The following is a 114887-nucleotide window of genomic DNA, read 5'->3' on the forward strand; positions in this document are numbered from 1 at the left end:
ATCGATGTAGTAAGCGTGTTCCCACACGTCGATCGTCAGCAGTGCTTTCGCGTCGGTGGTCAGCGGGGTAGCGGCGTTGCTCGTCGACACCAGGTCGAGCGAACCGTCGGCCTTCTTCACCAGCCATGCCCAGCCCGAGCCGAACGTGCCGACTGCGGTCTTGGCGAACTCTTCCTTGAACTTGTCGAACGAACCCCACTTGGCGTTGATCGCGTCGGCGAGCGCGCCGGTCGGTGCACCGCCACCTTGCGGCGACAGGCTGTTCCAGAAGAACGTGTGGTTCCACACTTGAGCCGCGTTGTTGAACACGCCGCCCGATGCCTTCTTGACGATTTCTTCAAGCGACAGGTTCTCGAACTCCGTGCCCTTGATCAGATTGTTCAGGTTGGTCACATAGGTCTGGTGATGCTTGCCGTAGTGATATTCGAGCGTCTCTTCCGACATGTGCGGAACGAGTGCGTTTTTCGCGAACGGCAGCGGCGGGAGCGTATGTTCCATGGTGCTTTCCTTGTGTCTGTATCTGTTGTGGGGGAGTCTGCGGATAACGCTTTTGAGCACTCGATTGTAGGCGAGTTGGAATAACCCCGCAAACCAACGGACTTTATGCCCGGCATCGGCGAACATGCCGCATTCACGCCGCAATTAATGCTTGTTGACGCAGTGTGCCCCACCCTCGCAACAGTCAAAAGTACGGCAACGGATGCCGTCGGCGAAGTGTCAGAAACCGTCGGTCAGACGTGCTTGCACATCGGCCAGCGCGATGTCCGCGGCGCCCTCCGCGAGATGCACCGTGAGACGCCGCCCCGGCTTCAACGACGACGGCGCGCGCACCGCTCGCCCGCTCTGGGCGTCAAGCACCGCTGCATAGCCACGCTCGAGCGTACGCTGCGGACTCAGCACTTCGAGACGTGCGGCAAGCGTGTCGATGCGCGCGGTCTGACGTTCATGCTGACGTAATAAAGCTGCGTCCAAGCGTTGCGAGAGATTGCCGAGTTTCACCTGATGCCCGGCGAGATCCGGACGCCAGCGCTGCCAGCGCATCTGCAGCAGCGAAAACCGCGCTCGCGCGTCACGCGCCGGACGCGCGCCCGCCGAGGCGAGCCGCACGCTCAATTGCTGCAAATGCGTGCGTTGCCGCGCAAGCCGCTCGGCCGGCGACACCAGCCGGCGCGCGAGCCAGTCGAGTTGCTGGGCACGCCGCTCCATCATGCGGCCGAAACCGCGCGCGAGCGTCGCGTGACGCTGGTCCAGTTCGCGCAACAGCAGCACGCGCTGCGGACTGACGAGTTCGGCGGCGCCGGTCGGTGTCGGCGCGCGCACGTCCGCGGCGAAATCGGCGATCGTGAAATCGGTTTCGTGGCCCACGCCGCTCACCACGGGAATCGCGCTTTCCGCGATCGCGCGCGCCAGCACTTCTTCGTTGAACGCCCACAGGTCTTCGATCGAGCCGCCGCCGCGGCACACGATCAGCACGTCGACCTCGCGCCTTGCGTTGGCGGCGTCGACCATCGCCGCGAGCTTGCTGCTCACGCCGACGCCCTGCACCGGCGCCGGATAGACGATCACCGGAATGTGCGGGGCGCGCCGCGACAGCGTGGTCAGGACGTCGCGCAACGCCGCGGCCTGCAACGACGTGACGATGCCGATAGAACGCGGGTGCGACGGCAGCGCGCGTTTGCGTTCGGCGGCAAAGAGACCCTCGGCTTCGAGCTGCGCTTTCAACCGGAGGAACGCTTCGTAGAGCCGCCCTTGTCCGGTGCGCCGCACCGCTTCCACATTCAGTTGCAGTTCGCCGCGCGGCTCGTACATCGTCACCAGCGCGCGCACTTCGATGCGGTCGCCCTCGCGCGGGGTGAATTCGGCGTATTGAGCGCGTCCGCGGAACATCACGCAGCGCATCTGCGCTTGCGCGTCCTTGATCGAGAAATACCAATGACCGCTCGCGGCGCGCGTGAAGTTCGACACTTCGCCGGCAACCCAGACGAGAGGAAACGAACGTTCGAGCATCGTGCCGATCGCGCGATTGAGCGCCGAAACGGGAACGACGACTTCACCGCCGGGCGCAGCCGACGAGAAAAAAGGGCTTTCGGGATTCATGCGAGGAATAAGTGTGGCTGGCCGGACAGACGATAGACCGACCGGCCATCGCCGTCCAGCGCGACGCTCGAATTGTTAAAAGTGTCCACATGGCGGGACCGGCCAGACAGATCCCGCCAGATCGCCCGCCCAGCCGCATGAATTCCAGGCATGTCGTTGATTTATATGGCGTTTACATTCCACTAAAGAGAATGATTGCCGATACCGGGCGCGCGGAACGGCCCTCTCCGCCTGTCGGGCGGCAGGTTCTCCACAAAGTTATCCACAGGCTGTAAGCGACGCTTGAAGCGCGATTTCGTCGCGCGGCACAGGGCGCGCGACTTGCCGGGCGGGACGCCAGCGCGCTAGAGTGGCGGGTTCGACGGCATGCCGAACGCCCCGCGGCGTCCAGCATTGCGGCACACTGCACAAGTGCGCCGCCACGCCCGCCAGATTCATTTCGCCTCACTTTCGATAGTCCGGAGAACCGCGTTGATGCTTGCCCCGCGTATTGCGCCTAGCTCCTTCACGCCGCCGTCCGGCTGGCTTTGCCAGACCGGCGCGCCGGTCGTTGGCACGACGTGCCCATGAGCGACGTCAGCAACCGTTTGGAGGCACGCCTCGCGCGCGAATGGCAGCAGCGCGGGCCGCTCGCATGGGCGCTGTCGCCGCTCGCCTGCGTGTTCGGCGCGATTGCCGCCGCGCGCCGCGCCGCCTTTTCGTTCGGCTGGTTGAAATCGGTTCGCATCGGTGTGCCCGTGGTGGTGGTCGGCAATGTGACCGTCGGCGGCACCGGCAAGACGCCGACCGTGATCGCGCTGGTCGAGGCGTTACGCGCCGCGGGCTTCAAACCCGGCGTCGTGTCGCGCGGCTACGGCGCGCGCGTGAAATCGCCGACGCGCGTCACGCCGACCTCGGCGGCAAGTGTCGGCGGCGACGAGCCGCTTCTGATCGCGCGCCGCACCGGCGCGCCGGTGTGGGTCTGTCCGGATCGCGTGGCGGCCGCGCAGGCGCTGTGCGCCGCGCACCGCGAAGTCGACGTGATCGTGAGCGACGACGGTTTGCAGCATTACCGGCTCAAACGCGACGCCGAACTCGTCGTGTTCGATCACCGGCTCGGCGGCAACGGTTTCCTGCTGCCGGCCGGACCGCTGCGCGAGCCGCTGTCGCGCCGCCGCGACGCGACGCTCATCAACGATCCGTATGCACGCACACTGCCGGCGTGGCCGAATACCTTCGCGCTGCAACTCGCGCCCGCCGATGCGTGGCATCTGGACAATCCGGCGTTGCGCCGTCCGCTCGCGCAATTCAGCGGCGATCGCGTGCTGGCCGCGGCCGGCATCGGCGCGCCGGAGCGTTTTTTCGCCACGCTGCGCGCCGCCGGTCTCACGCCCGCCACCCGCGCGCTGCCCGATCACTACGCGTTCGAGCGCAATCCTTTTACCGATGTTGACGCCGACGCCATCCTGATAACGGAAAAGGATGCGGTAAAATTAGGGTCCTGGCACGACGCGCGCATCTGGGTAGTCCCGGTCGAAGCCGCGCTCGATCATCGCCTCATTGCATTAGTTGTGGAGAAAGTCCGTGGACGCTCGCCTGCTTGAAATTCTCGTTTGCCCGATCTGCAAGGGCCCGCTCAGCTATGATCGCGCCGCGCAGGAGCTGATCTGCAATGCGGACAAGCTGGCCTATCCGATCCGTGACGGCATTCCCGTCATGCTGGTCGACGAAGCACGGCAGACCGTGGAAGGCACGCCAGTCGATCTGAATCCGGGCTCCGTGGCCTGAGCCAAACCGCCCTCGCGCGCGGCGGCCGTGTTTGAGGCGTGCCGCGTGGCGCTTTCCGCATTCGCCGCCTTGCCCGTGCGCAGCCGCGCTGCATGCGCGGCCGCGTTCCTCCGGCTTCATCGCCGCCCGTCTTTGTGCCTGTCCTGCCGATGACCCACCCCAACACCGCCACTCCCCCGTTTATCGCCGTCGTGCCGGCCCGGCTCGCTTCGACGCGTCTGCCCAACAAGCCGCTCGCCGACATCGGCGGCAAGCCGATGGTGGTGCGGGTCGCCGAACGCGCGCGCGAATCGGGCGCGCAGCAGGTGCTGGTCGCCTCGGACGCGCAAGCGGTGCTCGACGCCGCCCGCGATCACGGCTTCGAAGCCGTGTTGACGCGCGCGGACCATCCGTCGGGCACGGACCGTCTCGCGGAAGTCGCGGCGCAGTTCGGCTGGAGCGACGACACGATTGTGGTCAACGTGCAGGGCGACGAACCGCTGATCGATCCAGCGCTCGTGTGCGGCGTTGCGTCGCACCTTGCGGCAAGCCACGGCTGCGCGATCGCCACCGCTGCGCATCCGATCACCGACCCCGCTGAAATTTTCAACCCGAACGTCGTCAAGGTCGTACTCGACGCGCGCGGCGTAGCGCTGTATTTTTCGCGCGCGCCGATTCCGTGGGCACGCGACGCCTACCAGCCGCACTGGCCGAATGTCGCGTCGATGCCCGCACCTCATGCGCCCGCGGTGGTTCATCGGCATATCGGGCTGTACGCCTATCGCGCGCAATTCCTGCGCACGTACCCCAGCCTCGCGATTTCGCCGATCGAACAGGTCGAAGCGCTCGAACAATTGCGCGCGATGTGGCACGGCGAGCGGATCGCCGTGCTCGTCACGCACGAGGTGCCGCTGCCCGGTGTGGACACACCCGCCGATCTCGCGCGCGTGCAGGCTTTATTCGGGTCTTGAGCGTAAAAACCCATGGCATAATCGGACGGTTGTGCGCGCCTCCCGCTACGTGCGAGAGCCAGGGTTTGCCCGGTCGCGCCGTTACCGTCTTGCAGCGCCGTCGTCACGTGCAGCGCGAGACCCGAACGGCAGCCGATGCGGGTCCCTCGGCTTTTCGTGGGATGTCCGCAGCGCCGCCAAAGAATTTACATAGATCTGGAGATATCACATGCGTTTGATCCTTTTGGGTGCACCCGGCGCGGGCAAGGGCACTCAGGCAAACTTCATCAAGGAAAAATTCGGCATTCCGCAGATTTCCACTGGCGACATGCTGCGCGCGGCCGTCAAGGCCGGCACGCCGCTCGGCCTCGAAGCGAAGCGCTTCATGGATGCCGGCGAGCTGGTCACGGACGAGCTGATCATCAATCTGGTGAAAGAGCGTCTGCAGCAGCCGGACTGCGCGAACGGCTATCTGTTCGACGGTTTTCCGCGCACCATTCCGCAAGCTGAAGCCATGAAGCAGGCCGGCGTTCCGATCGACTACGTGCTGGAAATCGACGTGCCGTTCGACGAGATCATCTTGCGCATGAGCGGCCGCCGCTCGCACGCCGCGTCGGGCCGTACGTATCACGTCAAGTTCAATCCGCCGAAGGTCGAAGGTGTGGACGACATGACCGGCGAACCGCTGATCCAGCGCGACGACGACAAGGAAGAAACCGTCAAGAAGCGTCTGGAAGTGTACGAGGCGCAAACCAAGCCGCTGATCGAGTATTACAACACCTGGGCGAAGAACGGCGATTCGTCGACTCCGTTGACCGCGCCGCAGTACCGGCGTATTTCCGGTCTCGGCAGCGTCGACGAAATTCGTGACCGTGCGTTCGAGGCGTTGAAGTAAGCTCGTTTCAGTTTGTGTTCGCTTCAGGAAAACCCGCCCTTGCCGGCGGGTTTTTTTATGCGGCGGATGGTTCGCGTGCAGTAATGGTTTCTCCTTGCCCGCACTTGGCATTGATTAGCCATCCGTAGCGATTTGCTCTGTGTGCACGCCGCCCGCGCGTGCAATTTTCCGCCTGACCGCTGTGCTTTCCGCATCGCAGCATAGCCGTTACAATCGGTCATCGAAAAGATATTCGATCCAGACATTACTGAACCGTAGCAAAGGAGAAGACATGGAGATTCGTGACAACGTTTTCCTGATCACCGGCGGTGCATCGGGACTGGGCGCAGCCACGGCACGGCTGTTCGTCGAAAACGGCGGCAAAGTGGTGCTCGCCGACCTGAACGTGGATGCCGGCGAAGCGCTCGCCAAGGAACTCGGCGGTGTGTTCGTCAGATGCGACGTGAGCCGCGAAGACGACGCCACCCAGGCCGTTGAAGCCGCCACCAAGCTCGGCACGCTGCGCGGTCTGGTCAATTGTGCGGGCGTCGCGCCGGCCGTCAAAACAGTCGGCAAGGACGGCCCCCATCCGCTCGACGCGTTCGCGCGCACCATCTCGATCAATCTGATCGGCACCTTCAACATGGTCCGGCTCGCCGCCGCGGCCATGTCGAAGAACGAGCCGAACGCGAATGGCGAGCGCGGCGTGATCATCAACACGGCGTCGGTGGCCGCGTTTGACGGTCAGATCGGCCAGGCGGCTTATGCGGCATCCAAGGCCGGCGTGGCCGGCATGACGCTGCCCATCGCTCGCGACCTTTCGCGCAACGCGATCCGCGTGATGACGATCGCACCGGGCATTTTCGAAACGCCCATGCTGCTCGGCATGCCGCAGGAAGTGCAAGACGCCCTTGGCGCGATGGTGCCGTTCCCGCCGCGTCTCGGCAAACCGGTCGAATACGCGATGCTGGCCAAGCAGATCTTCGACAATCCGATGCTCAACGGCGAAGTGATTCGTCTGGACGGCGCGATCCGGATGCAGCCGAAGTAAGCTGGCAGACAGCGCGCACTTTCACAAACAGCCGCGCTAAAGGAAAACGCCTGCACATGAGCATTCATGTGCAGGCGTTTTGTTTTGAATCGTGGTTGCAATACCCGTTTTGCCTGGACGCGCTTTTATTCGCGGTCGTCGTGCTGAGTACGCTGACGCAGTTCGTGTAACTGTGACTCCACCACGGTTGCGTCCTCGGCATCCGGCCGGTCGCCCAGATAACGCTCGAGGTCCTCGAGCGCGGGGCGCAAATAATCGAGCCGCGCATACGCGAAGCCGCGATCGCGCACTTCTTCGATACTTTCCGGCAGCAGGATCACCAGACGCTGCTGCACCGCCAGCAGACGCTGCCAGCGCTCCGTCTGAAGATACGTGGACTTCAGATTGCGCAGCATACGCGCGATGATCTCGCGGCGCGTGGCCGGTTGCAGCAGCATGCGCAGCGCCCTGCTCACCGATTCGCCCGCCGACGCCACGTATGGCTCCAGCATCTCCACCATCTCCGATTCGGACAGCGAGTGGCCGCTGGTCGGATCGAGCATCACGTCGCCGTCCGGCGTGGTTACGCGTAAAAGGAAGTGGCCGGGAAACGACACGCCGCGCACCGGCACGCCAATCTGTTCGGCCATTTCCAGATACAGCACCGCCAGCGAAATCGGAATGCCGCGGCGACGTTTGAGCACGGCGTTCAGATGGCTGTTGTCGGGGTCGTAATAGTCGTTGAGATTGCTGGCGAAACCCAGTTCGCGAAAGAAAAACCGGTTCAGAATGCCGACCTTCTGCTTGATGTCGGCGTCGTCCGGCATGCGTCGCTGCAAGCGCACCACGAGTTCGTCGATCTCGGCGAGCGTGCCTTGCAGATCGAGATCGGGATAGGCGTCCTGCGCGAGCGAGAGCGCCGCCTCGGTCAGCGGAAGACTCTCATCTTCGGCGACGAGCGTGCTGAAATAGTCGAGAACCCGCGTCATCGTGATCACTTCACTCGCCTTTTGAAATACGCGTACTTGAAGCCCATCAGCCAAAGCATACCGAAATATAGCGCGGCGAACAGCACGAGGCACGCCGCGAGCAGCACCATGCGGTCGACCGGGCGGCTGTGCATGCCGATCCAGTCGAAGCTGATGGCCAGCCAATGCATCGTGCCGGCCAGCACCAGACAGGCGCCGAACAACTGCACGAAGAATTTGAGCCAGCCGCTCGACGGCGTATAGATGCCACGCTTGCGCAGCCCGAGAAACAGCAGCAACGCATTACCGCAAGCGCCGAGCCCGACGCTCAGCGTCAAACCGGCATGCGCGAAGATCGGCACGAACAGATAGTTGCTCAGCTGCGTGAGGATCAGCACGCCGACGCCGATCTTCACCGGCGTCTTGATGTCCTGCTTCGCGTAGAAACCCGGCGCGAGGATCTTGATGAGAATCAGGCCGATCAGGCCGACGCCATACGCCGACAACGCGCGGGCGACCATCACCACCGAATTGCCGTCGAACTTGCCGTAGTGGAACAACGTGGCGGTCAGCGGCTGCGCGAAGAAAAACAGCGCGACGGCGCTCGGCGCGGCCAGCAGGAAGGTGACGCGCAAGCCCCAGTCGAGCAGCGACGAATATTCGTGCGGGTCGGCGTCGACATGCGCTTTTGAAAGACTCGGCAGCAGGATCGTGCCGAGCGCGACGCCCAGCAGTGCGGTCGGAAACTCCATCAGCCGATCGGCGTAGTTGATCCACGACACGGCGCCCGGCCCGATGCGCGACGCGATATTCGTGTTGATGATCAGGCTGATCTGCGCGACCGAGACGGCGAACATCGCGGGCACCATCTTCGACAGCACGCGCTTGACGCCGCGATGCGCGAGCGCTTTCACCGGATTCAATCCGATGCGCGGAATCATGTCGATCTTCTTCAGACCCGGCAGCTGCACGAGGAATTGCAGCACGCCACCGGCGATCACGGCCCACGCCAGCGAATAGACCGGCGTTTGGAGACGCGGCGCGACGAACACCGCGGCGACGATGAACGCGACGTTCAGCAGAACCGGCGCGAACGCGGGCAGCGAAAAGTTCTTGTACGTATTCAGCACGCCCGACGCCAGCGACGTCAGCGAAATGAAAATGATGTACGGGAACATGATGCGCGTCATGGTCACCGCGAGGGCGTACGCCTGACCTTCGTGCGCGAGGCCCGAGGCGACGATGAACACCACGCCCGACGCGCCTACGACGCCGATCAGCGAGAGGATCGCGAGCGCCCAGGCGAGTACCGTCGAGGTGGCGTCGACCAGCGCTTTGGTGGCGTCGTGACCTTGGCTGTTCTTGAACTCCGCGAGGATCGGCACGAAGGCCTGCGAGAACGCGCCTTCGGCGGAGATGCGGCGCAGCAGGTTCGGAATACGGAAGGCGACGTAAAACGCGTCAGTGTATTGACTGGCGCCGAACGCGCGTGCGATCAGCGTTTCGCGGGCCAGTCCGGTCACGCGCGACAGCAGCGTGAAGCCGCTGACCGTCAGCAGGGCTCGGAATAGATTCATGGGGCGCTTATTATACGGGTGCCGCGAGTGCGGACGACGAGCCGGAACGCGATTCGGACCGTTTTGCCGCGCGGACGTTCGATCGGATAAACGAATCGGCGCGTTTTTTTGTAGCGCGGCCGCGCCGTTCTGGACCCGCCGAATACGCCCCGTCTCCACTTTCCGCCTGGGCTGCGGCACCCTTGTCCTATATGGCTACCAAATAGGCGCCGGACTTTGCGTAACAAGGCGGCAGGCTTTCCTGGCGCTTTCCCGTTGCCACGTGCCTGATTTTGTTGCTATAATCGCCGGTTTCGAAGCTCGCTCATTTTTCGGACGGGGTTTGGAGCGGCGCCACAGCGCCTGCCAAGACCTTCGCACACCCCGAAAACACAGGCCTGCCTTCGCGTAGTCCGATCGATTTTTTTCGACACTTTTGCGCTCTTGGGCAATCGCTTCCAAGAGTTCGATCTAAAAGCAGCACCTCACCACTTGAAGGTCAGGTACTGGAAACAGGAACAGGATAAGGAACCGTCATGGCTAACTCCGCACAAGCACGCAAGCGCGCCCGCCAGGCCGCCAAGGCAAACTCGCATAACTCGGCACTGCGCTCGAAGTTCCGCACGGCTATCAAGGCTGTCCGCAAGGCGATCGATGCCGGCGACAAGGCTAAGGCCGCTGAAATCTTCCAGGCATCGTCGAAGACCATCGACATCATCGCCGACAAGAACATCGTTCACAAGAACAAGGCAGCTCGCCATAAGAGCCGCCTCGCTGCAGCCATCAAGGGTCTGCAAGCGTCCGCAGCGCAGTAATTCCGGTCAGCCCGCTTCGGTGGGCTACCTCCTGTTTCCGCTGCACAGAAAGGCCCGCCTCGGCGGGCTTTTTTGCTTCGGACCGACAGATCCGCACTGCATCGCATAGTTCGTCGCGCTCATCGCTGACGGACAGAGCGTAAAAAAACCCGCTGCCTGCGGGTTTTTTGCTTTTTGTTTTTGCTTTTGCCGATCCCGGCAGCTTCGCGCTAGATCACGTGCCTTTTCTCTTGCGGCGCGGCGTGCTCGAGTTGCAGTTCGCACGCCTCCGTCACGACGAGGTCGTTGTCTTTAGCAAAGTTGAGGACGAAGTCGAAAGCCATGGGTTCGATGTCGCGCAAGCGCGAATCGAGAATCACGCACTTGAGGTCGCCGATCATGGTCGGCCGGACGTACAACGAGTACTGCATATAAGCGTTCGGCCCCTTCCTTGCGCCGGGGCCGAAGCAGGCCATGACGCCTGCGAGACGCTCCGACCAGTCGCTCGGCCGAAACTTTTTTCCCTTCGACGTGATGCCCTGAATGAAATATTCGGTTGGAGCTGCTTCGGCCATGTAGGAATACCTGTGTGACTGCCCAGCGGGGTGGCGGCAAAACGGACGGCGCAACGGCTCCGAATTTCCCGGAACTCGCCGACCATGCCGCGATGGCAAACCACACCACCAGAACCGCGAAGAGCCGGCTAAGCCGCTTTGGCGCTCGTCATGACGGCGCACCGCGAGCAGGTCGTTCCGAACCGCGCGAGCCGAGGCCGGCCAAGCGGAATACTGGCCTGCTGGGCTTTGGGATAACCCGTAGATTATAGCGCAGCGGACCCTTTTCCGCAGCGCACACAAGACTTGTCTGAGGGCTCCACAAGGCTTTCAGACAGCTTGCTCAGCCTTTTGGCCGACTCGTCAAACCGGGCGAAATCCTTTATGCTGCATTGAGTTACCACAAACGACGGCGGCGCCGTCCGGCAATCCTGCCGGGTGAGACCGCCGTATTTGTTTCATGACCGCCAAGAAAATTCGCCACTACCTGCAGTTCAAGGATTTCTCGCTGGAAGACTACGAGTACGTGCTGGAACGCGCGCGCATTCTGAAACGCAAATTCAAGAACTACGAGACTTACCATCCGCTGCACGATCGCACGCTGGCAATGATCTTCGAGAAGAATTCGACACGCACGCGCCTGTCGTTTGAAGCCGGCATCTTCCAGTTGGGCGGCCACGCCGTTTTCATGAGCACGCGTGACACGCAGCTCGGCCGTGGCGAACCGATCGAAGACGCCGCGCAAGTGATCTCGCGCATGGTCGACATCATCATGATCCGCACGTTCGGCCAGGATATTCTCCAGCGCTTTTCCGAGAATTCGCGCGTGCCGGTGATCAACGGACTGACCAACGAATATCACCCGTGCCAGGTGCTGGCGGACATCTTCACGTACTTCGAGCATCGCGGTCCGATTCGCGACAAGACGGTTGCGTGGGTCGGCGACGCCAACAACATGCTGTACACGTGGATCGAAGCCGCGCAGATTCTCGGCTTCAAGCTGCGCCTTTCCACGCCGCCGGGCTACAAGCTCGACCGTGCCATGGTCGCGGCCGAAAGCGCGCCGTTCTACGAAGAATTCGACGATCCGAACGAGGCCTGCACCGGCGCGGATCTGGTCACTACCGACGTCTGGACCAGCATGGGCTTCGAAGCCGAAAACGAAGCACGCAAGAAAGCCTTCGCCGACTGGTGCGTCGACGCCGACATGATGGCGCGCGCCAATCCGGATGCGCTCTTCATGCACTGCCTGCCCGCCCATCGCGGCGAGGAAGTCAGCGCGGAAGTGATCGACGGCCCGCAAAGCGTCGTGTGGGACGAGGCGGAAAATCGTCTGCATGTGCAAAAGGCCTTGATGGAATACCTGTTGCTCGGCAAGCTGAATCACTGAGCGGGCCGCTCAGTCAGCAAGTTGAGCAGCATCTGCGTGAAGCGCGACGGGGCCTTGAATACGAGGCAAGGCATCCACGTTTAGCGCCGCGCATCGAGCCGGCGTCCACGGCCGCGACCGGCCGTAAGCGGACCCGGCTTCAACACCGCAACGCCCCCAAAAACGCGGGCAGCCTGTGGTTTAGTGTCAAAATAGTGGTTTTCCGCGCTCCGGAACCGCCGGCGCGCCTTGTTTTCCCGCTTTTTCCAGCTACGAGTTCACCATGAGCGATATCAAGAAAGTCGTGCTCGCCTATTCGGGCGGCCTCGACACCTCCGTCATCCTGAAGTGGTTGCAGGACAATTACGACGCCGAAGTCGTCACGTTCACGGCCGACATCGGCCAGGGCGAAGAGCTGGAACCGGCGCGCAAGAAAGCCCTGCAACTCGGCATCAAGCAGGACAACATCTTTATCGAAGACCTGCGCGAAGAATTCGTGCGCGACTTCGTGTTCCCGATGTTCCGCGCCAACACGATCTATGAAGGCGAATACCTGCTGGGCACGTCGATCGCACGTCCGCTGATCGCCAAGCGTCAGATCGAAATCGCCCGCGCCACCGGCGCGCAAGCGGTGTCGCACGGCGCAACCGGCAAGGGCAACGATCAGGTTCGCTTCGAACTCGGTTACTACGCGCTGGAACCGGGCATCAAGGTGATCGCGCCGTGGCGTGAATGGGACCTGCTGTCGCGCGAAAAGCTGCTCGCGTACGCGGAAAAGGCCGGTATTCCGATCGAAATGAAGCACAAGCAAGGCGGCGCGCCGTATTCGATGGACGCGAACCTGCTGCACATCTCGTTCGAAGGCCGTCATCTGGAAGACCCGAAGGCGGAAGCGGAAGCCGATATGTGGCGTTGGACGGTGTCGCCGGAACAGGCGCCGGACCAGGCTGAATACATCGACATCGAATACGAGCACGGCGATCCGGTGGCGATCAACGGCAAGCGTTTGTCGGCTGCGGAAATGCTGACCGAGCTGAACCGTCTGGGCGGCAAGCACGGCATCGGCCGTCTGGATCTGGTCGAAAACCGGTACGTCGGCATGAAGTCGCGCGGCTGCTATGAAACGCCGGGCGGCACGATCATGCTGAAGGCGCACCGCGGCATCGAGTCGATCACGCTTGACCGTGAAGTGGCTCACCTGAAAGACGATCTGATGGCGCGTTACGCGTCGCTGATTTATAACGGCTACTGGTGGAGCCCGGAGCGCCGCGCGATTCAGGTGCTGATCGACCATACGCAAGAGAAGGTCAACGGCTGGGTACGTGTCAAGCTGTACAAGGGCAGCGTATCGGTGGTCGCGCGCGATTCGAAGGAAACGCTGTTCGACAAGACCATTGCCACGTTCGACGATGACGGCGGCGCCTACAACCAGGCCGACGCTGGCGGCTTCATCAAGCTGAACGCGCTGCGCATGCGGATTGCGGAGAACGCGCGCCGTCAGCGCGGTTAAGCTGGGAGCTTCTGTGAGGCGAACTTCGCGTAAGCGAAGTTAAGCGCCGCGAGGTACAGGCCCAAGCCGCAATGCCAAGCCAGTTGAGCTGACGAGGTGTGATTCGGCAAACGCTAAAAGTTCATGTGAGTGAACGTCACCGCCGCGAAGCGCGCGCCCAAACGGAAGCGCAAACGCAAAAAAGGCGCCGGGAGTCTCCTCCCGGCGCCTTTTTTATCGTCTACGCGCCGGACAAGCCGATTCAGAGCATCACAAACAAACCGGCTCCGCTTCCAACTCCACCCCAAACCGTTCCAGCACATCGCGCTGAATCGCTTTCGCAAGCGCCAGCACCTCCGTCCCGCTCGCGCCGCCGCGATTCACCAGCACCAGCGCCTGCCGTTCATGGACGGCCGCCGCGCCCATCGCGCGACCTTTCCAGCCGCATCGATCGATCAGCCAGCCCGCGGCAAGTTTCACCCGTCCGTCCGGCTGAAGGTATGACACGATCTCCGGTTCTGTGGTCTTCAGCGCCTCGAACTGCGCCGCCTCGACCACCGGATTCTTGAAGAAGCTGCCAGCATTGCCAAGCTCCAACGGATCGGGCAACTTGGCGCGCCGCACCGCCACGACCGCGTCAAAGATCGCCTGCGCGGTAGGCGGCGTATCGGCATGGCCCTTTGCGGCCAATTCGCGAGCGAGATCGGCGTAGCCGGCACGCGGCTGCCAGACCTTCGGCAAACGGAACGTCACCGACGTGATCACGAAACGGTCGCGCCCTTCCCGCTTGAAAAAACTGTCGCGATAGCCGAAGCGGCACGCGTGCGCGTCCATTTCGACGACGTCACCGGTAGCCAGCTCCACGGCGCGCAGCGACGCGAAGCGCTCGACCATCTCCAACCCGTACGCGCCGATGTTCTGAATCGGCGCCGCGCCCACCGTCCCCGGAATCAACGCGAGGTTCTCGAGACCCGGCAGGCCTTGCGCCAAAGTCCAGCCGACGAACTCATGCCACGGCTCGCCGCCGGCCGCTTCGACGTACCATGCGTCATTGTCCTCGCGCGCGACGCGGCGGCCCCGCAGCGCGATCAGCAGCACGAGTCCGCCGAAATCACCGGTCAGCACGACATTGCTGCCGCCGCCCAGCACGAGGCGCGGCAGGCCGGCCGCACGCGGATCGCGCACTGCGGCCATCAGTTGCTCTTCACGCTCGATGCGGCACGCGAACTGCGCGCGCACATCGAACCCGAAGGTGTTGTGCGCCTTTAGCGGAAAACCGGCGATGAACGCGGCGGAATCGAATTGGGACATCGGAATAAGAACCGTGAAACGACAAATGGAACAACCAATAAAGCAGCCGATGCAACCGGCTTCGGGCCCCCGCCGGGCGACTATGCGCGGCGGCCTTGGGCAAAAGGGAGTGGCGTCGGTAAAATGACGTCCGGTCCGTGATTATAGCGAGTGCCCCGTGAGCAGCCGTCCGGTTGCGTCACGCACCGCAGCACTATTGGGAGAAAAAAATGCCATCGTTTGACGTCGTCTGCGAAGCGAACATGATCGAAGTCAAGAACGCGATCGAGCAGTCCAACAAGGAAATTTCAACGCGCTTCGACTTCAAGGGGTCGGACGCGCGCGTCGAACACAAGGAAAACGAAATCACGGCCTACGCGGACGACGATTTCAAACTCGGTCAGGTCAAAGACGTGCTGCTGTCGAAAATGGCCAAGCGTAACGTGGACGTGCGCTTCCTCGACCACGGCAAGATCGAAAAGATCGGCGGTGATAAGGTCAAGCAGGTTATCAAGATCAAGAAAGGCGTGTCGGGCGATCTGTCGAAGAAAATCGTGCGCCTCGTGAAGGACAGCAAGATCAAGGTCCAGGCGAGCATTCAGGGCGACGCGGTGCGCATCACCGGCGGCAAGCGCGACGACCTGCAAAGCGTGATCGCCATGCTGCGCAAGGACGTGACCGACACGCCGCTCGACTTCAATAACTTCCGCGATTGAGTTGCTGATACCGGACGCCCAAGGCGCCCCGAAGAAGCAGAGCGGCCAGAGCGGCGGAGCGGAGCGAGTCGGGTTCACGACGAAACCCTTGAGAGAGGGGCAGCCGTGCGCACTGCGGCCGCAGAACGCTCGCCCGTCCCGCCGCGTATGACAGGCGTGCCGGGCGCTGAACGTCAAGCGCCGGGTAACTCGGCACCGAGCACGGCACACCAAACTCTATACAGCCGGCGCGCAAGCACGTGCGTCTGTCCATAGCGGTCGCCGGTATGCTCCACGCGGCATCTGCGTGACACCGCGCATACCGATGCGCCGAGTAGTCGCCATTAGGACACTAAGTCACCCGGGAACCGAGCACCAAAGCACCACTGTTCAAACGTCGCTCCCTCCCGCCGGCTTCGCCGCCGCATCCGCCTTCTTCTTGTCACCAATGCGGCTCTCCTGCCCTCGCATCAGCTTGGCGATATTGCCGCGATGGCGCCACACCAGCAGCGAACTCATCACCACGATCGCCAGCGCGATCACATGCGGTCCGAAGAGAAAACCGTCGAAGATCGGCGCGAACACCGCCGCGGCCAATGCCGCCAGCGACGAATAGCGCGTGAAGAACGCCACGATCAGCCACGTCAGCAGAGTCGCTACGCCGAGAATCGGATTGATCGCGAGCAGCACGCCCGCCGCGGTCGCCACACCCTTGCCGCCCTTGAAGCGGAAGAAAACCGGATACAGGTGACCGAGAAACACGGCCACCGACGCAATCGCCACCGAAGTCTCGTCGAGCCCGTAACGCGCGCCGTAGTGCACGACGAACCAAACCGGCAGCCAGCCCTTGAATGCGTCGCCGATCAGCGTGAGAATCGCGGCCTTCTTGTTGCCGCTGCGCAGCACGTTGGTGGCGCCGGGGTTGCCCGAGCCATACGAGCGCGGGTCGTCGAGGCCCATCGCGGCGCTCACGATCACGGCGAACGACACCGAACCGATCAGGTAGGCAACGACAGCAACGATCAGGTTTTGCATCTGGGACTCTTATAAGGATCGGCGGTCTGAAACTCGATACCCCAACCGCAACAGGGCGCGCAACTCGGAATAAAGCGGCGCACATTCTACCGAACCCGCGCGCTCGCAAAACATTCAGGCAAACGTCAATCGACGCTCGCGCACTGCACCGCCTTGACCGCCAGCAACTGCGTCAGCACCTTGGGGTCGATGCTGACCAGAAAACCGCGCCTGCCGCCGTTCAGCCAGATCTTGTCCATCTCGAGAATGCTCGACTCGACATACACCGGCATCTGCTTCTTCGTGCCGAACGGCGAGGTGCCGCCGATCAGATAGCCCGAATGCCGGTTCGCCACCTCGGGCTTGCACGGTTCGACCCGTTTCGCGCCGATCTGCCGCGCGAGGTTCTTGGTGCTGACGGTGCGGTCGCCGTGCATCAGCACGGTCAACGGCTTGGCGTGCTCGTCTTCCATCACCAGCGTCTTCACGACGTGATGCTCGTCCACACCGAGCTGGCGCGCCGATTCTCCGGTGCCGCCGTGCTCGACGTAATCATAAGGATGTTCGCCGAAAGCGACGCCATGGCGGCGCAGAAACTGCGTGGCCGGCGTTTCGGAGACGTGTCTGGATTTGCTCATCGGCGCATTGTAATGGCGACTTTGCACAACGGCTATTTGCCGAACGGCTAATTGTGCGGGTCCAGCGGTTGTGGCACGATCGTTCGCAAATATACCGGCGCGACGTACGCTGGGCACCGTATTGTTTTTGGGAAACTTGCATGGGACCGGAGCAAGTGCTTTGCATGAGATCGGAGTAACGCGCTAAAGCGCGAACTCCGGTCGACCGCACACAGTGCATGGGACCGGAGTAACGCGCTAAAGCGCGAACTCCGGTCGACAAAGGAGACAACGTTGAGCTTCGATTCGCCCACCCGTTCCACGATCGACATCCCCGCATTGCTGGCGGCCCTGCCCGAACGCATCGCCGACATTCCGGCGCTGGCCGCCGCGCGCGATCCGCAGCACATCGCCGTGATCGAGGATGCGCGCCGCCTCACCAGCGCGCAACTGCTGGAGGCCGTCGACGCCGCCACTGCGCTGCTGCGCGAATGGGGCGTACGCGGCGGCGATCGCGTGATGATCGTCGCGGAAAACAGCATCGTGCAGATCGTGCTGCTGTTCGCGACCGCCCGGCTCGACGCATGGGCGTTGGTCTCGAACGCGCGCCTGTCGGCCGCTGAACTCGACTCGATCCGTGCGCACGCGCAGCCTCGCATAGTCGCCTACGCCACGGAAAGCTCGGCCGACGCCAAGCTGCATGCAGAGCGCCATCACGCCGCCAAGGCGCCCGCCTTCACGCCGGACATCGGCGCCTGGTCGTACACGGTGGACAGCGCGGCCGTCGCCGAGCCGGTCGAAGCCGCAAGCGAGCGCCAGTGCGCCGCGTTGATTTACACCACAGGCACCACCGGCGCGCCCAAGGGCGTGATGCTGTCGCACCGCAATCTGCTGTTCATCGCCGCGATCTCGAGCCGCTTGCGCAAAGTCGGCCCCGACGATGTCGTCTATGCCGTGCTGCCGATCTCGCACGTCTACGGTTTCGCGTCCGTCTGTCTGGGCAGCCTGCATGCGGGCGCGACCTTGCGGCTAGTGCCGCGCTTCGCGCCGGAAGCCGTGCGCCGCGCCCTCGCCGATGAGCGCGTGTCGATTTTCCAGGGCGTGCCGGCCATGCACGCCAAACTGCTCGAACATCTGCAGACACACGGTCACGCATGGTCCGCGCCGCACTTGCGTTTCGCCTATTCGGGCGGCTCGCCGCTCGACGCCGCCTTGAAAGCGCAGGTGGAAAGCGTCTGCGGTCTGCCGCTGCACAACGGCTACGGCATGACCGAGAGCAGCCCAACCGTGTCGCACACCATGCTCGATGCGCCGCGCAGCGATTGCTCCGTCGGCGAGGTCATTCCGGGCGTCGAGGTGCGTTTCGTCGGACTCGACGGCATCGATGCCGCGCAGGGCGACATCGGCGAGCTATGGGTGCGCGGCCCCAACGTGATGCTGGGCTACTACCGCAGCCTGGAGCAGACCCGTGCGGCCGTCACCGAAGACGGTTGGCTCAAAACCGGGGATCTCGCAAGGCAGGACGCGGACGGCGCGTTGCATATCGTCGGGCGAAGCAAGGAATTGATCATTCGCTCGGGCTTCAACGTGTACCCGGCCGAAGTCGAACATGTGCTGAACGCGCATCCGCAAGTCGTGCAATCGGCGGTGATCGGACGCGCGGTGGAAGGCAACGAGGAAGTGGTCGCGTTCGTCGAGTTGCTTACGGGCGCGACGGTGACGCCCGCCGAATTGATCGATTGTTGCGGCGAGCGTCTCGCGCCATACAAACGGCCGGCCGAAGTCAAAGTGCTCGCCGCATTGCCGGCGGCATCGACGGGCAAGATTCTCAAGCACCGGCTGCGCGAGTTTCTTTGAGCGAAGCGCGAATCGAGCATCAACCTCGCGGATGATGCTGCGCATGCAGCGACTTCAACCGCTCCCGCGCCACGTGCGTGTAGATCTGCGTGGTCGAAATATCCGTGTGCCCGAGCAGCAGTTGCACGACGCGCAGGTCGGCGCCGTGATTGAGCAGATGCGTGGCGAACGCATGCCGCAAGGTATGCGGCGAGAGCGGCGCATGCACGCCGGCCACCACGGCGTGACGCTTGATGATGTTCCAGAACTGCTGGCGCGTCATGCCTTCGGCGCGGTTCGTCACGAACAGCGCGTCGGTCGCGCGCGCGCCGAGCAACGCGGGCCGCGCTTCGCGCAGATAGCGCTCGATCCAGCTATGCGCCTCTTCGCCAAATGGAATCAGCCGCTCCTTCGAACCCTTGCCCATGACACGCACCACGCCTTCGTTCAGGCCGACTTCCACCGTCTTCAACGTGACGAGTTCAGTTACGCGCAAGCCGCTCGCGTACATCAACTCCAGCATCGTGCGATCGCGCAGGCCCAAAGCCGTATTGATGTCGGGCGCGCCGAGCAGCGCTTCGACTTGCGCCTCGCTGAGCGTGGACGGAAAACGTGGCGGCTGTTTCGCCGAGCGGATGCGCACGGTCGGATCGACCTTGGTGCGATGCTCGCGAACGGCCCAGCCGTAGTAGCGGCGAAATACAGAAAGCCGCCGATTCGCCGAAGTCGATTTGTCTTTCCGCCGCGCCGCGCTATAGGCGTTCAGATCGGCCTCGCTCGCGGTGTCGAGCGAGGCATTGCGGCTCTGCGCGAGCCATTCGCAAAAGAGCCGCAGATCGCGGCGGTACGCGTCGAGCGTGTTGCGCGACAGTCCGTGCTCAAGCCACAGCGCGTCGCAAAAAGCATCGATCGATGCCGAGCTGGCGACGAACAGAGGTGACGCGGTGGCCGCGTCGTCGATCAACGTATCGCTCATGCGTAGGGAATGCCTTCATGCGCCAATAGCCAGCGCTTGATGTTGCGGAAGAAACCCGCTTCTGCGTGATTCGCGAAACCGCCGATGCCGCTCGAACTCACCACCCGATGACACGGAATCACGATTGGAAAGTAATTGGCGCCACACGCCTGACCGACCGCGCGCGGCGCGCTGCCGAGTTGCCTCGCCAGTTGACCGTAGGTCAGCACGACGCCGGGCGGAATGTCGCTAATGGCCTGCCACACGCGCTTCTGAAACGCGGTGCCGACCGAGGCCAGCGGCAACTCGAACTTCGCCGAAGCGCGCTCGAAATATCGTTCGATCTGCTCGGCTGCCTGTCTCGCCAACGGCGTGTCGGGCGCGACGTTCTGCATCGAATCCGGCAGATAGACGATCTCGCGCACAGCCTCGCCTTCGAGGCGAATGCCGATCTTGCCGAACGGCGCATCGATCACTGCGTTGAACATGATTGTCTGCTCCTCACTGGCGCGGGCGTTCGGGATTGCAAGGCAGCGTACCTGCATGGGGTGCAGGCACGCCATGCACACTAGACGCACCGCCCGGTTTGCCGCTACTTTACGCCGCTTCCAAAGCCCATTCCACATGCTCGCGCACGACGGCAGAGGCGTCATCCATACGCATTCTCAACGCCTGTACGATCGCCTCGCGCGCCGCCTCGCTCAAACTGTCGGGCGAGGCACGCAGCGCGTTGCCCATACCCACCGCGAGATTGCGCAGCCAGCTCTCGTAACCGATGCGGCGAATCGCGCTGCCCTGCATGCGCGTATCGAACTCGTCCGCGCTCCACGCGAACAGCTCGACCAACGACGCGCGATCGAGCCCATGACGCACGTCGAAATCCGCGACCGGCGCGGCCTGCGCAAATTTGTTCCATGGACACACGAGCTGGCAATCGTCGCAGCCATACACGCGATTGCCGATTAGCGGCCGCAATTCAAGGGGAATACTGCCCTTCAATTCGATCGTGAGATAGGAAATGCAGAGACGTGCATCGACCTTGTAAGGCGCAACGATCGCCCCAGTCGGACACGCGCCGATACAGCGCGTGCAACTTCCGCAATGCGAGCCCGGCGTTTCAGGCGCGATTTCGGGCATGGTGTCGGCGTCGGTCGGCAACGGCACATCAACATAAATTTCGCCGAGGAAAAACAGCGAACCCGCGTCACGCTGCAGCAACAACGTATGCTTGCCGCGCCAACCGATGCCGGCCTTCTGCGCAAGTTCTACTTCGAGCACCGGCGCCGAATCGGTAAATACGCGGTAGCCGAAGGCGCCGATCTCGGCTTCGATTTTCTCGGCCAGATGTTGCAAACGGTTACGCATCACCTTGTGATAATCGCGACCGCGCGCATAGATCGACACGACCGCCGCCGACGGGTCCGCGAGCCGCGCATGCTCGGCTGCGCGCCAGTCCTGCGTGAGCGGGCCGTCCTGCAAAGCGCTTTCGCGCGCCTTTCCGCTCAATGTCTGCGCGGGCAAATAAGCGATGCGCGCCATAATCACACGTCGCGTGCCGGCCACAAGCTCGGCGGGCCGCGCGCGTTTCATGCCGTGTTTCGCCATATAATCCATCTCGCCGTGGCAACCCGCTTCCAGCCAGGCTGCAAGCGGCGCTTCGGCGGCGGAGAGATCGGTGTCGCTAATGCCGACCGCTCCGAAACCCAGTTCACGGCCCCACGTTTTGATGTTCAGCGCGAGCGCCTTCAGCGCCGCTTCATCGAAATGACGCTCGGCACGCGCATCGTCGTTAGACGCAGGCGTGCAGGAAACAGGGGACTCCGGACTTCGGTTCATCACGCCATTTTACGAGAATGCCTGCCAATCCCGATCTCGCGATCCAACCGCCCGCCAACGTCCTGCTCGAACGCACCTTCGCGCTCGCGGACGAAGCCGCCACCATGGCCTTCGGCGAGCGCTTCGCGCAGGCGATCGAAAGCGTGCGCGAAGCCGCGCAACACGCACCGGGTGCGGACGGCGACAAGGCGTTCTACGGACTGCAGGTCCAGCTCATCGGCGATCTCGGCGCCGGCAAAACCACCCTCGTGCGCGCAACCTTGCGCGGCCTCGGCCACACCGGCCGCGTGCGCAGTCCCACTTACACACTCGTCGAACCTTACGTGCTCGAGCGGCCCGCTGGGGAACTCACGCTCTATCACTTCGATCTGTATAGATTCACCGATCCGGCCGAATGGGCCGACGCGGGCTTTCGCGAGTACTTCGACAGCGGCGCGATCTGTCTCGTCGAATGGCCGCAGCGCGCGGGGCGTCTGCTGGGCGTGCCGGATCTTGTCTTCTCGCTCGACCTCGATAACCACAACGAGAATGAAAGCGACGGCCGTGTCCTCGTCGCACGGGCATACAGCGAATCAGGAAAGGCATGTCTCGAAAGATGTTGATCAAACCGTTCCGCTCGATCGAATCGGCGGCTACCGCAACGCATAACTGGCGGCGCCGGCAGATTCTGCGCGCGGGTGCGTCCACGCTGGTGCTCGGCCTCGTCGCGCCGCGTCTCGCGTGGGCGAGTTCGGTGCTCGGCGTGCGGGTCTGGCCGGCGCGCGACTACACGCGCGTGACGATCGAATCCGATCAGCCGCTGCAGAACGCGCAGCAGTTGCTGCAGGGACCGGACCGGCTGGTGGTCGATCTGAGCGGTCTCGATCTGGACCAGGCGCTGAAAGACCTCGTGTCCAAGATCACGCCAAACGATCCGCAGATCTCGTCGGTGCGCGTCGGGCAATATCAGCCGCACGTGGTGCGCATGGTGTTCGACCTGAAGGGTTCGGTGAAGCCGCAGGTGTTCACGCTGCCGCCGGTCGGCGCGTACAAGTACCGGCTGGTGTTCGACCTCTACCCCGCGGTCGCGCCCGACCCGCTGATGGATCTGCTCGCGCAGACGGAACGCAAGCAGCAGACCTTCAACGAAGAGAACGCCGCGCCCCCGCCCGCCACGCTGAGCGGCCCCGGTACCACGCCGCCCACCGCCGACAACAGCGAGGCGTTCTTCGAGCGTTACGCGCAGAACGGCGGCAGCGGCTCCGCACCGAGCGTGCCGCGTCCGCCGGTGCGTGTCGCGCCGACGCCCGCTCCGCCGATCCTCGGCAAGCCGGCCACGCCTGCTGTACCCGTGGCGCCGCCCACGGCCATCGCCCGCAACAAGGGCAACAGCGCCAGCACGCTGGGCGCGGACGACGCCGGCAACGACGACACCTACGCGTTCACCAATCCCAAGTCCGGCAAGAGCAACACGGTGCGTCTGTTGACCGTCGCGATCGATCCGGGCCACGGCGGCGAAGACCCGGGCGCGATCGGCGGCTCGGGCACGTACGAGAAACACGTCGCGCTCGACATCGCGAAGAAGCTGCGCGCGAAGATCGACGCGCAACCGAACATGCGCGCCATGATGACGCGCGACGCGGACTTCTTCGTGCCGCTGAACGTGCGCGTGCAGAAGGCACGACGCGTCGGCGCGGACCTGTTCGTGTCGATCCATGCGGATGCGTTCACCACGCCCGACGCCAAGGGCTCGTCAGTGTTCGCACTGTCGGAGCATGGCGCCACGAGCGCCGCGGCGCGCTGGATGGCGAACAAGGAGAACTCATCCGATGAGATCGGCGGCATCAACATCAAGTCCGCCGATGCTACCGTGAACCGCGCGCTGTTCGATATGTCGACCACCGCGCAGATTCGCGACTCGATGCGTTACGGCAACTTCGTGCTGAAGGAAATCGGCGGCATCAACAAGCTGCACAAGGGCTCGGTCGAGCAGGCGGGGTTCGCGGTGCTGAAGGCGCCGGACATCCCGTCGATCCTTGTGGAAACCGCCTTCATCAGCAACCCGGACGAAGAGCGCCGCCTGAACGACGACGCGTACCGCGAGAAGATGGCCGATGCGATCATGACCGGCATCAAGCGTTATTTTGCGGCGAATCCACCGCTCGCGAAGAACCGCATGACGTGATGAAAACGGCCGCTAGAAGCGGCCATTTTTTCGTCCTCGTTCAGGCCAGCCGGCCGCTCAGCGCGTGAGTGAAAACCGCTGCACGGCCCAGCCGCCGAACACGTTCACGGCCAACCCCGCCATGACCAGCAAAGCGCCTGCGATCTGCGCCGCGGATAGTTGCTCGTCGAGAAACAGCGACGCCGACGCGAGCCCGACAATCGGCACCAGCAGCGAAAACGGCGCGACCTGGCTCGCCGGATAGCGCGACAGCAGACGGCTCCACAATCCGTAGCCGATCAGCGTGGCGATAAACGCGAGATACACGATGGCGAAGATCGACGTCGCGCTGATGCCGGACAGCGCCGCGGCGATCCGCTGCGGACCCTCGAGCGCGTACGACAGCGCGAAAAACGGCAGCGGCGGAATCAGGCTACCCCACACCACCAGCGCGACGAGATCGACCCGTCCGACCTTCTTCGTGACGATGTTGCCAAGCGCCCACGAGCACGCGGCGCACAAGGTGAGGACAAATCCGGCCAGTGTCATGGCATGGCCGCCTTGTACGCCGATCACGGCAAGGCCGCCCGCCGCGACCAGCAAACCCACCACATTCGGCAAACGCAACCGCTCGTGCAGGAACATCGCGGCGAAAATCAGCGTGAAGAACGCCTGCGCCTGCAACACCAGCGAGGCCAGTCCGGCCGGCATGCCGACATACATGGCCGAGAACAGGAACGCGAACTGGCCGAACGAAATCGTCGCGCCGTACGCGATCAGCCAGCGCCACGGCAAATTGGGCCGTTTGACGAAAAACACCGCCGGCACGGCAGCGAGCGCAAAGCGCAGCGCGCCGAGCAGCATGGGCGGCACGCCGTGCAGCCCCACCTTGATCACGACAAAATTGACGCCCCACGCGACGACTACGATCATCGCGAGCAGCAAATCCTTCGGCGACATGCCGGACTCCAATTGATTGTTCGATCCGGCAGTTTAGCGGAGGCGGCAGCGTCCGGCACCGCCCCGCGCTACGGATTCCCGGAGCGCCGACATGTCGCCGAGCCGTCGTCGTTAGGCTCAGCGCAGTAGAATCGTCCATTGAACAAAAATCCCTGCCCACCATTCCAACCGAGCCTGCCATGTCCTCCTCGATCAAAGCAGTCCTCAAACCGCATCTGCGCGACGTCGGCAGTCTGAGCGTGCGGCGCGTGCTGCCGGCCATGGCGGCGCGCCTGATCGGCCCGTTCATCTTCTTCGATCACATGGGCCCGGCCACTCTCGAACCGGGCGTGGGCCTCGACGTGCGGCCGCATCCGCATATCGGTCTGGCCACGGTGACCTATCTGTTCGAAGGCGCGATCATGCACCGCGACAGCCTGGGCTCGATGCAAAAAATCGTCCCCGGCGACGTCAACTGGATGACGGCCGGGCGCGGCATCGTCCACTCCGAGCGCACGCCGGACGAGGACCGCGCGAGCGGCCAGACCATGCACGGCATTCAAACGTGGGTCGCGCTGCCGCTCGACGACGAAGAGATCGAGCCGTCGTTCGCGCATCACGCCGCCGACACGCTGCCGGTGGTCGAGCGCAACGGCGTCACGCTGCGCGTGATCGCGGGCACGGCGTTCGGCGCAACCTCGCCGGTCGCGACGTTCTCCGGCACGCTCTATGTGGCCGGCGAATTCGCGCCGGGCGGCGCCTTCGCGCTCGAACCGGAACACGAGGAACGCGGTGTCTATCTCGTCGACGGCGATCTGGAGATCGACGGCACGTCGCTCGAAGTCGGCCAGATGGCGGTGCTCGCGCTCGACGAAACGGTGACGCTGGCGAGCACCCACGGCGCGCGTGTCATGCTGCTCGGCGGCGAAAAGCTGGATGGCGAGCGCTTCATCGAGTGGAATTTCGTTGCCAGTTCGCGTGAGAAAATCGAAGCCGCGAAGCTGGCGTGGACCAATCAGGAAATGGGCAAGGTGCCGGGCGAAACCGAATGGATTCCGCTGCCCGAGCGCAAATGAGCCATGCAAATTAGCTGCGCACGTAAGCAGCGCAGATAAGCATCGCCAATGAGCGCAAGCGGTTCGGGCAGCATTGAATCCCCGGTGTTCGGCCCCAAATAGTCAACAGACCGTTTTATCGACGAGGACGCAATGGACACCACTCTGGCCACTTTCGAACAGGACGTCATCACGGCGTCGACACTGGCCCCCGTGCTGGTCGATTTCTGGGCGCCCTGGTGTGGCCCGTGCAAGACCCTCGGCCCGATGCTGGAAAAGCTCGAAGCCGAAGCCGCCGGCAAATGGAAGCTCGTGAAGGTGAACGTAGACGAGAACCAGGAACTGGCCGCGCACTTCCAGGTGCGCAGCATTCCGCACGTCATGGCTTTTGCCGACGGCCGGCCGGTCGATCAGTTCGTCGGCGTGCTGCCGGAAGGACAGTTGCGCGAGTTTATCGAGCGGCTCGTGCCGCAAGGCGCGGACGCCGCGCGTCTCGAAGCGCAAGCCGCGCTGGCCGAAGGCCGCCGCGAAGATGCGTACGACGCGCTGCAAGCCGCCCTCGCCTACGACCCGGGTTTCGACGAAGCGCGCATGGATCGCATTGAAATGCTGCTCGAAGACAATCGTCTCGACGAAGCGCGCAACGAAGTCGATCTGCTGTCGCCGAAAACGACTCAAGGTATCGACGCGCGTTTCAACGCGATCAAGACACGCCTCGACGCCGTGGACGCCGCCGCGGATCTGCCGCCCACCGATGCGCTGGAAGCGAAGGTCGCGGCCGACCCGGACGATCTCGAAGCGCGTTTCGATCTGGCCAGCGCGTTTATCGCGCGCCGCAAATACGCGGAAGCGCTCGAACATTTGCTGGCGATCGTGCAACGCGACCGTACGTTCCGCGACGATATCGGCCGTAAGACGATGCTGTCGGTATTCGATCTGGCCGCGCATCAGCCGGAACTGGTGTCGCAATGGCGGCGCAAGCTGAGCGCTTCGTTGTTCTGATCTGACTGGATCAATCGATATTCAGGCGCGGCGCCCGAGCCGCGCCTGAATGCGCCGCGGCACTCGTCGCGGCGCGAATCACCTCAAGCCGTCGCCTGCTTCGCCAATGCCCGCAGCACATGCGCGGCTGCAGCAAATCCGAAGCTCGCCGTCACACACACGCTCGAACCGAATCCCGCGCAGTTCAAACCGACCGGCCCGGTGTGGCCCGGCGACGTGGTGACGTGCTCGGCCTCCTCGTCGATATCGCAAACGGCAGCTTCCGGGTAGATCAACGGTTCGTCGGAATACACCGCGCTCACCTTGAACTTCGCCTTCGGGCCACGCGGAAAACCGTGCTGTTTGCGCAGTTGTCCGCGCACTTTCGACAGTAAGGGATCCTGGATCGTCAGCGCCAGATCGTCTATGCGAATGCGCGTCGGGTCGAGTTGGCCACCTGCGCCGCCGATCGTGATCAACGGCTGCTTCTTCTCCACGCACCATGCGATCAACGCGGTCTTGGTGCGCACACTGTCGATCGCATCGATCACATAGTCGAAGCCGCCACCGAGCGTCGACTCGAAGTTATCCGGCTCGACGAAGTCCTCGATCAGGCGCACGTCGCAAAACGGATTGATCGCCGCAATGCGTTCGGCCATGGCTTCGACCTTCGGTTTTCCGTAGTTGCCGTCGAGCGCGTGGATCTGCCGGTTAGTGTTGCTCTCGGCGACGTTGTCGAGATCGATCAGCGTCAGCGTGCCGACCGCGCTGCGCGCTAGCGCCTCGGCCACCCACGACCCGACGCCGCCAATGCCGATCACCGCGACGTGCGCGCCTTCGAACGCGGCGAGCGCCGGCGCGCCGTACAAACGCGCGATGCCGCCGAAACGCCGCTCACGGTCAGCGGTTTCTTTCCCGTCGAGGCTGGTAGTAAGATCGGTTTGCGCGGTGGTGCTGGACATGATGGCAGGGCTCGGTGATCAGGCAAAAACACGAAGTGGCGACGCAAAGGCGTACGCAACCCCGTATTTTGCCTGAAGGCGTCGAAGTACATCGCCGCGAACAGCGCGGCACCGAGAGCCACATACGCCGGCATGCATAGCGCACCGCGCCGGACCTTGATGTGGTTGCAGGCAAAAAATTAGCGGCTTAGCTATACTGATTGAACTGTAGCGTTCGCATAAGAACATGACCTCACTCGCCGAACTTCGAAAAAACTATTCGCTGGGTTCTTTGGACGTTGCCGATATCGACCGTAACCCGTTTCGTCAATTCGATACGTGGTTTCAACAAGCGGTCGACGCCAAATTGCCCGAACCGAATACCATGACGCTGGCCACGGTCGACTCGCGTGGCCGGCCGTCGGCGCGTATTGTCCTGATCAAGGGCGTCGACGAGCGGGGCTTCGTGTTCTTCACCAATTACGAAAGCCGTAAAGGCCGTGAACTGGCCGCCAATCCGTACGCCAGCCTGCTTTTCTACTGGATCGAACTCGAACGCCAGGTGCGTGTGGAAGGCCGCATCGTCAAAACCAGCGCGGAAGAAAGCGACGCGTATTTCGCATCGCGCCCGCTCGGTTCACGCATCGGTGCATGGGCCTCGAATCAGAGTCAGCTAATTGAAAGCCGTTCGCAGCTCGAAACACGCGAACGCGAAATCAGCTTGCAATACGGCGACCAGCCACCGCGCCCACCGCACTGGGGCGGGTATCGTTTGGTGCCCGAAGCAATCGAATTCTGGCAGGGCCGGCCGTCACGCCTTCACGACCGCTTGCTCTACACGCGCTCAGACGAACACAGCGACTGGCAAATCTCCCGCCTATCGCCTTGAATCGAAATACAACGCCGCAACCGCGTTGCCAACGCAGCAGCGCGCGGCGGCCGGATGGCAACTCGCGGCATGGGAGTCGCGCCGCACGGAGCTGCGATCCACACAGGCTTTGCTTTAATTCAACGGACACGGAGAGATCACATGTTCTGGGAGAAGAAGCTGGCGCAGTGGGTGGAAGAGGTAAAAACCAGGGCTAACGTTCCCGCACGCCTCGTGCTGTGGGACGGTCAGCAACATGACTTCGGGCAGTTCGCGGCGCCCCAGGTCACACTACATGTCAAAAGCGCGACGGCGCTGCCCTATCTGCTCGAACCGAGCCTCGACAATCTCGGCGAGGCGTACGTGAAGGGCAAGATCGACATTGAAGGCAAACTGTCGGACATCATCAATATCGGCTACCAGCTGGCGCGCAATACCGTCACCAGCGCGGGCAAGCTGGCGCGCGTGCGGCGCTACTTCAATCATTCGAAAGCCTCGGACAAGAAGGCGATCCAGTATCACTACGACGTCTCGAACGAGTTCTACAAGCTGTGGCTCGACGAGAACATGGTGTACTCGTGTGCGTACTTCGAGAACGGCGACGAAGATCTTCCTACCGCGCAGATCAAGAAGATCGACCACATCCTCACCAAGATCCAGTTGCAACCCGGGCAGCGCCTGCTCGATATCGGCTGCGGCTGGGGCGCGCTCGTGCTGCGCGCGGCGCAGAAGTTCGGCGCGCAGTGTGTGGGCGTCACGCTCTCGCAGAACCAGTTCGATCTCGCTACCGCACGCGTGAAAGCGGCGGGTCTGGAAGGCCAGATCGAGATTCGTCTGCAGGATTATCGCGACGTCGAAGGGCAATTCGATCGCATCACGAGCGTCGGCATGTTCGAGCACGTGGGCCGCAAGAATCTGCCGGGCTACTTCGAGAAAATCCGCGACCTGCTGGTCGACGACGGCATCGCCATGAATCACGGCATTACGTCGAGCGATTCGGACAGCGGCGAGACCGCGCTCGGCGGCGGCGAATTCATCGACCGCTATGTGTTTCCGGACGGTGAGCTGCCGCATATCAGTCTCGCGCTCGAATCGATGCAGCGCGGCGGGCTCGAAGCGGTTGACGTCGAAAGCCTGCGCCGTCACTATGCGCACACGCTGGACATCTGGGCGGAGAATTTCGAAGCGCATGCGGAAGAAGCCCGCAAGCTCGTCGACGACGAGAAATTCCGCATCTGGCGCGTGTACCTCGCCGGTTGCGCCTACGCTTTCGAAAACGACGACGTCTCGATCTACCAGGTGGTCTGCCGCAAAGCCGGCCGCAGCGCGAAAACCCTGCCGTGGTCGCGCCGCTTCATGTACGACAAACCGCTGTGATACGGTTGCGCCGCGGCGCCGTGCATGAGCGGGCGACGTGGCGCAAACCCTTGAACAGCAGGTCGAACACCGATGGACCCAAGCGGGACAAGCGAAGTTGAACAGCCGCTCGAGAGCGAAGCTCGCGCCGATGGCGAAGGCGTGCAGTTCGATCTGTTCGGGATGCCGGTAGATACGGCGACGGCAAAGGGCGATGGCGCGGTGAAGTCGTCGCGTGGGACGAGCGGGGCCACTGGCACTGCTGCGACCGCCGTAGCCGCTGGGGCGGACGCTGACGCCGCTCGGCAGAATCAGCAGAGCGTCGAACAGGCAAGCTCGCCAGCTAACGCATCCGCGCCACCCGCCACCGCGACGCCGCCCGAGCGCCAGCGTCAGCCGCGCGCGATAAAGGCCCGAGACGTCGGCTCTTTGTGGCAGGAGGACGATGCCGTAGCGCCAGCCAACACCGTCCCCGTGCCCGGAACCATTACCGCGCCCGCCTCCGCCAACGCCCCCACAAAACGCCGCGTTCGCGAAATCGTCGCCGCCCCGCCCTCGCCCGAACTTCTCGCGCTGGCGGCGCAACTACCGTCGCAAATCCACCTCGGCACTTCGACCTGGTCGTTTCCGGGCTGGAACGGTATCGTCTATGGCGACGAGTACAGCAACAGCAAACTGTCGCGTGAGGGCCTCACGGCCTACGGCGCGCATCCGCTGCTGAAGACGGTCAGCATCGACCGGTCGTTTTATCAGGCGCTCACGGTCACCGAGTATTTGCGTTACGCGCAGCAGGTGCCCGAGCATTTCCGCTTCATCGTGAAAGCCCCGATGACGATCACCGACGCCACCGTGCGCGCCGAACGCGGCGAACCGGTCTCGATGAATCCGTGCTTTCTGAACGCGCAAATGGCGATCGACGATTTCGTCACGCCTTGTCTCGAAGGGCTCGGCGCCAAAGCCGGCGCGCTCGTGTTCCAGCTTTCGCCGCTGCCGGATCAGATGCTCGCGCAGCCGGCGGTGTTCATCGAACGGCTGGCCGAATTTCTGATGGCCTTGCCGAAGTTGCCGGACAGCGCCTGCTACGCGATCGAAATCCGTGATGCGAGCCTGCTTACGCCGCGCTTCATCCGTACGCTCAAAACGGCGGGCGTGCGCTATTGCGTCGGGATTCATGCGCGCATGCCCGATCCGTTGCGTCAGGCCGCGGCGCTTGCGTTGCTGGACGGTGAACCGGCCGGGCCGCTGATCGTGCGCTGGAGCCTGCACGGCGGCTTCAAATACGAACAGGCGAAGGCCAAGTACGAACCGTTCAACCAGTTGGTCGATGAGGACCCGGCGACCCGCGCGTCACTCGCCGAACTGGCCGCGCGCTATGCGCTGGCCGGCCAGCCGGTGGTGATCGCGATCAACAATAAAGCGGAAGGCTCGGCGCCGCTGAGTTGTGTGGAGCTGGCGCGGGCGATCATCGACGCGTATGCACGGCTCGCTCATGAACATGAGCACGACGATCACGAGCCTCCGTCATCTGAAGAGAACGAGCAGCCGCCTGGCTCCGGCGCCTGAGTAACGCGCAAGTCGCCGCTCATGCCGTTAGCTCGCCCTGATCCGGTGAGCAAACTGCTGACGGAACTTCGCCACTTTCGGCGCCACTACGAACGAGCAGTAGCCCTGATTCGGGTGCCGCGCAAAATAGTTCTGGTGATAAGCCTCGGCGGGCCAGTAATTGCCGTCGAGCGGCAGCACTTGTGTGACGATCTGGCCGTCGTAAATACCTTGTTCACCGATCTCGCGAATTGCCTGCAGCGCCGTTTCCCGCTGCGCGTCGGAATGCGTGAAGACCACCGAGCGGTATTGCGTGCCGACGTCGTTGCCCTGCCGGTTCAACTGCGTCGGATCGTGGATCGCGAAGAAGATATCGAGAATCTCGCGATAGCTGATCTTCGCCGGATCGAAGTCGATTTTCACGACTTCGGCATGGCCGGTTTCGCCGTCGCACACCTGCTCGTAGGTCGGACGCTGGGTCTGGCCGCCCGCGTAGCCCGACTCCACCGCGTTCACGCCGTCGACGCCCAGGTACACCGCTTCGAGGCACCAGAAACACCCGCCACCCAGAGTGGCGACTTCGCCTGTCTGACTCATGCTGCTCGCTCCTTCAAACACATAGTCGGCCGATGCCGGTCCACGGTTCGCCGCAACGCTCATGCCACCATCCGAGCCTTCCAGCTTAGCGGCTTTTTCATTCACCGGCTCGGGTCGCGGCCGATCCGCCGCGATTGCAGTTAAAATTGGGGCAAATCGACGATTTTCACTATGACTTTCGAATCATTTGTTTCCAGCGGCACGCGAGATGGGTTCAGCCCGGCGCTCCCCCGGTTTGCGCCAGGGACCGGCGCCCGATGAAGCACGCCAGCCCGCCCAACTTCGACCAGAACGCCTTCAAACAGGCGCTCAGCCAATTTGCCACCGGCGTCACCGTTATTACAACGCGCGCGGCGTCCGGCCAGTTGATCGGCATCACGGCCAGCTCATTCAATTCGGTTTCGCTCAATCCGCCGCTCGTGCTATGGAGTTTGGCCACGCGTTCGGCGTCGATGCCGGTGTTTCGCGCCAACAGTCACTACGTGGTCAATGTGCTGGCTTCGTCGCAGCTCGATTTGTGCAAGCGCTTTGCGACCGTGAAGGGCGATCGCTTCGAAGGCGTTTCGCACGCGGAAGGCGACACCGGCATGCCGGTGCTCGACGGCGCGCTTGCCTGGTTCGAATGCCATAACCGCAGCCGTTACGACGAAGGCGACCACGTGATTTTTGTCGGCGAAGTGGAGCGTTGCGGCGTGCACGAGAATGCCGCGAAGATGTCACCGCTGGTGTTTCAGAACGGCTTGTTTCACCGACTCGACGCGCTTTGAACGCGCCGGCGCGCCCAATCAGCGATCGTTGTGCGCGGCGCTATGCCCACCGGTTTTCTTCACCAGCGAAACCGGCACGCCCGAATCTTCCTTGAGCGTCTGCAGCACGATATTCGAACGAATATCCATCACGCCCGGCGCCTTGTAGAGACGCTGCAGCACGAAATCCGAATAATGTTTGAGATTGTGCGCGAGGACTCGCAGCAGATAGTGCGTCTCGCCGGTCACGACGAACGCGCCGACCACTTCCGGCCAGTCGCGCACCGCTTCCGCGAAGCGCTCGTGCCAGTTCTCCTGGTCGTTGCGCATGGACACCTGCACGAACGCTTCCAGTTCGAAACCCAGCACTTCTCGATTAAGACACGCGCGGTAGTGTTCGATGACGCCCTGCTCTTCGAGCAGGCGCAGGCGTCGTAGACAGGCTGACGGCGAGAGCGAAATGCGCTCCGCGAGGTCGAGATTGCTGATCCGTCCTTCTTGCTGAAGCACCGTCAAGATACGGCAATCGGTGGCGTCGAGCGAGATCGCGTTCATATTCGGTCTCCCTTTCCCGTTTGAATCAAATTATGTTCCAAGACACGGCGCAGAAGGAGATTTTTTCGCAATCACATTTCGCGGCAAGCCACCTATCATTCCCGGATAGACACAAACCGCCGATGCGACTATGCCAACACTTTGGGACATCACCCCTGCCGTCGATACCGCCACGCCCGTCTGGCCCGGCGACACGCCGGTGGGCATCGAGCGCGTGTGGCGCATGGAGGCGGGCTCGCCCGTCAACGTCGCGCGGCTGACGCTGTCGCCGCACACCGGCGCGCACACCGATGCCCCGCTGCACTATGACGCCGAAGGCGTGGCCATCGGCGAAGTGCCGCTCGACGCGTACCTCGGCCGATGCCGCGTGATTCATTGCATCGGCGCATCGCCTGTTGTGACGCCACAACACCTGAGCGGCTCGCTCGACGACCTGCCGCCGCGAGTCTTACTGCGCACTTACAGAAACGCGCCGACCGCAGCGTGGGACAGCGCTTTCTGCGCTGTTGCGCCGGACACCATCGACCTGCTGGCGGCACGCGGCGTGAAGCTGATCGGCATCGACACGCCCTCGCTCGACCCGCAGGAATCGAAGACGATGGATGCGCACCACCGGATCCGCACGCATCGCATGGCGATTCTCGAAGGCATCGTTCTCGACGACGTCGCGCCCGGCGACTACGAACTGATCGCGCTGCCGCTCAAGCTGACCACACTCGACGCAAGCCCGGTGCGCGCGATCCTGCGCGCGCTGCCGGAATCGCAATGAACATCTCCATCTGACTGACGGAATCACCATGAACCACCGTGACGAAGCACTGGCGCTCGACAGCGCCGATCCTCTCGCGACGTTGCGCGACCAGTTCGCGCTGTCGTCGACCACCATCTATCTCGATGGTAATTCGCTGGGCGTGCCGCCCGCGGCCGCCGCGCAGCGCGCACAGACCGTGATCGGCGCTGAATGGGGCGAAGGCCTGATCCGCAGCTGGAACACCGCGGGCTGGTTCGAGTTGCCGCGCCGCCTCGGCAACAAGCTCGCGCCGTTGATCGGCGCGGCGGAAAACGAAGTGGTTGTCACCGATACGATTTCGATCAATCTGTTCAAACTGCTGTCGGCGGCCGTGCGGGTCGCGAATGAGCGGGATCCGAAGCGTCGCGTGATCGTTTCCGAGCGCTCGAATTTCCCGACGGACCTGTACATCGCGCAAGGTTTGATCGAGCAACTCGACCGCGGTTATGAACTGCGCCTCGTCGACGATCCGTCAGAACTGCCCGCCGCGATCGGCGACGACACTGCCATCGCGATGATCACGCACGTGAACTACCGCACCGGCTACATGCACGACATGGCTGCGCTCACCAAGCTGATCCACGACAAGGGTGCGCTCGCGCTGTGGGATCTGGCGCATTCGGCGGGCGCGGTGCCGGTCGATCTGAATGGCGTCGGCGCGGATTATGCGGTGGGCTGCACGTATAAGTATCTGAATGGCGGGCCGGGTTCGCCTGCGTTCGTGTGGGTGCCTAAGCGTCATCAAAACGAATTCGCGCAGCCGCTGTCGGGCTGGTGGGGACATCGCGCGCCGTTCAAGATGGATCCGGCGTATCAGCCTGACGATGGCATCGGCCGCTTTTTGTGCGGCACGCAGCCGATGGTGTCGATGTCGCTCGTCGAGTGCGGGCTCGATGTGTTTTTGCAAACCGACATGCAGGCGGTGCGCAAGAAGTCGCTGGCGTTGACTGATCTGTTCATCGAACTGGTCGAAGCGCGTTGCAGTGAATTTCCGTTGACGCTCGTCACCCCGCGTGAGCATGCGCAGCGTGGGTCGCATGCGAGCTTCGAGCATCCGCATGGGTATGAGGTGATGCAGGCGCTGATTGCGCGTGGGGTGATCGGTGATTATCGTGAGCCGCATGTGTTGCGGTTCGGTTTTACGCCGCTGTATACGCGTTTTGTCGATGTATGGGATGCGGTGGAAACGTTGCGCGAGGTGCTCGTGAAGGAAACCTGGCGGGCACCTGAATTCGCCGCACGCGGCGCAGTGACCTGAGGAGCGCGCGATGACCGATCACATGCAAACACCGGGGCTGCCGGAAGAAAAGCCTGCGCAGGGATGTCCGTTCGGGCATGGGGCTGTTGCTTCTAGTGTGGCTACCCCGGCCGCCGATTCGGGCGACGGCTGGCATGATGCGCAGCTCGATTTTTCTGAGTCGATGAGTTATGGCGATTATCTGTCGCTGGGGACGGTGTTGGATGCGCAGCATCCGTTGTCGCCGGATCACAACGAGATGCTGTTTATCATTCAGCATCAGACTAGCGAGTTGTGGATGAAGCTCGCGTTGTATGAGTTGCGGGCGGCGCTGCAGGCCGTGCATCGGGATGAGTTGCCGCCGGCGTTCAAGATGCTCGCGCGCGTGTCGCGGATCATGGAGCAGCTCGTGCAGGCCTGGAGTGTTCTTGCGACTATGACGCCGTCTGAGTACACGGCTATGCGGCCTTATTTGGGAAGTTCTTCCGGGTTTCAGTCTTATCAGTATCGGCAGATTGAGTTTTTGCTCGGTAATAAAAATGAGCAGATGCTGAAGCCGCATGCGCATCGGGCTGATGTGTTGGCTGAGGTTAAGGCTTCGCTGGAAGCGCCTTCCTTCTATGATGAAGTTGTTCGGTTGCTCGCTCGGCGCGGGTTTGCTATTTCTGCCGCCAGGCTGGAGAGGGATTGGACTCAGCCTACTGTGCATGATGCTTCTGTTGAAGCGGCCTGGTTGGAGGTTTATCGGAATCCTTCCCAGCATTGGGAGCTGTATGAAATGGCTGAGGAGCTTGTGGATCTTGAAGATGCCTTTCGGCAGTGGCGATTCAGGCATGTGACCACTGTTGAGAGGATTATCGGGTTTAAGCAAGGGACCGGCGGGACTAGTGGGGCTACTTATCTTCGGAAGATGTTGGATGTGGTTTTGTTTCCGGAGCTTTGGCATGTTCGGACTATGTTGTAGTTGGGGGTTTTTCCTCGCGGACTCTATTGTCTGTCATCCTAATGTTTTGGCCTTTCCTTGAATTGTTTGTGGTCTATTAGCGTTGCCCCTGTGCGGGGCGGCACCTACTTCTCTTTGCCGCCGCAAAGAGAAGTAGGCAAGAGAAAGCGGCTCACACCGCTAATTCTTAAGCGGGTGCCCCGCGCAGTCGCGGTAGTGGTGCATCTGGAATCTGTGTTCTCGCACACTCCGCGTGAGTGACAAAGCACTCATTCTTCCCGCCTCGCGCTGCGCGCTCGCCGGGACGGTTTGCTTCAAACCAGCGGTTGCGCTTGTGCGCGGTGAGGGCCGTCGGCTTCGCCTCGGCGGGATGCCGTTAATGGCTTCCGGCTTTGCGGACACTTTCGCGTTAGAAAATCCCTGCATTCAAAATCCACGCATTTGCGAGTATCTCGTACAGCGACGCGAGATTGATCCAGCGCCCGGGCCTCTAAAAAAATGACCGCGATTGTGGCGTTACCGAGGCGAAGCCGGTGGACCCACGACGCCGCAACACAACCGCCTGTTTGAAGCAAACCGTCCCGGCGAGCGCACAGCGCGAGGCGGGAAGAATGACTGCTGTGTCACAGGCGCCGAATGTGCGAGAGCACAGATTCCAGATGCACCACTACCGCGACTGCGCGGGGGACCCGCTTAAGAACTAGCGGTGTGAGCCGCTTTCTCTTGCCTACTTCTCTTTGCGGCGGCAAAGAGAAGTAGGTGCCGCCCCGCACAGGGACAACGCTAATAGACCACAAACAAATCAAGGAAAGGCCAAAAACTTAGGACCACAGACAGACGGACAAACACCCCACCACAAACGCAAAGAACCACTCACCTAGCCGTATACCCCCCATCAACAGCCAAACAAACCCCACTAATCATAGAAGCCCCCCCACTCAACAAAAACAAAATCGGCGCCGCAACCTCAGCAGACTCAGCAAACCTCCCCAACGGAATAGCCTTAAGCGCGGGATCCCGCTTAACCGGATCACTCCAGGCCAGCACCGCCATAGGCGTCAACGTAACCGTAGGATTCACGCTATTAACCCGAATCCCGAACGGCCCCAACTCAACACACAGAGCCCGTGTAACAGCATCGAGCGCAGCCTTGGAAGCCGAATAACTCAAATGATCATCCAACGCGACAAGCGCGGCCTGACTGGAAACATTAACAATACTGCCACCGCGTTGAGCATCGATCATCCCCCGCGCCACATGCTTGGCCACCAGCACGGCGCCCCGCGCATTCACCGCCATCACCCGATCAAAACTGGCACCGGTCGTGTCCACAGCACGTTCAAGCAACGCAATTCCCGCGCAATTCACGAGCCCATCGAACACATCGAGCGAACCTAACGCGTCATCGATAGCCGCTTCATCGCTCACATCAAGCACCAAAGGCTCGCAGCCCGTTTCCTCCGCTAACCGCGCAAGCTCACTCACATTGCGCGCGGCAGCCACCACATTCGCGCCCGACGCACACAATGCCTCGACCGTCGCGCGCCCAATCCCGCTCGAGGCACCCGTCACAAGAATCGACCGACCAGAAAAATCGAAAGTAGCGTTCATGATGTCTGCAACCGATGCATGACCGGCTTCAACGCCGGGTACAAATCCGTATAAACGCCGAACCGTTGCTCGTACAACGCCATGCGTTGTGCGTTCGGCTCCGCGCGTTCAACCAGCGTGACCCATCCGCTCTGCGCCTCTTCACGCGACACCAGCCCGACACCGACAGCCGCCAGCAAAGCAGCCCCCATCGCCGCCTCCACGTCCTGCTCGATGGTATAAACCGGATACCCGGTGACGTCCGCGATAATCTGCATCCACAGATCCGAATGCGCGGCGCCGCCCACCACGATCAGTTTGTCGTCCAGTGACTGCGCGCCTTTGCGCCCCGCCTCGATGTTGTGCTTCAACGCAAACGTGACGCCCTCCAGCACCGCGCGATACAAATGCGCGCGCGTATGAAACAGGCTCAGCCCGACGAACGCACCACTCGCCTTCGCATCCCACACCGGGCTACGCTCGCCCATCAGATACGGCAGAAACATCACGCCATCCGAGCCGGCCGGCACCTTCTCTGCCGACTCTTCCAGCAAGCGATGCGGATCGCCATGCGGCGTCGCGCGCGCGGCCTCGATCTCCGCGTGACAGAACTGCTCGCGATACCAGGTCACCGACGCGCCCGCCGTAATCGCCCCGCCGAACACATAAATATCGCGCTGACCATTGAACACATGCGGCATGCTGATCAAGCCATGCCGCGCGTCGACGGTCTGGTTGATATAGCCCCAGCACATGCTCGTGCCGATCATCGCGACATGTTGCCCGGCGCGCGTGACGCCGGCCGCGAATGTCGCCATCGCAGCGTCCACGCCACCCGCGACGATCGCCGTGCCCGCGTCGAGACCGAGCTGCTCGACCCACTGCGATAGCAAGCCGCCTACCACGTCCGACGATTCGACCAGCCGCTCCGGCATCATCGTCGCGGGAATGCCGAGCATGTCGAGCGCTTCGTCGGACCAGTCGCGTTTGCCAATGTCGTAGATGCCGCCGATATTGCCCGCCGAACTATGATCGACCGCCACCTCACCAGTCAGCATGTAAATCACGTACGCATTCGGCGGCAGGAAATATCGCGTATGTGACCACACGTCGGGTTCGTGATCGCGCAGCCACAGCATTTTCGTGTAGCCATAGTAACTATCCACGCCGTTGCCGGTGATCGTATAGAGCCGTTCGAGATCGACGTTGTTGCGCACCCATTCGACCTGCTCAGTGGCGCGCCGATCCATCCAGATCAAACAGGGATACAGCGGCCGCATCTCGCTATCCACCGGAATACCGGAACCACCATACAGGCTGCTCACGCAGACGGCTTTAATCGACTTCGCCGCGACGCCCGCCTCCTTCGCCTTGGCAACGCATGCAGCGATGCACTCCACCACCGCCTTCAACCAGACCGCGGGCCATTGTTCGGCCCACAGCGGCTTGGGCGTATCCGGCTGATAGCTCGACGCATGCTGCGCGACGATCGCGCCGTGCTGATCGACCAGCAGCGCCTTGGTGCTCTGCGTGCCGATATCGACGCCGATGACGTAATCCATACTGTCTCCGTTTAGATGCCGCTCGTACTCCGACCGCGTTCGACGCTCAGGCGCGCGGCTTCAGCAACACCTTGATCGAATCGAGCGAGTTGGCAATCTTGATCGCCTCGTCCCATTCTTCCAGCGAAAAGCCGTGCGTGACAATGCCTTTCGATGTAACCAGCCCGCGCGCCAGCAGATCGATCGCAATCGGATAGCAATACGGTCCGAGATGCGCGCCGCGCACGTCGAGTTCCTTGCGATCGCCGATCACCGACCAATCCAGCGTCGTATCCGCGCCGAACACCGAAAACTCGACGAAGCGCCCGAGCTTGCGAATCAGGTCCATGCCCTGATTCACGCCGATCGGCGCACCCGTGGTTTCAATATACACATCGCAGCCGTAACCGTCCGTGAGCGAATGGATGATCGCCAGCGCGTCGTCCTGTTTCGGGTTGATCGTCACGTCGGCGCCGTACTCGCGGGCGAGCGCAAGGCGCTCTTCGACGAGATCGATCACCACCAGTTTCTTCGGCGTTTTCAGATGCGCGATTTGCGTCATCATCAAACCGAGCGGACCGGCGCCGGCGATCACCACGACATCGTCGAGTTGCACTTCGCCACGATTGACCGTGTGGATCGCGCAGGCGAGCGGCTCGATGATCGCGGCGTCTTCCAGCGAAATGCCGTCGGGAATCTTGTGGACAATCGCCGTCGGCGGAATGCGCATGTATTCGGCCATGCCTCCATCGGCGACTTCGCGCTGGAAGCCGAAGATGTTGTGCACCTCGCACATCCAGTACTGGCCGGATTTGCAATAGCGGCATTTGCCGCACGGCACGATCTGTTCGGCGATCACGCGGTCACCCATTTTCACGCCGAAGTGATCGGCCGCGCCTTCGCCGATTTCTTCCACGAAACCAAAGAACTCGTGACCCGGAATCACCGGCGCTTTCACCCACGGGCTCGGGCCGCCCCAGAACATCTTCGCGCCCGAATGACATTTGCAGTCGCTCGCGCAAATCCCACACGCGGCAATGCGGATCACCAGTTCGTGCGCACCCGCGCGAGGTTTCGACACCTGTTCGACGCGATAGTCTTTCGGTGCATGACAGACGATGGCTGTCATGTTCTGCTGATCGTGGTCTGTGGATTGAGTCGTCATTGCATGGTCCTGCTTAAAAGTGGAAGTCGTTGAAGAATTACTTTCTGCGGTCGCGGCTGATGTAAATCGCGAGCAAAATGATTCCGCCCTTGATCACGTTCTGCACATACGGATTCACGCCGACCATGTTCAGGCCGTTGTTCAACACACCGAGCAGCAGCGCGCCGATCAACGTGCCGATGATCGAACCGCGGCCGCCGGAGATCGACGTGCCGCCCATCACCACGGCGGCGATGGCGTCGAGTTCGAAGCCGACGCCGGCGTTCGGCTGCCCGCTCATCAAACGCGCGGTCAACACAATGGCGGCGAAGGCGGACGTCAAACCGGCGATCGTGTAGACGATCAGCTTGACGCGCGCCACGCGCACGCCGGATAGACGCGTGGCCTGTTCGTTGCCGCCGATCGCATAGACATAGCGGCCGAACGGCATGCGCTCCAGCAGCACCCACGCGATCACATAGATCACCGCCATGATCACGACGGGCGCCTGCACGCCGAGAATCTTGCCGCTGCCGAAAAAGCTCACCCAGTCCGGCAAGCCGTCGATCGGATAGCCGCCCGTGTAGATCAGCGCGAGGCCACGCGCGATGCCCATCGTCGCGAGCGTGACGATGATCGGCGGCATGCCGGCAAAGGCCACGAAAAAACCGTTCGCCGCGCCGAAGCCGAGGCCGACTGCAATACCAATTGCCAGAGCGGCGACCGCATTCATGCCGGCCACCATCAAGCCCGCGGCGAGCGTGCCCGCCAGCGCCATGACGGAGCCCACGGAAAGATCGATACCGCCGGTCAAAATCACGCACGTCATCCCCACGGCGATGATCGCGTTGATCGACACCTGGCGCAGCACGTTCTCGATGTTCGCCCCGGAGAGAAAACTATCGCTCGCGAACACCATCACGATGCAGACCACCAGCAAGCCGATGAACGGATAGAACAGCGTGGAGCGTTTCAATGCGGCCCACGTGAAACGCACCGGCGCGCCCGGCGTATCGCTGTTGACAGTGGAGGTCTTGGGTGAAGAAGAAGGATTAGGGGTGTTCATGTGTTGCTCCACGAGAGCCGGCAGTTGCATAGGTCATCACGGCGTTCGAGTCGATCGCGTCGCCTTCGAGCATCGCTTCGATGCGGCCCTGACGGAACACGGCGACGCGGTCGCACATGCCGACGATCTCCGGCAGTTCGGACGAGATCATGATGATCGAGTAGCCGCGCGCGGTAAGTTCGCGCATCAGCAGATAGATTTCGGCTTTGGCGCCGACGTCGATGCCGCGCGTCGGTTCGTCGAAGATCAGGATGTTGGTGTGATGATTCAGCCAGCGCGCGATCACTACTTTCTGCTGATTGCCGCCAGAGAGTGTCGCGACTTCCGTATGCATGGTTGGTGCTTTCACGCCCACGCGTTTCATGATGTCGGCGGTCGCGCGCGCTTCGCTGCGCTGGTCGATGAAGAAACGCAACGAGCGATACTTGCCGAGGTTGTTGATCGAGATGTTCTGCTTGATCGAGAAGTCGGTGATCAGGCCTTCGGTCTTGCGGCTCTCGGGCAGAATGCCGACGCCGGCGCGTAACGCATCGGCGGGATCGGATAATTTGGCCGCCGTACCGTTGATGCGAATCTCCTTCACGTAAGCGGGATCCGCGCCGATCACAGCGAGCGCGGTTTCCGTGCGTCCCGAGCCGACCAGTCCCGCGAAGCCGAGAATCTCTCCTTCACGCAGCGTAAAGCTCAACACGGGGCTGTCCTTGAGCAACTGAAGCTTCTCGACATCGAGCACGATCTTCGCGTCGGCACGCAGCGGCGGCTTCGGCGGAAAGCTGTTTTCTATGCGGCGCCCCACCATCATTTCCACCAGATGCCCCACATTGGATTGCGCAACCTCGGTCATGCCGACGTACTGGCCATCGCGCAGAACGGTAATGCGGTCGCATACCTCGAAAATCTCTTCGAGGTGGTGCGAGATGAAAATCATCGCGACGCCCTGCTGCTTCAGTTCGCGCATGATGGCGAACAGATGCTCGGCTTCGGCGGGCGTGAGCGTGGCGGTGGGCTCATCCAGAATCAGAATGCGCGCCTCCAGCGAGAGCGCCTTGCCGATTTCGACGAACTGCTGCTGCGCCACTGAGAGTTCGCGAATCGGCACCGACAGGTCGATCGTCACGCCGAGCCGCTGAAAAATCGCCGCCGCCGCGCGCCGCATCTTGCCGCGTTCGAGCAGGCCCAAGCCATTCTTCAATTCGCGGCCGAGAAACATGTTCTCCACCGCGTTCAGATACGGAATCAGGCTGAACTCCTGAAACACGATGCCGACGCCGGCCGCCACCGCGTCGTGATAGTTGCTGAAATGACGCGCCTCGCCTTCAATCGTGATCGTGCCTTCGTCCGGCTGATAGATGCCGCACAGGATTTTCATCAACGTCGATTTGCCGGCGCCGTTTTCGCCGAGCAGCGCATGAATCTCGCCGCGCTCGATCTCCAGGTGAATGCCTTGCAGCGCCTTCACGCCTGGAAAACTTTTGGTGATGTTGTCGAGCTTGAGTATCGTGTCCATCGGGTCCTCCTCTGCTGTCCGTTGCCGCGCTTTTCGCTTTTACTCGACGCGACAACGGACATTCGGCTTACCAGCTGAAACCCTTGGCATTGCTCTTGTCGATCATCTTCACGTCGACAGGAATGGTCTTCGGCACATTGGCGCCCCACTTCTTCGCGAGCGCGATGCCGAGTGCAATGCGCACCTGGTCGGCCGGGAATTGCGCGGACGTTTCGACGAACTTCGAATTCGGCTTCTGGATCGCGGCAATCGCTTCCGGCGCGCCGTCGACGCTGGTCAGCTTGATGTCCTTGCCCGACGATTCGATCGCCGAGAGCGCACCCATCGAGCCGCCGTCGTTCACGCTGAACACGCCCTTCAGATTCGGATGCGCCTGAATCATGTTCTCGGTGACGGACAACGCGGTTGCGCGTTCCTGCTTACCGTTCTGCGTATCCACGAGCTTCACGCCGGGCGCTTTCGCGAGCGCCGCCTTGCAGCCCCGCACGCGTTCGAGAATCGGCACGACCGGAATGCCGTCGAGAATCGCCACTTCACCGCTGCCGCCAATCGACTTCGCCAGATACTCGCAAGCCATCTCGCCCGCGTCGTAGTTCTTCGAACCGACGAACGAATCGACCGGACCGTTGGCGTTCGCATCGACGGCGACCACCACCACGCCGGCTTTCTTCGCCGAGGTCACCGCCGACTGGATGCCGGTCGAATCGGTCGGATTCACGAGCAGGATGTCGATCTTCTTCTGCAGCATGTCTTCCACGTCGCTAACCTGCTTGCTGACATCGTGGTGCGCGTCGGTGACGACAACCGTTGCGCCGATGGAAGCAGCCGCGTCGTTCAGCGCTTTTTGCATCGTCACGAAGTACGGGTTGTTCAGCTCCTGAAACGTCATGCCGATTTTCAGCGGCGCGGCTTGCGCAGCCGGCGCGGCGATGAACGACAAGCCGAAAGCGAGCGTCGCCAGTGCCGCCGTGCTGCGTGCGAAAGTCTTCAACGAGGTCGGCTTCGAAAGGGATTGCGTCATGGTTGTCTCCGTTATTAAAAGTGAGCACGTCCCTCACGCTGTCGTGGGACAGCGCGATACGTGTTGAAACGCAGGTGAAATAAAACGCTTCGGCGGTAAGCCTGGGCTTGGGACTACGTCGGTGGATAAGCGGCGGCGCTGCGCGGCAGACCCGGCGCGAGCACGATGGCGGGGGCGTCGTCGATACCCACGCCGCGGGCGGCGGCTTCTTCGGAGGCGTCGCGACTCGCGTCGTTCAGTTGCTGATAGTGACGGAATTTCGAAGGCGCCATGCCCTTTACCGCGAGAAACTGCCGGTTGAAATTCGACAGGTTGTTAAAGCCCGCCTTGAAACAGATATCCGTCACGCTCAGGTCGTCGTCGGTGAGCAACTGGCACGCGAGATTGATTCGCATGCGGTTCACGTACTGCACGAACGGCAGCCCGGTATGACGGCGGAAATAACGCGAGAACGCGCTGACGCTCTGGCCCGCGAGTTGCGCAAGGTCCGACTCGCGCAATTCGTTCGCGAGGTTTTTGCCGATATACGAGAGCACGTGATTGATGCGCGTCGACGCGAAACTGGTTGGATCGGCTTGATAAGCCGGACTCGCGAGCGTCTCGCGATCCTCGGCGTTCATCAGGATTTCGAGCATCGACATGAACAGAACCAGCCGGCGCAGGCCGCGCGCCGCCAGCAATTCGAGGAACAGCGGCTGGATTGCCGCGCTCGTTTGCGCGCCGAACGAGATGCCGCGGCGCGAATCGGCAAGCAGCGCTTCGACTTGACGCCACTCCGGAAAACTGTCGATGCAGCCCGACACGAACTCCTGCCCGAATTGCACGACCAGATTGCGCTGCGCGATGGTCTCGCCCTCCGGCACATCGCTCACCCAGTTGTGCGGCAGGTTCGGCCCCATCAACACGAGATTGCCGGGCGTGTAGTTGCTGATGTGATCGCCGACGAACATCTTGCCGGTGGTCGCCACGATCAGATGTATTTCGTATTCCGGATGAAAGTGCCAGCGCACCGTACGGTACGGATAGCCATGCGACCATACTTTGAACGATTCGTCACGACGTACGGCCACGAGTTCGAGATCGGGTTGCACTGTCTGTCTCCATGAAGCGGCCGCCTCGTGCGCCGCTAGTCTTCGTCTTGTATAGCAAAAGTAGTCTTCCGGCGCGCTATTCACCACTAGAAATGAAACCGCGGACCGATACTTTTTTGCATTCGGGTTAGTCCTGGCGCGGCCAATGTCAAATTTGATGCAATGCAATACGCTCGGCAACACGCGTCCATCACACTGCGGCGGACTACCCATCGCGCCGAAAAGCCCCGCTGCGCGGCGCTGCGCCACAAAAAACCGTACTTTGTCGCCTTGACTTTCGTTTCGCCGGGTACGATCATTCGCTCACATGCAGAGCAAATGCTCCAACCCAAGAAAAAACGCACGCTACGAGCCGTGCGAGCAAGGACATTCAGGAGACGCACATGAACAGCGGGCAAGACAGCGGCGCGGCCGCACACGTGATCCTGCACATCGGCGCGGGATCGTTTCATCGCGCGCATCAGGCGTGGTATCTGCATCGATTGAACGAGGCCAAGGTGGCGGGCGAGCCGCACTGGTCGCTGACGGTCGGCAATATTCGCAGCGACATGAACGCGGTGCTCGAAGCGCTCGCCGCGCAAAACGGCGTCTATACGCTCGAGACCGTGACGCCTCAAGGTGAGCGCGCGTACGAGACGATTCGTTCGATCGAGCGCGTCGTGCCGTGGACCGAAAGTCTCGACGCGCTGATCGAAGCAGGCGCGGACCCGGCCTGCAAGATCATCGCGTTCACCGTCACCGAAGGCGGCTATTACCTCGACGAGCAGGACGAGCTCGACACCGCCAACCCCGATCTCGCAGCCGACCTCGAAGGCGGCCACACCACCATCTACGGCGCGCTGGCCGCGATTCTCGACGCGCGCATGAAAGCCGGCGCGGGCCCGGTCACGCTGCAGACGTGCGACAACCTGCGCAGCAACGGCGAGCGCTTCCACGCGGGCATGAGCGAGTTTCTCGAACGGCGCGGCGCCAGCGAACTGGCGCAATGGTTCGACGACAACACCGCCAGTCCGAGTTCGATGGTCGACCGCATCACACCGCGTCCCACGCCGGACGTGCGCGAGCGTGTCAAGGCCGCCACCGGTGTCGACGACGCCGTTCCGGTCATGGGCGAAGCGTTCATCCAATGGGTGATCGAAGACAACTTTATCGCCGGACGCCCGGCATGGGAAAAAGTCGGCGCGGAACTGGTCGACTCGGTCATGCCGTATGAAGAGGCGAAGATCCGCATTCTCAACGCGACGCATAGCTGCATCGCATGGGCGGGCACGCTGGTCGGGCTGAACTATATTCACGAAGGCACGCTCGACGCGGACATCAACAAGTTCGCCTACGAGTACGTGACCGAAGACGTGATTCCGTGCCTCACGCCGAGTCCGCTCGATCTCGAACGCTATCGTGACGTGGTGCTCGAACGCTTCAGCAATCCTTATATCCAGGACACGAACCAGCGCGTCGCGGCAGATGGCTTTTCCAAGCTGCCCGGATTTATCGCGCCGACGTTGTCGGAATGTTTCGAGCGCGGCGTCACGCCCGCGGCGACGGCCATGCTGCCCGCCCTGTTCTTCCGTTTTCTCGATCGCTGGAACGCCGGCAAGTTGCCCTATACGTATCAGGACGGCGTAATGGATGAGCGTGTCGCGCGTGCTTTCTTCGAGGCGCCCGATCCGTTGAAAGCGTTCGCCGCCGACCGTCTGCTGTGGGGCAGCATGGCGCAGACGCCGGAACTGGAATCGGCGCTGGAAGGCGCCGTGGCGCGCGTCGATGTATGGCTCGCCAAACGCGGCGCGGTTTGAACGCCGCTGACTCGATGATCGACTCGATGATTCATAAGCGCCGCGCACCGCGCGGCATCGAAGCGCGCACGTGCCACGCGAAACCAGGCTCAGCCAGGCTTAATGCGCATGGCACCGCGCGCGATGTGCGGCTAAAGTAGCGCATCTCCAACGACGAAGGTTCCGCGCCCATGTATCTCGGCATCGACCTCGGCACGTCCGAAGTGAAAGTTCTGCTGCTCGCCTCCGACGGACGCGTGATCGGCACTGCAGGCTCACCATTCACCGTTTCGCGCCCGCACCAGCGCTGGGCCGAGCAGAATCCCGAAGATTGGTGGGCTGGTACGCGTACCGCGCTCGCCGCGTTGCGCGCCAAACATCCCGACGAGTTCGCGCAGATTCGCGGCATCGGCCTGTCGGGTCAGATGCACGGCGCCGTGCTGCTGGATGCGCAGGACCGCGTGCTGCGTCCCGCGATCCTGTGGAACGATATGCGCAGCGACAAGGAATGCGCGGAGTTGACCGAGCGCGCGCCGGAGTTGCACAGCGTGGCCGGCAATCTCGCCATGCCCGGTTTCACCGCGCCTAAGCTGCTGTGGGTCGCGCGCCATGAGCCGGAGATTTTTGCGCAGACCGCCTGCGTGTTGCTGCCGAAAGATTACTTGCGCCTGCAACTGACCGGCGGCAAGGTGTCCGATCCATCCGATGCGGCCGGCACGCTGTGGCTCGATGTCGCCAAGCGCGACTGGTCGGACTCGCTGCTCGCGGCCTGCAATATGTCGCGTGCGCAGATGCCGAGTCTTGCCGAAGGCAGCGAGCCGTCCGGCACGCTGCTGCCCTCGGTCGCGCGTGAATTCGGCTTGAGCGACGGCGTAATCGTCGCGGCCGGCGGCGGCGATAACGCCACCAGTGCGATCGGTATCGGCGCGACGCAACCCGGCGACGGCTTCGTTTCACTCGGCACGTCGGGCGTGCTGTGCGTGGTCGGCGACAGCTTCCGGCCGAATCCGGCTTCGGCGGTGCACGCGTTCTGTCACGCGATTCCGGATCGCTGGCATCAGATGAGCGTGGTGCTCTCCGCCGCGAGTTGTCTGCGCTGGGTCTGCAAGCTGACTTCCACTGACGAACCGACCCTGCTCGCCGAAATCGAGGCGCTCCCCGCGGACGCCTTGAACACCGCGCCGCTCTTTCTGCCCTATCTGTCGGGCGAACGCACGCCGCACAACGACCCGTATGCGCAAGGCGTGTTCTTCGGCATGACGCACGCAACGGACCGCGCGCTGCTCGGCTACGCGGTGCTCGAAGGCGTCACGCTTGCACTCACCGACGGCCTCGACGCGCTGCGTGCGGCCGGCACGGAAGCGAAGGCGCTGTCGCTGCTCGGCGGCGGCGCCCGCAGCGACTACTGGGCCCAGTTGCTCGCGGACGCACTCGACACCGCCACCCGCAAGCACGGCGGCGGCGAGACCGGCGCGGCGCTCGGCGCGGCACGCCTTGGCTGGCTGGCCGCCGGCGGCGATCCGGCCACCGTGCTGACCAAGCCGCCGATCGCTAAGGAGTTCACGCCGAACCCGCGCCGCCATGCCGAACTGCGCGCGCGGCTCGAAGCGTATCGCGCGCTCTACCGCCACGTGCGGCCGTTGTTCGACCCCGCGCGGCAACCGCTTGCCTGACCGGCAATCCGCGGCCGGCTTCCGCGCCAGGATTAGTTGAAGCGCGAAGACCGGCTGCTATCATCGGCGCACTTCAAGCGAACCGTCACCGTGCCCAAGTCCACAGAAAAATTAGATCTTGCTACCCGCGCCGCGTGGCTCTATTACGTTGCCGGCAACACCCAGAATGAGATCGCCGAGAAGCTGCAGGTGTCGCGCCCGGTCGCGCAACGGCTGGTCGCCTTCGCGGTGGAAAAGAATCTGATTCGCGTGCGCGTCGATCACAAACTGGCGGACTGCCTGGCGCTCGCCGATCAACTGTCGAAGCGCTACGGTCTGAGCATGTGCGAAGTGGTGCCGATCGACAGCGATACGTCCGATGAGGTCGATCGCAAACTGGCGGTGGCCGGCGCGCAGGTGATGGAGCGCTATCTCGGCGAGGAAAAACCGATGGTGGTCGCGGTGAGCAGCGGCCGGACGCTGAAGGCCGCCGTCGATCAGATCGCACAGCTGGACCGTCCGCAACACCGGCTGGTATCCATGGTCGGCGCGATCGCCCAGGACGGCTCCTCGAACCGCTATGACGTCGCGCTGCACATTTCGGAGAAGACGGGCGGCAAGCATTTTCTGCTGCCCGCGCCGCTGCTCGCCGATAACGAAGCGGAACGCGCGCAGTGGTGCAATCACCGGCTTTATCGGATTGTCGAGTCGCTGTCGGCGCAGGCCGATGTGGCGTTTGTCGGCATTGGCAATATCGGGCCGAAATGCCCGCTGCTCGAAGACGGCTTCATTACATCGGCGGAAGTGAAAGAGTTGACGCAGAACGGCGCGGTGGCTGAAATGCTCGGACTGCCGATCGACGCAGCCGGCGCGCACGTCGAATCGCCGACCGGCCGGCGCGTGACGAGCATCGCGCTCGACTCGCCGCCGCAGCGCCCGACCATCGGTTTCGCCGGCGGGGAGCGCAAACGTGAAGCACTGATCGCCGTGCTCAAAGGCGGCTGGCTCTCGGGATTGGTGACCGACGAATCCTGCGCGAGAGCCGCGCTCGAGGCGTAAGCGGACGGCCTGCGCCAAAGCCGCGCTACATCGCCGTCAGGCCTTCGGTGATGATGATCCGGTATTCCCCGCCCTGCAGACGTGTTTCGCTGACGGCCTGATACTCCGGGCTGCGATACCAGGCAATCGCTTCGTCGTAGCTGGCGAATTCGAGAATCAGGATTTCGTCGATCGGCGGACCTTCCACGACTTCCTTGCGGCCGTGGCTCGCCAGCATCATGACCGGATGCCGCTCGAAGGTTGCGGGTGCAACCTGTTTGTATTCATCCAGTTTCGCGGGGTCAAGCGTTTTCTCGCGCGTAATGACGACGTAGGCGGCCATGAGCGTTTCCGGGGCGTGGTTGAAAGGAAAGCGGCGCGCCCGCCGCTTTCCCAATCGTCACGCGGCCAGCACTTCGACGATCTTACGCTGGAATGCTTTCCCTGCGCTGTCGAACAGGTGGCAATGCTCCGGCGTGGCGCCGAGTTTTTGCGTCTCACCTTTCGTATGACGTTCGAGCGGCGGAATGCGCGCGATCAGTCCGTCCGGCGCGACGCTTGACTCCGCGTACAGATACGCCGCGTCGCCAAGAGACTCGACAGCCATCGTGCGGGCCGAGATGCCGTCTTCGGCCATGCCGACGTGCAGATGCTCGGGGCGAATGCCGACCGTCACCTTGTCGCCCTGCTTCACCGCGGCCGGTTCCACCGCGACGCGCTGCGTCTCGCCGGTTTCGTAGCGCACCGTGACGCCGTCATGCGTGACCGACTGCACCACGCCTTCCATGAAGTTCATTTTCGGCGAACCGATGAATCCCGCGACGAAACGGTTGGCCGGCGCGTGATACAGCATGGTCGGGCTGCCGACCTGCTCCAGATTGCCCGCCGACAGCACCACGATCTTGTCCGCCAGCGTCATCGCCTCGACCTGATCGTGCGTCACGTAAATCATCGTGGTTTTCAGTTCGTCATGCAGACGCGCGAATTCGAGGCGCATTTTCACGCGCAAGGCAGCGTCGAGATTCGACAGCGGTTCGTCGAACAGGAACACCTTCGGCTTGCGTGTAATCGCGCGGCCGATCGCCACGCGCTGACGCTGGCCGCCCGACAACTGCTTCGGCTTGCGATCGAGCAAATGGTCGATGTGCAGGATCTTCGCGGCGTTGCGCACCGCGGCGTCGATTTCCGGCTTCTTGGTGCCGGCGAGTTTCAGGCCGAACGCCATGTTGTCGTACAGCGTCATGTGCGGATACAGCGCGTACGACTGGAACACCATCGCGATGCCGCGCTTGGCGGGCGCCACGTCGTTCACGCGCATGCCGTCGATGGTCAGATCGCCGCCGCTGATATCTTCGAGGCCGGCGATCATCCGCATCAGCGTCGATTTACCGCAACCGCTCGGGCCCACGAACACGACGAACTCGCCGTCCGCGATATCGAGGTTGATGTCGCGCATCACTTCGTTTTCGTCGTACGCCTTCCTGATGTTGCGCAGAGTTACGCTTGCCATGATGTGTCTCCGTGTAATGCTATGTGTTGCTTGTCCGGTATTTCGGTTGCCTGAGTTGTTTGCGACACTCAGGCGGCTACATTGATCCGCTTTCGATGCCGCCCGCTTATGGCGCGGCCGCCGTCGCACTTAGCGTCCATTGCGCGACCAGCTCCGGCAACTGCTGCATGTCGTCGAAGACGTGACGCGCGCCGGCTGCATGCAGCTTGTCAATCTGCGCATCGCTCGCATGACCACCGCCGATGAAACCGAGCACCGTCATGCCCGCCGCAGTGGCGGCCGTCACACCCGTGACGCTGTCCTCCACCACGAGGCACGCCGAGGGCGCGAGTCCGAGACCCTTGGCCGCCGCCAGATAGACGTCGGGCGCGGGCTTCGGATTCGGCACCGCGTCGGCGCAGAACAGGCGGTCGCCGAAAAATCTCACGAGGCCCGTGCGCGTCAGCACCGTTTCCACATACGGGCGAAAGCTGTTGCTCGCGCAGCCTTTGGGGAGCGGCACCTGAGCCAGCGCGGCTTCGATGCCTTCGACCGTCGGCGCCTGCATCGCCGCCGCTTCCACAGCTTGCCGGATCGAATCGATATCCTCGTCGCTGAGGCTTTTGCCGAGCTGCGCCGCGGTGCCTTGCAGCACTTTCTCGATGCGCAGTCCGAGCAGCGGCAGCACGACCGGTTCGACGTCGGTGTCGGGCCAGCGCGCTTCGAGTTCGTGCACCAGCATGCGCGCCGCCACGGCTTCGCTGTCGATCAGCACACCGTCGCAATCGCAGATCAGCGCGAAATTGCCGGCGAGCGTGCTTCCACTCGTGCCTGCCGTCATTTGACCGCCCCAAAGGTAAGGCCGCGCACCAGTTGCTTCTGCGACAGCCAGCCGACGATCAGGATCGGCGCGACCGCCAGCAGCGAAGCGGCGGACAGCTTGGCCCAGAAGAGACCCTCGGGACTCGAATACGACGCAATGAACACGGTCAGCGGAGCGGCGTTCGAACTCGACAGGTTGATGCTCCAGAACGCTTCGTTCCACGACAGGATCACGAGCAGCAGCGCCGTCGATGCGAGTCCCGGCAGCGACATCGGCATCAGCAGATAGACGATTTCCTGCCACGTCGCGGCGCCGTCGATTCGGCCGGCTTCGAGAATGTCACGCGGAATTTCGGCGAAGTACGTGAAGGACATCCATACCGCGATCGGTAAATTGATCAGCGTGTAGACGATCACGAGACCCGACACCGAATCCAGCAGACCGCTGTTTTTCCACAGCAGATAGATCGGCACCAGCACGCCGACCGACGGCATCATCTTGGTCGACAACATCCACAGCAGCACTTTCTGCGTGCGGCGGGTCGGGAAGAACGCCATCGCATACGCGGCCGGCACGGCGAGTATCAGGCACAGAATCGTCACGCCCGCGGAGATGAGTATCGAATTCCACGCGAACGAAAAGTAATTGCTGCGCGCGAACACCTCGCGAAAGCTATCGAGCGTCGGGATGAAAAACAGCGACGACGCATAGGCTTGCTGCTCCGTCTTGAATGCGGTAATCGTCATCCAGAAGATCGGGAAGAACAGCAGCAGAGCGACGAGCCAGGCGATCACGCCGGGAATGCCGCGTCGGATCGCGGCGAACGGCGACTTCGCCGGCACCGTCATGGCAGTCGGGTTCGACACCGGGGTAGAGGCAACCTGGCTCATTTTTCGTACTCCCCTTTAAGGTTCTTCGCGAGCATCCGCACCAGGAAGAACGACACGATATTGGCCAGCACGACAGCGAGAATGCCGCCCGCCGAAGCGAGACCGACGTCGAACTGTTGCAGGCCCAACGAATAGATCAGGTACGACAGGTTGGTGGTCGCGGTGCCCGGACCGCCGCCCGTGGTCGTGTAGATTTCGGCGAAGATCGACAGCAGGAAAATCGTTTCCATCATCACCACCACCGCAATGGCCCGCTTCAGGTGAGGCAGCGTGATGTAGAAGAACATCGAGAACGGACCCGCGCCGTCGATGCGCGCCGCCTCCTTCTGCTCCTGATCGAGCGACTGGATCGCCGTGAACAGAATCAGGAAAGCAAAGGGCAGCCACTGCCACGCGACGATCATGATCACTGCCGTCAGCGGATATTCGGCGAACCAGTCGATCGGTTGCATGCCCATGGCGCGCATGCCCTGCGCGATCAGCCCGTACACCGGATGCAGGATCATGTTCTTCCAGATCAGCGCGCTCACGGTCGGCATCACGAAGAACGGCGCGATGGCGAGCAGCCGCGCGATCCCCTGGCCGTAGAACTTGCGGTCGAACAGTATCGCCATCAGCACGCCGCCCACCACCGTGATCACGAGCACCGAGATGATCAGTTCGAGTGTGTGACCGATCGAAGGGCCGAACGACGGATCGCTGGCAAGATATTTATAGTTGTCGAAACCCGCGAAGCCTTTCAGATCCGGATTCAACAGGTTGTAACGCGAGAACGAAAACCAGATCGTCATCGCGAGCGGAATCGCCATCCACAGCACGAGCACCGCGACCGAAGGCGTGGCTAGCCAGCGGGCGGAATTGGCTTTGCGGGTTTCACGTTCTTTTTCTGTCTGGGGATGGGCGTGCATGATAGGTAGGCGCAGAGGACGCATGATTGACCACCTGTTCGGTAATGCGCGGACCGCCGCCCGAAGCCGCGACGACACCCTACGATGTCGCGGCGCACGTGTGGCGGAACGGCCCGCTGTGCCGCGTAAGCCGGCTGACGGGCGTCAGCCGGCGCGTGCCACGTAACGGCCGTGGCTTACTTCTGATAGCCGGCCTGTTTCACCGCGCGATCCGCAGTGGCGTTGCCAGCTGCCAGCGCCTGATCGATCGTCATCTGACCGGCAATCGCGCCGGAGATGCTCTGACCCACCACGGTGCCGAACGACTGGAACTCAGGAATCCCGACGAACTGCACACCGGTGTACGGCACCGGCTTGAGCGTCGGATGCTCCGGATCCGCCGTTTCGATCGCCTTCAGCACGAAGTCGCCGAACGGTGCTGCCTGCTTGTACTCGGCGCGCGCGTAGGTGGATTTACGCGTTCCCGGCGGCACCGAGGCCCAGCCTTCGTCCTTCGCGACCAGTTCGATGTACTGCTTCGACGTGGCCCACGTGATGAACTTCTTGGCCGCGTCAGCCTGCTTCGACGACTTCGGAATCGCCAGCGCCCAGGCCCACAGCCAATGCGAACCCTTCGGCGTGACCGCGACCGGCGCCGCCGCAAAACCGACCTTGTCGGCGATCTGCGATTGCTGCTTGTTGTAGAGCATGCCGGCTGCCACCGTGGCGTCGATCCACATCGCGCACTTGCCGGAGGACATCAGCGTCAGGTTCTCGTTGAAGCCATTCGAGCTCGCTCCCGGAGGGCCGTCCTTCTTTAGCAGGTCGACATAGAAGGTCATCGCCTTTTTCCATTCCGGCGAAGTGAGCTGCGCGTTCCACTTCTCGTCGAACCAGCGGCCGCCGAAGGTGTTCACCACCGTCGTGCCGTAAGCCATGTTTTCGCCCCAGCCCGCCTTGCCACGCAGACAGATGCCGTAAATGCCATTGGCTTTGTCGGTGAGCTTGTCGGCGAACTGCTTGATCTGGTCGTAAGTGGGCTGGTCGGGCATCTTCAGGCCGGCCTTCTCGAACAGATCCTTGCGGTAATACGTCATCGAGCTTTCGACGTAGAACGGCAGCGCATACAACTGGCCGCCGCTCGAGAGGCCGTCGCGGGCCGTCTTCACGACGTCGTTCAGATCGTAATCAGCGGGCAGGTTCGTGAGCGGCGTGAGCCAGCCGCGCTTGCCCCATTGCGGCGTTTCGTACGCGCCGATCGTCATCACGTCGAACTGGCCGCTGCCGGTCGTGATGTCGGTCGTGGCGCGTTGACGCAGCACGTTTTCTTCGAGAATCACCCAGTTCAGCTTGATGTCCGGATTCGCCTTTTCGAATTCGGGCGAGAGTTTCTTCAACTCGATCATGTCCGGATTGTTCAGCGTGGCGATCGTCACCGTCGCCGCCGACGCGCTCAATGCAAAGCATGCGACAGCGCCGGCACTGACCGCTTTTAGCGTGGATTTGAGGGCTGGCTTCATGTGTTGTCTCCTTTCTCGTACGTTATGTAGTGCAGCGTTTGTTCTACGAAAATGACGATGAACGGCGCGGGTTTAGCTCATCCAGTTGCCGCCGTCGACGTTCAGGGTTTGCGCGGTGATGTAGTCGGCATCCGCCGATGCGAGGAACAAAGCGGCGCCGGTCAGATCGTCCGGCACACCCATGCGGCCAAGCGGCACCGCTTCGCCGACAAGGCGTTTCTTCTCGCCGAGCGGGCGGTTTTCATAGCGAGCGAAGAGCGCATCGACTTCGTTCCACATCGGCGTATCGACGACACCCGGCGCGATGCCATTCACGTTGATCTTGTGCGGCGCAAGCGCCAATGCCGCGGATTGCGTGTAGCTGAGCACGGCGGCTTTGGTCGCGCAGTAGTGCGACACGAGCGCCTCGCCGCGCCGCCCGGCTTGCGACGACATATTGATGATCTTGCCGCCGCAGCCCTGCTCGACCATCTTTTGCGCCACGGCTTGCATCAGGAAGAACATGCCCTTCACGTTGACCGCGAAGAGGCGGTCGAACACGTCCCAGGATTCTTCGAGAATCGGGCGCATGTCGAACAGCGCCGCGTTGTTGAAGAGAATGTCGATTTGCCCGAAGCGCTCCAGCGTGCTCGCCACGATGCGCTGGATGTCGTCGCGCCGCGTGACATCGGCGCTCACGGTCAGCACGCGATCGCCGTAAGTGGCGCGCAGCGAGTCTCCAAAACTGTCGGCCGGCTTCACGTCGACCAGCACGCAGCGCGCGCCTTCGTCCAGATATCGCCGCGCCACGGCTTCACCGATTCCGCTTGCCGCGCCCGTCAGAATGGCCACCTTGTCTTGCAATCGTGCCGCCACTGCTCGTCTCCGGTTCGTTTCGCTTTTTGAGGCGCGGTGAGCGAACGCTCATCGCGCGAACAATTGCTCTGTTAGTGATCGAATGATCGGATACGCACCGGGTCATGTCAAGGCGCCCGAGCAGATTTCGATGGTGCAGCGCGGCAGGATTCCGGCACCCCTCATCCACCCCGAACAACACTAGTACGAGAAATCGAAGACAGCCAATCTGCTTTCTGCTCGCCCCGCTGCCAAAATTTCGAGATACGTTATATCATTGCGACCTCGCTTCGCTTTCGAAGCCGATGGGTTGTGATTTCGCTTGATTGCCGTTTCGTCAGGAGCCTGCGCCGATGGCCACATCCACTGCAGAAAACCGTGCCGTGCGCCTCGCGCATGCCGAAGCGCATGCCGCGTTGCACGGGCTCGCGCTGACGCCGCTGCGTCGTCAGGTGTATGCGGCGATCGTCGCCAGCGAGCGGCCGGTCGGCGCTTATGAATTGCTGGATGCGCTCGAGCCGGCACGCGGCCGTGTGCCGCCGACAACCGTATATCGCGCGCTGGATTTTCTGCTCGCGCATGGCTTCGTGCATCGGATCGAGTCGAAGAACGCGTTCGTGGCCTGCTGCGAAGTCGGCGTGCCGCATCGCAGCCAGTTTCTGATGTGTGACGGCTGCGGCGCGACCGTCGAAATTCCCGGTGACGACCTCGCCGAACAGTTGTCGCATAGCGCGCCGGCACATGGTTTCGAAGTGCATCGGCAGGTGATCGAACTGAGCGGTCTATGCGCGCTGTGTGCTCGCGCGGCGCGGCCCGCGGGTGCTTCAGCCGCCATGAAGCCGGCATAACGCACACGTCCCTCATAACGTCAGTGGTTCATTCAACTCTCACGCAGCAGGACACAACAATGAAGAAATTCGGCTCGATGTTCAACGGGGCGCAGCGTGCGCTGAAGCTGTCGAAGTACGTCGCGGTAAGCGCCGCCGTCTTCGCGTTCGGCCACGCCGCGATGGCCGCGGATGCAAAAATCCCCGTGGTCGCGGCGGAGAATTTTTACGGCGACGTGGTGCAGCAACTCGGCGGCGATCGCGTCGACGTGACGAGCATCCTCAGCAATCCGGACCAGGACCCGCATCTGTTCGAAGCGAGCCCGAAGACCGCGCGTGCGTTGCAGCATGCGAGCCTTGTGGTCTACAACGGCGCCGACTACGATCCGTGGATGGCAAAATTGTTGGCGGCGTCGAAGGGCGCGAAGCGCGTGACGATCGTCGCAGCCGATCTCGTCGGCAAGAAAGGCGGCGACAATCCGCACCTCTGGTACGACCCGGCGACCATGCCGAAAGTGGCGCGCGCGGTGAGCGAGGCGCTCGTCGCGGCTGACCCGGCGCACAAGTCGGCGTACGATGCGAACCTCGCGAAGTTTCTCGATTCGCTGAAACCGGTGGACGCCAAGGTCGCCGAGCTGCATGGCCGCTACGCGGGCGTGCCGGTGACGGCAACCGAACCGGTGTTCGGCTACATGTCCGACGCGGTGGGCCTGAGCATGCGCAACCTGCGCTTCCAGCTCGCCACCATGAACGACACCGAAGCCAGCGCGGCCGATATCGCCGCGTTCGAACGCGACCTGCGCGAAAAGCGCGTGCGTGTTCTGATCTATAACAGCCAGGCAACCGAGGCCCTGACCAAACGCATGTTGAAGCTCGCGCAGCAATCGAAGGTGCCGACCATGAGCGTTACCGAGACCGAACCGGCCGGCAAGACCTATCAGACGTGGATGCTGACGCAGCTTGACGCGCTGGGCACGGCGCTGGCCTCGGGCGATGCGAACGGCGCCAATGCGGCTGCGGCTTCAGGTGCGAAAGGAAAAACCCCATGACCCAGACTGGCCGCGGCGCGCCAGCGCGTGTGCCCAGCACCGCACCCGTGCTCGAACTCGAACACGTCACGCTCGAACTCGGCGACCGCACGATTCTGCGCGATACCGGTTTCGTGGTGAACCAGGGCGAATTTATCGGCGTGCTCGGGCCCAACGGCGCGGGCAAGACGACGCTGATGCGCGCCGTGCTCGGTCTCGTGCCTGCCGCTCAGGGCGCGATCCGCGTGCTGGGACAACCGGTCGAGCGCGGCAACGCGTCGATCGGCTATATGCCGCAAACGCGCACTGCCTTGGCCGGACGCCGCGTGCGTGGCCGCGATTTCGTCGCGATGGCCGCCGACGGCCATCGCTGGGGTCTGCCGCATGCGGACGCCGCCACGCGCGCCGATGTCGAACGTGTGCTGGATCTGGTGGGCGGCCGCAAACTGGCCGAGCGGCCGTTGTCGGAACTATCGGGCGGCGAGCGTCAGCGGCTGTTGCTCGCGCAGTGCCTGCTCGGCAACCCGAAGCTGCTGTTGCTCGACGAGCCGTTGATCAGCCTCGATCCGCATCATCAGAAGAGCGTGGTCGAACTGGTGCGGCGCGTGCAACAGGAACTCGGCATCGCCGTGCTGTTTTCGGCGCATGAACTGAACCCGCTGCTGCACGCGCTCGATCGCGTGCTGTATCTCGGCAGCGGCGTGGCGGCGCTCGGCACCGTCGACGAAGTAATCACGCGACCGGTCCTGTCGCGCCTCTACGGCTCGCCGATCGACGTGATGCGCGTGAATGGCCGCATCTTCGTGATGTCCGGCGATGTGGAAGTGGAAAAGCACGATCACGAGCACGAACACGACGAGAACGGCGGCCACAGCCACTCGCATTCCCATTCGCATGGCCACGCGCACGGCCACTCACATCAGCACGACTCACGCGACGGACACAAGCACGATGTTTGAATACGATTTCATGGTGAACGCATTCGCGGCGTCGGGGATCGTCGCGGTGCTGGCCGGCGTGGTGGGCTATTTTCTGGTGATGCGCGGACAGACCTTCGCGGGCCACGCGCTCTCGCACGTCGGCTTCACTGGCGCGACCGGCGCGGTGCTGATCGGCATCTCGCCGATCTGGGGGATGATCGGCTTCACGCTCGCGGCGGGCGTCGGCATGGGCGCGCTCGGCGAACGTCTCGCCGGACGCGACGTGGCGATCGGCGTCATCCTCTCGTTGTCGCTCGGTTTCGGCTTGCTGTTTCTGCACTTCTTCACGGCGTACGCGACTCAGGTCACCGCACTGCTGTTCGGCAACGTGCTCGGTGTGAATACGTCGACGCTCGGCGTACTGGCGGGCCTGGGCGTCGTGAGTCTGCTGGCGCTCGCGGCGATCATGCGGCCGTTGCTGTTCGCGTCGTTGCAGCCGGAACTGGCCGAAGCCAAGGGGGTGTCGTTGCGCCTCGTGTCCGTGCTGTTTCTCGCAATCGCGGCGCTCGCCGTGGCGGCGTGCACGCAGATCGTCGGCGTGCTGCTGGTGTTCACGCTGATGGTCGGCCCGGCCGCCGCTGCGCAGAACATGACAACGCGCCTTTCAGCGGGTCTCGTGCTCGCCGCGGTGTTCGCGCTGCTGCAGGCGTGGCTCGGTTTGACGCTCGCGTTCTATACCGATTGGCCGACGAGCTTCTGGATCACCGTGCTGTCGGCGGTGGTGTACGGCGGGAGTTTGTTGAGACGGCATTGAGTCTTTAGGGACGATGGCGGCGTCGCATCTGCATACCGCCATCGTTGTCCTGCGAAACTCAGCCGAGCAGCACCTTCGCGTGATGCGCGAGGTGATCCTCGACGAACGTCGAGATGAAGTAATAGCCGTGGTCGTAGCCCGCATGACGGCGCAACGTCAGCGGTTGACCTGCGGCCTGGCAAGCGGCTTCGAACACATCCGGATTCAGTTGCTCCGCGAGGAACTGATCCGCGAGCCCCTGATCGACCAGAATCCCTTCCGAGAACTTGCGCGACGTACGCGCGACCAGTTCGCTCGCGTCGTACTGTTTCCACGCTTCGCGGTCGTCGCCCAGATAGCCGCTGAACGCTTTTTCGCCCCACGGGCAACGCGTCGGCGCGGCGATCGGCGCGAACGCCGACACCGACCGATAAATCTCCGGATTGCGCAACGCGAGCATCAACGCGCCGTGGCCGCCCATCGAATGCCCGAAGACGCCCAGACGCGCGCCGTCCACCGGCAAATTCGCGAGCACCATTTCACGCAGTTCGTCCCGCACGTATGAGTACATCCGGTAGTGCTGCGCCCACGGCTGCTGCGTGGCATCGACGTAAAAGCCCGCGCCCACGCCGAAGTCCCACGCCGCGCTTTCGCCCGGCACGCCCGCGCCGCGCGGACTCGTATCCGGCGCGATCAACGCAATGCCGTGCTGCGCGGCGAAACGTTGCGCGCCGGCTTTGACCGGAAAGGTTTCTTCCGTGCAAGTGAGGCCCGCGAGATAGAACAGCGCGGGCACGTTCGCGTTGGCCTGCAGGGCCTGCGGCGGCAGATAGATCGAGAAGCGCATCGACAGGCCGATGGTCTGCGAGTCGTGCCGATAGATGCGCTGCTCGCCGCCATGACAGGCATGCGACGACAAGAGTTCGAGCATGAGGAAGCTCCGGTTCAGTACAGCACGACCGAGCGGATCGACTCGCCCTTCTTCATCAGATCGAAGCCCTCGTTGATGCGCTCGAGCGGCAGACGGTGCGTGATCAGATCGTCGATATTGATCTTGCCTTCCATGTACCAGTCGACAATCTTCGGCACATCGGTGCGGCCGCGCGCGCCGCCGAATGCCGAGCCTTTCCACTCGCGGCCCGTCACCAGTTGGAACGGACGCGTGCTGATCTCTTCGCCCGCCGCCGCCACGCCGATGATGAACGACTGGCCCCAGCCCTTGTGCGTGCATTCGAGCGCCTGACGCATCACCTTCGTGTTACCGATACATTCGAACGAGTAGTCCGCGCCGCCATCGGTGAGTTGCACGATGTGATCGACCACGTTTTCGACTTCGTTCGGGTTGACGAAGTGCGTCATGCCGAATTTCTTCGCCAGTTCGACACGGCCCGGATTGATATCCACACCGATGATCTTGTCCGCGCCGACCATCTTCGCGCCCTGGATCACATTCAAACCGATGCCGCCGAGACCGAACACCACGACATTCGCGCCCGCCTCGACCTTCGCCGAATACACGACCGCACCGACACCCGTCGTCACACCGCAACCGATGTAGCAGATCTTGTCGAACGGCGCGTCTTCGCGCACTTTCGCCACCGCGATTTCCGGCACGACGATGTAGTTCGAAAACGTCGACGTGCCCATGTAGTGAAACAGCGGCTTGCCGTCGAGAGAGAAGCGCGAGGTCGAGTCAGGCATCAAACCCTTGCCCTGCGTTGAACGGATTGCCTGACAAAGATTCGTCTTGCGCGACAGGCAGAACTTGCACTGGCGGCATTCCGGCGTATAGAGCGGAATGACGTGATCGCCCTTCTTCAGCGTGCCGACGCCGGGGCCGGTATCGACGATCACGCCCGCGCCTTCGTGCCCGAGAATGGCCGGAAAGATGCCTTCGGGGTCCGCGCCGGAGAGCGTGTAGTAATCGGTATGGCAGATACCCGTGGCCTTCACTTCGATCAGGACTTCACCGGCACGCGGCCCTTCCAGATCGACTTCTTCGATCGTCAACGGCGCGCCGGCTTTCCATGCGATTGCTGCTTTGGTCTTCATCGTCAATGCTCCTGTAATCCTGTGAGTCTGTCGAGGCACGGCGCGTCGCGGCGGACTGCGTTGCGGCGCGCATGTGTTGCGATTCGGTGCTGCGTTGGTTCGTGCGTCTCATGCGAGCACGTCATCATTGTCGTTCGGCGCACTGCGCCGACTCATACGTTAGCGAGTGAAAAACGTAATGGTATTGCAAAGTGCGTCACGGCATTGTCTGAACCTGACATGACATTCGCTCATTGCGACGGCGTGTCGGTGAACCATGTTTCGATTCGTCCGTAGAGATCGAGAAAGCGCTCATAGCGCTCGGCAAGCGCCGCGTCGCCTTGCGGACCCGCAACACGCGTCGCGCCCGGCGCGAGCGCGGCGAGATCGCGCGCGTGCCAATGCCCGCTTGCCAGGCCGCCGAGAATCGCCGCGCCACGCGGCGCCGCATTCGGACAATCGACTGCGTGCAACTCGACATTCAGCGCATCGGCGAGCAACTGGCGCCAGCGGGCGTCGACGGAACCTCCGCCCGCCAGCTTCAACGCCGTCACCGTCGCGCCGCTCGCGCGAATCGCGTCGAGCCCGGCACGCAGCGAGAACGCGACGCCTTCGAACGCGGCGCGCATCATCGTGCCGCGCGTGTGATCGAGCGCGAGGCCGAGCCAGCCGCCGCGCGCCATCGGATTGAGCCAGGGCGTCCGTTCGCCTGTGAGGTACGGCAGGAACGTGAGGCCGGATGCGGCCGCTGTGTTCGCACTGAATGTGGCGGTCGCGTTCGTCGCGTTGGTCGCGTTCGTCGCGTCACCGAACGCGTCCCGATACGCATCGGCCCATTCATATGACAGCCACCCGCGCGCACGTTCGAGCGCGATGCCGACGTTCTGCATCGCCGCCATCCGATACCAGTGATCGCTCGCCGCACGATAACGATGCAAGCCCTTGACCGCCGCCGGCGCGTGCTCGGCCAGCACGACGATTTGTCCGCCGGTGCCGGTGGTCAGCAACGCGTCGCCGTCGTGCGCGAGCCCGCTGCCAAGCGCCGCGCAAGGCGTATCGGCCGCGCCGGTGGCGAGCACGATGCCGGCGCGCAAACCCAGCGCCCGCGCCGCGCTCTCCGACAACACACCACCCGCCGCATAGGACGGCGCCAGCGGTGCGAACCATTCGTGCGGAATCTCGAGCCGATCGAGCAGCGCCGCGTCCCACACGCCGGCGGGATCGGCGAGCGCGGTCGCGCAGGCGTCGGAGGGATCGGTCGCCACCGCGCCGCCCAGTGCGACGCGCAGCCAGTCTTTCGGTTGCAGCGCCCAGCGCGTGCGGCTCGCGGACTGTGGTTCGTGCAACACGATCCAGCGCAGCAGCGGACCGGCCATGCCCGGCGCAACCGGATTCGGCTGCGGCTCGGGCCACGCTTCGAGCAAGGCCAGCGCGCGCGTGTCGGGCCACAGCATGGCGGGCCGCACGGCCTCGCCCGCTGCGTCGATCAACACGACGCCATGCATCTGCCCGGAAAAACCGATTGCCCGCACGTCGCGGCGCAAGCCGTCGGGCAAACGCGCGGCGGCTTCGCATAGCGCGCGCCACCACGTTTGCACCGATGTCTCTGCCCAACCCGCCTGCGGCGTTTCGATGGGGTACGCGACGCTCGCCACCGCCTGCTCGCGACCGTTTTCGTCGACGATTGCTACTTTGAGGGAACCGGTGCCGAGGTCGATGCCGAGAAAACTCATGGGGCGATAAAACTTCAAATTGAGGATGAATACGAGCACGCAAACGCTGCCCGAAAAGCGTATTTTTCAGCACCGGCGCGGCGTTTGAGAAGCATGCCCGAACGCACGCCGAAATCGCGAATCGCGGGTTAACCCGCCTGCGCCGCGAGTCACATCAAAACAGGACTATGCAGTGAGCGAGATACACCTCATTGATTCTCACACATATCGCGTCAATCTGGACTCGCGCGACGCACCGCCTCGCATCGCCACTGCAAGGGGCTGACCGCCGATGGACCAGGTGCGCGCATTTCTTTTGGCTTTCAAAAGGCCCCTACGCATATCGTCACCGGGAATGCCGGAATAGGCCCCAGTGGTCTTGTTGTGCTTTTTAGTCCCCGATACCTTGGAGCCATCCCAAAAACTCAGATGGTGGAGACAGACAATATGCAATCGAACACGGTTCACCCGTGCGACGAACGACTGCCCGCAGGCCAGTTGCTCACGCTCGGCATTCAGCATGTTCTGGTCATGTATGCCGGTGCCGTCGCGGTGCCGCTGATCATCGGCGCGGCGCTCAAGTTGCCGAAAGACCAGATCGCGTTCCTGATCAGCGCCGATCTGTTTTCCTGCGGCATCGCCACGCTGATCCAGACGCTCGGACTGTGGATTTTCGGCATCCGTCTGCCGGTCATCATGGGCTGCACGTTCGCGGCCGTCGGTCCGATGGTCGCGATCGGCACCAATCCCTCGCTCGGCATTCTCGATATTTTCGGCTCGACGATCGCGGCCGGTGTGGTCGGCATTCTGCTCGCGCCCGCGGTCGGCAAGTTGCTGCGGTTCTTCCCGCCAGTCGTGATCGGCGTGGTGATTTCGGTGATCGGCTTGTCGCTGATGGAAGTTGGCATCAACTGGGCGGCAGGCGGCGTGGGCAATCCCGATTACGGCAATCCGATCTACCTCGGCCTCTCGCTGACCGTGCTGATGCTGATTCTGTTGATCAACAAGTTCGCCAAGGGCTTCCTTGCCAATATCTCGGTGCTGCTCGGCATTGTCGCCGGCTTCGTGATCGCGCTGGCGATCGGCCGCGTCAACATGGAAGGCGTCACGCACGCACCGTGGGTCGGCTTCGTCATGCCGTTCCACTTCGGCCTGCCGCATTTCGATCCGCTCTCGATCGCGACGATGGTCACGGTGATGTTCGTCACCTTCATCGAATCGACCGGCATGTTCCTCGCGGTCGGCGACATGGTGGATCGTCCGGTCGATCAGAAGACGCTGGTGCGCGGCTTGCGCGTCGACGGCCTGGGCACGTTGATCGGCGGTATCTTCAACTCGTTCCCGCATACCTCGTTCTCGCAGAACGTCGGCCTGATCGGCGTGACCGGCGTGAAAAGCCGCTTTGTCTGCGCGATGGGCGGCGTGATCCTGGTGCTGCTGGGCCTGTTCCCGAAGATGGCGCAAGTGGTCGCGTCGGTGCCGGCTTTCGTGCTCGGCGGCGCGGGCATCGTGATGTTCGGCATGGTCGCGGCAAACGGCATCAAGGTGCTGTCGAAGGTCGACTTCGTGAGGAATCACCACAACCTGTTCATCGTCGCGGTCAGTATCGGCCTGGGTCTCGTGCCGGTGGTGTCGCCGCACTTCTTCTCGAAGCTGCCGCCGGCGCTTTCGCCGCTGTTGCATAGCGGGATTCTGCTGGCGTCGGTGTCGGCTGTGGTGCTGAACCTGATCTTCAACGGCGTAAAGAGCGAGAAAAAGGCACAGTGCGAAATTCGCAGCGCCGGACATGATTTCGACGGACGCGGCGGCAACGAGCCGCGCGGCGACGATATGCTGCGCGCAGTGGACGTGCACTGAGCGATACGCAACGCTTAGGGCGCTTGCGCGAACGAGAGATCGCGCGAGCGCTGCGGATAAAAAAACGCCACGGCGCAAATGCCGTGGCGTTTTTTTTGACTGGCTGTGTAGGACGGCTTTGCTGAAACTGGAAACCCGCCCTACGCAGTCGACGCTACATCTCGAGTCTCAACCCGCCGTGGCCGCCGAAGCCGCCACCGGCGCGCTTGCCGCACCGTAATCGACCGGTGCATCGGCCGGACGCGGCTGATCGCCGTTGTGTTCAATCCAGCCGCCGCCGAGTACCTGATACAACGTCACTAGGTTCTGCAGACGCTCCATGCGGGCCGTGACCAGCAACTGCTGCGACGAATACAGATCGGTCTGCGCGGTCAGCACGGTCAGATAGCTGTCGACACCATTCGTATAACGCAGGTTCGACAGATCCAGCCGGCGCTGTTCGGCAAAAGTATTGCGCTCCAGCGCCTGGATCTGCTGATCGTACGTGCCACGCGCTGCCAGCGCGTCCGCCACATCGCGGAAGGCCGACTGGATCGCTTTTTCATACGTGGCGATCTGGACTTTCTTCTGGATGTTGGCGAGATCGAGGTTGGCGAGATTCTGCCCGCCCTCGAAGATCGGCAGCGTGATCGACGGCGCGAAGCTCCACGCCGCCGAACCCGGCTTGAACAAACCGCCGAGCGACGGGCTGAGCGTGCCGAAGCTGCCGGTCAGCGAGACCTTCGGGAAGAACGCCGCGCGCGCCGCGCCAATGTTCGCGTTGGCGGCCAGCAGATTCTCTTCGGCCTCCATGATGTCCGGACGGCGCGTCAGCAGGTCGGACGGCAGACCCGCCGGAATATCCGTGAGCAGATTCTGGTTGTCCAGCGTCATGCCCGGCGGCAGATCGTCCGGCAGCGGCTCGCCGATCAGCAGCACGAGCGCGTTATCCGCTTGCGCCCGCAGACGCATCTGCTGCTGCAGGTTGGCCTGAGCCTGCTCGACCACGGTTTGCGACTGACGCAGATCCAGCTCCGAACCGGTGCCGTTGTCGAACTGCAACTTGGCGATCCGATACGATTCCTGCGAGGTCTTCAGCGTGTTCTGCGTGACTTTCAACAGATCGTCGAGCTCGAGCACGGTCATGTACTGGGTCGCGACCTGCGAGACCAGCGAGATTTCCGCCGCCTTGCGCGCCTGAGCCGTAGCCAGGTACTGCGCCAACGCCTGATCCTTCAAGCTCTGAATCCGCCCGAAGAAGTCGATTTCCCAGGACGCGTTCAGACCGACCGAATACGTGTTGGTAATCGTCTGCCCCGCGAATGACAGATTCTTTGGCGTACGTTGCTTGCTTTGCGAAGCCGCGGCGTCGAGCGTCGGCAGCAGACCGGCGCGAACGATCCGATACTGCGCCGCCGACGCCTGCATGTTCAGCACCGACACGCGCAGATCGCGGTTGTTCTTCAGCGCGATCTCGATCAACCGCTGCATGCGCGGATCGACGAAGAAATCGCGCCAGCCGATATCCACCGCGGCCTGGCCGTTCGCGCTGCGCGCCGCGTTCGTCGCGCCGGGCTGCTGCTTGCCCGTCTGGGTCGCGTCGGTCTGGCCCGCGCCCGGCTGGGTCGCGCCCGGTTGCGTGTCGTACACGCCGCCGGTCGGGAAGGTGCTCGTCGTGGGTGGCGCCGGGCGCTCGTACTTCGGCGCCATCGTGCAACCCGCGGCGAACAGCGCGACCGCCACTGCAATCAGAGAGTGTTTTTGCATCTCAATGTCCGTCCTTGCCCGAGCCTTCATCAGCCGACCCGCCCGCCGAACCGCCGCCCTGGCCGTCATGCGGATGGTGCTGGTTGTAGTGTGCGAGCGCCTCATCCGGGTCTTCCTTTTCACCGCCGAATTTCGCGCGGATCACGACGAAGAACATCGGGATCATGAAAATGGCGAGGAAGGTCGCCGTCAACATCCCGCCGATCACGCCGGTACCGATCGCGTGCTGGCTGGCCGAACCCGCGCCGTTACTGATCGCGAGCGGCATCACGCCGAGAATGAACGCGAGCGAGGTCATCAGAATCGGACGCAACCGCAGACGCGCTGCTTCCAGCGCGGCCTCGATCGGCCCCATGCCTTCACCCTGCTGCAGCTCGCGGGCGAATTCCACGATCAGAATCGCGTTCTTCGCCGACAGACCCACGGTGGTCAACAGACCCACCTGGAAGAACACGTCGTTCTCGAGTCCGCGCAGCGTAGCGGCCAGCAGTGCGCCGATCACGCCGAGCGGCACCACCATGATCACCGAGAACGGGATCGACCAGCTTTCATACAGCGCCGCGAGACACAGGAACACGACGAGGATCGAGATGCCGTACAGAATCGGCGCCTGCGAACCGGACTGGCGTTCCTGCAGCGACAGACCCGTCCACTCGTAGCCCACGCCGGCCGGCAGCTTCGCCACGAGCGCTTCCATAGCCGTCATGGCTTGACCGGTCGACTTGCCCGGTGCCGCCGCGCCCTGGATTTCCACCGCGGAAATACCGTTGTAGCGCTCCAGCTTCGGCGAACCGTAGGTCCACGTGCCGCTGGCGAACGACGAGAACGGCACCATGCCACCCGCGCTATTGCGCACGTACCACGCGTTCAGGTCTTCCGGCGTCATGCGGAACGGAGCATCGCCTTGCAGATACACCTTCTTGATCCGGCCGTCGGTATCGAGGAAGTTGTTCACGTACTGCGACGCCCACGCGATCGAGAACGTCTGGTCGATCGCGGACAGCGACACGCCGAGGGCCGAAGCCTTCTCGTGATCGATATCCACCTTGAACTGCGGCGTGTCGTTCAGGCCGTTCGGACGCACCTGAGCCAGCGTCGGATCTTTCGCCGCCATGCCCAGCAACATGTTGCGTGCTTCCATCAGCTTTTCGTGACCGACGCCCGCGCGATCCTGCAATTCGAAGTCGAAGCCCGCGGCCGTGCCGAGTTCAGGAATCGACGGCGGATTCACCGGATACACCAGCGCGTTCTTGTAGCTGCCGAAGTGCATGAAGAGACGACCCACCAGCGCCTGCACCTTCTGATCCGAGTGCTGACGTTGCGCGTAATCCTTCATCCGCACGAACACGAGACCCGCATTCTGGCCACGGCCGGCGAAGCTGAAGCCGTTCACGGTAAAGGTCGATTCGACAATGCTCTTCTCGGTGTTGAGCAGATAGTCGGACACGTCCTTCAACGCGCGCGCCGTGGTTTCCTGCGTCGAGCCCGACGGCGTTTGCACCAGCACGAACATCGTGCCCTGGTCTTCGTCAGGCAGGAACGACTTGGGCAACTTCACGAACAGCAGACCGACCGCGAAAATCACCACCATATAGATGATTAGCCAACGGCCCGAGCGCTTGATCACGTGGTGCACACCCGAGTGATACTTGTCGCGGCTCTTGTTGAAGGTGCGGTTGAACCAGCCGAAGAAACCGGTGGTTTTTTCCTGATGCCCCTGCTCGATCGGCTTGAGAATCGTCGCGCACAATGCCGGCGTCAGAATCAACGCGACCAGCACCGACAGCACCATGGCCGCCACGATCGTCAGCGAGAACTGCCGGTAAATTGCGCCGACCGAACCGCCCGAGAACGCCACCGGCACGAACACCGCCGACAGCACGAGCGCCACGCCGACCAGCGCGCCGGTAATCTGATCCATCGCCTTGCGGGTGGCATCTCGAGGCGACAAGCCCTCCTCCTGCATCACCCGCTCGACGTTTTCCACCACCACGATCGCATCGTCCACCAGCAAGCCGATCGCCAGCACGAGCCCGAACATGGACAGCGTGTTGATCGAGAAGCCCACCAGACCCATGATCGCGAACGTGCCCAGCAGCACCACCGGCACGGCGATCGTCGGGATCAGCGTGGCGCGCAGGTTCTGCAGGAACAGGTACATGACCAGGAACACCAGCACGATACCTTCGAGCAGCGTCTTGACCACTTCTTCGATCGACAGGCGCACGAACGGCGTGGTGTCGTACGGGTACTGCACCACCAGACCGTGCGGGAAGTACTTCGACAGTTCGGCGACCTTCGCGCGCACCGCCTTCGCGGTAGCCAGCGCATTCGCGCCGGTAGCGAGCTGGATACCGAAGCCTGCCGTCGGCTGGCCGTTGTACTTGGTGTCGAAGTTGTAGTTTTCGCCGCCCAGCTCGATGCGTGCCACGTCCTTGATGCGAACCCGCGAACCGTCCTGGTTCACCTTCAGCAGCACGTTGCCGAACTGTTCAGGCGTATTCAGCAGCGTGGCTTCCGTGATGGTGGCCTGCAGCACCTGGCCCGGCACGGAAGGCGTGCCGCCGAGCGAACCGCCCGCGACCTGCACGTTCTGCGCTTGCAACGCGGTTTCGACGTCCACCGGCGTGAGGCCGAAGTTGGTCAGCTTGTTCGCGTCCAGCCAGATCCGCATGGCGTACTGCGAACCGAACAGCGTCACCGTGCCCACGCCGTCGATACGGCTGACCGGATCCTGAATGTTCGACGCGACGTAGTTCGCCAGGTCGTACTTGTTCATGCTGCCGTCTTCGGACACGAACGCCATGACCAGCAAGAAGCTGCTGCTCGACTTCGTGACCTTGGTGCCCAACTGCTGCACGGCTTGCGGCAGGAGCGGCGTGGCGAGCTGCAGCTTGTTCTGCACCTGCACCTGCGCGATGTCAGGATTGGTGCCGGCCGCGAACGTCAACGTGATGGTTGCCGTACCGGAGTCGTCCGAGGTGGACGACAGATACAGCAAGTGGTCGAGACCACTCATCTGCTGCTCGATCACCTGCGTGACGGTGTTTTCCACCGTCTTCGCCGATGCGCCCGGGTACGTCGCGCTGATCTGCACGGCCGGCGGCGCGATGGTCGGGTACTGCGCGATCGGCAATGTGAAGACCGACGCGATACCCGCGAGCATCAGAATAATGGCGATCACCCATGCAAAAATCGGGCGATCAATGAAGAACTTTGCCATGAGGCGGGCTCCCTGTTATTACGCGCCCGATGCAGCGGAGGCAGGTTGTGCCGTCTGCGCAGCACCGCTGGCGGCCGGCGCGCTCTGAGCAGCAGCGCCGGAAGCGGGTGTGGCGGGAAGTTGCGCGGCAACGGTCTTGACCTGCATGCCGGGCTTCGCCTTGTCGGTGCCCTGCACGATCACGCGGTCGCCCGGCTTCAGGCCGCTTTCGACCACCCAGTTCGAACCGTACGTGCCCGACGTGACCAGCTGACGCAACGCCACCTTATTGTCGTCACCGACGACCAGCGCGGTCGGCTGACCCTTCTGGTCATGCGTGATGCCGACTTGCGGTACGACGAGCGCATTCTCGTTGACGCCTTCTTCGATGCGCGCGCGCACGAACATGCCCGGCAGCAGCACCTTGTCCGCGTTCTTGAAGATCGCGCGCACGGTAACCGAACCCGTGCCCTGGTCGACCGTCACGTCGGTGAACTGCAGCTTGCCCTTCTCCGAATAGGTGCGGCCGTCTTCCAGAATCAGCGACACCTTGGCGGCGTCCGGACCCGTGGTCTTCAGGCGCCCTTCCTGCATGTCGCGGCGCAGCTTCAGCCCGTCGAGGCTAGATTGCGTCAGGTCCACATAGACCGGATCCAGCGTCTGCACGGTCGCCATCAACGTCGCGGCGCTCGCCTGTACGTAGGCGCCCGGCGTGACCTGCGAGATGCCGACCTGGCCGCTCACCGGCGAAACCACATCCGTGTAGCCGAGGTTGATCTGCGCCGTGTCGACCGCCGCCTTGCCCGCGGCGACGTCAGCCGCGGCCTGGCCTTCCGAAGCCACCGCGTTGTCGTAGTCCTGCTTGCTGACCGCGTTGGCGGCGACCAGCACCTTGTAGCGATTGGCCTGCGCCGTGGTCGACACGAGGTTGGCCTGCGCCTTCGCCAGCGTCGCCTTGGCGTTGTTCAGCGTGGCGATGTACGGCGCCGGATCGATCTTGTACAGACGTTGACCCGCTTTGACCTGGCTGCCTTCCGTAAACTCGCGGCGCAACACGATGCCGTCGACCCGCGCGCGCACTTGCGCGACGAGGAAGGCACTGGTGCGGCCGGGCAATTCGGTGACGACGGGCACGGCCGTCGGCTGAACGGTGACGACGCCGACTTCCGGCGTCTGTTGCGGCGGGGCAGATTGTTTTGGTCCGCACGCTGCCAGCAATACGGCAGCCGTCGCGGCACTGATTAAGCGGAATGGAACCCGTTCGACGCGCATGGAGCGACCTCTGTCAAAGACTGAGAATGAAAAAGTGCGCGCATCCCTACCCCGGGGACGACAGCGCACACATGCGTCTTGCGACGCCTGACCGGACACCCGCGGACGCACACCGAACCTGCAGGGCATCCTGAGCGAAATGCGCCATACCGGGGAAATGCCGCACGGCGCCGCCCGTCCGGGCACGGCGCGAAGAGCGTTTTGAAAGGCAACAGTGACGGATATTAACGTTTCGTCACGGCTTGGGCTATCCGATCGTGGGATGCTATTATATATACATTCACGAATGCATGTAAAAGTGCGTTTATCTCTTGCTGGCGGGGGGCTTGCAAGATCGCTTCGTAATTCGCTCAACGGTAGACGGATTGTCATCGAGCGTACTTAAAAACGCTCGGGAAAACCCCACAATCAGGGCAGGTCATTCCAACATGGTCAGAAGAACCAAAGAAGAGGCGCAGGAGACGCGCAACAGTATCCTCGACGCGGCTGAACGGGTCTTCTTCGAGAAAGGCGTATCGCGCACGTCGCTTGCCGATATCGCGCAGGCCGCCGGTGTCACACGCGGTGCCATTTACTGGCACTTCGCGCATAAAAGCGATCTGTTCACTGAAATGTTCGACCGCGTGCTTCTGCCGCTGGACGAACTCAAAGCCGCCTCGCAAGATCCCAACGAGCCCGATCCGCTCGGACGTCTGATGGAAATCTGCACGGTCTGTCTGCGCGACACCGCAAACGATCCGCAGCGCCGGCGCGTGTTCGACATCCTGTTTCTGAAATGCGAGCTGGTCGAGGAAATGGGCCCGGTGATGGTCCGCTATCAAACCAACATGCGCGAAGGGCTCCAGAAAATCGAAGGCGGTCTGCGCAATGCCATCTCCAAAGGCCAACTGCCCGCGGATCTGAACACGAAGCTGGCCGCGGCGATGGTGCATGCGTTTGTCAGCGGTTCGCTGCGCGACATGCTGTTTTTGCCCGACGCCACGGATTTCGGCGCCCATGCCGTGCAGATGGTCGAAGGCATGTTCGACGCGCTGAAGCTGAGCCCGGCATTGCGCAATGGACATGCGCAGCGGAGCGGCGGCGGTTAGCCGATCGCCTGACGAACGCGATCGACGCAAAAATGGCGGACGGGTGAGTGACCCGCCGCCCTGGTTTCAAGCGCGGCATGCGTGATGCCGCATTCTTTACTTTGTACTTCCCGCCGAGCCGTAGCGCCGCATCCTTATATAGCAGCGCTCGACGCCGCCGCCGTCCGTACTTTCTTTACGCCGCGGCCCGCGTGGCCCTTGCCTTCTGATTCGACGCATAGATATTGCCGCGCTCCAACGGCGCCCCACTCTGCACGGCGGCGAGCCACTCGTCCGTGCTCGCCACCGCCGCGAAACGCGACTGCAGCACCACGCTGAACACCCGGTGGATGTCCTGCGCGCTGGCGAAACCCGCGCTGTTCTCATACGGCACCGAACCCGTCGCGTCGTGCAGGAATTCGACGGCCAGCCCCGAGTGAACCGCGTGGTTGATGGTCGACGCGTCGCAGTTGTGTGTCATGTAGCCGGTCACCGTCAGCGTGTCGATTTGACGCGCGGCGAGCCAGTCGGCGAGATCGGTGCCGGTGAAAGCGCTGGGCAGCGACTTTTCCACGTAATGATCGCGAGGCCGCTCGCCCACCACGGGATGCAGCTCCGCCCCGCTGCTGCCACGCGCGAACAACGGCGAGCTGGCCGGCGCGAAGTTCTGCACGACCACTACCGGCACCCCGGCGGCCCGCGCCGCATCCATCGCGTGGCCGATGTTGGCGAGCGAGCTATGTACGTCCGGGTATTCGATCGGCAGATCGCCGCTCACGTATTCGTTCTGCACGTCGATGACGATCAGCGCACGGCGCGGTGTGGTCATGGCAAGACTCCTCGGTCAGGTAAGGGGCCGCGCGGCCGGCTCCGGTTTGGACCCGGCACGAGCAGCGGCGATGAATGCATTGTTCCCTCGCGGCTAGCTTCCCGACAGCGACCCGAATGACAAGATTCGCTAGAATCGGGCCATCGTCGGAATTCGGGGTGACTGATGGCCGCATCCGCTTCTGCTTCTGCTTCCGCTTCCTCTGCCGCAACACGCGGCGAACCGCTGCGCCACATCGTCGCGGTAGTCGCGTTCGACAACATCAGCCCGTTCCATCTTTCGGTGCCGTGCGTGGTATTCGGCGAAGACCGCAGCAGCGGCGGCGTGCCGGAGTTCGACTTCCGCGTCTGCGCGGCCGAAACGGGCGCGCTGACCACCACCGCCGGCTTTTCGATCGCCGTCACGCACGGACTCGAAGCGCTCGCCGATGCCGACACGATCATCGTGCCGAGCTGGCGCAACCCGGCCGAAACGCCGCCCGCCGCGCTGCTCGACGCGCTGCGCGCCGCCCACGCGCGCGGCGCGCAACTGGTCGGGCTTTGTCTGGGCGCGTTCGTGCTGGCGGCCGCCGGCATCCTCGACGACCGTCCGGCGTCGACGCACTGGGCGTGGGCCGACGACTTCGCCCGCCGCTACCCACGTGTGCGCCTCGATCCGAACGTGCTCTATGTCGACGACGGCAACGTGCTGACATCGGCCGGCACCGCCGCCGGCCTCGACTGCTGCCTGCATGTGATGCGCAAGCTGTGCGGCGCGGAAGTGGCAAATCACGTCGCGCGCCGGCTGGTGGTGCCGCCGCATCGGCAAGGCGGGCAGGCGCAATACGTTCAGCAACCGATGCCGCCGAATGTGCGCGGCGACCGGCTGTCGGGTCTGCTCGATTGGGTGAGCGGCAATCTGACGTTGCCGCATACGCTCGACACGCTGGCCGGGCGCGCGCTGATGAGCCGCCGCACATTCACGCGACGCTTCCGGCTCGCCACGGGCACCACCGTCGGTGCATGGCTGCTGGCGCAGCGGCTCGCTCGCGCGCAGCAATTGCTGGAGAGCACCGACGAGTCGGTGGAAGCGATCGCGGGCATCGCGGGCTTCGGCTCGACCGCTTCGTTACGACAACATTTCGCGGAGGCGTTTCGCACGTCGCCGTCGGCATGGCGAAGGGAGTTTCGCGGCGTGTGAGGGTGGGTGTGAAGGCGCGCGTGCCTGTACTCAGCCAACGACGTTCCGTAGCAAGTCACCAGGATTTCGTAGTCGCATCGGCGCGACAGCGGCGCTAACCGCCGCTCGCGCCACAACAACGATAGACACCATCAGACTCAATGCTCGCTGATCCAGCGCGCGACATACAACAGCAGCGCGACCAGAAAGATCATCGCGGCCCAGGCCCAGTTCGGGACCGCATGCGGACTCGGCTCGTGATGCGGGACCCCGTGCGATACACCGTGCGCGGCTCCGTGCGACGCGCTGGCCGCGCGCCCCGGCAGCGCATTGCCGTGATCCGCGCGCACGCGCCGCGCCATATTGCCGAGCGTGATCGGCCGCAGGAACACATGCTGGCGGCGCACCGCCGAACCCCGCGCGCGATTCGGACCTTGCCCATGCTTGGCGCGCACGACAGCCTCGAACTCGGTGAAAAAGTCGTCGGCCAATTGATGCAGCGCGTTTTCGAGTTGCCGCGTCGGCAGTTCGGCGAGCGGGCCGGACGAGGTCGCCCAGATGGTGTAATCGATCCGCGTGCCGCGCTCTCTCTCGGCACCGTGCGCGCTTTCGTCCGCGCGCAAGCGGATTTCGATCTGTCCGCGCAAGGCGCCGATGCCTTCGGCGCGGGCTTTGAAGTTGATGGTGCGGCGCTGCGCGTCCGCCGGACCCGAATCCTGGCCGGCCACGTGCGCGCGCGCTTGATAGCGCGCGCGTAGCGGACCAAGCGGCACGGTCATGATCAGTTCGTATTCGCCGTGCGCGAGGCGCGTGAACGACTCACAGTTGTCGAGACTGGCGCGCAGCAGCGCAAGATCTTGCAACGCCTCCCAGACATCCGATGCGCCAAGCGGAATCCGTAACGCGTCGTTCAGTTCCATGGCAGCCTCCCCGATGAACGCGCGACAGCGGGATCAGGACGTCTGATCGATGCGGTCGACGCGCGAAGCGTAAAACGCGAGATACCCTTTGATCTGCATCGCCGACTCGAGCGGCGTTTCGTAACTCCACACGGCGTTCTCGATCAGGCCGTCTTCCGTGCGCAGATGGAAGTACGACGCGTCGCCCTTGAACGGACAGTGCGTGGTGTGCGACGAGCGCTCGAGCCTGGCCATGTTCACGTCCGAACGCGGGAAATAGAACACGTCCGGCAGACCGGTTTCCGACAGTGTCAGCCCCGCCTGCGTATCGGCCATGGTCACGCCGCCGTGGATCATCCGCACCCGGTGAGTGTTGCCGGTGATCGCGATGGTGTGCCCGCCCGTGCTCGCGCCTGAGCTCCCGTGAGGTGTCAAGGCATCGCTCATGTCTCGGCTCCGTGATGGTGTGCGGTCATGCAAACAGAAAAGCCACGGGGGTACCCGTGGCTTCATTATCGGCCAAAGTCCGGCCGATTGCGCAACCTTCCTGTGCGGAGTGCGGCGTTGGCCGCACCACCGCCCAGAACGGCGCCCGGCTTACTGCGTGTTCCAGTAGAAGGCGGCCCTCGCGGTGCCCTTGGCCGGAACCGTCACCGGTTTGGACTGGTCGCGGTCCTTGTACTGCGCATGCACCGTGTAGCGGCCCGGGCGCAGTTTCACCAGCATATACGGCCCGCGCGACGTGGTGCTCAGCACCTCGCCGTTATGCGCATCGACCACGCGCACATGAACGTCGGCGAGAAAGTCGGAACCCGGGCCCGTGAAGCGCAGCGACAGTGGCCACTGGCTTTGCGCCTGCTGCAGCGCCTTCGATTCGTCGAGACCGACGCCGCCCGACACGAACGAGACGTCGCCTTGCTGCTGGATTTGCGGCAGGCCGCCGCCGTTGGCGTTGCCCGCGCTGGATTGATCGGTGGTCGTGCCGCCCGTCGTTTCGCTTGCCTGCTGTGCGTATGCGCCACCCGCCAGACCGAGCGTGAGCGCTACGGCAACCGCGGCGGCTACGATCCTTCGCTGATTGCGTTGGGTTTTCATCGGTTCGCTCCTTGTTGAGGTCTTATGCCTGCTTCTCCGGTCTCCCGCAATGGGCCCGGATCAAGGCAGACGCAACCTGCGTGCCAAGCCGCCGGCCGCGTCATACGGAAACCGCCATGCACCACGCCGTGTGGCGCACAGCGCTCTTCTTCGATGCAAAGGGCCAAATAAAAATTGCCGGTCCGCTGGCAGTAAATGCAACAGACCGGCAAGCATTACTTCGATTCGCGATGAGATCAGCCGCAGCGTCGGTCAAACTTCCAACCGCTCGAGCGACTGTGCCGTCCGCCGCGCGCGACTCGTCAGCCGAGATCGACCGGCACGAAGATCTGCGCGTTGTCGCGCTGGATCAGCAACGCGATGCTGTTGCCGGCACCGGCGATCATCTGCTTCAGTTGATCGACGCTCGAAATGGGCCGGCCGTTGACCGCGAGAATCACGTCGCCCGGCTGGATGCCGGCGCTTTCCGCCGCGCCGCCCGATTGCTGCACCAGCAGACCGTGCGAGACCGACGCGCCGCTCTTCTCTTCCGGCGTCAGCGGCCGCACCGCCACGCCGAGCCGGCCTTGCAGCTGGGTCGGCTGATCGGCCTTGTCCGAGGCGACCTTCGCATCCGACAGCGAGCCGATGGTCACCTTCAGGTCCTTGGTGGCCTTGTCGCGCCAGACCTGCACGGTCGCCGAAGTACCCGGCGCCAGGCCCGCGACCTGCGCTGGCAGATCGGCCGAGTCGCCAACCGGTTCGCCGTTCACCGACAGGATCACGTCGCCGGGCTGCAAACCGCCCTTGGCCGCCGGGCCGCCCGGATCGACCGAGCTGACCAGCGCGCCTTGCGGCTTCTGCATGCCGAACGAATTGGCGAGCGTCTGGTTCATGCCCTGCACCGCCACGCCGAGACGGCCGCGGCTCACGTGGCCGGTCTTGACGATGTCGTCCTTGACCTTGATCGCCTCATTGATCGGGATGGCGAACGAAAGGCCCTGGAAGCCGCCCGTCTGCGAATAGATCATCGAGTTGATACCGATCACTTCGCCTTGCAGATTGAAGAGCGGGCCACCGGAATTGCCCGGATTCACCGGCACGTCGGTCTGAATGAACGGGGTGTAGTTCTCGTTAGGCAGCGAGCGCGATTTCGCGCTGATGATGCCCGAGGTCACCGTGTTATCGAAACCGTAAGGCGAGCCGATCGCGACGACCCACTGGCCGACCTTGCTCTGGCGCGGATCGCCGATCTTCACGGTCGGCAGGTTGCTCGCGTCGATCTTGAGCACGGCGACGTCGGACTGCTTGTCGGCGCCGACCACCTTCGCCTTGAATTCGCGCTTGTCGGTCAGCTTCACAGTGACGACGTTCGCGCCGTCCACCACGTGCGCGTTGGTCAGGATGTAGCCGTCACTGCTGACGATAAATCCCGAACCCAGGCTCGCGCTCGGCTGATCGGGCGCATCGCCGCCGTCGCCGCCTTGCATGCCCGGCATACCGCCGAAAAAGTGCTTGTAGAACTGGTAGAACGGATCGCTCGGATCGATCGGCAACTGATTGCCGCCGTTGCCATTACCGGGATTGCCGCGCAGCGCCGTCTGCTTGACGACGTGCTTCGCGCTGATGTTCACCACGGCTGGGCCGTAGGTTTCGACGAGGCCCGAGAAGTCGGGAATGCCGGTTTTGGCGGCAGCTTCAGCGGGCATCATCGCGGCTTGCGCCGGCGAGATGACCTGCGGCGCGGGCACGTCGCGATGCCCCGCTACATAGCCGGCGGAAAGCGCTACGGCGACAGCGATTGCAACAGCGCTGCGGGACAAGGTTTTCGCGTTCATCGTGGACTCCTGACTGGGAGAAAGAGACTTTGGATGTCTCGAAGCGTACGGGGCATCGCTTAAAAGAGTCTTAAGCAGCGACAGATCCGCTTCCATCCAGTTATTTAGGGCTGTTTAAGCCTTGTTTAAGTCTCTTTACGAACAGAAAGCCTTGCCTTCAAAAGCGCACGCTGACCTGCAAGCCACCCGCGGGGGATTCGTCGAGCGATACGGCCGCATGATGCTGCACGGCGATGCGGCGCACGATCGCCAGACCCAGGCCGCTGCCGGCCACGTCGGTGCGAGCGCGATTCGCGCCTGCGCCCGCGCGATAGAACCGATCGAACACGCGATCGCGTTCGGCCGGTTCGATCCCCGGCCCGCTGTCGGCGATCCGCACGACCGGGTGCCCTTCTTCGACATGCAGGCCGACGTCCACACGTCCGCCGCGCGGCGTGTATTTGGTTGCGTTATCCACGAGGTTGTTGAACATTACGCGCAGCGCGTCGGCGTCGCCGATCACGGTGGCCGATTCCGTTGCCTCGATGCCGAGATCGACGCCGCGATCGAGCGCAAGCGGCGCGTAAGCCACCACGCACTCCTGCAGCAGCGCGCGCAGATCGATCGCGTCGGTGGCGGCGAGGCCGTCCGGTTCGGAACGCGCGAGCGCCAGCAGTTGTTCGGCAAGACGTGTCGCGCGCGTCACGCCGGCTTGCAGATCGGCGAGTGCTTCGCTGCGGCCGCTGTCGTCTTTCGCGCGCGCCACCAGTTGCGCCTGAATCTGCACGGCGGCGAGCGGCGTGCGCAATTCATGCGCGGCGTCGGCGACAAAGGCTTTCTGAATGTCGAGCGCGGTGGCGAGCCGTTCGAGCAGTCCGTTCAGCGCGCGCACGAGCGGCTGCACTTCGAGCGGCAGGCGTTGGTCCGGTAAAGGATCGAGCGCCTCGGGATGACGCGCGTCGAGCGCCGTCGTCACGCGCCGCAACGGCCTCAATCCGCGACCGATCACCACCCACACCGCGAGCCCGAGCAACGGCAGCAGCACGATCAACGGCCACAGCGTACGCAACGCGACATTCGCGGCGAGCCGGTTGCGCACGGAAACCGGCTGCGCCAGCTGCACCACGTTATCGCCGACGATCGCGCCATACACGCGCCACTCGCCGCGATCCGTGTGCTCGGTCGAAAAGCCGAGTTCGGCACGCGGCGCGAGCGGCGCACGCGGACGCGAGTAGTACATCAGCACGCCGTTGCGATTCCAGATTTGCAGCACGATGCCTTCGTCGCCGGTGTCGCGCGAGCCGAGCACTTGCGAGAACGGTTCCGACGGCAGCGCCGCGGCGATCTGCTCCAACTGGTAATCGAAAAGTTCGTTGGCTTCGGCAAGCGCTTGCCGGTAGATCAGCCAACCCGCGATGCCCACGCCGAGCAGCACCAGCGCCAGCAGCCAGACCAGCAATTGACGGCGAATCGAACGCATGGGTTCAGGCGTCCTTCGCGATCATGTAGCCCAGACCGCGCACGTTGCGGATCAGCTCCGCGCCGAGTTTCTTGCGCAGCGCGTGAATGTAGACCTCGACGGTGTTGCTGCCGATTTCCTCGCCCCAGCCGTACATTTTTTCTTCGAGCTGGCTCTTCGAGAGCACGGCGCCAGGACGCGCGAGCAGCGCCTCGAGCAGCGCGAATTCACGCGCCGATAACGCGACCGGCGCGCCGTCGAGCGTGACCTGATGCGAGGCCGGATCGAGCGTCAGGTTGCCGTGCCGGATGGTCGAATCGCTGCGTCCGGATTGACGCCGGATCAGCGCGCGCATGCGGGCGCCGAGTTCGTCGAGATCGAAGGGTTTGACGAGGTAATCGTCGGCGCCGGCGTCGAGGCCTTTGACACGATCCGCTACGGCGTCGCGCGCGGTCACGATCAGCACCGGCAGCGCGTGGCCGCGCGCGCGCAGCGTGCGGAGCACGTCGAGACCGTCGCGTTTGGGCAGGCCCAGGTCGAGCAACACGAGATCGTAAGGCTGGCTGCCTGCCGCGCTGAGCGCCGCTTCGCCGTCTTCCACCCAGTCGACCGCGAAGCCTTCGCCGCGCAACGCTTTGCGCACGCCTTCAGCAATCATCCGGTCGTCTTCGACTAGCAAGATGCGCATGGTTATCCGTTCCGAATCGTTCGATGATGCCGCATTCTAGCGCCCGCTCCCCGCCTGCGCGCCGCGTGGCGCATTTTCCACCGCAGCCTGGCGGCAACTCTCTACAATGGGCGCTTTGCTTCGCGCGGCCGGCATTTTCGTCCGCGCGCCAACGCGATCCATCGGCGCCGCCCTGAATCGCCGCGTGCCCCACGCCCTGACATTCTGCTTTCTCGCCCGTTCATGACGCACGCATTTCTGGTTTCTCTTGCACGCCGCATCACATATGTACGTCATGTCGCGCTGCGTGCGCGATCCGCTTCTGCTTCCGCTTCCGCGTCTGCCGCTACAAGCACGTTCACTGCTTTGTCCGCTGGCGCGGCTTGCACCGCCTCTACCTTGGCCACCGCTTCCACCATGCATCTGCCGCGCCGCTTCGCGCCGCGCGCCATGGCCTGGCTATTCGCCTGTGCCGCGCTCGGCTTTGGCGCATCGCTGCCGCTCGCTGCGCAGGCTCGCGTCAAGGCCACGCGCCCGAGCGTCAACGTCACCACCGTCTTGCCTCAATCGGTGATGCTCGGCTTGCAGCGCGCGCACGTACCCTTGTCGTCGATCAGCGTGGTCGTGGAGAAAGTCGGCGATCGCACGCCGATCCTCGCACTGAACGCCGGCAAGCCGATGATGCCCGCCTCGACGATGAAACTCGTCACCACCTACTCAGGCCTGTCGATACTCGGCCCCGACTACCGCTGGCGCACGAGCGCCTACGCGGACGGCACCATCGACGCCAACGGCGTGCTGCACGGCAATCTCTACATTCAGGGCACGGGCGATCCGAAGCTCGTGCCGGAAGAACTGATCGACCTCGTGCAGAAGATCCACAAGGCGGGCATCAACGGTATCGACGGCGCGCTGGTGCTCGACAAGCGCTACTTCGATCCGTCCACGCGCGACCTGCCGCCCTTCGACGACGACACCACCGCGCCGTACAACGTCGGTCCCGATCCGCTGCTGTATGCATTCAAGTCGCTGTCGTTCACGCTGACGCCGTCGCCCGACGGCAGCGTGGCAATCGACGTACTGCCCGCGCTCGCGCAATTGCAGATCGACAACCAGATGCACGCGGTGAACGGCCCGTGCCGCGGCGACGCGGCCTCGGTGTCGCCCACCGTCACGCCGCAGCCGAACGGCACCGTCGTGGCCTCGTTCAGCGGCGACTATTCGGTGCGCTGCGGCCCGCGCACGATCAACGTCGCGGTACTCGACCACTCCGCGTTTTTCGCTGGCGGTTTTCTCGCGCTGTGGCAGCAAACCGGCGGCACGTTCAGCGGCGCGACGCGCGAAGGCGCGGTGCCCGTCGGCGCCAAACTGGTCGCTACGCATCAGGGGCCGGTGCTGTCCGACATCGTTCGCGACATCAATAAGTTCAGCAACAACACGATGGCGCGCAACCTGTTCCTGACGATCGGCGCCGCCGAAGAAAAAGGACCCGCGACGACCGCCAAATCGGCGCGTGCAATTCAGGCGTTTCTGCGCCGCGACAGCGTCGATATGGAATATCTGACGCTCGATAACGGCTCGGGCCTGTCGCGCGAAGAGCATGTCACCGCGCTCTCGCTCGCTGATCTATTGCAGCGAGCCAATGCAAGTCCGGTCGCGCAGGTGTTCGTGGAGTCGTTGCCGATCGCGGGCGTCGACGGCACCATGCGCAACCGCTTGACCAACCAGGGCGCGGGCGGCAATGCGCACATCAAGACGGGCACCTTGCGCGACGTTCGGGCGATCGCGGGCTACGTGGCTTCGGCGGACGGTAACAGTTACGTGGTGGTCAGCCTGATCAACGATCCGCATTCGGAAGCCGCGCGCGCCGCGCACGACGCGCTGCTCGAATGGGTGTATCAAGGGCCGTCGCAGGGCTTCACCAAGGTGTCCGAACCGGTCGTCGAACCACGCAGCATCAAGCCCAGGAAAAACCCGCACAAGCGCGGCGCTCACTGAGTGTTCCTTCTAGCGAAGCCGCGCGCGGCGACGTGCTCAAGCGTGTACGCTGTCGGGCAGTGTTCGAGGCGCGCGTACGTAATACGCTGAACGTGGCGCCGGGCCCGTGCATCGTCTACGGTCCCGCTCGAACAAAAACGACAACATCCGCTGCGCACAGCGCGGCGGCCAGGGACCACGGAGGAAGACACGATGCAATTCGATGCCGAATTGCTGCTGCTCGCCATGGCGCCAGTCTTTCTCGCATGCATCGGCTGGGAGGCGTGGCACCTGCGGCGCACGCGGCCGGGCGCGCAACTCTATAGCTGGCACGACACGCTCTGCAACGCCGCGCTCGCATTGATGCACCAAGCCGCCGACAAACTCGCGTGGCTTGCCATCATTCCGGTCTACGCGTTCTTCTACGATCACTATCGCATCTACACATGGCAGGCGAGCTGGGTCTCGTTCGTCGTGCTGTTCATCGCGCAGGATCTGCTCTACTACGTGTTCCATCGTTGCAGTCATCGCGTGCGCTGGCTGTGGGCCGCGCATGTCGTGCATCACTCGTCGGAGCGCATGAATTTTTCGACCGCGTTCCGCCAGAGCCTGATGTATCCGATCGCTGGCATGTGGCTTTTCTGGACGCCGCTCGCCGTGCTCGGTTTTCCGCCGAAGCAGATCGTCGCGATCGTGCTGATCAATCTCGGCTTTCAGTTTTTCGTGCATACGCAGGCCATCGGCAAACTCGGCTGGCTCGAATACGTGTTCAATACGCCGTCGATCCATCGCGTCCATCACGCGCGCAACGACCGCTATATCGACCGCAACTATGCCGGCGTGCTGGTGATCTGGGATCGCCTGTTCGGCAGCTATGTCGAGGAAGATTCGCGCGATGCGCCGGTCTACGGCATCGTCGAACCGCTTCACACTTACAACCCGTTGAAGGCGACGTTTCACGAATGGGCGTCGATGGCGGTCGACTTCGCGCGCGTGCACGGCTGGCGCAACAAACTGCGCGCGCTGTTTGCGCCGCCCGCGTGGGCGGCGGATTATCATGCGCGGCTTGCCGCCGGTTCATCGGGAGCGAGCATGGCTTCAGGTGAAAAGCCGGGCGGGGCAATGCGCGTGAAGCAAGACCATACGGCCGCGTTTCAAACACCACGCAGGCCGTAGAAGATTCTGTAAGCTGTCGTCACGCCGCCTAAGCGGTGGGCGCTGCCTGCAACACATGGCATAAGGGCCACACATACGAGGAGATGTCGTCAACATGAAGCAAACAGCATCGCGGAAACAACATTGGCTGCGTGTCACGCAGATCGCCATGGCCAGCACGGCATTCGCTCTGCTCGCGGCTTGCGGCGGGGGTAGCGACAATAACAACAACGCGAGCAGCACGCCTGCAGGCGGAGTCAAATTGCAGGTCGTGTCGTTCGGCGACAGCCTGTCGGATGTCGGCACGTATTCGCCGGTCATTCAAGGCAGCTTCGGCGGCGGCCGCTTCACCACGAACCCGGGTGAAGTGTGGACCCAGAAGGTCGCGGAATACTACGGCGACACGTTGACGCCGGCGTACCTCGGTGGCTTCGGCCAGCCGCTGGTTGCAGCGGGTGGCTTGGGCTACGCGCAAGGCGGCTCGGACGTCGTCAATGCGCAAGGCCAGGGTTGGGCGCCCAACAACATGGCCGCGACGACCGTGCCGGTCGTGACACAGGTGGCCAACTACCTGGGCGCGCATACGAGCTTCAACGCGAACCAGCTCGTGCTGATCAATGGCGGCGCGAACGACATCTTCCAGTTCGCGGGAACCACCGCCAACCTGACGGCGCTCGGCACCGCGCTTCAGACACAGTACCCGCTGCTCGTGCAGGCCGGCAAACTGCCGAACTCGCAGGCAGGTCAGGTGGCGTTTATCGTCGGCTACCTGCAGCAGCTGGCCAACCCGCAGATCGCGCAGGCCGCCACGCAGCTCGCCGCGCAAGTCCAGAAGATCGTCAACTCGGGCGCGACTCATGTGGTGGTGTCGACGGTGCCGGACATCGGCAACACGCCGCTCGGCGTCGCCGCCAACGCGAGCACGCCCGGCTCGGCTGCACTGCTGTCCGGCATTACCGCGGCGTATAACTATCTGCTGGTGCAGAACCTGACGGCGCTCGGCCTGGTGGGGACGGGCAAGGTCATCGTGGCCGACGCGTTCACGTGGATCGATCAACAATTGCCGAACTACAAGGCCTTGGGCTTCACGGTTTCGAACACCGGCACGGCGTGTAACCTGACGTCGATGCAGAACAACGCAACCGCGTACGCCACCGCCAATCCGAGCGCAACGAACGGGCTGACGCCGGCTCAGTACGGCGCCCAGTTCGGCTCGTCGCTGTTCTGCTCGCCGCAGACTTATACGGTGGCTGGCGCTGACCAGACCTATATGTTCGCGGACACGGTGCACCCGAGCACGCATTTGCACGCGCTGTTCGCGCAGTACGTGCAGCAGCAGATCGCTGCGACCGGGTTGGGCAAGTAAGCAGGCAAGACGTTGCAGGAAAAACGGCGGATCGAGGCTCGATCCGCCGTTTTTCTTTGCTGTGGTGAACGAGAGTTCCGGCGGCTGATGCAGCCGGCACTACCCCTGTGCTTCGAACGCAGCGGCCGCCCGGCCAAGCCGGTCATTGACGGCGATCCACTCGATCGTATCCGGCAGCTTTTCGATCAAAATTCGCGTCACGTTCGCACGATCCAGCGCCCGCAGCAAACCGTACAGTTCGCGCGCATAGACATGCGGATCTTCAGGCGCGGCGATGAAATGCACGCCTTCGGCGTCGGCCCAACGTCCGGCTCGCGACGCACGCGCCACCAGCGCCACGCGCTCATCCGCTTGCCGTGCGGCAAGCAAAGGCTCCAGCGCGACGAAAGGCAACAGCGCCAACGGCGTGCGCGGCGCGTAATGCGCCTTCAACGTGCCCGAAGCCCGCGGCGCAGTTGCGTCCGAGCCGTCCGGCAAGCGCGGCGCCTCGCCGAGCACGTCGGCGATATCTTGCGGTGTCACACGCCCCGGCCTCAACAACGCCGGAAAACCGCGCGACAAATCCAGAATGGTCGATTCGATACCGACATCCGACGCGCCGCCGTCCAGCACATGAATCGCGCCGCCGAACTCGTCGCGCACATGTTGCGCCGTGGTCGGGCTCACATGTCCGAAGCGGTTCGCCGACGGCGCCGCAACGCCGCCATGTCCGCCGCGCAACGCATTGAACGCATCGAGCAAGGCTTGCGCAACGGGATGCGACGGGCAGCGCAATCCCACCGAATCCTGGCCACCGCTCACCGCTGCCGGAATGCGCGCGGCGCGCTTCAGGATCAGCGTGAGCGGGCCCGGCCAGAACGCGTCGATCAACCGCTGCGCTTCTGCAGGCAAACGCTCGACCCAGTAATTCGGGTCGCCCTGCGGCGCGAGATGCACGATCACCGGATGATTCGCCGGCCTGCCCTTCGCCGCGTAAATGCGAGCGACCGCGTCGGGACTCTCGGCGTCGCCGCCGAGACCATAGACCGTCTCCGTGGGAAACGCGACGAGCTCGCCCGCGTCGAGCAGCGCCGCCGCGTGTTCGATCTGCTCGGCGCTCACAGGCAATGCGCCTTCGGCGTGTTTCTGTTGATCCGGCATGGTGCTCGTGTCAGCTCGTGATGATGTGCAGAAGCCGCGCGCAATCGCGCCCGGCCGTGCGCGCTTCTTCGAGCGTGGCCGCCGTGAAATTCACGTGGCCCATCTTGCGGCCGCACCGCGCCTCTTCCTTGCCGTACAGATGCAGACGGGCTGCCGGCATGGCGGCGACTTCTTGCCACGGCGGCGTGACCGCCGCGCGCTTCGGGCCGTCCGGGAACCACACATCGCCGAGAATGTTCAGCATGACAGCGGGCGAATGCTGGCGCGTGTCGCCTAGCGGCATGCCGGTCATGGCGCGCACCTGCTGTTCGAACTGGCTGGTCGCGCAGGCGTCGACCGTGTAGTGGCCGGAATTGTGCGGGCGCGGCGCCATTTCATTGGCCACCAGCGAACCGTCTTCGAGAATGAAGAACTCGACGCACAGCACGCCAACATAACCGAGCTTGTCCGCAATTTGCAGCGCCGCCTGTTGCGCCTGCTGGACGAGCGTGGCGCTCGCATCCGGCGCCGGGACGATGGTGTGCGACAGCACGCCGTCGCGATGCGTGTTCTGCGCAAGCGGATAGACCACCGACGCGCCGCTCGCCGCCCGCGCGATCAGCGCGGAGACCTCGAACTTCAACGGCAAACGCTTTTCCAGCACGCACGGCACGCCGGCGAGCGAAGCATGCGCCTCGCGCACTTCCTCGGCGTTGCGCACACGAATCTGGCCTTTGCCGTCGTAGCCCATGCGGGCGGTCTTGAGAATACCCGGCAGGACGGCTTCGAGCTTCGCGTCGTCGAGCGCGGCCAGCGCATCCGACGATTCGATCACCACGTGCGGCGCGACCGCAACGCCCGACGACGCGATGAAGCGTTTCTCCGCAATACGGTCCTGTGCCACGGCGACGCAGCGCCCGGCCGGGCTCACGAACGTAGTCCGCGCGAGGAAGTCGAGGCTCGCGGCCGGCACGTTCTCGAATTCGGTCGACACCGCCGCGCACAGCCGCGCGAGTTCGGTCAGCGAGGCTTCGTCGTCGTAAGCCGCGCGCAAGTGGCGATCGGCGACGGCGCCCGCCGGACTGTTTTCGTCCGGATCGAGCACGGCGACGCGGTAGCCCATGGCCTGAGCGGCGAAACAGAACATGCGGCCGAGCTGGCCGCCACCGACCATGCCAAGCCATGCGCCGGGCAGAATCGGTGAAACGGGTGTGTTGTCTGGGTTCATCTTAGTGGTCGGTCGCGGCCGGGTGCTCTGTGCAATGCGTGCAATGCTAGCAATGCGATGGCAGGCACCCGTCCGGGGGTCGGACAGGGGGACGTCTTCAAGCAATCAGTCTGTGCGCTTACAGCGCCGGCAACACCATGGCGTGAGCCGCTTCGTTCTGGCGCACGCGGAACGCAGCCAGCTTCTGCGCGTACTCGTCGCTCGTACCGCTCAGGAGCGACACGGCGAACAGCGCCGCGTTCGCCGCGCCTGCTTCACCGATCGCAAACGTGGCAACCGGCACGCCCTTGGGCATCTGCACGATCGAATGCAACGAATCCACGCCCTTCAGGTACTTGCTCGCCACCGGCACGCCGAGCACCGGCACCGTGGTCTTGGCAGCCAGCATGCCCGGCAGATGCGCCGCGCCGCCCGCACCGGCGATGATCGCGCGAATGCCGCGCTCGCGCGCACTTTCAGCATAGGCGAACATTTCGTCGGGCATGCGGTGCGCGGACACGACCTTGGCCTCGTAGGGCACGCCGAATTCCTGCAGAACGGCCACGGCGTTCTTCATCACTTCCCAGTCGGAACTGGAGCCCATCAGCACGCCGATCACCGGCGCGCCATGCGTATGGGCGGTTTGTGCTTCATTCATCTTACGGCTTCCTTGTTTCTTGAGAGCGCCTGCGCACCCATCGCTTCGCGCCAGGCCTTTCGAGGGAATCTCCCAAGGAGACTTCCCGCGGGGCGGAAAACTCGCCGAGGTGCGGCGTTCTGCTTAAAGCGCCTCCGAACCTGTCGCCTGGCAGCAATCGCCCGGCGCGTGCGAAATCACGAGGCCGCCCCGCGCTTTCTCACGCGGCGCGAATCCAACGGCTGTGCGCAATCAGGCGAGCTTGTGTCCGGTCAGGCGTTCGAGCGCTTCCTGATACTTTTCGCCCGTCTTCGTGACCACGTCGTCCGGCAGCTTCGGTGCCGGCGGCTCTTTCTTCCACGGCTGGGTTTCGAGCCAGTCGCGCACGAACTGCTTGTCGAACGACGGCGGGTTGGTGCCGACCTGATACTGGTCGGCCGGCCAGAAGCGCGACGAATCCGCGGTCAACGCCTCGTCCATCAGATACAGCTTGCCGTGATTGTCCAGGCCGAACTCGAACTTCGTATCCGCGATGATGATGCCGCGCGTGGCCGCGTAGTCAGCCGCTTCCTTGTATAGCTTGATCGAGATGTCGCGGATCGTGGCCGACAGTTCGGTGCCGATGCGGCGCTCCATCTCGTTGTAGGTGATGTTTTCGTCGTGATGGCCCATTTCGGCCTTGGCCGCCGGCGTGAAGATCGGCTCGGGCAGTTTCTGTGCGTTTTGCAGACCCGGCGGCAGTTCGACGCCGCACACCGAGCCGGTTGCCTGGTAGTCTTTCCAGCCGCTGCCGGCCAGATAGCCTCGCACCACGGCTTCGACGAGGATCGGTTCCAGACGCTTCACGACGACCGCGCGGCCCTTGACCTGCTCGACTTCGTCGGCCGCCACCACGGATTCAGGCGCGACGCCCGTCAGGTGGTTCGGCACCACATGCTTCAGTTTCTCGAACCAGAAGTTCGCCATTTCGTTGAGCACGCGTCCCTTATTCGGAATCGGCTCGCCCATGATGACGTCGAACGCCGACAGACGGTCGGTCGTGACGATCAGCAACTGGTCGTTGCCCACCGCATAGTTGTCGCGGACTTTACCGCGGCCGAGCAACGGCAGCGAGCGGAGCGTGGATTCGTAGAGGGTAGACATCGTCTTGGTTCGCTAAAAGTGAGGCAAAAAGTGTGACCGGAACAAAAGGGAAACGCCGTTCCCCGGATGATGCGGGAACGGCGGTCTAACGACAACCTGGCCAAACGGCCAGGCGCGGAGCCTGTTGACAGCTTAGCGGACGACTTGCGAAAGCTCGCCTGCTTTGTACTTCTCCGCGATTTTATCAAGCGAAACCGGCTTGATCTTGCCAGCCTGGCCTTCGCAGCCGAATTGCGTGTAGCGCTCGACACAGATCTTCATCGCCGCTTCGCGCGCCGGCTTGAGGTAATCGCGCGGATCGAACTTGCTCGGGTTGGTCGCCATGTAGCGGCGGATCGCGCCGGTGATGGCCAGTCGCAGGTCGGTGTCGATATTGACCTTGCGCACGCCGTTCTTGATGCCTTCCTGAATTTCCTCGACCGGCACGCCGTAGGTTTCCTTCATGTCGCCGCCGAATTCGCGGATTTCCGCCAGCAGTTCCTGCGGCACCGACGACGAACCGTGCATCACCAGATGGGTGTTCGGAATGCGCTGGTGGATTTCCTTGATGCGCTGGATCGACAGAATATCGCCCGTGGGCTTCTTGCTGAACTTGTACGCGCCGTGCGACGTACCGATCGCGATGGCCAGCGCGTCGCACTGGGTCAGCTTGACGAAATCGGCAGCCTGCTCCGGGTCGGTCAACAACTGCTCGCGCGTCATCGTGCCTTCCGCGCCGTGGCCGTCTTCCTTGTCGCCCTTCATGGTTTCCAGCGATCCGAGCACGCCCAGTTCCGCCTCCACCGTGATGCCGATCGAGTGAGCCGCTTCCACGACCTTGCGCGACACGTCCACGTTGTACTCGTACGACGCGACCGTCTTGCCGTCGGCTTCGAGCGAACCGTCCATCATCACGCTGGTGAAACCGCTGCGGATCGCCGCCATGCAGACAGCCGGCGACTGGCCGTGATCCTGGTGCATCACGACCGGAATGTGCGGATACGACTCGACCGCGGCTTCGATCAGATGACGCAGGAACGCTTCGCCCGCGTACTTACGCGCGCCGGCCGAGGCCTGCATGATGACCGGAGCGTTGACCTTGTCGGCCGCCGCCATGATCGCCTGAACCTGCTCCAGATTGTTCACGTTGAATGCCGGAAGACCGTAGCCGTTTTCAGCGGCGTGGTCCAGCAGTTGACGCATTGATACGAGAGGCATGCAATAACTCCATAGATTGAAACGAAATCTTGTGCCGTCGGCATCTTTTTTTGGGCGAGTTGGTCTCGGAGCAAGCTGCATACCCGTTCACACGGTCTCTAAAGCGCGGAGCGGTCCTTACCGCTCAACGCGCGATTGGAGCCTGTGCGCCGCCTCTCGCGGAGCATGGCAGCCTGCTGCGGCCAATCAAGTTTGACGCAGAGCGTGCCGATCGAGCAGAGCGCGTGTCGATCGGCGCCAGCGCTTCAGCACCGACCCCGATCGCACGCACCGCGCGCACTCAATACGGCTCGCCGACCCGTACGATCTTCAGCGTATTCGTGCCGCCGGCCTGCCCCATCGGCTCGCCAACGGTCAGCACCACCATATCGCCGCGCGACGCGTAACCCTTGCTGACCACCGTCTCCAACGCCTGCTGCAACGCCGTGTCGCGATCAGTGTTGGTGTCCAGGTGCAGCGAAGTCACGTTGCGATACAACGCCATGGCCCGCTCGCTGCCGACTCGCGGCGTGAGCGCGAAAATCGGCACGTGGGTCCAGTGACGCGACATCCACAACGCGGTCGAGCCGGATTCGGTCAACGCCACGATCGCCTTCGCGCCGAGATGGAAAGCCGTGAACAGCGCGCCCATCGCGATCGACTGGTCGATCCGCGTGAACGTGCGGTCGAGGAAATCCTTGTCCAGCTCCGACTGCTCCGACTTCTCGGCTTCGACACAGATCGCCGCCATGGTTTCGATGGTCTGCACCGGATACTTGCCCGCCGCCGATTCCGCCGACAGCATCACCGCGTCCGTGCCATCCAGCACGGCGTTGGCAACGTCCGACACTTCGGCGCGGGTCGGCACCGGCGCGTGGATCATCGACTCCATCATTTGCGTGGCGGTGATCACGAACTTGTTCGATTCGCGCGCCATACGGATCATCCGCTTTTGCAGCGCGGGGACTGCGGCATTCCCCACTTCCACGGCCAGATCGCCGCGCGCGACCATGATGCCGTCCGACGCGTCGAGAATGCCCTGCAGCGCCGGAATGGCTTCCGCGCGCTCGATCTTGGCGATCATCTTCGGCTTGATGCCGAACGGCGCGCCGGCGATGTTCGCCAACTGGCGGGCCATTTCCATGTCGGTGGCGTTCTTCGGGAACGATACCGCGACATAATCCACGCCGAGCGACATGGCGGTGCGGATGTCTTCCATGTCCTTCGCGGTCAGCGCGGGCGCGGACAGGCCGCCGCCCTGGCGGTTGATGCCCTTGTTGTTCGACAGCTCGCCGCCGATCTTGACGACGGTGTGGATCTCGTTGCCGATCACGCGCGAAACGTTCAGCACGATCAGGCCGTCGTTGAGCAACAGCACGTCGCCCGGTTTCAGGTCGCGCGGCAGGTCCTTGTAGTCCAGACCGGCGCGCTGCTCGTTACCGAGTTCGCAGTCGGCGTCGAGCACAAACGGCTCGCCGGCGACCAGCATGATCTTGCCGTTTTCAAATTTGCCGACCCGGATTTTCGGGCCTTGCAGGTCCGCCATGATGGCGACTTCGCGGCCGGCCTGACGGGCCGCCTCGCGCACGAATTCGGCGCGCTGGCGGTGGTCGTCGGCGGTGCCGTGCGAGAAATTGAGCCGCACCACGTCCAGCCCTGCCTGAATCATTTGCAGCAGGATTTCCGGCGTATTGGAAGCCGGGCCGATGGTGGCGACAATCTTGGTGGCGCGATGCATGAGTCTCCTCGTCTGGGTGAGATCGCTGGAAAGAGCGCTGCGAGTCGGATGCGGAGGCTGCGCACCGAAGGATGCTGCCGGGGGCTGCGCGCCGGTTGAAACCAGCGTCGCTTTATTGGATGAAGCGGTGTTCGAGACCAGCACGGGGGGTGCCGGTGGCGGGGCGAGTTCTTCGTCGGGGAGTTCTGCGGATGGGGAGGCGGTTTGCACAGCATCTGCGCTGGACAATTCCGCTGTCTCACCGGCAGTGGTCAACTCCGCGAGCGCGAGGGACGCCCCGGATTCTTCTTGCTGCTGTTCGGCGCTAACCGGGCCGGTCGCGAATTCAAACGCGGGATCGGCCGCTGCCGGAGTGGCGGCGGAGCGCGCCGCGCGCTCCCCTGCCGATGCTGCTGCGGTGTTGCGCGGCTTGCCGCCGCGCGCTTTTGCAGACTTTGCCGTTGGGGAGCGCGTCGTCACATTAAGCCCGCGATTCCAGAACGTCGACAGCGGGCAGCTTCTTGCCTTCGAGGAACTCGAGAAAGGCGCCGCCGCCCGTCGAGATATAGCTGACCTTGTCGTGGATGCCGTACTTGGCGATCGCCGCGAGCGTGTCGCCGCCGCCGGCAATCGAGAACGCCGACGACTTGGCGATCGCATCCGCCAGCGTTTTGGTGCCGTTGCCGAACTGGTCGAATTCGAACACGCCGACCGGGCCGTTCCACACGATCGTGCCGGCTTTTTCCAGTTGCGCGGCGAGCACCTTGGCCGTTTCCGGTCCGATGTCGAGGATCATGTCGTCGTCTTGAACGTCGGCGACGGCCTTAATTTCGGCCTTGGCGGTCGGCGAAAACTCTTTGGCCGTGACCACGTCGGTCGGGATCGGCACCGAGGCGCCGCGCGCTTTCGCGGCGTCGATGATGGCTTTGGCTTCGTTCACCAGATCGGCCTCGGCGAGCGACTTGCCGATCTTCAGGCCGGCAGCCAGCATGAAGGTGTTGGCGATGCCGCCGCCCACGATCAGCTGATCGACCTTGTCGGCCAGCGACTTCAGAATGGTCAGCTTGGTGGAAACCTTCGAGCCGGCGACGATCGCCACCAGCGGACGCTTCGGCGCGCCCAGCGCCTTGCCGAGCGCTTCGAGTTCGGCGGCCAGCAGCGGGCCGGCGCACGCGACGGGCGCGTATTTGGCGATGCCGTGCGTGGTGGCTTCAGCGCGGTGCGCGGTGCCGAACGCATCGTTCACGTAGATGTCGCAGAGCTTCGCCATTTTCTGCGCGAGCTCGTCGGAATCCTTCTTTTCGCCCTTATTGACGCGGCAGTTTTCCAGCAACACGACCGAGCCCGGCGCGACGTTCACGCCATTTTCGACCCAGTTTGCCACCAGCGGCACGTCACGGCCGAGCAGTTCGGCCAGCCGCTTCGCGACCGGCGCCAGCGAATCTTCCGGCTTGAAATCGCCTTCGGTCGGACGGCCCAGGTGTGACGTGACCATCACGGCGGCGCCTGCATCGAGCGAGGCCTTGATGGCCGGCACGGAGGCGCGGATACGGGTGTCTTCGGTGATGTTGCCTTGATCGTCCTGCGGCACGTTCAGATCGGCGCGGATGAACACGCGTTTGCCGGATAGCTGGCCTTCGGCGATCAGATCGGAGAGACGCAATACCTTGTTCATGGGCGTGTGTGTGCGAGTTGATGGGAAGGCGGTGGCGGACGGCGCGCGGCACTTAAGCGCGGTGAACTCCAGCGCTCAGGCACGGCAGCGGCTCCACTGAAGGGGTGCCGACGGCAGAGCCGCGGCCCGCGCGCCCTGCAGCGGCGCGCTTATCCCGGAAAACAAGCATTTTAACTGATCCACACAGCCTTCTGACCCGCGACCGGGCGAATGTCCCGTATTTGGAGCCAAGGGCGCTGACGCCGCAACGCATCATTTCCTGCCTCTTCAATCACATGAAGAGGCGCAACAGCGTGAACACGACCATTCCGACGACAATCGTGCCGAGCATGGTGCGCCGCCACAAAAACCACGCGAGACCCGCCAGCGTGGCGTAGAACTCATGATTCGACGGCGCGAACGACAAACCGTCGGGCGTCGCCAGTACGTCCGGCAGAACCACGGCGGCGAGTGCCGCAGCCGGCGCATAACGCAGCATGCGCTGCACTCGCGCCGGCAAAACGGTGCGTTCGCCGCCGATTAGAAACATCGCGCGTGTCACGGTGGTGACCAAGGTCATGCCGAAAATGGCCAGCCAGATCTGCGTGGATGTCATCGGGAATCTCCGGCGCTGTTGCGGATGCGGCGCAAGTCGGCGCGCTCGACCATCAGGTCGGCGGCGCTGCCGGCGATGATTGCCGCGATCACCGCGAGCGGCAGCGCAAGCCGGTACGGCAGATCGAAAGCGAGCAGCGACACCACACCGGCGATGCCCACCGCGACCAGCGTGGAGCGCGTCGCGATTGCCGACACCATGATGGGCAGCAAAGCCAGCGTGCCCGCCAGCGCGAGGCCCCAGTTATCGGGAATCAGGCTCGCCAGCAAAATCCCGGCGATGGACGACACCTGCCACGACAGCCAGCTGCAAATCGCCATGCCCCAGTAGTACGCCTCCTTGCCCGGCACATAGCCCGTCGGGAAGCTCTTCTTCTGGAACAGCAGATAGATCACGTCGCCGTTGAAGTAGCCGAGCACGATGCGCCGCCACATCGGCAGATACGAAAAATGCGGCGCGAGTCCGACACTGAAGATCACGAAACGCGTATTGACCATCGCCGCGGTGAGCAGCACGGTCCAGATCGGCAGCTTGGCTGCGAGCAGAGGCAGCACCGCCAGTTGCGACGAGCCGGCGTAGCACAGCAGCGACATGGTGAGCGACTGCGGCAACGTGAGCACCGATTTGCTCATGGCGATGCCGGTGACGAGCCCCCAGGAGAAAATCGCCATCAGGGTGGGCGAATAGTCGCGCGCGCCTTGGCGGAAGGCACGGCGATTGGTATCTGACAGGCGAGCGAGCATGGGGGCGAAACGCGGGCGCCCAAGGGCGCTGCAACGATGGGAAGTCGGCGCCAGGTCGTCAAGCACCCGCTGGCGCATCCGGATATGAATTATGCGTGCGCTGGATTATAGCGTCGGGAATGCGGCCAAATGCCCGTTCCGTGTGCAAAAGACGTTAAAATGCGGGTCCTGGCTATACCCGACTTAGCTACGCCTAACAACGCACCCGCTGGAGAATCGTATGTCAATGGCCGACCGCGACGGCAAGATCTGGATGGATGGCAAGCTCATCGATTGGCGCGATGCCAAGATCCACGTGCTCACCCACACGCTGCATTACGGCATGGGCGTCTTCGAAGGCGTACGCGCCTACAAGACGGCCGACGGCGGCACCGCGATTTTCCGTCTGCAGGAACACACCAAGCGCCTGCTGAACTCGGCCAAGATCTTCCAGATGGACGTGCCGTTCGACCATGAAACGCTTGCCGCCGCGCAATGCGAAGTGGTCCGCGAAAACAAGCTCGAGTCCTGCTACTTGCGCCCGATTATCTGGGTCGGTTCGGAAAAGCTTGGCGTATCGGCCAAGGGCAACACCATCCACGTGGCGATCGCCGCCTGGCCGTGGGGCGCTTACCTCGGTGAAGACGGCATTGCCAAGGGCATCCGCGTGAAGACTTCGTCGTTCACGCGCCATCACGTGAACGTGTCGATGGTCCGCGCCAAGGCGTCGGGCTGGTACGTGAACTCGATCCTCGCCAACCAGGAAGCCATCGCCGACGGTTACGACGAAGCACTGCTGCTCGACGTGGACGGCTACGTGTCGGAAGGCTCGGGCGAGAACTTCTTCCTCGTGAACAACGGCAAGCTGTACACGCCTGACCTGTCGTCGTGCCTCGACGGCATCACGCGTGACACGGTCATCACGCTGGCGCGCGACGCGGGCATCCAGGTGATCGAAAAGCGCATCACGCGCGACGAGGTCTATACCTGCGACGAAGCGTTCTTCACCGGCACCGCCGCCGAAGTCACGCCGATCCGCGAACTCGACAACCGCACGATCGGCTCGGGCGCACGCGGCCCGATCACCGAGAAGCTGCAGTCGGGCTTCTTCGATATCGTGAACGGCAAGAGCGACAAGTACGCGAACTGGCTGACCAAGATCTAACGCGCGCTGCGCCGGGATCAACCGGCGCGCCGCACGCACCCTGCATACAACGAGAACGTCTCATGAGCGAAATCAAGGAAATGCCGCTGGTCGAACTGTCGGCGAAAGACCTGCCGGCGTATTGCCCCAACCCGGCCATGCCGCGCTGGAGCGCGCATCCGCGTGTCTTTATCGACGTCACGCACGGCGAAGCCAAGTGCCCCTACTGCAGCACGCGTTACAAGCTGCGCGACGGCGAAGTGGTCAAGGGTCATTGATCCCGAACACCGGGCGCTAACCGGTTGCGGCGTTGCCCGGCACGCCGCTGTCTGGTCGAGCGCGTCGTAAGCGCGCCGCCGCTGCGGCGTTCCGCCTATTCCCATTGACACCCCGAACCTCGCGTACATCGTGCGCGGGGTTTCGTTTCGACACCGGACACTCACTCTGATGCGTCGCGCGTTGGTTATCGCACCGAACTGGATCGGTGACGCATTGATGGCGCAGCCGCTGTTTGCGCGCCTCGTGAAATTGCATCCGCGCATCGTCATCGACGCGGTCGCGCCCTCGTGGGTCGCGCCTGTACTCGAACGCATGCCGGAAATTCGCGACGTCTACGCCACGGATCTCGCGCACGGCAAGCTGCAAATGCTGCGCCGCTGGCAACTGGCGAGCGACTTGCGCGATGTCGGCTACGACGCCGCCTACGTGCTGCCGAACTCGCTCAAGTCGGCCCTGATTCCGTGGATGGCGGGCATCCCGCTGCGCATCGGCTATACCGGCGAGAGCCGCTATGGCCTGTTGAACGTGCGTCACGCGAATCCGCGGAAAGACGAGCGCCCGCCGATGGTCGGTCAATACGCCGCCCTCGCCTACGCGCCCGGCGCCAAGCTGCCCGACGACCTGCCGATGCCGCGCCTCGACGCGGACCTGAACGAAGCGTCGCGCGTCTCGGCGCGCTTCAATCTCGACACGCGCGTGCCGCTGCTGGTGTTCTGCCCGGGCGCCGAATACGGGCCGGCCAAGCGCTGGCCGCCCGAGCACTTCGCGTCGCTCGCGCAAATGGTCGGCCAGTCGTTTCCGTACACGCAGATCGTCGCACTCGGTTCCCCGAAAGACGCGCCGCTCGCGCAGGCCATCGCCGAGCGAGCGCCGAACGTGCGCAACCTGTGCGGCCAGACGGCGCTGGGCGAGGCCTGTGCGCTGATCTCGCGCGCGAATGCCGTCGTCACCAACGATTCCGGACTGATGCATGTGGCCGCCGCGCTGCGCCGGCCGCTGGTGGCCGTGTACGGTTCGACCGATCCGCGCCATACGCCGCCCTTGTCCGAGCTTGCGAAGGTACAATGGCTTCATCTCGAATGCAGCCCCTGTTTTGAGCGCGAGTGTCCGCTCGGTCATCTGAACTGCCTGAAGCAGTTGAGCGCCGAGCAGGTATTCGGCGATTTGCGCGGCATGTTGCTGGCGCAACGCTAAACGCGCTGACACTTGCACGCAACACCGCACGCCCTGAGCGCGTCGCGTCATGTTCGCGCCTTGCGGCGCGGGCATTCTGGCGCTCGGGTGCGATGGTCCGGTGCCCCGGACTGTCCCGCTGACCGCTGTCCCGCAACCGCGCGCCGCGCACAAGAGACTGACGAGCCATGCCACGTTTTGCCCATATCTTCGAAGCCGCCGCCGATACCCTGAACGCCTATTACCAGGCCGTCGCCGAGGTCAATATCGACAGCTTGATGGGTCTGTGGATCGATGAAGAGTTCGTCAGCTGCATCTGCGCCGACGGCTCCCACCTGCACGGCCTCGACAGCATTCGCGCGGGCTTGCAGATCCAGCTCGAAACCGCGCGGGTCTCCATCGAACCGCTCGATATCCGTGTCTACGACAGCCTCGGCACCGTGGTCTACGCGATTGCCGAAGCGCACCGGCCGGCCGACCCGAAGGCCACGCCCGCCATGGTGTTCACGACTTATGTGATGGTTCACGAACGCGGCGAATGGCGCATCGCGCACATCCACGCGAGTCCGATGCCCAATGAGGCCGCCAGCCAGTTCGCCACGAAGATGCGGCATGGCCAGGGGTCGCTGCACTGACGCGCGCCGCGCGTTTTACTTTTTCGTTTTGAAGCAGGCATGAGCACGCCCCGCAGGAAGTCCCTTTTGGGCACCACGCACGATCAATCCGATCAACCCGCTGCTTCCGGCACGGCGGCACGCGCCGCGGCCGCCGTCGAAGCGACGGTCGAAGCCGCCGTCGAGTTGCTCTACCGCGCGCCGCTCTGGCTGCCGAACCGGCATGCGCAGACCATCGTCCCGTCGCTGTTCGCACGTCGTCCCGCCGTCTCGTTTCGGCGCGAGCGCTGGGACACGCCCGACGGCGATTTCATCGATCTCGACTGGGTGCAACATGACGCCCAGCTTGACGCCGCACCTCACATTCCCGCCGACACCGCCCCGCTCTTCGTGCTGTTTCACGGCCTCGAAGGCAGCTCGGGCTCGCACTATGCCGCTTCGCTGATGGCGGCCGCGCGCGAGCGTGGCTGGCACGGCGTCGTGCCGCACTTTCGCAGTTGCAGCGGAGCGTTGAACCGCATGCCGCGCTTCTATCATCTCGCCGACAGCAACGAAGTCGATTGGGTGCTGCGGCGCTTGCGCGCCGCGCATCGCGGGCCGATCGTGGCGGCCGGCGTGTCGCTCGGCGGCAATGTGCTGCTGCGCTGGCTGGGCGAACGGCGTGAGGACGCGGCGTCGGTGATCTCGGCCGCCGCGGCGATCTCGACGCCGATCGACGTGCATGCCGGCGGCCGCGCGTTGTCACAAGGCTTCGGCCTCGTCTACACGCGCAGCTTCCTGAAGACGCTCAAGCAGAAGGCCGCCCAGAAGCTGGTTCAGTTTCCGGGCCTGTTCGATCGTGACGCGATGCTCGCGAGCCGCACCATGTACGAGTTCGACAACGTGGTGACCGCGCCGCTGCACGGTTTTCGCGATACCGACGACTACTGGAGCACGGCGACCACGCGTCCGCTGCTGCCGCATATTCAGGTGCCGACGCTGGTGCTGAACGCGCGCAACGATCCGTTCCTGCCGGCTGAGGCATTGCCGTCGCGGCATGAAGTCTCGGCAGCGGTGGAACTCGACCAACCCGAGCATGGCGGCCACGCCGGCTTTATGACCGGGCCGTTTCCGGGCCGCATCGACTGGCTGTCGCGGCGCGTGCTCGGCTATCTGGAGCGACACGTCGATCATGGATGACATCGTCAAGCAGGCCTTGACCAAGTGGCCGAATGTACCGAGTTGCACAGGGTGGCTGATGCTGGACAGACGCGGCAACTGGCGCATGCGCGACGAGGCCGCGCAGGCAAGTGGTTCGCCGGGCACACCGATCCGTCACGAAGCGTTGCTCGCGTTCATCAACCGGAATTACGACGCTGACGAGCGCGGGCAGTGGTACTTCCAGAACGGCCCGCAGCGGGTGTATGTCGAGTTGGGCTATACGCCGTGGGTGGTGAGGTTATCGGCCGCAGCGGGCGTCGAGGCTCGCTGCGTGCTTGCTTTGCAGGATCAGGCTGGCGGCCCATTTGAGCCGACCGCAGTGTTCGTCGATGAAGAAGGCGGCATTCTCTTCGCCGATGGCGCAACGCCGCCGAGAGTTGCCGTCTTGCACGACCACGATCTGGAAGTGTTCTCCGATCACGCAACGCTGGCGGACGATTCAATGAGCGGTGAGTTTCGCTGGAACAATCAGGTTGTATTGCCGCTGCAGGCTGTGCGGCGAGGCGACGTGGCCGCGCGGTTTAGGTTTGTGCCGAGTCCGGCGGCTGCGGGCGCTTGAGCACTAGCCCGCGCGCGGCGCTGTGCTTCGACGAGGCCAGTGCGCTGAACTCGTGAAGCGCCGGCAACCAGGCAACGCTCAACTCTTCTCGTCCAGCCGCTCCTCCTGATAGCGGCTTTCCATCTCATGCAGCCTCGCGTCGACGGTCGCGAGGTCGTAGTAGCCGATCGTCTTCAGATCGCGCGCGTCCTTCAATTGCCGGATCGCCGAAAGCCACGCTCCCTCGAGGGCGAACTTCTCGGCCATCGCACGATGCTGTGTCAACGCGTCGCCCGTGCCCGCGCTAGCCTGGGCGAGATACAGCCACCAGGCCGGCTGATCGGGCTGGATACGGGTCTCTTTTTGCGCAAGCGCCTGAGCATTGGCAAAACGGTGCAAAGTCAGCAAGGTGCGGATATGCATGTCGATGGCGGCATTCGACTGCGGCCAGCGCCTCTGCGCCAGCTCGGCCAGCCGCGCGGCCTCGTCGTCGCGGCCGGCGCGCCGCGCAATGTCAGCGGCCAACACGTCGAGGCTCGGTGAACTGCGCGCCGTGCCGCCCTCGGCCTGCTCGCCCGTCGCGAACGCCGCGCGGGACGACGCCAGCGACGCCGACGCGTCGTCGTAACGTTCGAACAGCATCTGCCCGTACGCCATGCCGTACCAGTTGGCCGCGACGTTGACCGCCGTGCGGTCCTCGATCTCGGAGCGCAGGCGCGAAATCTCGTCGCCGTACTCGCTGCGCGAGCGGTCCTGCAGCAGACGAGACCGCGCCCGCACGAAACCATATTCGGCCGATTGGTGCGGTTGCCGGTAAGGCGCACGGCGCGCACGGTCCTCCATGTCGGCAATCCGTTCGCCGGTCAGCGGATGCGTGCGCGCATACGCCGGAATGCCGGTGTCGCTCATCGCGGCCCGATCGAGGCGGCCGAAGAAGGTTGTCATCGCGTAGGGATCGTAGCCGGCGCCGGCAAGCAGCAGAAAGCCGACGCGGTCCGCCTCGTGCTCGGCGGAACGCGAGAAACGCAACTGGTTGTCGACCGCATACGCCTGGCCGCCGATCGCAATCGCGCTGCCGAGGTCGCCGCTATGCGCGAGCACGCCCGCCAGCACGCCGAACAATAGGCCCGCGAGCGCCGCATAGGTGCTGCGTTCGCCGGTCGTGATCATGCGCGAGATGTGCCGCTGCAAGACGTGTCCCATCTCGTGACCCAGCACCGATGCCAACTCGGACTCGGTCTGGGTGGCCACGATCAGGCCGGTGTTCACGCCGATAAAACCGCCCGGCAGCGAGAAGGCGTTGATCTGCGGGTCGCGCACGGCGAACAGATCGAAGTCCGGACGATATCCGCCGATATACAGCGCGCTCGCCGCCGCGGCAAGTTTCGCGGCAACCGAGTTCAGATAGTCGCGCACCAGCCAGTCGTCGAGATAGTCGGGGTCGCGGCGCAGTTCGCGCATCACGCGCTCGCCGAGCTTGCGCTCCGCCTGCGGCGTAAGTGAGCCGGAACCGCCGTTGCCGAGATCGGGCAGTTGCTGCGTGACGATCGGTGCGCGCCAATTGGCGTTCACGCCAGTATTGCCGGAGAAGCGGCTCTGCGCGCCGCCGTACACGCCGAACACGCCCTGCGCGATGTCGGACGGCACGAGCGGATCGGCGTAGGCATCGACCGGGCCGCTGACCAGCGGCGGCTCCGCGGGCAACGTGTTGAGCGCGATACTCGACCCGCCGGGCGATTGCGCGAACGCGCCCGGCGGCGCGGCCAGCGCGATTGAGAGCAACGCAGCGAGGAACCGTTTCGGACGCATCGCGAGGTCGAGTTGACGAAGTCGAAAGCGACGCCCGCCGCTCGGACTAAGATAGCGGGCATGGGGCAATTGTAGTCAGTCGTCGCGGGAATTCATGTGATTCGTGTCAGGGGATTCGGGCGATTGCCGCTTTGCCTGCGCCGATCGCGAGTCATGGCGGGGGGCCCTTTGTCTCTGGAAGCGCACCGCCGCCGTGCGCCTTTGCCGCACTGCTATGATAGGCGCCCTCTTAAGGAGCCCAACCATGCCTGAACTCACTCATTTCGACGCAGCCGGCCAGGCGCATATGGTGGACGTCGGCGGCAAGCAGGAGACCAGACGCATCGCCATTGCGCGCGGATCGATTCGCATGCTGCCGGAGACGTTCGCGCTGATTCGCGACGGCAATGCCAAAAAGGGCGACGTGATCGGCATCGCGCGGATTGCCGCGATTCAAGGCTCGAAGCGCACTGCTGATTTAATTCCGCTGTGTCATCCGCTCGCGCTGACGCGCGTGAAAGTGGATTTCGAGCTTGATGACACGCTGCCGGGCGTGCATTGCACGGTGCAGGTTGAAACGCTGGGGCGAACGGGCGTGGAGATGGAAGCGCTGACTGCCGTGCAGGTCGGGCTGCTGACGGTGTACGACATGTGCAAGGCGGTGGATCGCGGGATGACGATTACCGATGTGCGGGTGCTGGAGAAGCACGGGGGGAAGTCGGGGGATTGGGTGGCGGGTTGACGACCACGTGCGTGGTCAACCCGCGCCAACTTTAAAGCCTTGAAGACTTGAAGACTTGAAGACTTGAAGCTTTGAAGCTTTGAAGCGAACGTAGCGCCTCACTCCTCGTCGCTGTCGTCGTCCTCGTTGACGTCGGCTGCTGGTATGCCGTAGCGCTTGACCAGTTCCGCCTTGAAACCGGTCAGCGTTTTCTGCTCGTCGCAAAGCTGGTACACGTAACTCAGTTGCGACGGCCAGTCCTTCAGTTCCGTGGCGAAAATTTTCAGGCGTTCGACGGTATCGAGTGCCCCGGCCTGATCGCCGCTCAACGCTTGCAACACTGCATAGCGACGCAACACGGTTTCGCCCGGCAACAACGCCATAGCCTGTTTGTGCATGGCGAGCTTGAGTGGCAGATCCGTCGAATTCATCGGCAAAAGCGTCGCCATACCATACTCGCCCCACGCCTGGAACAGGAACGACGGGTCCGCGCGATATTGCTCGGCGGGACGCTGGCCGTAGTACAGCACCTCGGCGCGCGCATAGTCGCGATACACCGGATACAGCGCGGCCAACCCGCCGAACACCACCACGGCAAAGACGCCGAACGACAGCCGGGGGGGCACGAACCGCAGCGGCCGCGTTTCCAGCAGGCCGAACACGAACATGGCCGGCAGCAGGAAGAACATGTACTGCTGCGGATATTCGACCAGCGCGTGCATGACCAGCACACCGATCAACGCAATGCCGAATACGCGAGCCGAACTTTGCGGCGCGCGCACCACGCGCACGAGCCACGTAATCAGACCGAACAGCACGATCGCCAGCCCGACCAGACCGGTCTTCGCGAGCAGGTCGATGAAAATGTCGTGCGAATTATTGGCGATCTCGACGCCGCCGAGCAACTTGGCAAACTCGTACTGATAGCTCGGAAATTCGCCCCAACCGACGCCCAGTACCGGATGCGTCTTGAACATCGTCCAGCCGTATTTCCACAGCGCGAGGCGCGGCGCGATCTGGCCAGCGTCCTGAAAACGCTCCGCCGCGGACTGTCCGAGCTCCAGGTGATAGCGAACGTTGGCCCAACGGATCAGCGCGTTGATCACGAAAAACAGCACGGCCAGCGCAATTGGAATGATCCACTCGCGATTGCCGCGGCGTACCTGCGACCGGTCGCGCATCTGCGCGAATGCCATCCAGAAACCTGCCACCACGATCACACCCATTTGCAGCCACGGCCCGCGCGACACGGTCAGCGCAAGGCCTACCGCGAAAATCGTCGACACGAGGAACCAGATGCTCACGGCGATTCGCCGCGTTTGCACGAGGAACAGCGCGCCCGCCATCGCAAACGCGATGTAGGTGGCGAGGTGGTTGGCCTGAGCCATGTTGCCGAACGGCCGGCGCTGGACCGTCACGTTATAGGCGACCACGAGCGGCGACACGCGCACTTCGAGGTGAAACAACTGAATGACCTGGCAAAACACCGCAAACAGCCCGCCGACAATCAACGCCCCCGCCGCCCAGCGCAACGCGGTCTCGTTGAGCTTGGCCCGCGTGAAGCCATAACCGGCATGAGTCGCCATGAAGGCCGCCAGCAGATAGCCGCCGCCGAGCCAGTTCATCGAAGGCTGCGAGACCGGCAATACCACCGACTGAGCCACCAGCAGCAGCCCGAACAGCAACGGCACCAGCGCGACCATCGGCGAGGCGAACGTCACGCGCGGCCTGGCGCTCGCTACCAGCAGCACGACACCCGCGCCGGTTGCCAGATACAGGGCGAGTGCCGTGAATTCAGCGTAAAAGGTCGGAATCGGATAGGTGTGGTTGACAACTGCATAAGGCAGCACCAACGCGAGAGCCAACAAACTGAAAGACAGATAGCGCGCGAAAGGGGTGGGCATCGAGGAACCGGTGGGCGTCAGCAACCGGCGCACTATACAAAAAAATTCTCCTGCTGTGCGCCGGCCCGGCTGAAATATCCCAAAAATCAGCCTTTACGTGCGGACAACTGCGACGCCGCCTCACTCGCGCGGTTATCGCGCGCTCATGTCGCATTCGCTCACGAACGGCACTCCGGTGGGGCGAGATTTGACGGCAACGTGGGCGCATCGGCGGGTGCTGGACCTGCGCCGGGCGCCGGCAGCGAGGACGCCGCTTTGCCGCCCGCGAAACATTCCCACGTGAGCGCGCCCGCCTGCACACTGCCCTTGCTCAACGCGACGCGCGCAGTCGGCGCATCCGCATTGTCGGGCACCGACGGCACGAGCGTGAGCGTGTTCGAACCAACCGCTGCGACGCGCGTCGTGAAGGCGACGGTGATCTGGCCGGTGTCGTCGTCGACCCGAATGGACTCGACGTTGCGGGTGGCGGGCGGCGACGCATAGCCGCCGCTGAACGTGTTACCGCTCGTGGCGTTTTCAGCCACCGCCAACCTTGCGGACGCCGCCAGCGAGAGCCCTTCGCCGACGCGGCTGCGAGCCAGATAGTCCTGATACGCGGGAATCGCATAAGCGGCGATCACGCCGACGATAGCCAGCACGATCATCAGTTCGATCAGCGTGAAACCGAAGCCGAGGCGTCGGCAGGCCCGCGCGAGCCGCGCTGACCAGCCAGCCCGGCAAGATCGTGAGCGCGTGGCCAGCGAGGACTGGGAGTAAGGGGAATAAGGCAAAGTGAAGATCATCGGCAGGCTCCTGAAACGAAAACGCCTGCCCCACGGATCGGGAACAGGCGTATCAATCGTAGCCACCGGTGTTCGTGTCAGACAGTCAGCCGAATGGCTAACGTTGCAGCGTAGTTCGACTCATGTCGACACCGAAGCGCGTCTCAAGCCGCCGCGCGATGGGCGTTGCGGCGCTTGAGCAGATAGCCGAGGACGACGACGAACAACGCCCCCGCGATGCTCATGCCGTATTCGGCCAATGGCGTATCGAGGATCGGCCAACGATCGCCTGCCGGGTCGTTGATGATCAGCCCGCCCGCGATCCAGCCAAGCAGCCCGGCGCCGAGCGTGATGACGATCGGGAAGCGGTCAAGCAGCTTGAGAACCAGCTGGCTGCCCCACACGATCAACGGAATGCTCACCACCAGCCCGAAAATCACCAGCGCGAGACGGTGCTCCGGATCGGCGGCCTCAGCCGCGCCCGCGATCGCGATCACGTTGTCGAGGCTCATCACCGCGTCCGCGACAATGATGGTCTTGATCGCCGACATCAGCTTGTCGGCCGGCTTGACGTTCTCATGCGGGTCGTGCGCCGGCGCCATCAGACGCACGCCGATCCACAGCAGCAACAGTCCGCCCGCGAACTTGAGCAGCGGCACATCGAGCAGCGCGACCGCGAACGCGATCAACGCCACGCGCAGCACGATCGCGCCTGCCGTGCCCCACAGCACGCCTTTCGTGCGTTGGGCCGGCGGTAAATTGCGGCAGGCCAGCGCGATCACGACCGCGTTATCGCCACCCAGCAGAATGTCGATGACGATGATCTGGATGACGGCGCCCCAGTGAAGCGTGGCGAAGAACTCGAGCATGATTGAAAGAATAAGAAGAAATACGGCGAGCGGCCAATAAAAAAGCGGAGGAGTCTACACTCCCCCGCTTTTTGAACCGCATGCTCACGAAAGGACTTCGTAAGCGTATCAAAAAACGCGCCGTGACAGCGCGCGAATTTCGACTTACAGCATTGCCTTCAGAAGACGCGCCATTTCCGACGGGTTCTTCGTGACCTTGATGCCGCACGCGTCCATGATTTCCAGCTTCGCTTCAGCGGTGTCAGCACCGCCCGAGATCAGCGCGCCGGCGTGGCCCATGCGCTTGCCCGGCGGCGCCGTGACGCCGGCGATGAAGCCGACCACCGGCTTCTTCATGTTGTCCTTGATCCACTCAGCCGCGTTGGCTTCGTCCGGACCGCCGATCTCGCCGATCATGATGACGGCGTCCGTTTCCGGATCGTCGTTGAACATCTTCATCACGTCGATGTGCTTCAGACCGTTGATCGGGTCGCCGCCGATACCGACTGCCGACGACTGGCCGAGACCGATCGCCGTCAATTGGCCGACTGCTTCGTACGTCAGCGTGCCCGAACGCGACACGACGCCGATGCGGCCCTTGCGGTGGATGTGACCCGGCATGATGCCGATCTTCAGTTCGTCCGGCGTGATCGTGCCCGGGCAGTTCGGTCCGAGCAGCAGCGTTTTGCTGTTCTTTGCGCGCATGCGTGCCTTGAGCTCGATCATGTCACGGACAGGAATGCCTTCCGTGATACAGATCGCCAGATCCAGATCGGCCTCGACGGCTTCCCAGATCGCAGCCGCAGCGCCTGCCGGCGGCACGTAAATCACCGACACGGTCGCGCCCGTTTCAGCCTTGGCTTCAGCGACGCTAGCGTAGATAGGAATGCCTTCGAAGTCTTCGCCGGCACGCTTCGGGTTCACACCCGCAACGTACGCTTCGCGGCCGTTTGCATATTCACGGCAAGCACGCGTGTGGAACTGACCGGTCTTGCCGGTGATGCCCTGCGTGATGACCTTGGTGTCTTTGTTAATCAGAATCGACATGTATTGACCTCTGTTCGTTTGGCGTCATGCGGCGGCGCCGCGAGGCGGAATGTTCTCGCCCGCAGCGCGTGCACGCCGCCATTCGTAATCCTGGTTAATCCTGGAAAAAGCGGCTACGGGAGGCTTACGCCTTGCCCGCAGCGGCCGCGACGACCTTCTGAGCCGCTTCTTCCATGCTGTCCGCCGCGATGATCGGCAGACCGGATTCAGCGAGCATCTTCTTGCCGAGGTCTTCGTTCGTGCCCTTCATGCGGACCACGAGCGGCACCTTCAGCGAGACGGCCTTCGACGCCGCGATCACGCCTTCCGCGATCACGTCGCAGCGCATGATGCCGCCGAAAATGTTGACCAGAATCGCGGTCAGGTTCGGGTTCTTCAGCATGATCTTGAACGCTTCCGTGACCTTCTCGGTCGTGGCGCCACCGCCCACGTCCAGGAAGTTCGCCGGTTCGCCGCCGAACAGCTTGATGGTGTCCATCGTTGCCATTGCGAGGCCAGCGCCGTTCACGAGGCAGCCGATGTTGCCGTCGAGCGAGATGTACGCGAGGTCGAACTTCGAGGCTTCGACTTCAGCCGGATCTTCTTCGTCCAGATCGCGATACGCGACGATTTCCGGGTGACGGAACAGGGCGTTCGAATCGAAGTTGAACTTGGCGTCCAGCGCGATGACCTTGCCGTCGCCGGTCAGGATCAGCGGGTTGATTTCGGCCAGCGATGCGTCGGTTTCCCAGAATGCCTTGTACAGGCCTTGCAGGATCGCGCGCGCTTGCGGCAGCGAAGCGGCGGGCACGCCGATCTTCGTGGCCAGTTCGTCGGCTTCAGCGTCTTTCAGACCGGTTGCCGGGTCGACGGCGATCTTGTGGATCAGCTCGGGCGTCTTTTCCGCGACTTCTTCGACGTCCATGCCGCCTTCGCTCGATGCCATCACGACGATCTTCTGCGAGACGCGATCGATCACGAGGCCGACATACAGTTCCTTCTTGATGTCAGCGCCTTCTTCGATCAGCAGGCGATTCACCTTCTGGCCTTCCGGACCGGTCTGGTGCGTGACGAGCTGCATGCCGAGGATCTGTTCCGAGTACTCGCGAACCTGATCCAGCGACTTGGCGACCTTCACGCCGCCGCCCTTGCCACGGCCACCCGCGTGGATCTGAGCCTTCACGACCCATACCGGGCCGCCGAGCTCTTCCGCGGCCTTGACCGCATCATCCACCGAGAAGACCGGCTTGCCGCGCGGTACCGCGACGCCGAATTTCCGCAGGATTTCCTTACCCTGGTACTCGTGAATCTTCATGCGTGATTCCCTTCAGTCTGAGAGTTGGATTGAACTTCGTTTCCGCTGCCGTCGTTCATGCCGGACGCGTTGCCGCCCTCGCCTGTCTGGCGGACTGCCCCGTCGCCTGACGATGCCGCGCGATCCGCTGTATACGGAGCGCGGCCATACCAGCGCGGATAAAACTGCTGCACCGCCTCGCCGTCGAAACGCAGCGCGTGGCAGCGTCCCAGCTGGAATGGCGGTTTATCGTTGGAATGCTCGCCTGTGCTGTTAGACGATCCGTCTCCTGAACCTGCGTTCGCGCCCGGCGTGCTGTCACCGGTACTCCAGACTTCACCCGCGAATGCCTGAATCGCAGCGGTCGGCAGGATCGCGCACAGCTCGGTGAGATGCGTGCAACCTGCCGTGCCGCCGAGCAAACGGGCAGACTCACGACGGAAGTTTTGACGGAGATTGAGCCCGATAAGGGCACGGTAGGCGGGATTGCTGGCTTGGCACAAACCTGGATAGGGCACCCAGTCGGACGACGCCTCGGCGTCGACGACATTGAGCTTGCGATCGATGGTGATGCGAAGCCAGAGTTCATGGATCGGCTGACCATTGGGCCGGACGCCCGACGCAAGCATCACGTCACGCGGTTTTTCGTCAGTCAAGCACGCTTCCACATCCCACAGGCCATCGGCTCGCTCATAGGCTTCCGCTCTGATTGCGCGACGATGGCGCAACTGACGGGACACGGGCTGGGAGAGCGGCATGCGGGAAGGAAAGGCCGGATTGGAAAACCCACGAATTTTAGCATACTGGGTATTTGGGACAGGTCGGATCGCGCATGGCCGCGCCGTGCGTGGCTGGGAGCAGAACGCTATGTCCCAAAGGGTTTGTAGGCGAACGGCGGACGACGCGGCTACTCGCCGCTCCACTCCTCGTCGATTCCCTTGAGGATTTTGCCGATCGTGGCGCCTGAAAATCCGCGCGAGGCGAGAAAGCGCTGCTGTTTCGCCCGTTCGGCGGGTGTTTCGGGAAGGCGGCCGAACTTCTTTTGCCAAACGGCATGCGCGCGGGCGAGTTCGGTTTCGCGCAATTGCGCGCTGGCCTCTTCGACGAGCGTCTGGTCGACCGAATGCTGCTTTAATTCGCCGACGATCCGGCTCGCGCCCAATCGCGACGAGCGGCGATGGATCAGGCTTTCGGCAAAGCGCGAATCGGACAGCCAGTTTTCGGCTTCCAGTGAGTCGAGCACAGTGTCGAGCGAATCGGTTTCCTCGACGAACGGCTTCAGCTTGCGTGCCAGTTCGGTGCGGCTGTATTCGCGGCGGGATAGATAGCCCAGCGCGCGGCCTTTTAAAGACCGTGCCGGACGTTTGGACTGTTTGGCTTCGTCTTGCCCGAGTTTCGCCTCGCCAGGAACGCGGCGTGAGCGGGTGTAGGTGGTTTCCGAGGAATCCGAGCCTACGGGCGATGGGGATTCAAACTGCGCGCGCTGCGGATTGCGGCCCGCAGCGCGGTCGTGTGCGTCGAACGATTCGAATGGATCGAACGACTCGTCGTCTTCATCACGCGGGCCGTCCGCGTGGCGTCCGGAATCGGACAACGGCCGGCCCTTGCGTATCACGTGATGGTTACTCTTCTTCGTCCGCGACTTCAGCGGCTGCGCCGGTCACGGCTTCAGCCATGGCATTCACGCCCAGCGATTCACGGATACGGTTTTCGATCTCGCGAGCAATATCCGGATTTTCGCGCAGGAATTCACGCGCGTTGTCCTTACCCTGACCGATACGTTCGCCGCTGTAGCTGTACCACGCGCCGGCCTTGTCGACGATCTTGGCCTGCACGCCCAGATCGATGATTTCGCCCTGACGCGAAATGCCTTCGCCGTAAAGAATGTCGAAAATCGCTTCGCGGAACGGCGGAGCCACCTTGTTCTTCACCACCTTCACGCGCGTTTCGTTGCCGATCACTTCGTCGTTCTTCTTGATCGAACCGATACGGCGAATGTCCAGACGCACCGACGCGTAGAACTTCAGCGCGTTACCACCCGTGGTGGTTTCCGGATTGCCGAACATCACGCCGATCTTCATGCGGATCTGGTTGATGAAGATCACGAGACAGTTCGTGCGCTTGATCGTGCCGGTGAGCTTGCGCAGCGCTTGCGACATCAGACGCGCTTGCAGACCCGGCAGCGAGTCGCCCATTTCGCCTTCGATTTCAGCCTTCGGCACGAGTGCCGCGACCGAGTCGATCACGATCATGTCGATCGAGCCCGAGCGCACGAGTGCGTCGGCAATTTCAAGCGCCTGTTCACCGGTATCCGGCTGCGAAACCAGCAACTCGTTCACGTTCACGCCGAGCTTGCCCGCGTACTGGATGTCCAGCGCGTGTTCCGCGTCGATAAACGCTGCCGTGCCGCCGAGCTTCTGCATTTCGGCGACGACCTGCAACGTCAGCGTGGTTTTACCGGACGATTCCGGGCCATAAATTTCGACCACACGGCCACGCGGCAAACCGCCGACGCCCAGAGCGATGTCGAGGCCGAGCGATCCGGTTGAGACCACCTGGATGTCTTCGACCGCCTCACCTGCGCCGAGCCGCATGACCGACCCTTTGCCGAACTGCTTTTCGATCTGTGCGAGTGCGGCAGCGAGTGCCTTGCTCTTTTCAGCCGTCAGTCCAGCCGAGCCTTTCTTGCTTTCTTCCATGAATCGTCCTTTGCTATGATGAACGGCGTCTGAGGCAGATGTGCAGCCCACTTTGAAAGGACAGCACACGAAACCCAGACACTGTATAAAAAAACAGTAGTTTTGGCAAGCACGATTCTCATGCGAACGCGCATTTTTACCGTCGCGCTGCCCAACTACCCACAATAATTTTCGGAGACCGCTGTGCGCCGGGGGACACCCACGGTGCCGGCAAGGCCAGGCTGGCGCACCATGCGAATTCTGATTGCCGAAGACGACAGCATACTCGCGGACGGTCTGGTTCGATCACTCCGCCAATCGGCCTATGCCGTCGATCACGTGAAGAGCGGCGTCGAGGCCGATACCGCGCTGTCCATGCAATCTTTCGACCTGCTGATTCTCGATCTGGGCCTGCCGCGCATGTCCGGCCTCGAGGTGCTGCGGCGCCTGCGCGCGCGCAATTCCACCCTGCCGGTGCTGATCCTGACCGCCGCGGACAGCGTCGATGAACGCGTCAAGGGTCTCGACCTCGGCGCCGACGACTACATGGCCAAACCCTTCGCGCTGAACGAACTCGAAGCACGCGTGCGCGCCCTGACGCGGCGCGGCGCGGGCGGCGGCCCGACGGTCGTGCGGCACGGCTCGCTGTCGTTCGACCAGGTCGGCCGGATCGCCTATGTCAACGAGCAGGTGATCGACCTGTCGGCGCGCGAACTGGGTTTGCTCGAAGTACTGTTGCAACGGATCGGCCGGCTGGTATCGAAGGAACAACTCGTCGATCACCTGTGCGAATGGGGCGAGGAAGTCAGCAATAACGCGATCGAGGTCTACGTGCATCGCCTGCGCAAGAAAATCGAGCCGAGCGGCGTGCGTATCATCACCGTGCGCGGTCTGGGTTATTGCCTTGAGAAAGCGGCGTCGCCGGCGAGCGTAAGCGCGAGCACGAACGCCATGACCACGCCCCCGCCCGCCGAGCCCGAACCGCCCGGCTCGCCGCCGTCCGGCGCGATGCCGGCAAGCCATCACTACAAATAGAAGACGCCCATGTCCGCACGCGCAGACCGCGCTACGGCGCACGCGGCGGACCTCGACGAGGCGCGCGACGAGCGCTACGCCAATCCGTTCGCCCCGCCAGACGAAACCGAAGCCGCCGCCCAGGCCCGCCCGCGCTCGCTGTTCGGCGAGATTCTCGACTGGATGCTGGCGCCGCTGCTGCTGCTTTGGCCGATGAGTCTCGCGGTCACCTATCTGGTCGCCAAGTCGATCGCGAACGGCCCGTTCGACCGTGCCCTGGAAACCGATGCTTACGTGCTGGCCCGCCAGATTCATCCGGTGAACGGCGTGGCGGAACTGACACTGCCCGACTCCACGCGCGACTTTCTGCGCGCGGACAACGTGGACAGCGTGTTTTACCAGGTGCTCGGCACGCGCGGCGAACTGGTGGGCGGCGAGCGCGACATGCCGCTGCCGCACGAGGAAGACCGCCCGCAGCCGGGCCTCGTCGAATTTCGTGACGACGTGCTGCGCGGCAACGATATCCGCGTCGCCTACACGACCGTCGAGTTTCCGCAGACGCCCGGCGCGCAACCCGTGCTGGTGCAGGTCGCCGAAACGCTCGACAAGCGCAGCCAGCTCGCCAACGACATCATCAAAGGCGTGATCCTGCCGCAGTTCGTGATTCTGCCGCTCGCGATCCTGCTGGTGTGGTTCGGACTCTCGCGCGGCCTCGCGCCGCTGCACGCGCTGCAAGCGCATATCCGCGCGCGCCGTCCGGACGACCTGTCGCCGCTCGAGGCGCGCCGCGCGCCGCCGGAAATCGAGCCGCTCGTGACCTCGTTCAACGATCTGCTGACACGTCTCGAACAGAACATGGAGCTGCAAAAGCGCTTTATCGCGGACGCCGCGCATCAGATGAAAACGCCGCTTGCCGGCCTGCGCACGCAGGCCGAGCTGGCGCTGCGCCAGGACGTCTCGGCGGAAGTGCATCGCTCGCTCGAGCAGATCGCCACCAGTTCGGAGCATGCCGCGCGGCTCGTCACGCAACTGCTCGCGCTGGCGCGCGCGGAGAACCGCATGTCGGGCCAGATTTTCACGCCGGTCGAAGTGACGGAGGTCGCGCGCAACGCAGTGCGCGACTGGGTCCAGGCAGCGCTCGCCAAGCAGATGGATCTGGGCTACGAAGCGCCTGAAGAACCCGTCGAAGTGGACGGCAATCCGGTCATGCTGCGCGAAATGCTGTCCAACCTGATCGACAACGCCATCCGCTATACGCCGCCGGGCGGCCGCATCACCGTCCGAGTGCGACATGACGCGGCAGCGCGGCTCGTGCACCTGGAAGTCGAGGACACCGGCCTCGGCATTCCGGTCGCCGAGCGCTCGCGGGTGATCGAGCGCTTCTACCGGATTCTCGGCCGCGAAGGTGACGGCAGCGGCCTCGGACTTGCGATCGTCCGCGAGATCGCGACCATGCACGGCGGCGAGCTGACAATCGACGACAATGTCTATCAAACTTCGCCGCGGCTTGCCGGCACGCTCGTACGCGTCAGTTTGCATGTACATGAACGGGCCGGGACTTACCCTAACGCGCCTTGAAAGCTCCGGCTCGTCGACTCACTTTTTCGACACGTTGAGCGAGAATTAGCCAGATTTGCCGACCGATAGGCGCATGTTTGGCGAAAACCCACAGCGCAGCCCATGCTGCAATTTCACCCCGCCACGTCAGTACGCCGTAAGTTTCCACTCCAATAATCCGTTTCACGGGAACGCCATTACCGGCGAACCGCGTGCATATCAATATTGGAGACGACATATGGCTACCGTTGGCGGGCAAATCTCGCACGTGCCGATGACGCGCGAAGAGAAGCGGGTGATCTTCGCATCGTCGCTGGGTACGGTTTTCGAGTGGTACGACTTCTATCTGGCCGGCTCGCTGGCGGCCTTCATCAGCAAGAGCTTCTTCTCCGGCGTCAATCCGACAGCCGCCTTCATCTTCACGCTGCTGAGCTTCGCGGCCGGCTTCGCGGTCCGGCCGTTCGGCGCGATCGTGTTCGGGCGGCTCGGCGATATGGTCGGGCGCAAGTACACGTTCCTCGTGACGATCGTGATCATGGGCCTGTCGACGTTCCTGGTCGGCTTCCTGCCGGGCTATGCGTCGATCGGCTTCGCGTCGCCCGTGATCTTCATTGCGATGCGGATGCTGCAAGGCCTCGCGCTCGGCGGCGAGTACGGCGGCGCTGCCACCTATGTGGCCGAACACGCGCCGGCGGGACGCCGCGGCTTCTATACGGCCTGGATCCAGACGACCGCCACGCTCGGCCTGTTCCTGTCGCTGCTGGTGATTCTCGGCGTGCGCACCGCAATGGGTGAGGACGCGTTCGGCGACTGGGGCTGGCGCATTCCGTTCATCGTCTCGATCCTTCTGCTGGCCGTGTCGGTGTGGATTCGTCTGCAACTGCACGAATCGCCGGTGTTCGAGCGCATCAAGTCCGAAGGCAAGACCTCCAAGGCGCCGCTGACTGAAGCCTTCGGCCAGTGGAAGAACCTGAAGATCGTGATTCTCGCGCTGATCGGCCTTACCGCCGGCCAGGCCGTGGTCTGGTACACGGGCCAGTTCTACACGCTGTTCTTCCTGACGCAGACGCTGAAGGTAGACGGCAGCAGCGCCAACATCATGATCGCGATCGCGCTCCTGATCGGCACGCCGTTCTTCCTGTTCTTCGGCTCGCTGTCGGATCGTATCGGCCGCAAGCCGATCATCATGGCCGGCCTGCTGATCGCCGCATGCACGTACTTCCCGCTGTTCAAGGCGCTGGCGCACTACACGAACCCGGCACTGGAAGCG

Annotated in this window: 104 protein-coding genes (2 of these 104 running past the window's edge); 44 read left to right on the forward strand and 60 right to left on the reverse strand. The window is 63.3% G+C overall.

What is annotated here, in order from left to right; genetic code table 11:
• Window positions 1–498: the 5' portion of a superoxide dismutase gene (locus tag BPHYT_RS15860; RefSeq protein WP_012434157.1), read on the reverse strand. Its footprint begins 81 nt before the window's first position; 498 of the gene's 579 nt are visible here — the first part of the coding sequence; its start codon is at window positions 496–498; the stop codon falls past the left edge of the window.
• A 219-nt stretch (window positions 499–717) separates the two neighbouring features.
• Window positions 718–2097, reverse strand: coding sequence for an exodeoxyribonuclease VII large subunit (xseA, locus tag BPHYT_RS15865; RefSeq protein WP_012434158.1), 1380 nt, complete (start codon window positions 2095–2097; stop codon window positions 718–720).
• 566 nt (window positions 2098–2663) lie between these two features.
• Between xseA and lpxK the strand changes: the two genes are divergently transcribed.
• The 5 genes from lpxK to BPHYT_RS15890 all read left to right on the forward strand — a co-directional run bounded on the left by lpxK (window position 2664) and on the right by BPHYT_RS15890 (window position 6718).
• The gene (lpxK, locus tag BPHYT_RS15870; protein WP_012434159.1) at window positions 2664–3680 is read left to right on the forward strand and encodes a tetraacyldisaccharide 4'-kinase; all 1017 of its coding nucleotides are present in this window, start codon (window positions 2664–2666) and stop codon (window positions 3678–3680) included.
• A complete protein-coding gene (locus tag BPHYT_RS15875) occupies window positions 3661–3864 on the forward strand; it encodes a Trm112 family protein (RefSeq protein WP_007180583.1) in 204 nt (67 codons plus the stop codon). Before lpxK ends, BPHYT_RS15875 begins: the two co-directional genes overlap by 20 nt.
• A gap of 149 nt (window positions 3865–4013) precedes the next feature.
• A complete protein-coding gene (kdsB, locus tag BPHYT_RS15880; RefSeq protein ID WP_012434160.1) occupies window positions 4014–4814 on the forward strand; it encodes a 3-deoxy-manno-octulosonate cytidylyltransferase in 801 nt (266 codons plus the stop codon).
• Window positions 4815–5022: 208 nt separating this feature from the next.
• Window positions 5023–5688 (forward strand): adenylate kinase, encoded by a 666-nt coding sequence (adk, locus tag BPHYT_RS15885; protein ID WP_012434161.1) that lies wholly within the window; start codon window positions 5023–5025, stop codon window positions 5686–5688.
• Between the two features lie 271 nt (window positions 5689–5959).
• Window positions 5960–6718, forward strand: coding sequence for a 3-hydroxyacyl-CoA dehydrogenase (locus BPHYT_RS15890; RefSeq protein WP_012434162.1), 759 nt, complete (start codon window positions 5960–5962; stop codon window positions 6716–6718).
• Between the two features lie 125 nt (window positions 6719–6843).
• Here BPHYT_RS15890 and BPHYT_RS15895 read toward each other — a convergent pair whose 3' ends face one another.
• Entirely contained in the window at window positions 6844–7686 is an 843-nt protein-coding gene (locus BPHYT_RS15895) for a SirB1 family protein (RefSeq protein WP_012434163.1), read from the reverse strand.
• Between the two features lie 5 nt (window positions 7687–7691).
• Window positions 7692–9242, reverse strand: coding sequence for a murein biosynthesis integral membrane protein MurJ (gene murJ, locus BPHYT_RS15900; RefSeq protein WP_012434164.1), 1551 nt, complete (start codon window positions 9240–9242; stop codon window positions 7692–7694).
• Between the two features lie 515 nt (window positions 9243–9757).
• Here murJ and rpsT point away from each other — a divergent pair.
• Window positions 9758–10036 carry a 30S ribosomal protein S20 gene (rpsT, locus tag BPHYT_RS15905; protein ID WP_012434165.1) on the forward strand — a complete coding sequence of 93 codons (279 nt, stop codon included), beginning with the start codon at window positions 9758–9760 and terminating at the stop codon, window positions 10034–10036.
• Window positions 10037–10245: 209 nt separating this feature from the next.
• On the opposite strand, the gene BPHYT_RS15910 is transcribed toward rpsT, so the two are convergent.
• Window positions 10246–10590, reverse strand: coding sequence for a DUF3579 domain-containing protein (locus BPHYT_RS15910; RefSeq protein WP_012434166.1), 345 nt, complete (start codon window positions 10588–10590; stop codon window positions 10246–10248).
• Between the two features lie 439 nt (window positions 10591–11029).
• Here BPHYT_RS15910 and argF point away from each other — a divergent pair, with 439 nt between their 5' ends.
• Together argF and BPHYT_RS15920 are read left to right on the forward strand one after the other, a co-directional pair.
• Window positions 11030–11959 carry an ornithine carbamoyltransferase gene (argF, locus tag BPHYT_RS15915; protein WP_012434167.1) on the forward strand — a complete coding sequence of 310 codons (930 nt, stop codon included), beginning with the start codon at window positions 11030–11032 and terminating at the stop codon, window positions 11957–11959.
• Between the two features lie 262 nt (window positions 11960–12221).
• On the forward strand, window positions 12222–13448 hold the full coding sequence (locus tag BPHYT_RS15920; protein WP_012434168.1) for an argininosuccinate synthase: 1227 nt from the start codon (window positions 12222–12224) through the stop codon (window positions 13446–13448).
• Window positions 13449–13697: 249 nt separating this feature from the next.
• On the opposite strand, the gene murB is transcribed toward BPHYT_RS15920, so the two are convergent.
• On the reverse strand, window positions 13698–14738 hold the full coding sequence (gene murB / locus BPHYT_RS15925; protein WP_012434169.1) for a UDP-N-acetylmuramate dehydrogenase: 1041 nt from the start codon (window positions 14736–14738) through the stop codon (window positions 13698–13700).
• A 209-nt stretch (window positions 14739–14947) separates the two neighbouring features.
• On the opposite strand from murB, the gene BPHYT_RS15930 reads away from it, so the two are divergent.
• Window positions 14948–15433, forward strand: coding sequence for a YajQ family cyclic di-GMP-binding protein (locus BPHYT_RS15930; protein WP_012434170.1), 486 nt, complete (start codon window positions 14948–14950; stop codon window positions 15431–15433).
• Window positions 15434–15802: 369 nt separating this feature from the next.
• Here the strand turns inward: BPHYT_RS15930 and plsY are convergent, their stop codons facing one another.
• Both plsY and ybaK read right to left on the reverse strand, forming a co-directional pair.
• Window positions 15803–16447, reverse strand: a complete 645-nt coding sequence (gene plsY / locus BPHYT_RS15935) for a glycerol-3-phosphate 1-O-acyltransferase PlsY (protein ID WP_012434171.1) — start codon at window positions 16445–16447, stop codon at window positions 15803–15805.
• A gap of 125 nt (window positions 16448–16572) precedes the next feature.
• On the reverse strand, window positions 16573–17064 hold the full coding sequence (ybaK, locus tag BPHYT_RS15940) for a Cys-tRNA(Pro) deacylase (protein WP_012434172.1): 492 nt from the start codon (window positions 17062–17064) through the stop codon (window positions 16573–16575).
• A 273-nt stretch (window positions 17065–17337) separates the two neighbouring features.
• Here ybaK and BPHYT_RS15945 point away from each other — a divergent pair, with 273 nt between their 5' ends.
• Window positions 17338–18900, forward strand: a complete 1563-nt coding sequence (locus tag BPHYT_RS15945) for a class I adenylate-forming enzyme family protein (protein ID WP_012434173.1) — start codon at window positions 17338–17340, stop codon at window positions 18898–18900.
• Window positions 18901–18919: 19 nt separating this feature from the next.
• Here BPHYT_RS15945 and xerD read toward each other — a convergent pair whose 3' ends face one another.
• From xerD to queG, 3 genes are all read right to left on the reverse strand, one after another.
• Window positions 18920–19855, reverse strand: a complete 936-nt coding sequence (gene xerD, locus BPHYT_RS15950; RefSeq protein ID WP_012434174.1) for a site-specific tyrosine recombinase XerD — start codon at window positions 19853–19855, stop codon at window positions 18920–18922.
• On the reverse strand, window positions 19852–20322 hold the full coding sequence (locus BPHYT_RS15955; protein ID WP_012434175.1) for a methylated-DNA--[protein]-cysteine S-methyltransferase: 471 nt from the start codon (window positions 20320–20322) through the stop codon (window positions 19852–19854). Before BPHYT_RS15955 ends, xerD begins: the two co-directional genes overlap by 4 nt.
• A gap of 109 nt (window positions 20323–20431) precedes the next feature.
• On the reverse strand, window positions 20432–21670 hold the full coding sequence (queG, locus tag BPHYT_RS15960; protein WP_012434176.1) for a tRNA epoxyqueuosine(34) reductase QueG: 1239 nt from the start codon (window positions 21668–21670) through the stop codon (window positions 20432–20434).
• 17 nt (window positions 21671–21687) lie between these two features.
• On the opposite strand from queG, the gene tsaE reads away from it, so the two are divergent.
• Both tsaE and BPHYT_RS15970 read left to right on the forward strand, forming a co-directional pair.
• Window positions 21688–22272, forward strand: coding sequence for a tRNA (adenosine(37)-N6)-threonylcarbamoyltransferase complex ATPase subunit type 1 TsaE (tsaE, locus tag BPHYT_RS15965; protein WP_012434177.1), 585 nt, complete (start codon window positions 21688–21690; stop codon window positions 22270–22272).
• Entirely contained in the window at window positions 22254–23834 is a 1581-nt protein-coding gene (locus tag BPHYT_RS15970; protein ID WP_012434178.1) for an N-acetylmuramoyl-L-alanine amidase, read from the forward strand. The genes tsaE and BPHYT_RS15970 overlap by 19 nt, the downstream gene beginning before the upstream one ends.
• 57 nt (window positions 23835–23891) lie before the next feature.
• Here BPHYT_RS15970 and BPHYT_RS15975 read toward each other — a convergent pair whose 3' ends face one another.
• Window positions 23892–24773, reverse strand: a complete 882-nt coding sequence (locus BPHYT_RS15975) for an O-acetylserine/cysteine exporter (RefSeq protein WP_012434179.1) — start codon at window positions 24771–24773, stop codon at window positions 23892–23894.
• 179 nt (window positions 24774–24952) lie between these two features.
• Here BPHYT_RS15975 and BPHYT_RS15980 point away from each other — a divergent pair, with 179 nt between their 5' ends.
• The gene (locus BPHYT_RS15980) at window positions 24953–25828 is read left to right on the forward strand and encodes a pirin family protein (protein WP_012434180.1); all 876 of its coding nucleotides are present in this window, start codon (window positions 24953–24955) and stop codon (window positions 25826–25828) included.
• 132 nt (window positions 25829–25960) lie between these two features.
• Complete coding sequence (trxA, locus tag BPHYT_RS15985) at window positions 25961–26809, forward strand: thioredoxin (protein WP_012434181.1); 849 nt, start codon at window positions 25961–25963, stop codon at window positions 26807–26809.
• Between the two features lie 83 nt (window positions 26810–26892).
• Here trxA and tcdA read toward each other — a convergent pair whose 3' ends face one another.
• Entirely contained in the window at window positions 26893–27750 is an 858-nt protein-coding gene (gene tcdA, locus BPHYT_RS15990) for a tRNA cyclic N6-threonylcarbamoyladenosine(37) synthase TcdA (protein ID WP_012434182.1), read from the reverse strand.
• A 226-nt stretch (window positions 27751–27976) separates the two neighbouring features.
• On the opposite strand from tcdA, the gene pdxH reads away from it, so the two are divergent.
• The 3 genes from pdxH to BPHYT_RS16005 all read left to right on the forward strand — a co-directional run bounded on the left by pdxH (window position 27977) and on the right by BPHYT_RS16005 (window position 31516).
• On the forward strand, window positions 27977–28618 hold the full coding sequence (gene pdxH, locus BPHYT_RS15995) for a pyridoxamine 5'-phosphate oxidase (RefSeq protein WP_012434183.1): 642 nt from the start codon (window positions 27977–27979) through the stop codon (window positions 28616–28618).
• A gap of 141 nt (window positions 28619–28759) precedes the next feature.
• Complete coding sequence (locus BPHYT_RS16000; RefSeq protein ID WP_012434184.1) at window positions 28760–29974, forward strand: SAM-dependent methyltransferase; 1215 nt, start codon at window positions 28760–28762, stop codon at window positions 29972–29974.
• 72 nt (window positions 29975–30046) lie between these two features.
• Window positions 30047–31516: a DUF72 domain-containing protein gene (locus tag BPHYT_RS16005; protein ID WP_012434185.1), complete on the forward strand. Its 1470-nt coding sequence runs from the start codon at window positions 30047–30049 to the stop codon at window positions 31514–31516.
• 27 nt (window positions 31517–31543) lie between these two features.
• Here BPHYT_RS16005 and msrA read toward each other — a convergent pair whose 3' ends face one another.
• The gene (msrA, locus tag BPHYT_RS16010; RefSeq protein WP_012434186.1) at window positions 31544–32092 is read right to left on the reverse strand and encodes a peptide-methionine (S)-S-oxide reductase MsrA; all 549 of its coding nucleotides are present in this window, start codon (window positions 32090–32092) and stop codon (window positions 31544–31546) included.
• A gap of 257 nt (window positions 32093–32349) precedes the next feature.
• Here msrA and BPHYT_RS16015 point away from each other — a divergent pair, with 257 nt between their 5' ends.
• Window positions 32350–32859, forward strand: a complete 510-nt coding sequence (locus tag BPHYT_RS16015; protein ID WP_012434187.1) for a flavin reductase family protein — start codon at window positions 32350–32352, stop codon at window positions 32857–32859.
• A gap of 18 nt (window positions 32860–32877) precedes the next feature.
• On the opposite strand, the gene BPHYT_RS16020 is transcribed toward BPHYT_RS16015, so the two are convergent.
• Window positions 32878–33393: an Lrp/AsnC family transcriptional regulator gene (locus BPHYT_RS16020; RefSeq protein ID WP_012434188.1), complete on the reverse strand. Its 516-nt coding sequence runs from the start codon at window positions 33391–33393 to the stop codon at window positions 32878–32880.
• A gap of 130 nt (window positions 33394–33523) precedes the next feature.
• Between BPHYT_RS16020 and kynB the strand changes: the two genes are divergently transcribed.
• Genes kynB through kynA form a run of 3 tightly spaced genes read left to right on the forward strand, consistent with a single transcriptional unit; the run spans window position 33524 to window position 36384 of the window.
• Entirely contained in the window at window positions 33524–34162 is a 639-nt protein-coding gene (gene kynB, locus BPHYT_RS16025; RefSeq protein ID WP_012434189.1) for an arylformamidase, read from the forward strand.
• A 28-nt stretch (window positions 34163–34190) separates the two neighbouring features.
• The gene (kynU, locus tag BPHYT_RS16030) at window positions 34191–35441 is read left to right on the forward strand and encodes a kynureninase (RefSeq protein ID WP_012434190.1); all 1251 of its coding nucleotides are present in this window, start codon (window positions 34191–34193) and stop codon (window positions 35439–35441) included.
• A 10-nt stretch (window positions 35442–35451) separates the two neighbouring features.
• Complete coding sequence (kynA, locus tag BPHYT_RS16035) at window positions 35452–36384, forward strand: tryptophan 2,3-dioxygenase (protein ID WP_012434191.1); 933 nt, start codon at window positions 35452–35454, stop codon at window positions 36382–36384.
• An 852-nt stretch (window positions 36385–37236) separates the two neighbouring features.
• Here the strand turns inward: kynA and BPHYT_RS16040 are convergent.
• From BPHYT_RS16040 to BPHYT_RS16070, 7 genes are all read right to left on the reverse strand, one after another.
• Complete coding sequence (locus BPHYT_RS16040; RefSeq protein WP_012434192.1) at window positions 37237–37974, reverse strand: SDR family oxidoreductase; 738 nt, start codon at window positions 37972–37974, stop codon at window positions 37237–37239.
• The gene (locus tag BPHYT_RS16045; RefSeq protein WP_012434193.1) at window positions 37971–39515 is read right to left on the reverse strand and encodes an FGGY-family carbohydrate kinase; all 1545 of its coding nucleotides are present in this window, start codon (window positions 39513–39515) and stop codon (window positions 37971–37973) included. Before BPHYT_RS16045 ends, BPHYT_RS16040 begins: the two co-directional genes overlap by 4 nt.
• A 46-nt stretch (window positions 39516–39561) precedes the next feature.
• Complete coding sequence (locus BPHYT_RS16050) at window positions 39562–40659, reverse strand: erythritol/L-threitol dehydrogenase (protein ID WP_012434194.1); 1098 nt, start codon at window positions 40657–40659, stop codon at window positions 39562–39564.
• Between the two features lie 37 nt (window positions 40660–40696).
• The gene (locus tag BPHYT_RS16055) at window positions 40697–41704 is read right to left on the reverse strand and encodes an ABC transporter permease (protein ID WP_012434195.1); all 1008 of its coding nucleotides are present in this window, start codon (window positions 41702–41704) and stop codon (window positions 40697–40699) included.
• Window positions 41691–43211, reverse strand: a complete 1521-nt coding sequence (locus BPHYT_RS16060; RefSeq protein ID WP_012434196.1) for a sugar ABC transporter ATP-binding protein — start codon at window positions 43209–43211, stop codon at window positions 41691–41693. Before BPHYT_RS16060 ends, BPHYT_RS16055 begins: the two co-directional genes overlap by 14 nt.
• A 67-nt stretch (window positions 43212–43278) precedes the next feature.
• Window positions 43279–44232: an ABC transporter substrate-binding protein gene (locus BPHYT_RS16065; protein ID WP_012434197.1), complete on the reverse strand. Its 954-nt coding sequence runs from the start codon at window positions 44230–44232 to the stop codon at window positions 43279–43281.
• A gap of 113 nt (window positions 44233–44345) precedes the next feature.
• The gene (locus BPHYT_RS16070; RefSeq protein ID WP_012434198.1) at window positions 44346–45323 is read right to left on the reverse strand and encodes an AraC family transcriptional regulator; all 978 of its coding nucleotides are present in this window, start codon (window positions 45321–45323) and stop codon (window positions 44346–44348) included.
• Window positions 45324–45706: 383 nt separating this feature from the next.
• On the opposite strand from BPHYT_RS16070, the gene dalD reads away from it, so the two are divergent.
• The 3 genes from dalD to BPHYT_RS16085 all read left to right on the forward strand — a co-directional run bounded on the left by dalD (window position 45707) and on the right by BPHYT_RS16085 (window position 49809).
• Window positions 45707–47119, forward strand: a complete 1413-nt coding sequence (dalD, locus tag BPHYT_RS16075) for a D-arabinitol 4-dehydrogenase (RefSeq protein WP_012434199.1) — start codon at window positions 45707–45709, stop codon at window positions 47117–47119.
• A gap of 170 nt (window positions 47120–47289) precedes the next feature.
• The gene (xylB, locus tag BPHYT_RS16080; protein ID WP_012434200.1) at window positions 47290–48771 is read left to right on the forward strand and encodes a xylulokinase; all 1482 of its coding nucleotides are present in this window, start codon (window positions 47290–47292) and stop codon (window positions 48769–48771) included.
• Between the two features lie 90 nt (window positions 48772–48861).
• Window positions 48862–49809 (forward strand): sugar-binding transcriptional regulator, encoded by a 948-nt coding sequence (locus BPHYT_RS16085; protein WP_041759033.1) that lies wholly within the window; start codon window positions 48862–48864, stop codon window positions 49807–49809.
• A 25-nt stretch (window positions 49810–49834) separates the two neighbouring features.
• On the opposite strand, the gene BPHYT_RS16090 is transcribed toward BPHYT_RS16085, so the two are convergent.
• The 7 genes from BPHYT_RS16090 to BPHYT_RS16120 all read right to left on the reverse strand — a co-directional run bounded on the left by BPHYT_RS16090 (window position 49835) and on the right by BPHYT_RS16120 (window position 56252).
• Window positions 49835–50131 carry a DUF1330 domain-containing protein gene (locus BPHYT_RS16090; RefSeq protein ID WP_012434202.1) on the reverse strand — a complete coding sequence of 99 codons (297 nt, stop codon included), beginning with the start codon at window positions 50129–50131 and terminating at the stop codon, window positions 49835–49837.
• A gap of 57 nt (window positions 50132–50188) precedes the next feature.
• A complete protein-coding gene (locus BPHYT_RS16095; protein ID WP_012434203.1) occupies window positions 50189–51298 on the reverse strand; it encodes an ABC transporter ATP-binding protein in 1110 nt (369 codons plus the stop codon).
• 106 nt (window positions 51299–51404) lie between these two features.
• Window positions 51405–52118 carry an HAD family hydrolase gene (locus BPHYT_RS16100; protein ID WP_012434204.1) on the reverse strand — a complete coding sequence of 238 codons (714 nt, stop codon included), beginning with the start codon at window positions 52116–52118 and terminating at the stop codon, window positions 51405–51407.
• Entirely contained in the window at window positions 52115–52948 is an 834-nt protein-coding gene (locus BPHYT_RS16105; protein ID WP_085966707.1) for a carbohydrate ABC transporter permease, read from the reverse strand. Before BPHYT_RS16105 ends, BPHYT_RS16100 begins: the two co-directional genes overlap by 4 nt.
• A gap of 38 nt (window positions 52949–52986) precedes the next feature.
• Window positions 52987–53922, reverse strand: a complete 936-nt coding sequence (locus BPHYT_RS16110) for a carbohydrate ABC transporter permease (protein WP_012434206.1) — start codon at window positions 53920–53922, stop codon at window positions 52987–52989.
• 152 nt (window positions 53923–54074) lie between these two features.
• Window positions 54075–55397, reverse strand: coding sequence for an ABC transporter substrate-binding protein (locus BPHYT_RS16115; protein ID WP_012434207.1), 1323 nt, complete (start codon window positions 55395–55397; stop codon window positions 54075–54077).
• A 72-nt stretch (window positions 55398–55469) separates the two neighbouring features.
• On the reverse strand, window positions 55470–56252 hold the full coding sequence (locus tag BPHYT_RS16120) for an L-iditol 2-dehydrogenase (RefSeq protein WP_012434208.1): 783 nt from the start codon (window positions 56250–56252) through the stop codon (window positions 55470–55472).
• Window positions 56253–56584: 332 nt separating this feature from the next.
• Between BPHYT_RS16120 and BPHYT_RS16125 the strand changes: the two genes are divergently transcribed.
• The 4 genes from BPHYT_RS16125 to BPHYT_RS16140 are packed head-to-tail and all read left to right on the forward strand — an operon-like array spanning window position 56585 to window position 59820.
• A complete protein-coding gene (locus tag BPHYT_RS16125) occupies window positions 56585–57079 on the forward strand; it encodes a Fur family transcriptional regulator (protein ID WP_012434209.1) in 495 nt (164 codons plus the stop codon).
• Window positions 57080–57138: 59 nt separating this feature from the next.
• Window positions 57139–58107, forward strand: a complete 969-nt coding sequence (locus BPHYT_RS16130; protein ID WP_012434210.1) for a metal ABC transporter solute-binding protein — start codon at window positions 57139–57141, stop codon at window positions 58105–58107.
• Window positions 58104–59045, forward strand: coding sequence for an ABC transporter ATP-binding protein (locus tag BPHYT_RS16135; protein WP_012434211.1), 942 nt, complete (start codon window positions 58104–58106; stop codon window positions 59043–59045). The genes BPHYT_RS16130 and BPHYT_RS16135 overlap by 4 nt, the downstream gene beginning before the upstream one ends.
• A complete protein-coding gene (locus BPHYT_RS16140) occupies window positions 59038–59820 on the forward strand; it encodes a metal ABC transporter permease (RefSeq protein WP_012434212.1) in 783 nt (260 codons plus the stop codon). The genes BPHYT_RS16135 and BPHYT_RS16140 overlap by 8 nt, the downstream gene beginning before the upstream one ends.
• Before the next feature lie 58 nt (window positions 59821–59878).
• Here BPHYT_RS16140 and fghA read toward each other — a convergent pair whose 3' ends face one another.
• From fghA to BPHYT_RS16155, 3 genes are all read right to left on the reverse strand, one after another.
• On the reverse strand, window positions 59879–60730 hold the full coding sequence (fghA, locus tag BPHYT_RS16145) for an S-formylglutathione hydrolase (RefSeq protein ID WP_012434213.1): 852 nt from the start codon (window positions 60728–60730) through the stop codon (window positions 59879–59881).
• 14 nt (window positions 60731–60744) lie between these two features.
• Entirely contained in the window at window positions 60745–61851 is a 1107-nt protein-coding gene (locus BPHYT_RS16150; RefSeq protein ID WP_012434214.1) for an S-(hydroxymethyl)glutathione dehydrogenase/class III alcohol dehydrogenase, read from the reverse strand.
• Window positions 61852–62081: 230 nt separating this feature from the next.
• On the reverse strand, window positions 62082–63563 hold the full coding sequence (locus BPHYT_RS16155; protein WP_041758556.1) for a xylulokinase: 1482 nt from the start codon (window positions 63561–63563) through the stop codon (window positions 62082–62084).
• Between the two features lie 426 nt (window positions 63564–63989).
• Between BPHYT_RS16155 and BPHYT_RS16160 the strand changes: the two genes are divergently transcribed.
• Window positions 63990–65399, forward strand: a complete 1410-nt coding sequence (locus tag BPHYT_RS16160) for a nucleobase:cation symporter-2 family protein (protein WP_012434216.1) — start codon at window positions 63990–63992, stop codon at window positions 65397–65399.
• Window positions 65400–65567: 168 nt separating this feature from the next.
• Here BPHYT_RS16160 and BPHYT_RS16165 read toward each other — a convergent pair whose 3' ends face one another.
• From BPHYT_RS16165 to BPHYT_RS16175, 3 genes are read right to left on the reverse strand one after another with little or no spacing between them, the layout of a single operon-like run.
• Entirely contained in the window at window positions 65568–67145 is a 1578-nt protein-coding gene (locus tag BPHYT_RS16165; protein WP_012434217.1) for an efflux transporter outer membrane subunit, read from the reverse strand.
• Between the two features lies 1 nt (window position 67146).
• Window positions 67147–70368, reverse strand: a complete 3222-nt coding sequence (locus BPHYT_RS16170; RefSeq protein WP_012434218.1) for an efflux RND transporter permease subunit — start codon at window positions 70366–70368, stop codon at window positions 67147–67149.
• An 18-nt stretch (window positions 70369–70386) separates the two neighbouring features.
• Window positions 70387–71619: an efflux RND transporter periplasmic adaptor subunit gene (locus BPHYT_RS16175; protein ID WP_012434219.1), complete on the reverse strand. Its 1233-nt coding sequence runs from the start codon at window positions 71617–71619 to the stop codon at window positions 70387–70389.
• A 428-nt stretch (window positions 71620–72047) separates the two neighbouring features.
• Between BPHYT_RS16175 and BPHYT_RS16180 the strand changes: the two genes are divergently transcribed.
• Window positions 72048–72707, forward strand: a complete 660-nt coding sequence (locus BPHYT_RS16180; protein ID WP_012434220.1) for a TetR family transcriptional regulator — start codon at window positions 72048–72050, stop codon at window positions 72705–72707.
• Window positions 72708–72882: 175 nt separating this feature from the next.
• On the opposite strand, the gene BPHYT_RS16185 is transcribed toward BPHYT_RS16180, so the two are convergent.
• Entirely contained in the window at window positions 72883–73515 is a 633-nt protein-coding gene (locus tag BPHYT_RS16185; protein ID WP_012434221.1) for a cysteine hydrolase family protein, read from the reverse strand.
• Between the two features lie 165 nt (window positions 73516–73680).
• Between BPHYT_RS16185 and BPHYT_RS16190 the strand changes: the two genes are divergently transcribed.
• Window positions 73681–74694 (forward strand): helix-turn-helix domain-containing protein, encoded by a 1014-nt coding sequence (locus BPHYT_RS16190; protein WP_012434222.1) that lies wholly within the window; start codon window positions 73681–73683, stop codon window positions 74692–74694.
• A gap of 137 nt (window positions 74695–74831) precedes the next feature.
• On the opposite strand, the gene BPHYT_RS16195 is transcribed toward BPHYT_RS16190, so the two are convergent.
• From BPHYT_RS16195 to BPHYT_RS16220, 6 genes are all read right to left on the reverse strand, one after another.
• Entirely contained in the window at window positions 74832–75593 is a 762-nt protein-coding gene (locus tag BPHYT_RS16195) for a CoxG family protein (protein ID WP_012434223.1), read from the reverse strand.
• A gap of 33 nt (window positions 75594–75626) precedes the next feature.
• Entirely contained in the window at window positions 75627–76019 is a 393-nt protein-coding gene (locus BPHYT_RS16200) for a DUF427 domain-containing protein (protein WP_012434224.1), read from the reverse strand.
• Between the two features lie 150 nt (window positions 76020–76169).
• Window positions 76170–76667 (reverse strand): carboxypeptidase-like regulatory domain-containing protein, encoded by a 498-nt coding sequence (locus tag BPHYT_RS16205; protein WP_012434225.1) that lies wholly within the window; start codon window positions 76665–76667, stop codon window positions 76170–76172.
• A gap of 302 nt (window positions 76668–76969) precedes the next feature.
• Complete coding sequence (locus tag BPHYT_RS16210; protein WP_012434226.1) at window positions 76970–78484, reverse strand: DegQ family serine endoprotease; 1515 nt, start codon at window positions 78482–78484, stop codon at window positions 76970–76972.
• 157 nt (window positions 78485–78641) lie between these two features.
• Window positions 78642–79943, reverse strand: a complete 1302-nt coding sequence (locus tag BPHYT_RS16215) for an ATP-binding protein (protein ID WP_012434227.1) — start codon at window positions 79941–79943, stop codon at window positions 78642–78644.
• Window positions 79944–79947: 4 nt separating this feature from the next.
• Window positions 79948–80610 (reverse strand): response regulator, encoded by a 663-nt coding sequence (locus tag BPHYT_RS16220; RefSeq protein ID WP_012434228.1) that lies wholly within the window; start codon window positions 80608–80610, stop codon window positions 79948–79950.
• 222 nt (window positions 80611–80832) lie between these two features.
• On the opposite strand from BPHYT_RS16220, the gene dacB reads away from it, so the two are divergent.
• The 3 genes from dacB to BPHYT_RS16235 all read left to right on the forward strand — a co-directional run bounded on the left by dacB (window position 80833) and on the right by BPHYT_RS16235 (window position 85087).
• Window positions 80833–82587: a D-alanyl-D-alanine carboxypeptidase/D-alanyl-D-alanine endopeptidase gene (gene dacB / locus BPHYT_RS16225; RefSeq protein ID WP_041758558.1), complete on the forward strand. Its 1755-nt coding sequence runs from the start codon at window positions 80833–80835 to the stop codon at window positions 82585–82587.
• 192 nt (window positions 82588–82779) lie between these two features.
• Window positions 82780–83742: a sterol desaturase family protein gene (locus BPHYT_RS16230; RefSeq protein ID WP_012434230.1), complete on the forward strand. Its 963-nt coding sequence runs from the start codon at window positions 82780–82782 to the stop codon at window positions 83740–83742.
• A 94-nt stretch (window positions 83743–83836) separates the two neighbouring features.
• Window positions 83837–85087 carry an SGNH/GDSL hydrolase family protein gene (locus BPHYT_RS16235; RefSeq protein ID WP_012434231.1) on the forward strand — a complete coding sequence of 417 codons (1251 nt, stop codon included), beginning with the start codon at window positions 83837–83839 and terminating at the stop codon, window positions 85085–85087.
• A 99-nt stretch (window positions 85088–85186) separates the two neighbouring features.
• Here the strand turns inward: BPHYT_RS16235 and BPHYT_RS16240 are convergent, their stop codons facing one another.
• From BPHYT_RS16240 to BPHYT_RS16280, 9 genes are all read right to left on the reverse strand, one after another.
• The gene (locus BPHYT_RS16240) at window positions 85187–86227 is read right to left on the reverse strand and encodes an L-threonylcarbamoyladenylate synthase (protein WP_012434232.1); all 1041 of its coding nucleotides are present in this window, start codon (window positions 86225–86227) and stop codon (window positions 85187–85189) included.
• Window positions 86228–86237: 10 nt separating this feature from the next.
• Window positions 86238–87434, reverse strand: coding sequence for a 5-(carboxyamino)imidazole ribonucleotide synthase (locus tag BPHYT_RS16245; protein WP_012434233.1), 1197 nt, complete (start codon window positions 87432–87434; stop codon window positions 86238–86240).
• A 118-nt stretch (window positions 87435–87552) separates the two neighbouring features.
• Window positions 87553–88071 carry a 5-(carboxyamino)imidazole ribonucleotide mutase gene (gene purE, locus BPHYT_RS16250; RefSeq protein WP_012434234.1) on the reverse strand — a complete coding sequence of 173 codons (519 nt, stop codon included), beginning with the start codon at window positions 88069–88071 and terminating at the stop codon, window positions 87553–87555.
• A 231-nt stretch (window positions 88072–88302) separates the two neighbouring features.
• Window positions 88303–89193 carry a phosphoribosylaminoimidazolesuccinocarboxamide synthase gene (locus BPHYT_RS16255; protein ID WP_012434235.1) on the reverse strand — a complete coding sequence of 297 codons (891 nt, stop codon included), beginning with the start codon at window positions 89191–89193 and terminating at the stop codon, window positions 88303–88305.
• A 132-nt stretch (window positions 89194–89325) separates the two neighbouring features.
• Window positions 89326–90390 carry a class II fructose-bisphosphate aldolase gene (gene fba / locus BPHYT_RS16260; protein ID WP_012434236.1) on the reverse strand — a complete coding sequence of 355 codons (1065 nt, stop codon included), beginning with the start codon at window positions 90388–90390 and terminating at the stop codon, window positions 89326–89328.
• Between the two features lie 280 nt (window positions 90391–90670).
• Complete coding sequence (pyk, locus tag BPHYT_RS16265) at window positions 90671–92107, reverse strand: pyruvate kinase (protein WP_012434237.1); 1437 nt, start codon at window positions 92105–92107, stop codon at window positions 90671–90673.
• Window positions 92108–92567: 460 nt separating this feature from the next.
• Window positions 92568–93761 carry a phosphoglycerate kinase gene (locus BPHYT_RS16270; protein WP_012434238.1) on the reverse strand — a complete coding sequence of 398 codons (1194 nt, stop codon included), beginning with the start codon at window positions 93759–93761 and terminating at the stop codon, window positions 92568–92570.
• Between the two features lie 271 nt (window positions 93762–94032).
• Entirely contained in the window at window positions 94033–94356 is a 324-nt protein-coding gene (locus BPHYT_RS16275; protein WP_012434239.1) for an AzlD domain-containing protein, read from the reverse strand.
• A complete protein-coding gene (locus BPHYT_RS16280) occupies window positions 94353–95099 on the reverse strand; it encodes an AzlC family ABC transporter permease (protein ID WP_012434240.1) in 747 nt (248 codons plus the stop codon). The genes BPHYT_RS16275 and BPHYT_RS16280 overlap by 4 nt, the downstream gene beginning before the upstream one ends.
• A 220-nt stretch (window positions 95100–95319) precedes the next feature.
• On the opposite strand from BPHYT_RS16280, the gene BPHYT_RS16285 reads away from it, so the two are divergent.
• The 6 genes from BPHYT_RS16285 (at window position 95320) to BPHYT_RS16310 (ending at window position 100047) form a co-directional block, all read left to right on the forward strand.
• Window positions 95320–96243 (forward strand): branched-chain amino acid transaminase, encoded by a 924-nt coding sequence (locus tag BPHYT_RS16285; protein WP_012434241.1) that lies wholly within the window; start codon window positions 95320–95322, stop codon window positions 96241–96243.
• A gap of 62 nt (window positions 96244–96305) precedes the next feature.
• Window positions 96306–96500, forward strand: coding sequence for a zinc-finger domain-containing protein (locus BPHYT_RS16290; RefSeq protein ID WP_007180502.1), 195 nt, complete (start codon window positions 96306–96308; stop codon window positions 96498–96500).
• A gap of 169 nt (window positions 96501–96669) precedes the next feature.
• Window positions 96670–97695 (forward strand): lipopolysaccharide heptosyltransferase II, encoded by a 1026-nt coding sequence (gene waaF / locus BPHYT_RS16295; RefSeq protein WP_012434242.1) that lies wholly within the window; start codon window positions 96670–96672, stop codon window positions 97693–97695.
• A 167-nt stretch (window positions 97696–97862) separates the two neighbouring features.
• Window positions 97863–98309 (forward strand): nuclear transport factor 2 family protein, encoded by a 447-nt coding sequence (locus BPHYT_RS16300; protein WP_012434243.1) that lies wholly within the window; start codon window positions 97863–97865, stop codon window positions 98307–98309.
• A 39-nt stretch (window positions 98310–98348) separates the two neighbouring features.
• Entirely contained in the window at window positions 98349–99467 is a 1119-nt protein-coding gene (locus BPHYT_RS16305) for a hydrolase (RefSeq protein ID WP_012434244.1), read from the forward strand.
• Complete coding sequence (locus tag BPHYT_RS16310) at window positions 99460–100047, forward strand: DUF2946 family protein (protein ID WP_012434245.1); 588 nt, start codon at window positions 99460–99462, stop codon at window positions 100045–100047. Before BPHYT_RS16305 ends, BPHYT_RS16310 begins: the two co-directional genes overlap by 8 nt.
• A gap of 78 nt (window positions 100048–100125) precedes the next feature.
• Here BPHYT_RS16310 and BPHYT_RS16315 read toward each other — a convergent pair whose 3' ends face one another.
• Window positions 100126–101835 carry a M48 family metalloprotease gene (locus BPHYT_RS16315; protein ID WP_012434246.1) on the reverse strand — a complete coding sequence of 570 codons (1710 nt, stop codon included), beginning with the start codon at window positions 101833–101835 and terminating at the stop codon, window positions 100126–100128.
• 244 nt (window positions 101836–102079) lie between these two features.
• Between BPHYT_RS16315 and moaC the strand changes: the two genes are divergently transcribed.
• Window positions 102080–102556, forward strand: a complete 477-nt coding sequence (gene moaC / locus BPHYT_RS16320) for a cyclic pyranopterin monophosphate synthase MoaC (RefSeq protein ID WP_012434247.1) — start codon at window positions 102080–102082, stop codon at window positions 102554–102556.
• A 98-nt stretch (window positions 102557–102654) separates the two neighbouring features.
• Here moaC and BPHYT_RS16325 read toward each other — a convergent pair whose 3' ends face one another.
• The 8 genes from BPHYT_RS16325 to recA form a co-directional block, all read right to left on the reverse strand.
• Window positions 102655–104439, reverse strand: a complete 1785-nt coding sequence (locus BPHYT_RS16325) for a PglL family O-oligosaccharyltransferase (protein ID WP_012434248.1) — start codon at window positions 104437–104439, stop codon at window positions 102655–102657.
• A gap of 158 nt (window positions 104440–104597) precedes the next feature.
• Window positions 104598–105221 carry a pilin gene (locus BPHYT_RS16330; protein WP_012434249.1) on the reverse strand — a complete coding sequence of 208 codons (624 nt, stop codon included), beginning with the start codon at window positions 105219–105221 and terminating at the stop codon, window positions 104598–104600.
• Between the two features lie 143 nt (window positions 105222–105364).
• Entirely contained in the window at window positions 105365–106069 is a 705-nt protein-coding gene (locus BPHYT_RS16335; RefSeq protein WP_012434250.1) for a TerC family protein, read from the reverse strand.
• A 144-nt stretch (window positions 106070–106213) separates the two neighbouring features.
• Window positions 106214–107095 (reverse strand): succinate--CoA ligase subunit alpha, encoded by an 882-nt coding sequence (gene sucD / locus BPHYT_RS16340; RefSeq protein WP_012434251.1) that lies wholly within the window; start codon window positions 107093–107095, stop codon window positions 106214–106216.
• 124 nt (window positions 107096–107219) lie between these two features.
• Complete coding sequence (sucC, locus tag BPHYT_RS16345; protein ID WP_012434252.1) at window positions 107220–108389, reverse strand: ADP-forming succinate--CoA ligase subunit beta; 1170 nt, start codon at window positions 108387–108389, stop codon at window positions 107220–107222.
• Window positions 108386–109126 carry a DUF2889 domain-containing protein gene (locus tag BPHYT_RS16350; RefSeq protein ID WP_012434253.1) on the reverse strand — a complete coding sequence of 247 codons (741 nt, stop codon included), beginning with the start codon at window positions 109124–109126 and terminating at the stop codon, window positions 108386–108388. Before BPHYT_RS16350 ends, sucC begins: the two co-directional genes overlap by 4 nt.
• A gap of 149 nt (window positions 109127–109275) precedes the next feature.
• Entirely contained in the window at window positions 109276–109983 is a 708-nt protein-coding gene (recX, locus tag BPHYT_RS16355) for a recombination regulator RecX (protein ID WP_012434254.1), read from the reverse strand.
• 7 nt (window positions 109984–109990) lie between these two features.
• Window positions 109991–111067, reverse strand: coding sequence for a recombinase RecA (gene recA / locus BPHYT_RS16360; RefSeq protein WP_012434255.1), 1077 nt, complete (start codon window positions 111065–111067; stop codon window positions 109991–109993).
• 231 nt (window positions 111068–111298) lie between these two features.
• Here recA and BPHYT_RS16365 point away from each other — a divergent pair, with 231 nt between their 5' ends.
• From BPHYT_RS16365 to BPHYT_RS16375, 3 genes are all read left to right on the forward strand, one after another.
• Window positions 111299–112081: a response regulator transcription factor gene (locus BPHYT_RS16365; protein WP_012434256.1), complete on the forward strand. Its 783-nt coding sequence runs from the start codon at window positions 111299–111301 to the stop codon at window positions 112079–112081.
• A 9-nt stretch (window positions 112082–112090) separates the two neighbouring features.
• A complete protein-coding gene (locus BPHYT_RS16370; protein WP_012434257.1) occupies window positions 112091–113638 on the forward strand; it encodes a sensor histidine kinase in 1548 nt (515 codons plus the stop codon).
• Between the two features lie 217 nt (window positions 113639–113855).
• Window positions 113856–114887: the 5' portion of an MFS transporter gene (locus BPHYT_RS16375; protein ID WP_012434258.1), read on the forward strand. Its footprint extends 627 nt past the window's final position; the window shows 1032 of its 1659 coding nt (coding positions 1–1032); it begins with the start codon at window positions 113856–113858; its stop codon lies beyond the right edge, outside the window.

The organism is Paraburkholderia phytofirmans PsJN, from assembly GCF_000020125.1.
In the GTDB taxonomy this organism is placed as follows: Bacteria; Pseudomonadota; Gammaproteobacteria; order Burkholderiales; family Burkholderiaceae; genus Paraburkholderia; species Paraburkholderia phytofirmans.

Bases quoted from the DNA above. Each gene is read 5' to 3' on its own strand.
- BPHYT_RS16090 (WP_012434202.1), bottom strand. From the start codon at position 50,131: ATGGCCGCCTACGTCGTCATTACGCGCGAGAAAACGCTTGACCCCGCG.
- BPHYT_RS16065 (WP_012434197.1), bottom strand. From the start codon at position 44,232: ATGACGCAATCCCTTTCGAAGCCGACCTCGTTGAAGACTTTCGCACGC.
- BPHYT_RS16310 (WP_012434245.1), top strand. From the start codon at position 99,460: ATGGATGACATCGTCAAGCAGGCCTTGACCAAGTGGCCGAATGTACCG.
- BPHYT_RS16205 (WP_012434225.1), bottom strand. From the start codon at position 76,667: ATGAAAACCCAACGCAATCAGCGAAGGATCGTAGCCGCCGCGGTTGCC.
- fba (WP_012434236.1), bottom strand. From the start codon at position 90,390: ATGCCTCTCGTATCAATGCGTCAACTGCTGGACCACGCCGCTGAAAAC.
- BPHYT_RS16140 (WP_012434212.1), top strand. From the start codon at position 59,038: ATGTTTGAATACGATTTCATGGTGAACGCATTCGCGGCGTCGGGGATC.
- BPHYT_RS15920 (WP_012434168.1), top strand. From the start codon at position 12,222: ATGAGCGATATCAAGAAAGTCGTGCTCGCCTATTCGGGCGGCCTCGAC.
- BPHYT_RS15980 (WP_012434180.1), top strand. From the start codon at position 24,953: ATGTCCTCCTCGATCAAAGCAGTCCTCAAACCGCATCTGCGCGACGTC.
- BPHYT_RS16165 (WP_012434217.1), bottom strand. From the start codon at position 67,145: ATGCAAAAACACTCTCTGATTGCAGTGGCGGTCGCGCTGTTCGCCGCG.
- BPHYT_RS15895 (WP_012434163.1), bottom strand. From the start codon at position 7,686: ATGACGCGGGTTCTCGACTATTTCAGCACGCTCGTCGCCGAAGATGAG.
- BPHYT_RS16255 (WP_012434235.1), bottom strand. From the start codon at position 89,193: ATGTCTACCCTCTACGAATCCACGCTCCGCTCGCTGCCGTTGCTCGGC.
- kynB (WP_012434189.1), top strand. From the start codon at position 33,524: ATGCCAACACTTTGGGACATCACCCCTGCCGTCGATACCGCCACGCCC.
- BPHYT_RS16185 (WP_012434221.1), bottom strand. From the start codon at position 73,515: ATGACCACACCGCGCCGTGCGCTGATCGTCATCGACGTGCAGAACGAA.
- BPHYT_RS16130 (WP_012434210.1), top strand. From the start codon at position 57,139: ATGAAGAAATTCGGCTCGATGTTCAACGGGGCGCAGCGTGCGCTGAAG.
- BPHYT_RS15890 (WP_012434162.1), top strand. From the start codon at position 5,960: ATGGAGATTCGTGACAACGTTTTCCTGATCACCGGCGGTGCATCGGGA.
- sucD (WP_012434251.1), bottom strand. From the start codon at position 107,095: ATGTCGATTCTGATTAACAAAGACACCAAGGTCATCACGCAGGGCATC.
- BPHYT_RS16000 (WP_012434184.1), top strand. From the start codon at position 28,760: ATGTTCTGGGAGAAGAAGCTGGCGCAGTGGGTGGAAGAGGTAAAAACC.
- murJ (WP_012434164.1), bottom strand. From the start codon at position 9,242: ATGAATCTATTCCGAGCCCTGCTGACGGTCAGCGGCTTCACGCTGCTG.
- dalD (WP_012434199.1), top strand. From the start codon at position 45,707: ATGAACAGCGGGCAAGACAGCGGCGCGGCCGCACACGTGATCCTGCAC.
- BPHYT_RS16005 (WP_012434185.1), top strand. From the start codon at position 30,047: ATGGACCCAAGCGGGACAAGCGAAGTTGAACAGCCGCTCGAGAGCGAA.
- recA (WP_012434255.1), bottom strand. From the start codon at position 111,067: ATGGAAGAAAGCAAGAAAGGCTCGGCTGGACTGACGGCTGAAAAGAGC.
- BPHYT_RS16240 (WP_012434232.1), bottom strand. From the start codon at position 86,227: ATGCCGGATCAACAGAAACACGCCGAAGGCGCATTGCCTGTGAGCGCC.
- BPHYT_RS16210 (WP_012434226.1), bottom strand. From the start codon at position 78,484: ATGAACGCGAAAACCTTGTCCCGCAGCGCTGTTGCAATCGCTGTCGCC.
- BPHYT_RS16195 (WP_012434223.1), bottom strand. From the start codon at position 75,593: ATGGAACTGAACGACGCGTTACGGATTCCGCTTGGCGCATCGGATGTC.
- BPHYT_RS15975 (WP_012434179.1), bottom strand. From the start codon at position 24,773: ATGTCGCCGAAGGATTTGCTGCTCGCGATGATCGTAGTCGTCGCGTGG.
- BPHYT_RS16300 (WP_012434243.1), top strand. From the start codon at position 97,863: ATGCCACGTTTTGCCCATATCTTCGAAGCCGCCGCCGATACCCTGAAC.
- kdsB (WP_012434160.1), top strand. From the start codon at position 4,014: ATGACCCACCCCAACACCGCCACTCCCCCGTTTATCGCCGTCGTGCCG.
- BPHYT_RS16110 (WP_012434206.1), bottom strand. From the start codon at position 53,922: ATGCGTCCTCTGCGCCTACCTATCATGCACGCCCATCCCCAGACAGAA.
- BPHYT_RS16125 (WP_012434209.1), top strand. From the start codon at position 56,585: ATGGCCACATCCACTGCAGAAAACCGTGCCGTGCGCCTCGCGCATGCC.
- BPHYT_RS16150 (WP_012434214.1), bottom strand. From the start codon at position 61,851: ATGAAGACCAAAGCAGCAATCGCATGGAAAGCCGGCGCGCCGTTGACG.
- rpsT (WP_012434165.1), top strand. From the start codon at position 9,758: ATGGCTAACTCCGCACAAGCACGCAAGCGCGCCCGCCAGGCCGCCAAG.
- BPHYT_RS16200 (WP_012434224.1), bottom strand. From the start codon at position 76,019: ATGAGCGATGCCTTGACACCTCACGGGAGCTCAGGCGCGAGCACGGGC.
- BPHYT_RS16365 (WP_012434256.1), top strand. From the start codon at position 111,299: ATGCGAATTCTGATTGCCGAAGACGACAGCATACTCGCGGACGGTCTG.
- BPHYT_RS16180 (WP_012434220.1), top strand. From the start codon at position 72,048: ATGGTCAGAAGAACCAAAGAAGAGGCGCAGGAGACGCGCAACAGTATC.
- murB (WP_012434169.1), bottom strand. From the start codon at position 14,738: ATGTCCCAATTCGATTCCGCCGCGTTCATCGCCGGTTTTCCGCTAAAG.
- BPHYT_RS16325 (WP_012434248.1), bottom strand. From the start codon at position 104,439: ATGCCCACCCCTTTCGCGCGCTATCTGTCTTTCAGTTTGTTGGCTCTC.
- BPHYT_RS16280 (WP_012434240.1), bottom strand. From the start codon at position 95,099: ATGCTCGCTCGCCTGTCAGATACCAATCGCCGTGCCTTCCGCCAAGGC.
- BPHYT_RS16135 (WP_012434211.1), top strand. From the start codon at position 58,104: ATGACCCAGACTGGCCGCGGCGCGCCAGCGCGTGTGCCCAGCACCGCA.
- BPHYT_RS16105 (WP_085966707.1), bottom strand. From the start codon at position 52,948: ATGACGGTGCCGGCGAAGTCGCCGTTCGCCGCGATCCGACGCGGCATT.
- xylB (WP_012434200.1), top strand. From the start codon at position 47,290: ATGTATCTCGGCATCGACCTCGGCACGTCCGAAGTGAAAGTTCTGCTG.
- BPHYT_RS16155 (WP_041758556.1), bottom strand. From the start codon at position 63,563: ATGAGTTTTCTCGGCATCGACCTCGGCACCGGTTCCCTCAAAGTAGCA.
- BPHYT_RS16235 (WP_012434231.1), top strand. From the start codon at position 83,837: ATGAAGCAAACAGCATCGCGGAAACAACATTGGCTGCGTGTCACGCAG.
- BPHYT_RS16335 (WP_012434250.1), bottom strand. From the start codon at position 106,069: ATGCTCGAGTTCTTCGCCACGCTTCACTGGGGCGCCGTCATCCAGATC.
- tcdA (WP_012434182.1), bottom strand. From the start codon at position 27,750: ATGTCCAGCACCACCGCGCAAACCGATCTTACTACCAGCCTCGACGGG.
- waaF (WP_012434242.1), top strand. From the start codon at position 96,670: ATGCGTCGCGCGTTGGTTATCGCACCGAACTGGATCGGTGACGCATTG.
- BPHYT_RS16350 (WP_012434253.1), bottom strand. From the start codon at position 109,126: ATGCCGCTCTCCCAGCCCGTGTCCCGTCAGTTGCGCCATCGTCGCGCA.
- BPHYT_RS16115 (WP_012434207.1), bottom strand. From the start codon at position 55,397: ATGAAGCCAGCCCTCAAATCCACGCTAAAAGCGGTCAGTGCCGGCGCT.
- BPHYT_RS16170 (WP_012434218.1), bottom strand. From the start codon at position 70,368: ATGGCAAAGTTCTTCATTGATCGCCCGATTTTTGCATGGGTGATCGCC.
- BPHYT_RS16045 (WP_012434193.1), bottom strand. From the start codon at position 39,515: ATGGATTACGTCATCGGCGTCGATATCGGCACGCAGAGCACCAAGGCG.
- BPHYT_RS16245 (WP_012434233.1), bottom strand. From the start codon at position 87,434: ATGAACCCAGACAACACACCCGTTTCACCGATTCTGCCCGGCGCATGG.
- BPHYT_RS16370 (WP_012434257.1), top strand. From the start codon at position 112,091: ATGTCCGCACGCGCAGACCGCGCTACGGCGCACGCGGCGGACCTCGAC.
- kynU (WP_012434190.1), top strand. From the start codon at position 34,191: ATGAACCACCGTGACGAAGCACTGGCGCTCGACAGCGCCGATCCTCTC.
- BPHYT_RS16020 (WP_012434188.1), bottom strand. From the start codon at position 33,393: ATGAACGCGATCTCGCTCGACGCCACCGATTGCCGTATCTTGACGGTG.
- BPHYT_RS16060 (WP_012434196.1), bottom strand. From the start codon at position 43,211: ATGGACACGATACTCAAGCTCGACAACATCACCAAAAGTTTTCCAGGC.
- moaC (WP_012434247.1), top strand. From the start codon at position 102,080: ATGCCTGAACTCACTCATTTCGACGCAGCCGGCCAGGCGCATATGGTG.
- BPHYT_RS16220 (WP_012434228.1), bottom strand. From the start codon at position 80,610: ATGCGCATCTTGCTAGTCGAAGACGACCGGATGATTGCTGAAGGCGTG.
- BPHYT_RS16100 (WP_012434204.1), bottom strand. From the start codon at position 52,118: ATGACGGCAGGCACGAGTGGAAGCACGCTCGCCGGCAATTTCGCGCTG.
- BPHYT_RS16015 (WP_012434187.1), top strand. From the start codon at position 32,350: ATGAAGCACGCCAGCCCGCCCAACTTCGACCAGAACGCCTTCAAACAG.
- BPHYT_RS16175 (WP_012434219.1), bottom strand. From the start codon at position 71,619: ATGCGCGTCGAACGGGTTCCATTCCGCTTAATCAGTGCCGCGACGGCT.
- BPHYT_RS15955 (WP_012434175.1), bottom strand. From the start codon at position 20,322: ATGTTCAACGCAGTGATCGATGCGCCGTTCGGCAAGATCGGCATTCGC.
- BPHYT_RS16160 (WP_012434216.1), top strand. From the start codon at position 63,990: ATGCAATCGAACACGGTTCACCCGTGCGACGAACGACTGCCCGCAGGC.
- argF (WP_012434167.1), top strand. From the start codon at position 11,030: ATGACCGCCAAGAAAATTCGCCACTACCTGCAGTTCAAGGATTTCTCG.
- BPHYT_RS16270 (WP_012434238.1), bottom strand. From the start codon at position 93,761: ATGAACAAGGTATTGCGTCTCTCCGATCTGATCGCCGAAGGCCAGCTA.
- BPHYT_RS16305 (WP_012434244.1), top strand. From the start codon at position 98,349: ATGAGCACGCCCCGCAGGAAGTCCCTTTTGGGCACCACGCACGATCAA.
- BPHYT_RS16050 (WP_012434194.1), bottom strand. From the start codon at position 40,659: ATGACGACTCAATCCACAGACCACGATCAGCAGAACATGACAGCCATC.
- purE (WP_012434234.1), bottom strand. From the start codon at position 88,071: ATGAATGAAGCACAAACCGCCCATACGCATGGCGCGCCGGTGATCGGC.
- dacB (WP_041758558.1), top strand. From the start codon at position 80,833: ATGACGCACGCATTTCTGGTTTCTCTTGCACGCCGCATCACATATGTA.
- queG (WP_012434176.1), bottom strand. From the start codon at position 21,670: ATGAACCGAAGTCCGGAGTCCCCTGTTTCCTGCACGCCTGCGTCTAAC.
- BPHYT_RS16215 (WP_012434227.1), bottom strand. From the start codon at position 79,943: ATGCGTTCGATTCGCCGTCAATTGCTGGTCTGGCTGCTGGCGCTGGTG.
- BPHYT_RS16275 (WP_012434239.1), bottom strand. From the start codon at position 94,356: ATGACATCCACGCAGATCTGGCTGGCCATTTTCGGCATGACCTTGGTC.
- fghA (WP_012434213.1), bottom strand. From the start codon at position 60,730: ATGCTCGAACTCTTGTCGTCGCATGCCTGTCATGGCGGCGAGCAGCGC.
- sucC (WP_012434252.1), bottom strand. From the start codon at position 108,389: ATGAAGATTCACGAGTACCAGGGTAAGGAAATCCTGCGGAAATTCGGC.
- BPHYT_RS16315 (WP_012434246.1), bottom strand. From the start codon at position 101,835: ATGCGTCCGAAACGGTTCCTCGCTGCGTTGCTCTCAATCGCGCTGGCC.
- tsaE (WP_012434177.1), top strand. From the start codon at position 21,688: ATGCCTGCCAATCCCGATCTCGCGATCCAACCGCCCGCCAACGTCCTG.
- BPHYT_RS16285 (WP_012434241.1), top strand. From the start codon at position 95,320: ATGTCAATGGCCGACCGCGACGGCAAGATCTGGATGGATGGCAAGCTC.
- BPHYT_RS16290 (WP_007180502.1), top strand. From the start codon at position 96,306: ATGAGCGAAATCAAGGAAATGCCGCTGGTCGAACTGTCGGCGAAAGAC.
- trxA (WP_012434181.1), top strand. From the start codon at position 25,961: ATGGACACCACTCTGGCCACTTTCGAACAGGACGTCATCACGGCGTCG.
- lpxK (WP_012434159.1), top strand. From the start codon at position 2,664: ATGAGCGACGTCAGCAACCGTTTGGAGGCACGCCTCGCGCGCGAATGG.
- BPHYT_RS15970 (WP_012434178.1), top strand. From the start codon at position 22,254: ATGTCTCGAAAGATGTTGATCAAACCGTTCCGCTCGATCGAATCGGCG.
- msrA (WP_012434186.1), bottom strand. From the start codon at position 32,092: ATGAGTCAGACAGGCGAAGTCGCCACTCTGGGTGGCGGGTGTTTCTGG.
- plsY (WP_012434171.1), bottom strand. From the start codon at position 16,447: ATGCAAAACCTGATCGTTGCTGTCGTTGCCTACCTGATCGGTTCGGTG.
- BPHYT_RS16055 (WP_012434195.1), bottom strand. From the start codon at position 41,704: ATGAACACCCCTAATCCTTCTTCTTCACCCAAGACCTCCACTGTCAAC.
- BPHYT_RS16040 (WP_012434192.1), bottom strand. From the start codon at position 37,974: ATGAACGCTACTTTCGATTTTTCTGGTCGGTCGATTCTTGTGACGGGT.
- xseA (WP_012434158.1), bottom strand. From the start codon at position 2,097: ATGAATCCCGAAAGCCCTTTTTTCTCGTCGGCTGCGCCCGGCGGTGAA.
- BPHYT_RS16190 (WP_012434222.1), top strand. From the start codon at position 73,681: ATGGCCGCATCCGCTTCTGCTTCTGCTTCCGCTTCCTCTGCCGCAACA.
- BPHYT_RS15910 (WP_012434166.1), bottom strand. From the start codon at position 10,590: ATGGCCGAAGCAGCTCCAACCGAATATTTCATTCAGGGCATCACGTCG.
- BPHYT_RS15930 (WP_012434170.1), top strand. From the start codon at position 14,948: ATGCCATCGTTTGACGTCGTCTGCGAAGCGAACATGATCGAAGTCAAG.
- adk (WP_012434161.1), top strand. From the start codon at position 5,023: ATGCGTTTGATCCTTTTGGGTGCACCCGGCGCGGGCAAGGGCACTCAG.
- kynA (WP_012434191.1), top strand. From the start codon at position 35,452: ATGACCGATCACATGCAAACACCGGGGCTGCCGGAAGAAAAGCCTGCG.
- BPHYT_RS16330 (WP_012434249.1), bottom strand. From the start codon at position 105,221: ATGATCTTCACTTTGCCTTATTCCCCTTACTCCCAGTCCTCGCTGGCC.
- BPHYT_RS16230 (WP_012434230.1), top strand. From the start codon at position 82,780: ATGCAATTCGATGCCGAATTGCTGCTGCTCGCCATGGCGCCAGTCTTT.
- pdxH (WP_012434183.1), top strand. From the start codon at position 27,977: ATGACCTCACTCGCCGAACTTCGAAAAAACTATTCGCTGGGTTCTTTG.
- xerD (WP_012434174.1), bottom strand. From the start codon at position 19,855: ATGAGCGATACGTTGATCGACGACGCGGCCACCGCGTCACCTCTGTTC.
- pyk (WP_012434237.1), bottom strand. From the start codon at position 92,107: ATGCATCGCGCCACCAAGATTGTCGCCACCATCGGCCCGGCTTCCAAT.
- ybaK (WP_012434172.1), bottom strand. From the start codon at position 17,064: ATGAGCAAATCCAGACACGTCTCCGAAACGCCGGCCACGCAGTTTCTG.
- BPHYT_RS16095 (WP_012434203.1), bottom strand. From the start codon at position 51,298: ATGGCAAGCGTAACTCTGCGCAACATCAGGAAGGCGTACGACGAAAAC.